The following is a 115343-nucleotide window of genomic DNA, read 5'->3' as shown; positions in this document are numbered from 1 at the left end:
TGCGACGATCGAACAAATCTGGCCGTCGATCCGGAAGGCGCTCGGCTGGTTCGAACGGATCGCCGGGCCGCATGGCCTGGTGGTCGACATGCCCTATTGGCACTTCATGGACTGGGCCGGGCTTGGTCGCGACCATCAGGCTTTGCCGCTCAACGCGCAATTGGCGGGCGCGTACCGGGCCGCCGCGACGATCGGCAGCGCGCTGGAGGATGAACGGGCGGCCAGCCTCTATGAGAATCGCGCGCGCGCCATCTCCGCCAGGCTCGATGCCGAGCATTGGGACCAGCAGCGCGGCGCGTGGGTGGATATGGTCGATCCCGTCAGCGGCGCGCAGATGAGGCGGACATCGCAGCATGGTATCGCCGCGCTCGCCTTATGGGGCGACGCGGCGCCCGAGCGGATCACACGCGCCTTCGACTGGGCGACCGACCCCGAGCGCGAGACCGCAACGCCGGCGCCGCCGGTCGTCCCCTTCGGAACCCCGCTGGACGAGGAACAGGGGGTCGTCGTGGCGAACACCTTCTACAGCCATTTCGTCAACGAAGCCCTGGTCAAGCACGGTCGCGGCGCGACGGCCCTCGACAATATAAGGCGCCGCTTCGCGCCCATGATCGAGGCGGGCTCGTCCACTTTGTGGGAGGCGATTACCCCCTGGGCGAGCCTTTGCCACGGCTTCTCGGCGTCACCGACGCACTTCCTGTCCCGACACGTGCTGGGTGTCGCCCCCGCCGAACCCGGCTTTGCCCGCGCCTGTATAACGCCCAATCTGTTCGATCTCGATTTCGCCGATGGCGTGGTGCCGGCCGGTGCCTGGGAGATTTCGGTCGCGCTATGCCGCAATGCCGACGGGTTCGGCGCGGTGATCCGTGCAGGATCGATTCCCGTCGAGGTGACGCCACCGCCCGGCTTCGCGCTGCGGTCGCTCGTCGATCGCGACGGCGCTATCCACGCCCTCTTTGCCGAGTTGAAAGAATGACGCGGAGACAGTCGATGAAGATGATGGCCAGCACAATCGAGGCGGCCGCGGCCCGGCGGCAACGGTTGCCGTTGCGGCATAAGCTCGGCTTTGCCGCGGGCGGTCTTGTCGACGGCACCGCCTTGCACCCGCTCAACATATTCCTGCTCTTCTATCTGACCAGCGTTGCGGGGATGGCGCCCGGCCTGGCCGGCGCGGCCATTGCCGCGGGTCTGGTGGTCGATGCGATCGCCGACCCGCTCATTGGCTCCGCGTCCGACCATTGCCGGTCAAGACTCGGTAGGCGCCTTCCTTTCATGCTCGGCTCGTTACTGCCGATTGCCCTGAGCCTGACACTGCTCTTTTCGCTCCCGCCAGCGCTCGGTGGTGTCGGCCTGTTCGTCTGGGTTGCCTTCCTGTCGGTGGCGCTGCGCGTATCCGTGTCGCTATTTCTTCTACCCGTGACGGCTCTTGGCGCGGAACTCACCGACGACTATCGCGAGCGCTCAACGCTCATGACGCTGCGCTGGTTCTTCTTCATGTCGGGCGGCATCGCCGGGCTCCTGCTCGGCTTCGGCCTGTTCTTCGCCGGGCCTGAAGGGCTGATGGCGCGCGGCCAATATATGCCGTTCGCGATCGCGCTATCGCTTATCGTGGTCGGCGGCGGACTGGTGGCCTGCCGGACAGCGCTGGCGACCCGCGGACGGGAACATTCGCCCATGGTCGAGGCCCATTCCCTCGCCGCCTTCTTCACGGAACTCGCCGAGTGCCTGCGCAACCCCTCGTTCCGCATCGTGCTCGCGACGAACGTGCTGTTCTTCATCGGTTTCGGAGTCAACAGCGTGCTGGGGATCCACGCCAACACCCTGTTCTGGGGGCTGACCAGCGGACAAACTCAGGCCGTCACCATCGCCCTGTTCTTCGGCCTGTTTCTCGGCGCGCCGTTTGGCGGCCTGCTGCTCTCGCGCATGGAAAAACGAAACGTCCTGGCACTGGGTATTTCGGCGTTGCTGCTCTGCCAGTCAGCGCCGGTCCTGCTGCGCCTTGCCGGTTTTTTCCCGTTCGAAGGCGGCACGCTCGCGACGGCCCTGACGGTGTTCTCGCTGATGATGGGAATGTTCATGGGCTCAGCCGGGATCGCGATGAACGCGATGGGGCCGGATGTGGCCGACCAGCATGAAGTGCTGTTCGGCACCCGGCGCGAAGGTCTTTTCGCGGCGGGCAACGCCTTTGCCAACAAGGCCGCATCGGCTGGCGGCACGCTGGTCGCCGGTCTCCTGCTTGGTTTCATCGCCCTGCCAAAACACGCCGACGGAAAGCTCAGCGCGAGCGACGTGCCGGAAGGAAGCCTTCACTTGCTTGGGCTGGTTTATGGTCCCGGTGCCGCTCTGTTTTCGCTCGCGGCGGTTTTCATCATCCTGAAATACCGCATCGATCGCGAGGCCCATGCCAGGAATATCGCCGCGTTGAACAGCCGGCGACTGGCTGCCCAGACCGCCGCGTGATCACGAAGGGGCGGTCTCCGAGGTGCGATCGCGCCCGGTGTTAACGTGCGCGAACAACTCCATAAGATAGGCGACGCTCGCCTCGGTCTCGGCGCCTTCGCCCTGCACCAGCTCAGTGATGGCGAGTCCGCGAAAGGCCGCGACAAACACGCGCATGATGACCGCAAGATTGGCAGGTGGCTCTAAACCCAGTTCGGCATAATAGCCTTTGAGTCCATTCAGGACCCTGTGTTCGATATTGCTTTCGGCGGTACGAAGCTTCTCGCTGAGATCGGGGTCCGCACGCGCGGCCAGAAGGATCTCGTCCACCGCGATTCCCGGTTCACGCAACATTCCCGAAAGAACGTGCCGAGGCAGTTCGTTCAGATATGCCTCGGTGCCGATCCGCTTGCGCGTCTCCTCGATAAGCCGCCGTTCTTCGAGATGGACCGCGTCGCGCACCGCCACCATCAGGTCGGTCTTGCTGGCGAAATGATAGGAAATGATGCCGCGGCTGACACCCGCCTCTTTCGCGACCACAGCGATGGTCACCGCACTATATCCCATGCGATACAGGCAGCCGATCGTGGCTTCGAGAATGCGCCGCCGGGTGTCCGCGGTCCGGTCCTCCTGCTTGCGACGGGCTGGTTTGACGCTCTCGATGGCGGCGGGGGATGAGGAGGGCATGCGCTTCGCTTGGAGCCTGATCATGAGGAGGCCGATAGCGGCAACCGCCACGTAAGCACACAGCCCCTATAGATGCCAACTGTAAGACTGACGGCGGGCGCGGGGGACACGCATCGCCTCACATCAGGGCATAGGCGCTATGCTCCGGTCCGAACCTCCATTTGCCAGGCGCGGAGGCCCCGTAAAGCCGCGACGTGCATCTGGCGGCCGATCTCCACCACGCGCTCGCGCCATATCGGATCAACCGGGTCATAGGCCGCCCGCAATCTCGCCCGCAGCGCCGACCGCGGATCGACGTCCCCCGGCTCCCGCCCCAGGCGCAACCATCGGTCGATCATCACGGCTTCGAACGCCTCGACGTTCGAGACAGTGCCGATCTCGATCGGTGCCCCGACAATGTCGATCGGCGGCGCCAGCCTGCGCAGCCCGGGCAACAACAGGCCCGACCAATCAGGCGTCTCGCCCGACTCAAAGGCCTGGTCCTCGCCTTGCAGCCCCTGATCGGCCCACCAGCCTGACATCCGGTTCCGCGCCGCCGTGCCGGGCGCATCGAGCGCGACGGCCAGCGGCCGACCATAGTCGCCGAAGCCGGTATGCCATTCGAGATACGCCATGCGGCGGCAGGCGGCGAGCTCGGTATCGACGATGTGCTCGAACACCCGGTGCGAGGGCGACGGACGAACCCCGCCAAAGCCGACCCCGTCGGGATGACTGTGCTGCCCCCCGGTAAAGGCCGTCAGCGCCGCCGCCGCGCCCAGTTCGCTGGTCAGCGATTGGAAGAGCGCCCCGACCCGGCCCAACTGGCCATCGTCCCAGCGGTCGGGACAGACAATGTCGTGAATTCTTGTGTAATCGGGATTGAGCCGGAGCGCGGCACCGAAGTCGCCGAAATTGCGGGAGAGATCGACATTGTCGGCATCGACGCGGTGACCGTGCGAGACACCCCAGGGGTTGAGCGCGTGGATCATCACCACGTTGCAATCATCGACCAGATCGCGGGGATCGAGCACGGCGGCAAAGGCGCGCTGCGCGGCTGACCCGGCATGCCCTTCCGCCCCATGCACGCCCGAGATCGACAGCAACGTTCCGGACGCGCCGGCCGGGCCGATGACCGCCCAGTCGATCGTCAGTTCTTCACCCTGTGCGCCCGTCCCGGGAATAGTGGCTGACTCGAGCCGGCCACCCAATGTCGCCATGCTGGCCCGGAAGGCATGCCGTGCCTCATCATAGCTCTCGACGAACATGTTCATGTCATCAGTGATGGGCAGGAATGGATCGGTCGGCGGCGAACAGCGGCACGGTGAACAGGAAGCTGATCAGGTACAGCCCCGCCGCGAGAACGCCGATCATGTGCGCGCCGTAGCTGGCCAGGGTGGCACCGATCGCCGGCCCGATTGCCGAACCCAGTGCGAGAAGCGCCGCGCCCATGCTGCTCCACCGGCCGCTGCGATCGAGCCGGGCCAGTGCGCCAAGAATGAAGGGCAGGCCGAAGAACCAGGCGGTTTTCACGATTACCGCGCCCGCCACATAGGCAGCCATCATCGGCAGGGCGAGCAACAACGCCGAGGCGATCAGACCGGCAAAGGCGAGCGCGTTAGGCCCGCGCTGGCCGAACCGGTGCCCGGCGCTCACCGACAGGACAGCGCCGATGATCGCGCCCAGCACGGAAATCCCCAGCAACACACCCACCTGACTGCGATCGAGACCGACTGCCAAGCCCATACGTTCCTGAAACGACCATAAAGTGGTGTGACCGGCATAAAGGCACAGCAGCGCCAGCGCGCCGCAGATCGCGGGAAGATTGATCACCCCCCCATTTTCCGTCCCCCCGCTGCGCACCTCCCGCTCAGCGCGCGGCGGTGCCGGCGGGATCAGTCGTGTACAGGCCAGGCCGATCACCGCGACCATCGCCAACACCGCAACGATACCCGTCAGGCCGAAAGTCTGGGCGATCCATCCCGACAGGGTCAGCAGGATGGCTGCGTAGGTCAGGTTGACGAAAGTGGCGATCGCCCACACCCGCTGCGGATCGGCACGGCCAGCGTAAGCGGCGAACACGGTCGATGCGGTGAAGCCCATGGCCAGGCCAAAGACCGCGCGGATCGCCAGCAGCGGCACGAAGCCCCCCGCCCTCGCGGTCAACAGGCTGGTGACGACCATGATCCCGAGGCCGGTCGCGGCCAGCATCGGGCGCCTCGCCCGGTGCAATATGAGGTAGAAGAGCAGCAACCCCAGCGCATAGGCACCGTTCTCCGCCGCGAGCGCCAGGCTCGCCTGCGAGGCGGTGAGGCGAAGCTCGTCAATATACAGGCCGAGCATCACCGGGCTCAGGGTGGCGCTGGTCATCGCGCCTGTACCGATGACGATCAGCGCGGCCAGACTGGTCCGCGATTCCCGGGGCGCATCAGCCTGCATAGGTGATGGCCTGTGGCGCGGTGAAGGCGGCAAGGCCGGCAAGCCCGCCTTCAACGCCGAAGCCGGACTGTTTGCGCGGTTCGAACGGCGTGCCGAGCGCGAGGCCCGGCCGGGCGGCGGCCGCGACGATCACATCCACCGATCCGACGCACAGCCCCGTAGCGATCCGTTCCGCGGCCTCTTTGTCGGCACCCCAGATTGTCGCGCCAAGACCATAGGGCCCGTCGTCCGCCAGCCTGATCGCCTCGTCCAGATCGCCATATTCCTGCACCGTCAGCAATGGGCCGAACACCTCCTGCTGGACCAGGGCATTGTCCTGCGCCGCATCCAGTACCAGTTCCGGTGCAACGTAGAAGCCGTCCGCCGGCAGGCCCCCGGGAGCGGCCGACAGCGGCACGACCCGCGCCGTCTGGCGGGCGATCTCCCGAAAGCCCTGGATGGTATCATATTGCTTGCGGCTGGCGAGCGGACCCAGCCGCGTCGCCAGATCGCGTGGATCGCCGATCGGCCAGTCAGCCGCAGCGGCGCGTAGCCCCTCGACCGCCGCGTCCAGCCCGCCCCTGGGCACCAGCAATCGGGTGCGCGCCGCGCACCATTGGCCGGTATTCCAGAAGGCGGCGGCGAAGACGCCCGGCCAGATCTCCGGCTGATCGATCATGTCGGGCAGCACGAGTTGCGGCGATTTGCCACCGCATTCCATCATCAGCGGCTTGAGCGATCGCGATGCCGAGGCCTGGATGATCGCCTGACCGGTCCGGGTCGAGCCGGTGAAGGCGAGCATATCGACGCCGGGATGGGCCGCGAGTGCCGCGCCGGTCTCGTGCCCGGTGCCCGGCACCACGTTGAACACGCCCGGTGGCAGGCCCGCTTCGCTGGCCAGTTGCGCGAGCAGGACCGCGGATCGCGGCGACAGTTCCGAGGGTTTCAGCACCAGCGTATTGCCCGCCGCGAGGATCGGCGCAGCGCGGATCAACACATTGGCGACGGGGAAATTCCACGGCGTGATGGCACCGACTACACCCCGCGCGCGCCGCGCCGCGCCGTCGGCACGATCCTCGAGCGCAGGGATCATGCTGGCATAATGGCCGATCAGCAGCGGGCCTTGCCCGATCAGCGCCTTGGCGTCCGTCGTCGGACGGCCGACTTCCAGCGTCTCAAGCCAGGCCAGCTGCTCGACCTCTTCAGCGATGCGCGCGGCCCAGGCGAGGAGCAACCCGGCGCGCCCGGCGCCGCCCATCCGCCCCCAATCGCCAAGGAATGCCGATCGCGCGGCGACCACCGCCGTATCGATCGCCTGCGCGCCGCCCTCGTCGAAGCCGCCCAGGATATCGCCCGTCGCCGGGTTGACGCTGACGACCGGATCCCCGCCAAACACTCGGGTCTCGCCCTGAATCCAGGCATGACCCAACGCCTCCGGAAAAGGTGTATCCCAGTTGGGGAGAATCCGGGCGACGGCCGAAGAATTCATAGAGGCATTCCGATCAGGTCTGCGGCCTTGTCGCCGATCATCATCGCGACGGCCTGGGTGTTTCCGCTGATGTGGCGGGGCATGATGGAGGCATCGGCGACGAACAGACCGTCGACGCCGCGGACCTTGAGCCTGGGATCGACCACCGAGGCGGCGTCCGACCCCATCCGGCAGGTGCCGACCGGGTGATAGATTGGCGTCGCGAGACTGCGGATCTGGCGGTCGGCCTCGGCATCGTCCGCGCTCAGGTCCGGCCACCCGATCCGCTCCTCGACAAAGTCCCGGAACGCCGGCGCGTCGACGATCCGGCCGCACAGCTCGACGCCGCGCCGCAATGTCGCCAGATCCTCCGGCGCCTCGAGCAATGTCGGATAGATCAACGGCGCGGCGGCGGGATCGCCGCTTGCCAGATCGATCCGCCCCCTGCTCCGCGGATGGTTGACGCTGGCGACGACGCTGACCATCGGAAACGGTGCCAGCTTGCGCTCGGCACCACGACCGATATGGCCGAACGGAGTCAGATGAATCTGGATATCCGGCGACGGCAGCCCGGCCAGGGTTCGCGCGAAACCGACTGCCTGGGCGGTGGGCGCGGCGGCCGGCCCCTTCCCGGCCAGCCAGAGCAGCATCGCCCGCGCCATCCCCATCAGATTGACCTGCTGGTTGAGGGTCGGGACCGAGACCTTCAGGCCCATCCAGATGCCGACATGCTCCATCAGGTTGCGGCCGACTTCGGGCGCGTCGGTCACGACCGGGATGCCGAGTTCGCGCAACCGTGCGGCCGGACCAATGCCCGACAGCATCAGCAATTGCGGGGTGTGGATGGCGCCGCCGGACAAGATGACCCCTTTGCGCGCCACGACGGTGCGGACGACGCCGTCCTGCTCGAATTCAACGCCGGTCGCCCGGCCGCCTTCGAAAATCACCCGGTGCGCACGCGCGCCTTCCAGCATGACGGCAGCGCCGCGAGTGATCGCCGGCTTCAGGAAAGCGGTGAAGCTGTCGTGCCGACGGCCCCTCCTGGCCGAACTCTGCACATAACCGATGCCGTCCTGTCGTTCGCCATTGATATCCGGATTGAACGGCAACCCGGCCTCGCCAGCCGCCGCGATGAACCGCGGCGTCAGATCATGCACATAGGGCAACGGCGAAACGCGCAGCGGCCCGGTGGCGCCCCGGACCTGGGACTCGGCGTCAGTGCTGGTCTCGATCCGCCGGAAATAGGGCAGCACGTCGCGATAACCCCAGCCCCGCGCGCCGAGATCGCGCCACGCGTCGAAATCCTCAGGCGCGCCGCGAACGAAGATCATCCCGTTGATCCGCGTGCTGCCGCCCGGGCCGAGCCCGCGCGGCCAATCCTCGGTCCGGTCGAGGCGGCTGGGATCGGGCTGGGAAACCAGCTTCCAGTCATAAAAAGGATTGCCGTTGGTATGGATCGTCGCGGCCGGGATCGCCTCGATCCGCAACCGCCCCGCCCGCCCCGCCTCGAGCACTGCGACGCGCGTGCCGGGCACAGCGGCCAGCCGCCCGGCAACCGCGCAACCGCTCGCGCCGGCCCCGACCACGACATAATCGAACACCTCCGTCATGCCGCTTCGCGTCCGGCGCCGGGCGGGGCGATATCTCGGTCCGGGATCATGGGGGAATTCATGGTGGCTCCAATGGTCGGACGCCCCACACAGGAACGAACGGCGTGACCTTAGGCCGGAACGCCGCCTTCCTGCTTATGGCCGCGGCGGATGGATTATGCCGACCGCATTATTTGTGCGGCGGCGTCGCGCGCGACCGACGGGCTCATTCCGAAATAAGCCTTGTAGGCCAGCGAGAAATTGCTGAGATGGCCATAGCCGCAGCGCTCGGCGATCTCGCTGACCGACAGGCTGTCCTCGCCCAACAAGGTGCGAGCGCTTTCCATTCTTTCCTTTTGCAGCGCCTGGCCGATCGTCTCGCCATAAAAGGCGCGGAACGTCGTGTTCAGCCTGGTCCGGTTAGTGCCGACCGCCCGGGCCAGTTCGGCAATGCCAGGCGGCTGGTCGAGTTGCTCGGCGATGATCGCGCGAGCCTGGCGCACCCGGCGGACCTCACGCTCGGTCAGCCCATGATCGTCTGATCGCTTGAACTGGCTGATGAAGAAATCGAGCAGCAGGCAGGTCAGTTCGTCGATCTTGGCCCTCTTGAACCGTTCCTGCGTCCAGGGTGACCGGCGGGTGTCGAGAATATCGGCGGCACAAAGTGCTGCGGCGCGCGGCAACTGGTAACGCCGGAACAGGAGACGCTGCGACAGGAATTCGCTGGCTGCGCGTACTTCCTGCCCTTCATCCTCGAAGCCGGCGATCCGCCCGTTGCCGAGGCGCGGAAAGAACAGTGTCACCGAACGCTCCTCGGTGTCGTTCAGAATGATCTGCCGCTTGACGACGCCCGATGGCTGGTGCGCGATGACAAGGCATTCGCCGGCGATTTCGGACGTCGGCGCATCATTGAACTGATATTCGCCGGCACCGGTCAGTTGCACCTTGAACGTCAGCCGGTCGTCGCCGACCAGATGTTCGTCGATCCGGCCACGCGAACGGCCATCGATCACGACACCGCTGATCTCGTCGTCTCGGAGGAACGGTTCGAAGCGACCGCTCACATAGTGCGGGACCTTTCCTTGCGGTTCTGCGAGCGCCATTGATCTTGCCTCGGTAAGCAGTATGCCAATGCCCAGCTTCGCATGGAAGCCGGCCCATGCCAAATCGCTGCGATCCCCTGCGCCAGCCCGGATCGGTCGATTTTCTGCGCCCGGCATAAGCAATCCGCGCCCGCGCATAACAACACCCTGTCAAAAGGCGTGGATGAGTGATCACGTTGAATTCCCAGAAAGGCGACGCGACCCCCAATCAGGCGCGGCGCACAGGGCGAGGGACGCCCGGTTGGGACGGAGGATTATTATGCGACATCATCATCTCTGCGGCACCGCCTGGACCGCACTCGCGCTCGCGACGATCGGCAGCGCCATTCCGCTTTCGTCGGCCAGCGCCCAGGCCCAGGCTCAACCCCATGCGGAAGAACCAGCGTCCGACGACATCGTGGTCACCGCGCGCAAGCGCAACGAGCGCTTGCAGGATGCCCCCCTCTCCGTCTCGGCCTTCTCGGCCGCCGACCTCCGCCAGGGGAATGCCCGCGACTTCAAAGACGTGCTGCGCAAGGTACCCGGCGTGTCCTTCTCGGGCGCCGAACTGGGCCAGAGCCGCTACAGCATTCGCGGCGTCAGCACGACGTCGCCAAGCCCCACCGTCGGCATCTATCTCGACGACATATCGCTGCTCGGCGCGACCAACGCCTTTAGCGGTGCCGCCGATCCGGTGTTCTTCGATTTCAGCCGGGTCGAAATCCTCAAGGGGCCGCAGGGCACGCTGTATGGCGGCAGCGCGATGGGCGGCGCGATCAAATATGTCAGCCACGCGCCGGAGCTTGGCAAGACGACGCTTGATACCGCGGCGGGCGTATCAACCACCGCGCATGGCGGCATTTCCTATCAGGCCGAAGCGGTGCTGAACCTGCCGCTGTCCGACAAGCTCGCGCTGCGCACCGGAGTCCTTTATCGCAACAATGCCGGCTATATCGACAATGTGGCGAACGGGCTCGCGGTCGATGTGCGGACCAGCACGACAGCGCCGCCCGCCGCGCTGACGCCACTCGCGCGGCCTTCGCTCAGCACGCTGGCCGACAGGGACCAGAATTCGGACCACGTGCTTGCCGTGAAGGCGGCGCTGTTGTGGCAGCCCGATCCTTCGCTCGACATTACGCCATCGCTGTTCCGCCAAGCCTATCGCCAGAAGAACACCGGCGCCTTCTGGACCAATCTTCCCGATCTGCAGAGCTCGTTCCGGCTGGCGCAGCCCACCAATGACGATCTCGGCGTCTATTCGCTGAACATGGTCAAGCATCTGGGCGGCGTCGATATCACCTCGCTGACCGCCTATGTCGATCGTTCGGTCAAGTTCGATCGCGACTATTCCTTCTACATCGCGACGCTGGTTCCCGCCCTGTACGGCGTCAACTCGCCCAACGCCTCCAATAGCAGCACCAGGACGTTCAGCCAGGAAGTCCGCGCCGCGTCGTCCAATCCGGCAGCGCGGCTGCGCTGGACCGTCGGCCTCTATTATGCGCATCAGCGCGACGAGCTCGACCAGACCGTCAAGTCGATCGGCGTCGGCGGGCTCCTCGGGACCGGCACCGACACGGTCTATCATGGCAATACCCTCAGCAAGCTGACTCAATATGCCGCCTTTGCCGACCTGACCTTCGAAATCCTGCCCGGCCTCGATGCCACCGCCGCGCTGCGTTATTTCAACCTCAAACAGACGATCGACACCCGTGGCGATGGCGTGCTGAACGGCGGCGATACACATGGCACGGCCAGCACCCGCCAGAGCGGGGTCAATCCGAAGTTCGAACTCGCCTATCGCGCCAGCCGCGACGCCTTGATCTATGCCAGCGCGGCCAAGGGCTTCCGCCCCGGCGGCGGCAATCCGTTCGCCGTGGCGCCAAGCCAGTGCCAGGCCGATCTTGCCAATCTTGGCCTGTCCTCGGTGCCGGTCAGCTATCGGTCGGACTCGCTATGGACCTATGAAGTCGGCAGCAAGAACCAGTTCCTCGACCGTCGGCTGACCCTCAACGGCGCCGCCTTCTATACCGACTGGAAAAACATCCAGCAGAATGTCTTCCTGCCCGGGTGCGGATTCTCGTTCAGCGGCAATGTCGGCGGCGCCGAAATCAAGGGCGCCGAACTCAGCAGCCAGTTCACGGTGGACGGCCTGACGCTCGGCGCGGCGGCGAGCTATACCGACGCCAAGATATCCAAAAGCGCGACGGGCGTTTCGGCCAGGGTGGGACAGCCGGTGCTCGACACACCGAAATGGATCGCGAACGCCAACATCGCCTATCATTTCCCGATCGGGGGCGGCACCACCGCGACGGCGCGGGCCGACTATCAGTATCGCAGTTCCAGCCTGAGGATGTTCGAGAACAGCTTCGTCGTCACGACCCCGACCGGCCCGGTCTCGGCCAACAACGTCACCCAGCGGCAAAAGGCGTATGACGTGGTCAATCTGGGCCTGCTGATCGACACCGGATCCTGGCAGGTCGATCTGTTCGTCAACAACCTGCTCGATAAGGCGCCGCTGCTCGACCACAATGTCGTCAGCGGGATCGAAGCCGCCATCACGCTTCGGCCCAGGACGATGGGCGTTGGCGTACGCCGGCAATTCTAGGTGTTCCGATCGAGGATATTGAAGGCGGCGCCGCTGTTCACCCTGGCCGGGTGCGGCGCCATCGTCCTGCTCGGCGTGTTTGGCCTGGGCCCGGTCGCGACCGTCATCGCGACCTTCGGGTCACCGTCCCGACCTTTCGATGCTGCTCATGTACCGCCCGAGCCGGACTATGCCCAGGCCGATGCGTGGCTGGCCTATCCCGGGCGCAACGGACTTGAGCGCTCGACGCCGCCAGGCATGGCGGCGATCGACGAGGCCAATGCGCCGGCCGACGTCTTCTTCATCCACCCGACGACCTATCAACAGAGCGATGTTTGGAATGTCGCTTACAACAAGCCGTCCGAGTTCGACCCCGCCGTCCTGCTTGGCCAGGCGAGCGCGTTCAACGGCTGTTGCCGTATCTTTGCGCCGCATTACCGTCAGGCATCACTACGCGCGCTTGACAATAGCCGGCCGGCGGTAGCGCTGGCCTATGCCGATGTCGCGCGCGCCTTTCGCTATTATATCGCCCATGAAAATAACGGTCGCCCGTTCCTGATCGCCGCGCACAGCCAGGGGGCGATGCATGCGGTCAAGCTGCTCCAGGCCGAGATACTCGGCACGCCGCTTCAGGCGCGGCTTGTCGCGGCCTATGTGATCGGGGCCTATGCACCCGCTGACTTCGGCACGATCGGCCTGCCGGTGTGCGACGGCGCCCGCGAAACCGGCTGCATCCTTTCATGGAACACCAGTCAGACAGGGCGCACCGGAGCCTTCCAACTGGTTCGCGACAAGACATATTGGTGGCGCGGCGGCGAAAAGAGCTCAGACCAGCCGCCCGCGATCTGCGTGAACCCCCTGACCTGGCGCCGCGAGGGCGTGGCGCCCGCCGCGGCCAACCCCGGCAGCCTGCCCTTTCCCAAAGGACGAGCTGACGAACCGGGCAGGACCCTGCCTGCCCTCACGCCCCATCTTACCGGCGCAGTGTGTGACGAAAGTCTGCTCAAGGTCGATATTCCATGGTCAGCGCCAAGCGGCTTTCACGACGCCCTGAGCCTCCTCTACGGCAGCTATCATCTTGGTGACTACGGCATCTTCTATGCCGCGATCAGGCACAACACCGCGGAACGCGTCGCTGCCTGGGAGGCGAAACGCGGGCAACCGGCCCGATGACCGGAATCACTGACCCGTGATGCCTACCGTCATCGCGACAACGTGGCCTGAGGCGGAGCCGGCCGTTTCACCTGCCCCTGACCGGCGTACGCTCCGATGGCGCAGAACTGACGCGGTGCCAACCGGCTCTTATTTTTTCTTCTTGCCCTTGCCCTTTCCTTTCCCGCCCTTGGTCTCGTCCTGACCGAGCGCTGACGCGGCGATCGCCTTGATCTGCTCGATGGTCGGCACGATACGGTCGGTCAGGATATCCGAGGCGAGCTGCGAAATCCGGGAGGAGGTTTCCTTGAGCGCGGCTTTGGCCGCTGCCTTTGGCTTGAGCGCCGCGGTCTTGGCGGGTTTCGCCGTCTTGCCGGTATTTTTGGGCGCCGGCGCGATGGTCGCGATCTTCGCCGACACTGCCTTTCTGGGCGTTTTTGGCAGCGCGGCTTTTGGTGCGGCTGTTGCTGTCTTCCCGGCCGGCTTGGCGGCCACTTTGCCTGGCGATTTTGCCATGATCTCCGATCCTTCCCAAGGTCAGGGCGAGCCATTGCTCTCCCGGGAAAGATAGGCTGCGCCCAGCGCGCGCAAATGTCGATGCCCGGCAGGAAGACCGGCTGACCGGTCCCCTATTTGCCGTTCGCGGTATCCAGGAAGATATTCGCGACGGAATCGATGATGGCATCGGTATCGAGCCTGTAGCGATGGTACAGGTCTGGCAGGTCCCCCGTCTGGCCAAAGCTGTCGGTTCCGAGCGGGCTCACGCGCATTCCCCTGACACTGCCAAGCCATGAGAGCGTCGACGGCGATCCATCGATGATCGTTACCAGCCCGGCTCCGGGCGCGAGGTCGTCAAGCAGGGTTTCGACGTGAGAGGCGCCTCCCCCTTTCCCCGTCCATCGGCTTGCGCGTTGTGCCGACCAACCCCGGTGGAGCAGGTCGGGCGAGGTCGCCATCAAAAGACCCAGCCCGGGGAGGTCGTCAGCCAGTTCCTTATAGGCCTCGAGAACCTCCGGGGCGACGGCGCCGGTGAACACGATGGCGGCATCCCGGTCGCCGCCGGGCCGCTTCAACCAGTAACCGCCCTTCAGCGCGTCCTGCTGCCAGCCGTCATCGGTGCGCTCGATCTGATCGATCACCCGCGTCGTCAGGCGCAGATATACCGACCCTCCCTCCGCTGCCTGGAGATGTTCGAACGACCAGCCCATGATGAGGGCGAGCTCGTCGACAAAGGCCGGCTCGAAATAGGTGAGGCCGGGCTGGCCGATGCCGATCAGCGGCGAATTGATCGACTGGTGGGCGCCACCCTCAGGCCCGAGCGTCAGCCCCGATGGCGTCGCGACCAGCAGGAAGCGCGCATCCTGGTAACAGGCATAGTTGAGCGCATCGAGCCCGCGGGCGATGAACGGATCATAGACCGTGCCGATGGGGATCAGCCGGGTGCCGAACAGCGGCGCAGACAGGCCGAGCGCCGCGAGCATCAGGAACAGGTTGTTCTCGGCGATGCCGAGTTCGATATGCTGCCCCGCGCCGTGCCCGGCCCATTTCTGCGCAGACGGAATTCGTGCGGCGGAAAAGACGTCCTTGAGTTCCTGGCGGCGGAACAGCCCGCGCTGGTTCACGAACGCGCCGAGATTGGTGGAGACGGTGACGTCGGGCGACGTGGTGACGATGCGATCGGCAAGCGGGTGCCCGGACTTGGCGAGATCGAGCAGGATCCGGCCGAACGCCGCCTGGGTCGACAGTTCGGCGCCGTCCGGGACCGGCAGCACGGCCGGCACCGCGACGGGTGCCGCGGCAGCGACACCGCGCGGCTGCGCCAGCGCACTCGCCTCGACGAAGGAGCGCACCGCAGCGGCGGCATTGTCGCCAAGGCCGCCATAGGGCGCCCATTCCTCGCCCGGCGCGATACCGAGATCGCTGCGCAGCCCCTCGATCTGGGTCGGGTTCATCAATCCGGCATGATTATCCTTGTGCCCGGCAAAAGGCAGGCCATAGCCCTTCACGGTATAGGCAATGAACAGCGTCGGCCGATCGTCGTCGCAGCGTGCAAAGGCATCGAGCAGCGTCTCGATGCAATGCCCGCCGAGATTGGTCATCAGGGCAGCCAGCGCTGCATCGTCATGCGCCTCGATCAGCGCCCGCGCCGCGCCGTCAGCACCCAGGTCAGCCAGCAGGCGCTCGCGCCAGGCCGGGCCGCCCTGATAGGTGAGCACCGCAAACTCGGCATTGGGGCAGGCGTCGATCCAGTCGGCGATCGCCCCGCCGCCGGGCCGCGCGAATACCTCGCGCTGTGTCTTGCCGTGCTTCAGCGTCTCGACCCGCCAGCCGCAGGTTTCGAAGATATCGTCGAAGCGGCGGAACATGCGGTCAGCCGTGGTGCTGTCGAGTGACTGGCGGTTGTAGTCGACGATCCACCAGCAATTGCGGATATCGTGCTTGTACGCCTCGATCAGGCATTCATAGATATTGCCCTCGTCGAGCTCCGCGTCGCCCATCAGCGCGATCATCCGACCCGTATCCGCCTCGGCCATCTCGCCGTGCGCGACCAGATAATCCTGGATCAGGCTGGCAAAGGCAGTGATCGCGACACCAAGACCGACCGATCCGGTCGAGAAATCGACCGGGATCGTATCCTTGGTTCGGCTGGGATAGCTCTGCGCACCACCCATGCCGCGATAGCGCTGCAGCGCATCCAGGCTTTGCTGGCCAAGCAGATAGTGGATCGCGTGGAGCACCGGGCCGGCATGCGGCTTCACCGCCACCTTGTCCTGCGGCCTGAGCGCGCCGAAATAGAGGGCGGTCATGATCGCGGTGATCGAGGCGCAGCTCGCCTGGTGCCCGCCGACCTTCAGCCCGTCGCGACTCTCCCGCAGGTGATTGGCGTTGTGGATCGTCCAGGACGACAGCCAGCGCAGCCTGGTTTCGATCGTCTCGAGCACGGCGATGGTGGCCGGATCGGCCCGGCGTTCTGGGGGAATCGTGGTCATGTCCATGAAACCCCGAATAGCCGATCCCCGGCCGCGTGCGATGCCAATCTTGTCATGGGGCAAAAACCCCAGGTCATCATGCCGCCGCCTGATCCGCCTGGCGCGCCGCGAACCGCGCGATCAGCCAGCTTCGTACCAGGCTGATCGTCGGATCGGCCAGGTCTTCCGGGCGAAGCTTCAGATAATAGCCGAAACCATCGTCGATCACGCAATCATGGGGGACGACCAGCCGTCCGGCGGCAATCTCCGGCGCGAACATGTCGATATCGGTCAGCGCGACCCCGCCGTTCATCGCATAGCCGACCGCGAGGAGAGCCGTATCGAAGGCAAGGCCGCGATCGACGTCGAGGTCGATCCGGCACTGACGCGCGAAGATGCTCCAGAGCAGGCCGCGCGGTTCGCCGTCCAGCTTGACGTGAAGCAAGTCGTTGTCGGCGAGGAACTGCGCCAGCGGCTTGCCCGCATGAGCGGCAGCGGTTTGCGGCGAGCAGACGGGCGCGACGCGGACCATCCACAACAGGTCGGTGACCCGGTCGTCGATATTAGGCCGGTCGAACACGATCGCCATGTCGGTCTCGTTGCTCGGCAGGCCGGTGACGCCCGAGCTTGAAATGTCGATGCGAATGTCCGGATGCTCGGCATGGAATGCCTGGATCATCGGCATCACCACCTGATGCAGCAGCGACGGCGGGATATGGATTCGGATCGGGCGGCTCGCATTCGGATTGGCGCAGATCGCGTTCATCGTCTGCTCCAGCCGGTCGAAGGACTTGCTGACTTCGGGCAGCAGCGCCTTGCCTGCGGCAGTCAGCACCAGGGTCTGACCGGACCGGTCGAACAGCTTGTGCCCGAGCAGTTCCTCAAGGCTGATGACGTGACGACTGACGGCACTTTGCGAGACGTTCAGCGCCTGTGCGCCGGCCGTGAAACTCAGTCGCTGACCGACGGCGTCGAACGCCCGCAAGGCGTTCAGGGGGAGCCAGCGCCGATTGACCGTTGATGTGCGTGCTATGGCTATCTCCCCGTGTGCAGTGGCTATGCCCTTTTTCGATACCAAGCGCGTTTTTTGAGCTGATGCAACGGCATCAGGCCCGCGCTTCCGTCGCTTGCAGCTTTTGGCATGCCACCATGCGCAAATGCGATTTCAGCTTGGCCATCGGGTCATGCCACTCATCCCATGGGGCAAGTTGGAGATTTTGCTTTGGACCTGGGGGATATTTCAGCGCTGCTGCGCGCGCGCCCGGCGGGCCATTCGCTCCCACAGGCATTCTATACCGGCGCCGCGGCGTTCGAATTCGATCTCGCCGCGATCTTCGGGAAATCATGGCTGTTCGCCGGCTTCGAGGCTGAGATCAGGCAGCCCGGCGACTATCTGTCCTTCATGGTCGGGCGCTGGCCGGTCATCATCCTGCACGGCCGCGACGGCGAATTGCGCGCCTTTCACAATAGCTGCCGCCATCGCGGCTCGATCCTGTGCAAGCCCGGACAGGGCAACACCGCGCGCCTGACCTGCCCCTATCATCGCTGGACCTATGGCCTCGACGGCCGCCTGCTCGCGGCAGGCCGCATGCCCGAGAATTTCCAGAAGAGCGACCACGGCCTGAAGCAGGTTCACCTCGAACGGGTCGCCGGCGCGATCTTCATCTGCCTCGCTGAGACGCCGCCCGATATCGAAACGATGCGGCGCGACCTGACTCCGCTGCTCGCGCCACACAATCTGCAGCATGCGAAGCTCGCCTATCAATCGACCCTGGTCGAATATGCGAACTGGAAGCTGGTGATGGAGAATGGCCGCGAATGCTATCATTGCGCGACGGGCCATCCGGAATTGTCGCTGACCTTCCCGGTGAATGCCTCGGCCTATTTCGACCTTGAGGACGAACCAGCGCTCGCCTTTGGTCGCCGCATGGCCGAGATCGGACTGCCAATGGGCCCGGTCGGCGAGGACTGGTGGCAGGCGGTGCGCTTCCCGCTCAACCCCGGTACCGTCGCGATGACCACCGACGGCCAGTTCAACGTCAGGAAGCTGATGTGCGAGGCAGGCGGCGGGGATACCGGCTCGCTGCGCTGGGCGGTCGAACCCAATAATTTCTGCCACTCGACCAGCGAATATACTTTCGCCTTCACCGCGATCCCGGTCTCGCCGACCGAGACTCATGTCGTTTCCAGATGGCTGGTGCATGAGGACGCGGTCGAGGGTGTCGATTATGACGTCGAGACGCTGACCGACCTATGGACCCGCACGAATCTGCAGGACAAGGAATTCGCCGAGAACAACCAGCTCGGCGTCAACTCGCCCGGCTATACGCCCGGCCCGTACAGCCCCGACGCGGAATCGCTGACACTTCGCTTCGTCGACTGGTATTGCGCCAAGGCTGCCGACTATCTCGATCGCGCTGCGGCATGAGCGCGGCCGACGATCCCGCTTGGCGCCCCGAGACGCTGGCGGTCCGCGCCGGCTATGATCCGGCGGGTGCCGCCAACGCCGCCAAGCCCCCGATCTACATGACCTCGACCTTCGCCTATGCCTCGGCGCGGCAGGCGAAGGATATCCACGAGGCCTATTTCGACGGGACCGGGCCCGAAGTCGGTGGCAGCGGCCATATTTACTCGCGGCTCGGCCACCCCAATCTCGATATGGTCGAGGCACGACTTGCTGCGCTAGACGGGGCGGAGGCAGCCGCAGTCTTCAACAGCGGCATGGCGACCCACAGCGCCATCGCCCTCGCCCATGTGCGGCCCGGCGACAGCGTCGTGTTCAGCCGGCCGATCTATGGCGGAACCAACGGGCTCTATACCGGGCTGATGCCCGGCTTCGGCGTTGGCCATGCCGAATTCACCGATGGTTGCGACCGGACGAGCGTCGAAGCCGCAGTCGAGGAAGCGCTTGATCAGGGGCCGCTGAAACTGATCGTGGTCGAAAGCCCGGCCAATCCCACCGCCGCTATCGTCGACATCGCGATGGTCGTGGCCGTCGCCGATGCGGTGGGCGCGCGCACCGGAGCCCGACCGATCGTGGTCGTCGATAACACCCTGCTCGGACCCTTGATGCAGCGGCCGATCGAGCTCGGCGCCGATCTTTGCATGACCTCGCTCACCAAATATTGCGGCGGCCATAGCGACCTGCTTGCAGGCGGTGTTTCAGGCAAAGCGGCGTTGATCGCGCCACTGCGGTTGCTGCGTACCACGCTCGGCAGCCATCTCGATCCCTATACCAGCTGGCTGATGCTGCGATCGATGGAAACGGTGCATCTCCGCGTCGAACGCGCCATGGACAATGCCCGTATCGTCGCCGAATTCCTGCGCGATCATCCGAAAATCGCCGGCATCACCTATCTCGGTTTCCTCGCGCCAGGCACGCCCGCGCGCACCGTCTATGACCGGCAATGCCGCGCGGCGGGTTCGACCTTTTCCTTCGCGGTAAAGGGCGGGGAACCCGAAGCGTTTCGTTTTCTGGACCGGCTGCGACTGCTGCGCTTCGCGGTCAGCCTCGGCGGGTCGGAAACGCTGATCACCCACCCCGCGACGACGACGCATTATGCCTTGTCGCCCGATGAGCGGGCGGCCGGCGGCATCACCGACGCCTCGCTCCGCCTGTCGGTCGGCATCGAGCATGTCGACGATCTGCTCGCCGATCTCGCCCAGGCGCTGGAGGCGGTGTGACGACACGGGACGTTCACGCGATCGACGGCAAGCTGCCGGCCCCCGACGCCCATTTCGACGTCGTGGTCGTCGGCGCCGGATCGGCTGGTACTGCTGCCGCGATCGCCGCGGCGGCGGGCGGGGCCTCAGTTCTGCTGGTCGACGAGAATCCAGTGCCAGGCGGATTGATGGGCACTGACGTGCCGCTCTTCTATGGCGGGCGGATGACCGCCGCGGTGCAGCAGCCCGGCCGCATGCTGGAACAGATTTTCGCCACCAACCCCGCGCTTGAGGCAGCATTCGAGGCCGGCGTCGATGTTCGCCTCGGCACCGTTGCCTGGGGGCTCTACGTCAACGGCCCGGCGATGCGGGCGATGCCGGAGCCGATGCTGGGGATTGCCGATGCCGAGAGCGCGTCGATGATCGGCTTCGACCGGCTTGTGCTCGCGACGGGCGCGCGCGACCTGGTGCTTGGCTTCGCCGGCTGGAACCAGCCGGGCGTGATCGGTGCCCAGGGCTTCGCGGCACTGCTGACCCGTTACGATGCACTGGCGAGCCGCCGGGTGCTGATCGTCGGGTCGGACAGGCTCGGTCTGGATACTGCCTTGCTCGCACTGTCGCACGGGATAGAGGTCGCGGGGATCATCGAGATCGCGGACACTGTGCAGGGCCCGGACGACCTCGCAGAGCGCCTGTCGGCAACGGGTGTGCCGATCCATCTCGGCCACACGATCGTTTCAACGGCGGGCGGAATCGACGGTGTCGAGACCGCCCGGATCGCACCAGCCGGTGGCGGCGCGATCGTCGACATTGCATGCGACACGATCTGCCTCGCGATCGGCACCCGGCCAGCCACCGAACTGCTCGATGCCGCGGGGGCAGAGGCCAGCGACCGGATAGCCTTGGTCGGCGATTGCGCCACCACCTCCCCACCCGCTCCCGAACGGATCGAAGCCTGGAGCCGGGCGCTGGGCCGCCATGCCCCGGCTGACACGATCGTCTGCCAGTGCGAAGAGGTGACCCGTGCCGACCTGATCGGGGTTCAGCCACCGTCCTATCTCGATCGGCCCGAACGCATGGCCGCGCGGTCGCTATCGAGCCTGCTCAACGACGGCCCGGCCCATCCCGACCAGATCAAGCGGCTGACCCGGGCGGGCATGGGCCAGTGCCAGGGGCGCCGCTGTCGCGATCAGGTCGCATGTCTGCTCGCACAGGAACAGGGCGTGCCGCTCGCCTCGGTGCCGGTCGCCAGCTTCCGCGCGCCGGTTCGCCCGGTGTCGCTCGGCATTCTCGCCGACTGGCAGGAAGGCCCGGAGATGACCAAAGGCTGGGACGTGTGGTTCGGCATCCCCACTCAATGGACCCCCTATGCCGTGATCGGCACCCCGGAAGAGGCCGATCATGTCGCAGGCCTTGGCGGCAACATGCATGTCTGAGCCGGCAGCACCGAAAGGCGTATCCGTCGTCGTCATCGGCGCCGGCGTGACCGGTCTGAGCGCCGCCTGGTGGCTGGCGCGATCCGGCCTCGACGTCGTCGTTCTCGACAAGGGCATTGTCGGCTGGGAAGCATCGGGCCGAAATGGTGGCGGCGCCTCGCATTATCAGAGCCCGCTCTTCGCCGAAGAACAGCGCATGTGGCCGATGATGGACGAACTGCTCGGCTATCCCACCGAATATCGCCGCGAACGGATCATCATCCAGCGCGATCCTGATCTGCTCGATCACTATCGCGCCGTCGGGCGGATGTGCAGAGCGATGGGATATCCGGTCGACGATCTCGACTCGAAGCAGGCGCAGGACATGGTGCCGCTGACCGACGAGACCTGCCTTGGCGGTATCCATCTTCGCTTCGGCGGCCACGCCAATCCGCAGCGTACGGTACAGGCCTATGCCTGGGCGCTGCAGGATCTGGGCGGGCAGATTCTGCAGCATTGCCCCGCCTTGTCGATCGTGACCGCGGGAGGACAGGTCATCGCGGTCGAGACTCCGCGCGGTCGGATCGCGTGCGATTCGCTCGTCGTGGCGGCAGGCCCGCAATCCGGCATGTTGCTCGCGCCACTGGGCGTGGATTTCCCGCTGGCCTCGGCTCGTGCCGAGATGATCGTGACAGAGCCGGCCCCGCTGATGACAATCGGCGGCGTCGACGGCAACGGCCTCTATGGACGCCAGACGCTGCGTGGCAATCTCGCCTTTGGCGGCGGGCCGCATGAATGGATCTCAATGGAGCCGGCGGGTCCGGTCGCACGGCCAACCTCGCCGCTTGTCCGCAATCTGGCCCGGCGCGTAGCCGAGATGTTCCCGAAAGCCGCCGGATTGAACGTCATCCGGTCCTGGGCCGGCGTCATCGAGAACACGCCCGATGGGCGCCCGATCCTCGACCGGCTCCCCGATCCCGGCAATGTCACCGTCGCGACCATGTCTGGCGTCGGCTTCGGCCTGTCGCCGGCCAGCGGCCATGCTATCCGCGACCTGGTGATCGACGGGGCCTGTTCCTTCGCCGATATCGCCAAGCTCGGCCTCGCCCGCTTCGCGACGCTCGAGCCCGATTGGCGCGAGCAGCGCGGCTGGGCGGCATGACCCGCTATTCGGCGCTCGCACTGCTGCGGGCAGGCTTTACCGGCCAGCGCCACTGGCCCCGCGCCTGGCGCGACCCGGAGCCGAAGAAGCACTATGACGTGGTCGTCATCGGCGGCGGCGGGCACGGACTGTCCACTGCCTATTACCTCGCCAGGGTGCACGGTGTGAAATCGATCGCCGTACTGGAAAAAGGCTGGATCGGCGGTGGGAATACAGGGCGCAACACCACGATCGTCCGTTCCAACTATCGCCAGCCGGCCCTCCACAACCTGTTCGATTTCGCGCTGACCCTGTGGGAGGGGATGAGCGACGAGTTGAACTACAACGTCATGTTCAGCCCGCGCGGCGCGCTGTTCCTCGGCCATTCGGATTCGGACATGACTCGGCTGGCCGAGCGTGGTGACGCATTGCGCTGCGCTGGAATCGACGCCGAGTTGCTGACCCGCGACCAGGTCCACAAGATCGTGCCGCTATTTGACATGTCGCCGGACGCGCGTTTCCCGGTCCATGGCGGCCTGACCCAGCGGCGCGGCGGCACCGCCCGGCACGACGCCGTCGCCTGGGGCTATGCCCGCGCCGCCGACTCGCTCGGGGTGGATGTGATCCAGAATTGCGAAGTGACCGGCCTCGTCGTGGCGGGCGGGCGCATCACCGGCGTCGAGACCAGCCGCGGCGCGATCGGCGCCGGTCGTGTCGGCATCTGCGTTGCCGGCAATAGCGGGCCGGTCGCCGCCCTGGCAGGCATCAAGCTGCCGATCGAAGCCCAGACTCTGCAGGCTTTCGTCACCGAACCCGTCAAGCCGATGATCGATACGGTCATCATGTCGCAGTCGCTGCATTGCTATATCAGCCAGTCGGACAAGGGCGGCATCGTACTTGGCGGCGACCCCGATCAGTTCCCCAGCTACGCTCAACGCGGCCTGCCTGCCCGGATCGAGAAGGCAGCGGCGGAAGCGATCGCGCTTGTCCCCGCCCTGTCGCGGCTGCGCATGGTGCGCTGCTGGTCGGGCACGACCGACATGAGCTTCGACGGATCGCCGATCATCTCGGCCCTGCCGGTCGACGGCCTCTACCTCAACGGCGGCTGGTGCTATGGCGGATTCAAGGCGACGCCCGGATCAGGCTGGTGCTACGCGCATCTGCTCGCAACCGGCGAGGCGCACCCGCTTGCAGCACCTTTCAGCTTCGACCGGTTCGCGCGCGGTGCGACGATCGATGAAGCGGGGGTCGGCTTCATGCCGCAGCTTCGCTGATGATGCTGATCCACTGCCCCCATTGCGGCCAGCGCGCGCAGATCGAGTTCAGCTATGAACGCACGCTCGATTCGATCGTGACGCTCGACATGCCGGCCGATGAAGCGGTCGTGCGGCTCTATGCCCGCGCCAATCCGCGCGGACTGGATGACGAATTGTGGCGCCACGGGCTCGGTTGCCGGCAATGGCTGGTGCTGCGCCGTCATCGCCAGACCCACGAGATTGTCTCGGTCACTGACTATGTTCCGGCAGTGCCCCGGTGAGCGGCCCTTCGCGGATTTCCGGCGGCGCAGCTGCCACGTTGCGTTTCACCTTCGACGGTGTCGCGATGCTTGCCCGGCCGGGCGACACGCTGGCGGCGGCGTTGCTGGCAAACGGCGTCGGGCTGGTTGCGCGGAGCTTCAAATATCATCGTCCACGCGGGATCATGGCTGCCGGAGTCGAGGAACCGAACGCGCTGGTGACGGTCGGCGAAGGCGGCCGGACCGAGCCGAATACGCGGGCAACCGACCTGTTCGTCTATGACGGATTGGTCGCGCATAGCCAGAACCGCTGGCCGAGCCTCGGCTTCGACCTGGGAGCAATCAACGGCCTCGCCGCGCCGTTCTTCGCCGCCGGCTTCTACTACAAGACTTTTTTCGGCCCGCCCTCGCGCTGGATGCTTTACGAGAAGCTGATCCGCCGTGCCGCCGGCCTCGGCAAGGCGCCGACCCAGGCCGATCCGGATCGTCACGAACACCGCGCCGCCTTTTGCGACGTGCTGGTGGTCGGCGGTGGCGCGGCCGGGATCGCCGCCACGCACCAGGCGGCGCAGGCCGGCGCGCGCGTCATCCTGGTCGAACAGGATCATCGCCTCGGTGGGGATGCACCGCCCGGCATACGCACCCTGTTGCGCACCACCGCATCGGGCCTTTGGGATCATGGCTTCGCAACGCTCGCCGAACGGCTGGTCGAACCCGGCCAGATACCCCCGGCCGGTACGCCGGTCCAGCGCCTCTGGCATGTCCGGGCGGCGCGGATCGTCCTCGCGACCGGGGCGTTCGAGCGGCCGCTGACCTTCGCGGGCAACGACCGTCCCGGCGTGATGCTGTCCCAGGCGGTGCGGACCTACATCTCCCGCTTCGATGTCCTACCCGGTCGGCGCGTGGTGATCGCGACCAACAATGACGATGCCTATGCCACCGCCGAAGCCGTCGCAGCCGCCGGTGGCGAGGTGGTCGCGATCCTCGACTCCCGTAATGCCGCGCCCGAGACACGTTTCCCGGTCTTCACTAATGCAGCACCGCTCTCGACCAAGGGACGGCGTCATCACCTCGCATCGGTCGAGGCACGGATCGGCTCGGATAGGCGGCGGTTCGATGCCGACTTGCTAGCCATGTCGGGCGGCTTCACGCCGGTCGTGCATCTCCACAGCCAGGCGGGCGGCGCGCTCGACTGGCGGGGCGATATCCAGGCCTTCGTGCCCGGTGTCTCGCGTCAGGCGGTGACCAGCGTAGGTGCCGCGGCCGGCGCGGTTGCGGCCATCGCCCCGGCCACCGCTGCCCTGCCCGATCCCAAGCACAGCTTCATCGATTTCCAGAACGACGTGACCGCCGCCGATATCGATCTCGCTTGGCGGGAGGGCTATCGCTCGGTCGAGCATCTCAAGCGCTACACCACGCTGGGTATGGCGACCGACCAGGGCAAGACCAGCAACATGGCCGCCCTCGCCCGCCTCGCCGGCGCCGCCGGGGTCGATATCCCGCAGGCCGGCCTCACGACCTTCCGTCCTCCATTCACGCCGCTCACCTTGGGCACCCTTGCCGGCGCCGATGGAGGGGGGCATGCCGCGCCAAGCCGCCGCCTTGCCTTGTACGACCGGCACCAACGGCTCGATCCGATCTGGCAGCCGCTCGGCTATTGGCATCGTCCGCGTGCCTATCCGCTGGCGGGCGAGACGCTCCATCAGGCCGCGATGCGCGAGGCCTGCGCGGTGCGCACCGCCGCCGGTATCGTCGACGTCTCCACCCTCGCGAAGTTTGCCGTGTCAGGCCCTGACGCGGCGGCCCTGCTCGAAATTGTCTGCGCCACGGGAGTGAAGCTCGCGGTCGGACGCGGGCGCTACACCATCATGCTGCGCGAAGACGGCATGGTGATGGACGACGGCACTTTCTGGCGGCTGGAGGAAAACCGCTATCTGCTCACCAGTTCGACCGGCGGCGCGGACCGGATGGAGGCCCATCTGAGCTATGCGCACCGCGTGCTGGCCCCGCATCTGCGCGTGTCGGTGGTGGCGCAGCAGGAACATCTTGCAGGCATCGCGCTGGCCGGGCCGCTCGCGCGCGATATTCTCGCGACGCTGGCCGGCATCGATCCGCCGGCCCATATGGGCGTTGCCGACGCAACGATCGCCGGCGTCCCGGTACTGGTCCTCGCCGCAAGCTATAGCGGCGAACGCGCCTTCGAAATCTATGCTGCGGGCAGCGAAGCAGCGCCGGTGTGGGATGCGCTTGAAACCGAAACGCGCGCGCGCGGCGGCTGCCCCTATGGCCTGGAAGCGCTTGAGTTCCTGCGCATCGAGAAAGGCCATATCGTGATCGGTGCCGAGGCCGATGGCCGCACGACACCGCACGACCTCGGGCTTGGCCGGATGCTGCGCAAGAGCGCCGGCTTCATCGGCAGCGCTGGCCTCACTCGACCGGCATTGTCTGCCGACGGACGGATGCAACTGGTCGGCCTGGAAGCGCATGACGGGGCAATCCCCGAAGGATCGATGCTGATCGCGGCGACAGGCGCGCCGGTGCAGGGTCATGTAACCTCCGCGGCAGGCCGCGTACTGGGCGACGGCGCGATCGCGCTTGGATTGCTGACCGATGGCCAGGCCCGCAAGGGCGATGTCCTGCTCGCCTCCTCGCCGACCCGCGACCAGCATGTCCGAGTCACGGTGACCGACCCGGTTTTCTACGATGGCGAGGGAACGCGTTATCGTGATTGATGTGTCCGTCACCACCGCGCCGGCAGGCGACGTGATCGTCCTTGATCTCTGGGCTGCCGACGCTCCCCCGGTCGAGAACGGAATCCGTTTGCTCCAGGTCGAACCGAGGCGCTGGTGGCTGATCGGCGCCGGCGAACGTGCCGACGATATCGCTGCCCGGATCGCCGACAGCGGTGCAGCGACACCGGTCGGCGGCGGCCTCGTTCGCGCGACGCTCAGCGGCCCCGGCTGGCGCACGCTTCTGATGGTCAGCGGTTGCTTCGACGCTGAGGATCCGAGCTTCGGCATCGGCCAGGTCGCGGCAACGACGATCCATCACATACCCGTCTGGATCGCGGTGACAGGCGACACGGCATGTGAAGTCTATATGGCGAGCAGCTATGCGCCTGCCCTGACCGAGCTATGGGCGGGCGCAAACAACCCGGCATGACCGGGGACTAAGGGGGGGCAGATAATGACACCGACTACGCCGCGTCTGGAATCCGTCCGCTGGTACGTCGTGCTCGTCCTCGGCCTGGTCTATGCCCTGAACATCGCCGATCGCTATGTCGTCTCGACGGTCCTTGAACCGATCAGGATCGAATTCAACCTTTCCGATACCGGGGTGGGCTGGCTGACCGGTGTGTCGCTTGCCCTGTTCTACATCACTGTCGGCATCCCGATCTCCCAGCTCGCCGATCGATCCAACCGGCGCAACATCGTCGCCGTCGCGATGGGGCTGTGGTCGCTGATGACCGCGTTGCTCGGTCTCACCCAGAATTTCTGGCAGTTCCTGCTAGTGCGCATTGGCGTTGGGATCGGCGAGGCCGGTGGCACGCCCCCGTCTACCTCGATCATCGCCGACTATTTCCCGCGAGATCGTCGGGCCTTCGCGCTGACGGTCTATGCGCTCGGCCTCCCGCTCGGCGCTTGGCTCGGCTCGAACGTCGCCGGCCAGATCGTCGATCATTTCCACAGCTGGCGCGCCGCGTTCATCGCGCTCGGCGCGCCCGGTGTGCTGTTCGGGTTGATCATCTTCCTCACTGTTCGGGAGCCGGTGCGCGGGCGCTTCGAGTGCGTCGACCCGATCACCGAGGAAAAGACCTCGCTCGGCGAGACGCTGCGCTTCCTCTGGTCGCAGCGCTCGGCCTGGCACATCAACGCGGCTGGCACGGTGATCTGCCTGTGGGGCTGGGGCCTGATGTACTGGACCCAGACCTTTCTCGAGCGCAATTACGGGCTGACGACGGCGGAGGCAGGCGCGCGGCTCGGCACGATCTATCTCTGGGCAGGCATCGCCGCGACGCTGGCGACCAGCGCGATCTGCGCCATGCCGCAGATGCGCGAGCCGAAACGCATCGCCTGGTTCCTCGCCGCGATCACCCTGTGTTCGACCATCCCCTCCTTCGTCATCTACTGGACTCATTCGCTATGGGTCGCGACGCTGATGCTGTGGATCGTGGTGCCGGCGATCTATCTCTATGTCGGGCCGACCATGGCGTTGCTGCTCAATTTCCTGCCCTGCTCGATGCGGGCACAGGGCATGGCGATCAGCCTGCTGACCGCGAACGTGGCCAATCTGATCGTCGCGCCGCTGGTGGTCGGCTGGATCAGCGACACGCTCGCCGGGCCGTTGCACAGCAATGCCGAATCCCTGCGCTATGCGCTGATGGCCCTGTCGCTGACCGGCTTCTGGGCTGCCTATCATTATTGGACCAGCGTCCGGACCTACGCCGCGGATGGCGAGCGGATCCAGTTGACCGCCACAACCGCCTGATCCCTTTCATCGCTACTTGGAGCCCCGATGTCAGCGCAGCATTTCATCCTTACTTTATCCTGCCGGGACCGGCCGGGCATCGTTGCCGCCGTTTCCGCGCATATCTTCGCCTGCGGCGGCAACATCACCGATTCCAGCCAGTATAACGACGCGGAGCTGGGCGGTTTCTTCATGCGCACCGCCTTCGCCCTTCCAGCCGGCACCGACCTCGCTGTCCTCCGGCGCGGCTTCGACAACCTGGCCGACCGCTACGGCATGATGCTCACGCTGCGCCCCGCGGCGGAACGGCAGAAGGTGCTGATCCTCGTCTCGAAATTCGATCATTGCCTGGTCGACCTGCTCTATCGCCGCCGCATCGGCGAACTCGACATGGACGTGGTCGGGATCATCTCCAACCATCCGGCCGAGACCTTCGCCACGCTCGATCTTGACGGCATCCCCTTCCACCACCTTCCCGTCACCGCGGCGACGAAGCCGGAGCAGGAAGCCCGGATCTGGGAGGTCTATCAGGCGACCGGAGCCGACCTAGTCGTGCTCGCACGCTACATGCAGATATTGTCGGACGAATTGTCGGCGAAGTTAGCCGACCGCTGCATCAATATCCATCACAGCTTCCTGCCCGGCTTCAAGGGCGCCAAGCCCTATCATCAGGCCCATGCGCGCGGCGTGAAGGTGATCGGCGCGACTGCCCATTACGTCACCGGCGATCTCGATGAAGGGCCGATCATCGAACAGGATGTCGAGCGCATCAGCCATGCCGACACCGCCGAGGACCTGGTGCGCAAGGGCCGCGATATCGAGCGGCGGGTTCTCTCCCGCGCGGTCGGCCTGCATCTGAGCGGGCGCGTGCTGGCCAACGGCGCACGCACCATCGTGTTCCGGGATTGACCGTCAGCCTGAAGGACCGACCATGAGCCTGTTTCTCCTGATCGCCGCAGCATCAGCGCAGACACCCGCGCCGAACGATTATCGCCGTCCCGAGACCTGGCTGTGCCGGCCCGGACGGACTGACGTCTGCTCGAGTGACATGGCCGCGACCGTCATCGGCGCTGACGGCACGATCAAGGCCGACCGGCCTGTGCCGGCAAGCCAGCCCAGGGCGGATTGCTTCTATGTCTATCCGACCACCTCGATGGACGAGACGATGCACAGCGACATGATCCCGGATCGCCAGGAACAGGGCATGGTCGCCTCTCAGGCCGCCCCGCTTCGCGACAGGTGCCGCATCTTCGCGCCGGTCTACCGCCAGGTGACGCTGCCGGCGCTGCGGGCTGCGATGCGCAAGGGAGTCGCGCCGTCGGCCGAGGACTTCGCCCTGCCCTATGCCGATGTCCTTGCGGCCTGGCGCGACTATCTGGCGCGGGACAATCGCGGGCGGCCCTTCGTGCTGGTCGGCCACAGCCAGGGCTCGGCGATGCTGAAGCGCCTGCTGGCCGAGGAGATCGACGGCAAACCGATCCAGCAACGCATGCTGTCAGCCATGCTGCCCGGCTTCTCGGTGATGGTGCCGCGCGGCAAGGATGTCGGCGGCGACCTGAAGACCGTGCCGCTCTGCCGCTCGGCCACGCAGACCGGATGCGTCGTTACCTGGGCAAGCTATCGCGACACCAATCCGCCACCGGCGAGCGGCCTGTTCGGCCGCTCGCCACCGATCGGCACGTCGGCTGCCGGGCTGGAGGCGGGCTGCACCAATCCGGCGAAGCTGGAAGGCGGCAAGGCGCCGCTCGATCCCCTGCTCGGCTTCCCCTGGTGGCGCGGCGGCGTCGCGCAGTTCACGCAGCCTGCCATCTGGTCGGCAAAGGGCAAGCCAGTGCCGACCCGCTTCGTGCGGATGCCGGGCCTTTTATCGGCCGAATGCACGGTCCGGAATGGCTTTTCCTATCTGTCGGTTCATGTAGAATCGGGCACCGCGACCGACCTGGCCGAGGCCGTTATCGGCACCGCGACGGTCGGCGACACCGACTATCCCGACTGGGGCTTCCATGTCGTAGACATGGCGATCGTTGAAGGCGATCTCGCCCGCCTGATCGGCAGCCAGAGTGCGGCATGGTATCGCCAGCATCGCCTGAGCGGGAAGGTTTTGCCCTGAATCGCCATGCTCCGCCGCACTGATTATGTCACACTCTCCAACAACAAATACGACACATTACGCGCACAAGAATATGATTTCATTTGATAATATTCCTGATGCCCGAGCAGTCACGCCCAGACAGGCATGACAAAACTCTCCAACGTTCCTTCAGCACGGCGCGAAGGATCTGCTTCAGTCAGTTCTCATCAGCCGCAGACAAAAAAAGGGGGCGGCATGCGCCACCCCCTTCGACGTCCTGGGCAAAAGCCTCAGAATTTCACCTTCGCCCGGAAACCGATCGTCCTTGGACGGGCATAGGTCACCCGGTCACCGGCCTGATAGACCTGGTAGTAGGTGGCGCGGGCGACATTGGTGATCTTCACCCCATTGGTCAGGTTATTGCCGAACACCCCGAGCTCGATATTGCCGATATCATAGGCGATCGACGCGCTGACATTGTTCGATTCCGGGATGACCGCATAGCTCGAGTTCGGGCCGTTCTTGGTCAGGACGCCATTCACGATCTTGGTCGCGAAATTGTTGAACGTCGTATATTGCTCGGACTGGTACTGGTAGCTCGCCTGGAGGTGCAACTGGCCCGGTCCGACATCCCGATCGTAGAAGATCGATGCCGAGCCGGTCCAGGCCGGGAAATAAGGCGTCCGGTCGCCATCGAACGCGCCGACCGTCGGGATATCGCCTTTCGCCTTTGAGCTGTTGTAGGAGCCGCTGCCGACCAGCGTGATCTCAGGGCTCGCCTTGATCATCGTCTCCAGCTCGACGCCCTTGCTGGTGATCTTGCCCTTATTGTCAGTGAAGAAATAGGAGCAGTCGAGGCGCAGGCGAGTCTGCACATCCGACCAGTCGATATAATAGGCGCTTGCGTTCAGGGTGATCCGCCCCCCGGCGAGCTTGGCCTTTTCGCCGATCGTGTAGTTCCAGAGCTTGTCAGGCCCGAAGGTCAGCGGTGCGGCGCTATACCCGTATGCCGCGAGATTCTGGGTGCACTGGCCGGCAACGCCCTGCGTGCCAAGCGGCACAGGCTGGTTGCCGCCGCCATAGCGGAATCCCTTGGCGACCTCGCCATAGATCATGACATTGTCGTTGATCTTGTAGGAGATATTGCCGCGCGGGTTGACGCCATCCGACTTCAGGGTGGCGTTGGTCGTCAATGGAACGTGGTTGACCACGCCATAGACACCCGCTTCGAACAGGTAATATTTTTCCTTGAAGTTGAAGTAGCGCAGGCCCGCCGTCAGATCGAGCTTGTCGGTGACGTGCCAGGTGCCGTCGGCATAGGCAGCGATCTGGTGCTCGTCGATGTCCTGCAGGCCTGAGAAGATATCGTTCGACTGGAACGCGCCATCCACCAGCTTCGAATCATATTTGCCGTTCGGCGTGTTGAACGGGCCGTAGAAGTAATTCATGTAGGAAAGCGTATCGAAGCCGGGCGTCGGGATATCCTGACGGAGATGTCGCTTCTGCTTTTCGTAGAACGCGCCGATCGTCCATTTGACAGGGCCGCCATCCTTCGAAACCAGGCGAATTTCGCCCATATAGTCCTTAAGCTTCTGATCGATCTGATACAGCTCGGCCGGGATCTTGTTGGTGACCGACTGGTCGTACTTGGTCGGCGCCTTGAACAGCGGATAGGTGGTCGAACTTATCGGCAGCGTACCGCCGCTATAGTCCTGGAAGAAATAGCCGATCTGCGGACCGGGCTCGGCATCGAAGCCGATCGCACGATCGGTATAGGCGCCCGTGACGACCAGGTTGGCGAAACCGACATCATAGTCGGCACCGAGCGTATAGAGCCGGAAACGATCGTCGGTACCCTCGGGCCCGTTGGTCGAGACGGTGTAGGGCGCAAGCCCGCTCAGGCCGGTGCTGAGGCCGTTCGCGATGCTGCGCTCATAGGTCATGCTCGCATCGAACGTCAGGTCGGGAGTGGGCGTCCAGCGGATGGCGACACGCCCCTGATAGGTGCGGTTGCTGTTGGCATTCTGCTTGTTGTACGTGCCGATATTGTCGATGTAGCCGCCGTCGCGGCCGACATAGAAATTCGCCCGCACCGCAAGCTGATCGGACACGACCGGCAGATTGACCATCCCGCGGAAATTGTAGCTGGCAGCACCGTGCTCGGTCGTCGAGACACCGGCCTCGGCCGTTCCGAACATCCGGTTGAGATCGGGCTTGGCCGTCACGAACCGGACGGTACCGGCCATCGACCCGGCCCCGTAGAGCGTTCCCTGCGGGCCGCGCAGGATTTCGACGCGCTCCAGATCATAGACCTTGAGGTCGGGCGTCTGCCCCTGCACCGAGATCGGCGTGTCGTCGAGATACACCGCGACCAGTGAGCGATCGGATGTGTCCGACGAAGCATAGCCGCCCGTCGAAAGCCCGCGCATGTTGAACTTCTGATAGCCCGGCGCGCCTTCGGTGATGGACAGCGAGGGTGTGAATTTGGCGAGATCGGACAGGTTGCCCTGCCCCGACTTGGTGATCTGGTCGACGTTCACCACGGAGACGGCCATCGCCACCTTTTGCAGGGATTCGGCACCGGAGCGGTTGGCGGTGACGACGATATCGGCGAGCTCGCCGCTCTTCGCGGCGTCTGCCGGCGCGCCCTCTCCGTCCTGAGCCTGTGTTGCTACCGGAGGGGCCGCTGGGGAAGGATCGGAAGCAGCAAAGGCAGTGCCGGGCGCGACCGCCACAAGGCTTGCACCCGATGCCATCAGGATCGCCAGCAACCGCGCACGACGGCTCATCCGGCCCGATTTTTCATGTGACTTTGTCATTAGCCCCCCATTTTGACGAAAGTGTATATCAGGCCCGTCCGTCACAGCCTCGAGCCTGCATGGGCGTCAGCTTGTGATTGTCCGGGGCCTGCCCCCGATTGATGCCGAAGGTCTCGCGATTCGGCCCAAGCGGAAAGCAAAATAATCGGATGGGCGCATCCAATATAGGCATCATGGCCGCGCCGCGCCTTCGTCCGCGAGCGCCCCCAAGGCTCCGACCAGCGGCCCGAGCCATGGCTCGAAACGACGCCATTGATCAAGCCCGTCGCGAAAGATCGGGCGTCGCACCTGCTCCGAACTCGGCGTCCGGACTGCCCGGTCGGTCTCGAAGAACCTCAGGCAGCCCGCTTCGAAATCGATCCCGCAATAGTCCAGCAGCCGGCGCGATTGACGTTCCGGATCGTCGACCAGATCCTCGTACGACACGCGCAGGATGCGACCGGGAAGAACCGTGGCGAAGTGCGCCATCAGCTTTTCATACTGAACGAAGTAGCCGCCGAGATCGGCCAGGTCATAGCTATAGGCCTGCCCCTGGGCGAAGCATTGCTTGAACAGCGAGACGCAGCAAGCGAGCGGGTTGCGGCGCACATCGATAATCCGTGCCTTCGGCAACATCAGGTAGATCAGCCCGACATGGAGGAAATTGCCGGGAAACTTGTCGACGAAAAAAGGCCGGCCCGACGATCGCCGCACGCGCGTCCGTTCAAGATATTCTGCGCCGAGTTCAGTAAAGGCGAGCGGCGGCATATCAGCTAGCAAGCCGGGATAGGCATGGGACGGGTCCACGCGCCCCGCCAGGTGCCGTGCCATCGCCGTGACGTCCGGCAATTCGGACGCGCCTTCCACCGCGCTGTGACTGGCCAGTATCTGTTCGATCAGCGTCGACCCAGATCGCGGCATGCCGAGCACGAAGATCGGGTCGGCGGCATCAAGGCCGACGCCCGACCGTGCCGCGAGGAAATCCGGGCTGAACGTCGCGATCATCCGGTCGACGAAATCGGCATGGGCCGCCGCATCATAGGGAAGCGTCGCGCGCCGCGCCGCATTTCCCTGCCGATAATGCTCGAAAGAATCCGCGAAATCCGCGCCGTCCTCCTTCGCCTTGCCGAGCGCGAAATGCAGGTAGCAACGATCCTCCGAAGACAGCCCCCTGTCCGAGAGAAGAGCTTCCATGCGATCGACATCCGCGGATTGGAAACGCCAGGTCTTGAGATTGGCGAGGCTCCAATAGACCTCGCCAAGTGCTGGCGCCCGGGCAAGCCCCTGGCGATAGGCGTCCACGGCATCGGCCTGCCGCCCGACTGCACGCAGGGCGTGACCATAGCCGTGCCAGACCTGCGCATCGTCCCGATCGAGCGCAAGCGCCGCGGCGAAGTCCTCCACCGCCTGCCCTTCGCGCCCAAGTTGCAGGTGAATCGCCGCCCGCAATGCCCGGTACAAGGCGACACCGGGTCGCGCGGCAATCACCGGATCGATCGCCGCAAGCGCTGCCTGCGGCCGGTCAAGCCGGTGAAGGACAATCGCCTCACGATAGCATGCCGGGAGATAGCCGGGCGCAAGCCGGGTCGCGGCCGCGAGGAGCGGCAGAACTGACTCGTCACGCCCCAGGCGCATACCGACATCGGCCAGAAGGCACAGTGCCGCCACATCGTTCAGGTCCAGACCGAAGCGCGTCCTCAGCATGTCCGTCGCACCCTCGCGACCGTCGAACACCGCGCTCGCTGCCTCGGCAAACATCGCGTCGCCGAGACTGCCCGGCAGCGGGCGCGACTGGGCCTCCCTGGCCTCGATCGGCTGGCCGGTCAGGAGCAGTTGATCTCCAAGGGCATGCCATGCCAGCGACGAATTGGGATTGGCTGCGGTCGCGCGCGTCAGAGCGGCGGACGCGGCTGCCCCCTGACCGAGCGCCGCCAGCGTCATCCCGTGTTCGTAATGGAGCCCCCATGCGTCAGGCCGAGCGTCGGTGAGCGGAGCAAGCATCGGCAGCGCCTCGCGCAGATCGCCGCAGCGGCGAAGCGCCGCGCCGAGGATGAAGCGTATCTCCATCGCGTGAGGAGTGCGTTTCAGAAGCGCTCGCGCGACCGCCACCGCCCCTGCCGGATCGGTACCCAGCATCCGCCTGGCCTGGGCAATAGTCGGTTCCCGGGGCGCGGATGGAGGATCGTCGATGGCTGTGGGCAGAACAGGTGTCCCGAAATTCGATATCCCGGGCAGAGCGGGATAGCGCGGCGCAGGATAGGCTCGCCTGTCTATCAGCGCGCCACCGAAAATCTATGATGGCATTGCAAAAAGGCATTGGTGACGCGAGGAGGTTCCCCGCAGGCTGTGCCGAAAACGACCGGCAAACGGCATCGATGCCGGTTTTTTCCGGGGCGGAGGGGGTCATGACCATGCTGAATTCACGCCGGGATTTTCTGGCGGCAACAGTCGCCGGGCTTGCCCTCGGGCGAAGCGCGGTCGCCCGTGCCGATGGCCGCGCGCCCTGGAAGCTGCCTGAAAAGGGTGAGGTGAAGCGCATCGATGTCGTGCGAATAAAGATGCGCGACGGTATCCGGCTGTGCGGCCGGCTCTGGCTGCCGGCTCATGCGGAGACGAAACCGGCACCGGTCGTCCTCGAATACATCCCCTATCGTACCCGCGATGCCTATAGCGCGGCGGACGATTATTGGGGCGAAACACTCGCCAGCCACGGCATCGGCTTTGCCCGTATCGACATCCGCGGCTCAGGTGATTCCGAAGGATTGCTGCACGACGAATATCTCGCGAGCGAACAGGATGACGCCACGCAGATCATCGCCTGGCTTGCCGGCCAGACCTGGTGCAACGGGTCGGTCGGCATGCGCGGTATTTCCTGGGGCGGCTTTTCCACGCTCCAGACCGCCATGCTCAACCCGCCTGCGCTGAAGGCGATCATGCCGATGGCCTGTTCGGACCGTCGCTACACCGACGACGCCCATTATATCGGGGGCTGCCTCGGCCTGACGAACTTCAAATGGGGGGCCAATTTCAAGGCCGTCATGGCTGGCCCGCCGGACCCTGCCATTGCCGGCCCGGACTGGAAACGAATGTGGCAGGAGCGGCTCGAGGCGTCTCCGCCGATCATCGCCCGCTGGACCGAGCATCAGCATGAGGATGCCTATTGGCGGCACGGATCGCTCAGGTTCGACTATGCCGCGGTGAAATGCCCGACCTATGTCGTGGGCGGATGGGCCGACGCCTATGTCCATTCGGTGCCGCGACTGCTCGAAGGCCTCACCTGCCCCCGCAAGGCGCTGGTCGGCCCCTGGGGCCATACCTATCCCTGGCTCGGCGGCCCCGGCCCGGCACTCGACTGGGCCTTCGAGGAGATACGCTGGTGGTCGCAGTGGCTGCGCGGCGAAGACACCGGCATCATGGAAGAGCCCATGCTGCGCTTCTACCGGCCAACGGCAACCGCCGCCCAATCCGCCCCGGGCGAGATACCGGGCGAATGGGCGGCGGAAGCGGCGTGGCCATCGCGACATATCCGGCCGCGCACGCTGCATCTGACCGACAAGGGCCTCTCGCCAAGCGCCGGGCCAGCTTCGACGCGCCGTCATCAGTCGCACAATGCGGTCGGACTGAAGACGCCGGAATGGGTACCGTTCGGACAGGAAGAGATGCCGGGCGACCAGCGGGCTGACGATGCTTTGTCGATCACCTATGATCTTGCGCCGCTCGAGGCCGATATGGATCTGCTCGGCGTCCCGACGGTCAGGCTGCGCGTGGCCGCCGACAAGCCGGTCGCGCAGGTCGCCGTGCGGCTGTGCAAGGTGATGCCGGACGGGACGTCGTGGCGGCTTGCCTGTGGACTGCTGAACCTGACTCATCGCGACGGGCATGATGCGCCGCGCCGGCTGATCCCGGGCAAGCCAGTCGAGGTGGAGATTTCGCTCGGGTTCATTGCCCAGCGGCTGAAGGCGGGTGAGCGCCTGCGGCTCGCGATCTCCGAAGGGCTGTGGCCGTTGACCTGGCCCTCTCCCGACAGTCCGACACTGACACTCGAGCCGGGGGGCAGCACATTGACCCTGCCGATCCGCGTGTCGCCGCCGATCGAACCGGCGATGCCGGTCCGCATCGTGCCGATCGCGCCGGACAAGGGCGACGTCGTGGTGACGACGACCGACGAGGATGGCCGGCTAAGCGTCTCGGGTGTCTGGCCCGACAAGCCCCGGACCTGCGCCAATGGCACGCAACTATCAGGCTATGGTCCCAATACGGTCGCGAGGATTACGCGCGGCGATCCCAATAGTGGCATCTGGTCGGGCGAGCGGGTCAGCCGCTATCGCCGCGACGGCTGGAATTGCGAGCTCCGCATCGCCTTCGAAGTGAGATCGACATCGTCAGCGTTCGACATCGTCGAGACGATCAAGGCCTTCGATAACGGTGCTCCCGTCTTTTCACGGGAAGCGAAGCGGTCGATCAAACGAAGCCTCGTTTAACGACGCGCCTGGCGAAGGCGATATGAATTCCCCGCTGACGTGCGCGACGGCGGCGCCATGCATGACCGGCTATTGGGACGGACAATTCCCCGGCCGTTGTTCGGTCTTGCCGCCCGCGACATACCAGGTCGACGGGCCATCGGCTTTCGCGTCATCCTGGTAGAAACAGACTTCGGCGTTCGATCCGTCCGGGGTGATCGCGATCGACCAGTTGTGATAGCCGCAATTATGCGCTTCGCAGCCCCAGGCGAGGAGGCGTCCGTCCTTTTTCACGATCGGTGCATCGGGGCCGTTATATCCGAACACGAAATCGCGAACCTTCCCGCTGGGAACGACGGCAATAACCGCCGCCTTGACCGATGGCTGGCCAAGGAAGGTGACGCCATCGATCTTTTCCGAGGGATGCTTGCCCGCCCAGACATCAAGCACTCCAGGTGCCGGACCGCCGGCGGCGACATTGTCGGTAGCGGTGATCAGGTTGGCTGCAGCATTAGCTGCAGCATTATCAACCGCATTGCCGTCCATGCCGGCACCGCCACAGGCGGAAAGGGCAAGGCCGAGCGCCATCGCAACCCCCGATCGAACCATCGCCAATCCTCTCGTCAAAAGCCCCGCGATCCTTTGTCGTTCGCGTCTTGTCCAGGGTGACACGACCGAGACCCGCGAGGCAAGTCAACGCGCCTCGCATTATCGCCATGCCGCCTCCGACGACCAGCGCGACGAAAAGTTCGACGCGTTTGCCTGATTTGCCATGGACCTGCGGCACCGTCATCGCTAGCGGGCGTCGCTTCATTTCAATGGAGATACAAATGAACAACGCCGACCTCGCCGACAAGATCGCCGCAGCCAACGACCTGACCAAGGCCGACGCGAAGAAGCTGGTCGACGCCGTCCTCGGTGCGATCACCGACGCGGCCGTCGCCGGCGAAGAAATCTCGCTCAACGGCTTCGGCAAGTTCAAGGTGAAGCAGAGCCCCGCGCGCGAAGGCCGCAACCCGGCCAATGGCGCCACGATCCAGATCGCCGCCTCGAAGAAGCTCGGTTTCACCGCAGCCAAGGCGCTCAAGGACAAGCTCAACGCCTGATGAGCCTCGAATCGGTCAGGGCCTTCTTCGCGGAGAAGGCCCCCGATATCGCGATCATCGAGCAGGCGGCGAGCGCGGCGACAGTCGCCGACGCCGCCGCCACGCTCGACCTCGAACCCGGCCGCATCGCCAAGACACTGTCGTTGCGGGTCAAGGCGATTAGGGATTGGTGGCGGCCGCCCCTTCCCCGGCAGGTACAACCCGGCGCCGGATACGTGCCCCTGCCGTTAAATGTCAGGGCTGGGCACCCCAGGCGCCCCGCAGGAGTCTTTCGTAGAAGCCACCGAAAGCGCCGTCAGGCGATACGAGATGGATTTCGAGGATCCAGTGACGCGGCTGTCCGTTCGGATCGGGGTCGCGCATCCGCTGCGAGTTGCCGGGGCTGATACGACCTCCATCCCTCGCGGCGGGAGAACGCGCATAGGGAAATTTGCCGACGAGGTGACCGGCGATCTTCCCGCCGAACCGCCAACCGCGTTTCTCCGCCTCCTCAAGCGCTGCGGTGTAGAGCTGAGCGCCCGTAATGTCCCGATCTTCCTCGAACCGCCGTTGGACCAGGCCGAATATTATCTCGAGATCCGCGACGAGCCTGTGTTTCTCCGGATCATTGCCGACGACATAGCTGCGTCCGACATCCGCTTCCCATCCTTCGAACACGGGCCCTAGATCGAGGAAGACGATATCGTCCTTGGCAACGAGGCGATCCGGCGCCTCTTCACCGGCCACGCACAAGGCATTGATCCCGGCGCGCACGACCCGGTCATGCCAATGTTCGCGCACCCCGAAATCCCGCGACGCGATGGTGAAGATGTCCTGCTCGATTTCGAGTTCGGTGCGGCCGGCGGCGATCACGCCGGCTGCCTCCAGCGCGTCGAGAAGGCCGAAGGCTCGCTCCTCGGCGACAATCAGGGCTTCCAGGCGATCAGCGTGATCCCGCTTCGTCGCACTGACATAGACCCACGCATCAACGCCCGATTTCAGCCTTACGCGCTCCCGTACATAATCCGACACCTCGTAGGTGTCGGCGGCCAGGAGTTCGTCTTCGGTGATCCGGAAGACGGTGCCCGGCACCTCGTCATCGGGTGAAGAGCTTGGCTCGACGATCGGGTGGAAGCGCTCGCCGCTGGTCGACAGGACCATGGGGTCGGTTATCTCCACCAGGGTCGTGCGATATCCGGGCAAGGCGTCTTCCGATCCGTCAAGGAGCCGGCCGAAGGACGCCATCTGCACGTCGGACTGGCGCAGCGTCCCATAAGAGAAAAGATGGATTGGTTCCCGATCCGTCACCTGAAAGACTCCACTACCCGCACTCGCCAGTCCGGCCGACCTATTCCATCATCGGCGCTTCCGGTCATAGCCCTTCTCCGCGAGAAAAAGACTGTGCAAGGTAACCGACGCCGCATCTGCGACGTATAGGAATCGACTCCAACGGCCGGAAGCGCACGTTCATGATCCTTTTCCTCCTGGCCTATCTTGGCGGCGCGTTGACGATCGTCAGCCCCTGCATCCTGCCGGTCCTGCCGTTCGTCTTCGCACGCGCCGACCAGCCCTTCGCCCGCAGCGGCCTGCCACTCCTGCTTGGCATGGCGGTCACCTTTGCCGGGGTCGCCACCCTGGCTTCGGTCGGCGGCGGCTGGGCTGTGCAGGCGAACAGCTACGGGCGGCTGGCGGCACTGGTCATCCTGGCGGCTTTCGGCCTGCTGCTGCTGTTCCCCACCCTTGCCGATCGGGCGACGCGGCCACTGGTCAAGCTCGGGTCGCGTCTTTCGCAATCGGCGACCGCCGGCCACAGCGCTACATCGACTTTCGCTGCCTCGCTGCTGCTGGGCGTCGCGACCGGGCTGCTCTGGGCCCCCTGCGCCGGGCCGATCCTTGGCCTCGTCCTGACCGGTGCCGCGCTGCAGGGCGCGAGCGCACAGACGACGCTGCTGCTTCTTGCCTATGCCGCCGGCGCGGCGACCTCGCTGGCGCTCGCCCTGCTGGTGGGCGGCAAAGTCTTTACGGCGATGAAGCGCTCACTGGGGATCAGCGAATGGATCCGGCGCGGGCTCGGTGCGGCCGTCCTTCTCGGTATCGTGGCGATCGCGCTGGGACTCGATACCGGATTGCTCACCCGTCTCTCGCTGTCGGGCACGGCGAGCGTCGAGCAGTCGCTGCTCGACCGGTTCAATCCAGGCAAGGACATGCCGTCAGCCGCCATGGTCGAGGGGAACGCGCTGGCGATCGAAGGCATGATGCCGCCCCTGTCGGGCGCGACGGAATGGATAAACTCGCCGCCGCTGACGCGGGAGGAACTGCGCGGCAAGGTCGTGCTTGTCGATTTCTGGACCTATTCGTGCATCAACTGCCTGCGCACCCTCCCCTATGTCCGGGCCTGGGCGGAAAAGTACAAGCCGCAGGGGCTGGTGGTGATCGGGGTGCATGCGCCCGAGTTCGCATTCGAGAAGGACCCCGCCAATGTGCGGGCCGCGGTTCGCGATCTCGGCATCGGCTATCCGGTCGCGCTCGACAATGATCGCGCGATCTGGCGCGCCTTCTCCAATCGCTATTGGCCGGCGCATTATTTCATCGATGGGCAGGGCCGCATCCGCTATCATCATTTCGGCGAGGGCGGCTATGCCGAGTCCGAGAAGGTGATCCAGCGCCTCCTCGCCGAAAACGGCAACGCGGTCGGCGACATGACCATCGTCAAGGTCGATGCGCGCGGCGTTGGCGCGGCCAGCGGCCGGGACGTCCGGTCACCAGAAACCTATATCGGCTATGCGCGGGCGGAGCATTTCGTATCGCCCGGCGGTGGCATCAGGGATGCTGCCCATGACTATGCGGCTCCGGCGCTTCCCAGACTCAATGACTGGGCTCTGGCCGGCAGATGGACGATCGGCGCCGAGCATGCGTCGGCCGACGCCCCCGGTGGCCGGATCGCCTATCGCTTCCAGGCACGGGACCTCCATCTGGTGTTGGGGCCGTCGGCGGACCATCGGCCAGTCCGGTTCAAGGTGACGATCGACGGCAAGCCGCCGGGCGCCGATCACGGCGTCGACGTGACGCCGGGCGGCTCGGGGATCGTGACCGAGCAGCGGCTGTACCAGTTGATCCGGCAGGCCGGCCCGGTCCGCGAACGGCATTTCGAAATCGAATTCCTCGACCCGGGAGTCCAGGCATTCGCCTTCACCTTCGGTTGACCGGCATCGTCCCCTCGTCCGTGCCCATCCTATTCGATGACACGGCCCAGTTCGCGGTTGAGCCAGAGAGCGAGCAGCGTGCCGACAGCCCCGGAGAGCAGGTACGCCCCGGCCGCAAGGAGGCCGAACCGGCTTGCCAGCAACAGGGCCGCCAACGGCGCGAAACCCGCCCCGAACAGCCAGGCCAGATCCGACGTCAGACCTGAACCGGTATAGCGATGCGGCTGCGAGAAGCTCGATGAAAGAGCGCCCGAAGCCTGTCCGAAGGAAAGGCCAAGCAGCGCGAAACCGATCAGCATGAACGCGATTTCGCCCGTCTCGCCCGCCGCGAGCAATTGCGGCGCGAAACCGCTGAACGCAGCGATGGCCGCCGCCGACATCCCGAGCAGGGTGCGCCGGCCGAAACGGTCCGCCAGCAGGCCGGAACCGATAATGGCAAGCGTGCCGATAACGGCCGCGACCGCTTCGATCACCAGGAAGCGCGCGGGGCTGTCGCCGGTATAGAGGAACACCCAGGAAAGCGGGAACACCGTCACCATGTGGAACATCGCGAAGCTCGCCAGCGGCGCGAAGGCGCCCATCGCGACGGTGCGCCATTCGAAGCGTAGCGTCTCGCTGATCGGGGCAGGCTGTAGCGCACGGTCTTCGAAGAGCCGGGCATATTCGGGCGTCACCACGATGCGCAGCCGGGCGAACAGCGCAACCACGTTGATCGCAAAGGCGACGAAGAACGGATAGCGCCAGCCCCAGCCCAGGAAATCCTCCGCTGACAGCTCAGACACGAAGAAGGCGAACAACAGGCTCGCCACGATCAGGCCGAGCGGTGCGCCCAGCTGCGGGATCATCGCGTACCAGCCGCGACGGTTCTCCGGCGCATTGAGCGCCAGCAGCGAGGCAAGGCCGTCCCACGAGCCCCCCAGCGCCACGCCCTGCCCCATGCGGAACAGCGCGAGCAGCACGGCGGCGCCGATGCCGATCGTCTCATAACCGGGCACGAAGGCGATCGCCGCCGTGGAGCCCCCGAGCAGGAACAGCGCCGCGGTTAGCTTGGTGCCGCGGCCATAAGCACGGTCGACGCCCATGAAGATCAGCGTGCCCACCGGCCGCGCCAGGAAAGCGAGCGCGAAGATCGCGAACGACCAGAGCGTGCCGCTGAGCGGATCGAGGAACGGGAAGATCAGCTTCGGAAACACCAGCACGGAGGCGATCGCATAGACGAAGAAGTCGAAGAATTCGGACGTGCGCCCAATGATCACGCCGATTGCGATCTCGCCCGGCGCGATACGGTGGCCATGGGCGTGCAGCGCGCGCGCATCCCGCTCTGCCTGAAGGGTGGGGACGGTTTCACCGCTCATCGGGTTCGAACTTTCTGCAACAGGGCGCGCAGGCGCAATTCTTCAATTCCGGGAATCCGGGGTGCCGGCTTCCGGCCCTCTAGCCTGATCCGGGCTGTTCCGGGGATTGGACAAAATGTCCTATGTGCGGTGCAGCATAACCCGACTAGGCGCGCCGAATGCGCAACCCCAGCCCCCCCTCCGCTCGTCGCCGGATTCGCCTCCTGTTGCCGCTCCTCGCAGCCGCAATGCTCGGCGGATGCAACATGGTCGTGCTCGACCCCGCCGGCGACGTCGCGCGTCAGCAGGGTAATCTGGTGATAGCATCCACCGCCCTGATGCTGGTGATCATCCTGCCGGTGATGGCCCTGACCGGCCTGTTCGCCTGGCGCTATCGTGCCGCCAACAAGGAAGCGCGCTACGACCCCGACTGGGATCATTCGACCAGCCTCGAACTGGTGATCTGGGCGGCGCCGCTGCTGATCATCATCTGCCTCGGCGCGCTGACCTGGGTGGGCACCCACCTGCTCGATCCCTATCGCCCGCTCGCCCGCACCGCACCCGGCAAGCCGGTCGCGGCGCATGTGCGCCCGCTCGAGGTGCAGGTGGTCGCGCTCGACTGGAAATGGCTGTTCATCTATCCCGAACTCGGCATCGCCACGGTCAACGAGATGGCGGCGCCGGCCGGCCGGCCCGTGCGCTTCCGCATCACCGCCTCGTCGGTGATGAATTCCTTCTACATCCCGGCGCTCGCCGGGCAGATCTACGCGATGCCGGGCATGGAGACGCCGCTCAATGCCGTGTTCGACAAGACTGGCGATTTCGAGCGGCTTCTCGGCCAATTATAGCGGCGCCGGCTTCTCCTCGATGCGCTTCCGCGCCCGCAGCCTTGGTCCCGGCGCGTTCGACGCCTGGGTGGCCGAGGCGCGCCGGGATGGCGGAACGCTCGATCGCGCCGCCTATCTCGAAGCTCGAGCGCCCGAGCGAGCAGGAACCGGTACGCCGCTTCGCCAAGGTCGAAGCCGGGCTCTTCGATGCAGTGACCAATCTCTGCGTCGAGCCAGGCAAGATGTGCATGCACGACATGATGGCGATCGATGCGCGCGGCGGACTGGGCAAGGCCGGCCTCTATAATGTGCGCGAGCTGGCCTATGACAAGTTCGCCGGTCGCGGCAGCGGGCCGTTCGCGAACCGCAATTTTGTCGGCGCGATGTGTGCCGCGCCGATGACGCCGATGCTCCGCGCGCCGCTCCGTCCCGGCAGCCTCGCCCCGCTTGCCGGCGCCGGCCTGCCGCTGCCCAATCGGTCGACCCCGCCCGCCCCAAATTTCGCGTCCGAAATCCGGCCGCGCCCTCTTTCGTGATCGCTGGTCAGCCATGATGCAACACCCCGCACCCGTCAGCCCGATCCTGGGCAGCTCTCGTTCGACGCGCTGCCGCTGCACGAGCCGATCCTGCTCGCGACCTTCGCCGCCGTCGCGCTCGGTGGCCTCGCCGTGATCGGCCTGCTCACCCGCTACCGGCTCTGGGGCTATCTCTGGAAGGAGTGGTTCACCAGCGTCGACCACAAGAAGATCGGGATCATGTACATGATCCTTGGGCTGGTGATGTTCCTGCGCGGCTTCGCCGATGCGATCATGATGCGACTCCAGCAGGCGGTCGCGTTCAACGGGTCGGACGGATATCTGCCGGCCCACCATTACGACCAGATCTTCACCGCGCACGGCGTGATCATGATCTTCTTCGTGGCGATGCCGTTCGTCACCGGCCTGATGAACTATATCGTGCCGCTGCAGATCGGCGCGCGGGACGTCTCCTTCCCCTTCCTCAACAATTTCAGCTTCTGGATGACGACCGGCGGCGCGGTGCTGGTGATGGTATCGCTGTTCGTCGGCGAGTTCGCCCAGACCGGCTGGCTCGCCTATCCGCCGCTTGTCGGGGCTTACCTACAGTCCCGGCGTCGGCGTCGATTATTACATCTGGGCGCTGCAGGTCGCTGGTGTGGGCACGACCCTGTCGGGCATCAACCTGATCGTGACGATCCTGAAGCTGCGCGCGCCGGGCATGGGTCTGATGAAGATGCCGGTCTTCACCTGGACCTCGCTGTGCACCAACGTGCTGATTGTCGCGTCCTTCCCAGTGCTCACCGCGGTGCTCACGCTGCTCGGCCTCGATCGCTATGCCGGCACCAATTTTTTCACGAACGACTTTGGCGGCAGCCCGATGATGTACGTGAACCTGATCTGGATCTGGGGTCATCCCGAGGTCTATATCCTGATCCTGCCGCTGTTCGGGGTCTTCTCGGAAGTGACCTCGACCTTCTCGGGCAAGAAGCTCTTCGGCTATACCTCGATGGTCTATGCCACGATCGTCATCACGATCCTGAGCTACCTCGTCTGGCTGCACCATTTCTTCACCATGGGGTCGGGCGCCAGCGTCAACAGCTTCTTCGGCATCACGACGATGGTGATCTCGATTCCCACCGGCGCGAAGCTCTTCAACTGGCTCTTCACCATGTATCGCGGCCGAATCCGCTTCGAACTGCCAATGATGTGGACAGTCGCCTTCATGCTCACCTTCGTGGTTGGCGGCATGACCGGCGTGCTGCTCGCGGTACCACCGGCCGACTTCGTGCTGCACAACTCGCTGTTCCTGATCGCGCACTTCCACAATGTGATCATCGGTGGCGTGCTGTTCGGCCTGTTCGCGGCGATCAACTATTGGTGGCCCAAAGCGTTCGGCTTCAGGCTCGACCCGTTCTGGGGCAAGGTGAGCTTCTGGTGCTGGGTGACGGGGTTCTGGCTCGCCTTCATGCCGCTCTACATCCTGGGCCTGATGGGCGTGACGCGGCGCATGCGCGTGTTCGACGATTCGTCGCTTCAGATCTTCTTCGTGATCGCCGCGATCGGTGCGGTCGTCATCGCCATCGGCATCGCCGCGATGCTCATCCAGTTCGCGGTGAGCATCTGGAGGCGGGAGGAACTGGTGGATACCACCGGCGATCCGTGGAACGGGCGTACTCTCGAATGGGCGACCTCGTCGCCGCCGCCTGACTATAATTTCGCGTTCACGCCGGTGATCCATTCGCTCGATGCCTGGCATGACATGAAGAGCCATAACGCCGAACGCCCGGTGACCGGCTTCCGCCCGATCCATATGCCGAGCAACACCGGCGCCGGCGTGGTCCTGGCCGGGATCAGCACGCTGATCGGCTTCGCGCTGATCTGGCATGTCTGGTGGCTGGTGGTGGTCGGCCTGGTCTCGCTGATCGCCGCGACGATCATCCATACCTTCAACTACAAGCGAGATTTCGACATCCCGGCCGAGACCGTCGCCGAAACCGAAGCGGCGCGCACTCGCCTGCTTGCCGCGGGAGCCTGAGGCCGTGACCACCACGACACTTCCCGCCGCGGACGAGACCGTCCGCTTCTACGACCTCGACGAGCATGCGCATCCGGAAGGCCACAGCACGATGCTCGGCTTCTGGATCTACCTGATGAGCGACTGCCTCATCTTCGCGATCCTCTTCGCCACCTATGCGGTGCTCGGCGGCAACTATGCCGCCGGTCCCGGCCCCCGCGACCTGTTCGACCTCCCGCTCGTCGCGCTCAACACCGCGATGCTGCTCTTCTCGTCGATCACCTATGGCTTCGCGATGCTGGCGATGCAGCGCGCGCAGCGTGGCCCGGTACTGTTCTGGCTCGCCGTCACCGGGCTGTTCGGCGCGGCGTTCCTGGGCATCGAACTCTACGAGTTCAGCCACCTGATCCATGAGGGAGCAGGCCCCTGGCGCAGCGCCTTCCTCTCGGCCTTCTTCACGCTGGTTGGCACCCATGGGCTGCACGTCACCTTCGGCACTATCTGGCTGATCACGCTGATGATTCAGGTCAACCGTTTCGGGCTGATCCCGGCCAACAGGCGCCGGCTGATGTGCCTCAGCCTGTTCTGGCACTTCCTCGACGTCATCTGGATCGGCGTCTTCACCTTTGTCTATCTGATGGGAATGCTTCGATGAGCCAGAATCCGCACGCTCATGAAATCGAGGCTCCGCACGGATCGCTACGTGATTATGCGACCGGCTTCCTGCTCTCGGTCGTCCTCACCGCCATCCCGTTCTGGCTGGTGATGGCCCGGCCCTTTTCCGACGTCACCACCGCCGTGACGGTGATGGCGTTCGCGGCGGTACAAATGGTGGTCCATATGGTCTATTTCCTCCATATGAGCCCCAAGGCCGAAGGCGGATGGACGATGACTGCGCTCATCTTCACGATCATCATCGTCGCGATCATGCTCTCCGGATCGCTCTGGGTGATGTACCACCTCAACACGAACATGATGCCGATGCCGCACGACCCGAGCCAATTGCCGTGACCGCAGCACGCCGGCCCCGTGCGTGGAGGGCCGCCACGGCGGCGGTACTCTGCGCAGCGGTGCTGGTGGCGCTGGGTGTGTGGCAGCTCGAACGGCGGGTGTGGAAGCACGGCCTGATTGCGGCGGTCGACTCGCGTGTACATGCAGCGCCGGTGCCGGCGCCGGGGCCGACGACCTGGAACGCGATTTCCGCAGCGCAGGACGCCTATCGCCCTATCCGGATCGCCGGCCGCTTCCTGCACGATCGCGAGACGCTGGTGCAGGCCGTCACTGAACGCGGCGGTGGCTATTGGGTGCTGACGCCGCTCAAGACGCCCGACTTCACCGTGCTGGTCAATCGCGGCTTCGTGCCTCCCGACCGGCGCGATCCGGCAACGCGCCCGCAGACGAGCGACAATAGAATAGTGACGACAACCGGCCTGCTGCGCGTCAGCGAGCCGGGCGGCGGTTTCCTGCGCGCGAACGATCCGGCAGCAAATCGCTGGTATTCGCGCGACGTCGCCGCCATCGCCGCCGCGCGTGGACTGGGCAGCGTTGCCCCTTATTTCATCGACGCCGACGCAACGCCCAATCCGCGTGGCTACCCTGTCGGAGGGCTCACCGTCGTGCGCTTCACCGACAATCATCTCCTCTACGCCCTCACCTGGTTCACGCTTGCCGGCCTGGCGTTGTGGGCAGCGGCTCGGATGATCCGGCGGGACGACACCCCGGCATGATGAGCGCCGAGCCCCCACCCGAAACCGATGCCGGCCAGCGCAACATGCGTCTGCTGGTCCAGCTCCGCTGGATCGCGGTCGGCGGGCAACTGCTCACCATCGCCATCGTCCATTTCGCAATGGGTGTGCGCCTGCCCCTCGTCCCGCTGCTCGTCGCGCCGCTGTTGCTGGCAGCGATCAATCTCGCCACCCAATCCCTGCTCGGCCGCCGCAGGGCCATCGCCAATAGCGAGCTCACGGCAGCGCTGCTTCTCGACGTCGTCGCGCTCGCCTGGCAGCTGCATTTCTCGGGCGGGCTCGCCAATCCCTTTGCCTCGCTCTTCCTGCTGCAGGTGGTGATCGGGGCGATGCTCCTCAGCCCCTGGTCGAGCTGGACGATCGTCGGCGCCGCGAGCCTTGGGCTCCTGGCCATTGCAGTCCAGCCGGTGCCGCTGGTGGTGCCCCCGGCATTTGGAGATCCATTCCAACTCTATCTCGCCGGCAGCATGGTCTGCTTCGCGCTGATCGCGGTGCTGCTCGTCCTTTTCGTCACCCGCATCAGCCGCAACCTGCGCGATCGGGACGCCGCGCTTGCGGCCATCCGCCAGCGCGCGGCCGAGGAGGACCATATCGTCCGCATGGGCCTGCTCGCCTCCGGCGCCGCACATGAGTTGGGAACGCCTCTCTCCTCGGTATCGGTCATCCTTGGCGACTGGCAGCGCATGCCACGGCTCGTCGAAGACAAGGAGGTCGGGCAGGACATCGCCGACATGCAGGCCGAGGTCGCGCGCTGCAAGGCGATCGTCAGCGGCATCCTGCTTTCCGCCGGGGAGGCCCGTGGCGTCGCCCCCGAATTCACCACGGTGCGCGGCTTCCTCAATGCCATTGTGGCCGACTGGCGCGCCAGCCGGTTGCCGGGGACGCTCGACTATATCGACCGCTTCGGCGGCGACGTCCCCATCGTGTCCGATCCCGCGCTCCGCCAGGTGCTGGGCAATGTCATCGACAATGCGGCCGAGGTCTCGCCCGACTGGATCGGAATCACCTCGCTGCGCGAGCGCGACGATCTGGTGATCGAGATCGCGGATCGCGGCTTGGGCTTCCCCGCCGATATGCTCGAGACGTTCGGCCAGCCCTATCGCTCGAGCAAGGGCCGGGCGGGCGGAGGGCTGGGATTATTCCTCCTCGTCAATGTGCTGCGCAAGCTGGGCGGCTCGGCGAGCGCCGAAAATCGACCTGGCGGCGGCGCAGTGGTACGCCTTCGGCTGCCCCTCGACTCGATCGCCCGGCCTGCGGGAAACCACGCATGACCGACGCCAGCCGACTCGTGATCGTAGAGGACGACGAAGCCTTCGCACGGACACTCAAGCGTTCGTTCGAGCGCCGGGGTTATCAGGTGCGCGTGGCCGCGAGCCACGAGGAACTCGCGGCGCTGCTCGTCGACTTCGCGCCCGGCTATGCGGTGGTCGATCTCAAGCTCGGCGGCGCCTCCGGCCTGGCCTGCGTTCAATCCCTGCGTGCCCAGGATGCAACGATGCGGATCGTGGTGCTGACCGGCTTCGCCAGCATCGCCACCGCCGTCGAGGCGATCAAGCTGGGCGCATCCTATTATCTCGCCAAACCCTCCAACACCGACGACATCGAAGCTGCGTTCGAGCGCGAGGCGGGAGACCCGGATGCACCCCTTGCCGCCCGCCCGTCCTCGATCAAGACGGTGGAATGGGAGCATATCCACCAGACCCTGGTGGAGACCGACTTCAACATCTCCGAGGCCGCGCGCAGGCTCGGCATGCATCGCCGCACGCTCGCGCGCAAACTCGAGAAACGGCAGCTGCGTTGATCGTCATCTCCGGCATGCGGGAATATCCCCTGCTACTTGCCACGAGATATTTTTACTAACTGACGAATGAATGAATATCTTTCCTGACGATCGCCGCCCTGTCATACAGTGAGGTGAAAAGCGGTTTCGAAACCGCGTCGAAGCAGGAGAGGCAGGAGAAATGGGCGACCAAGGGCACAGCCAGCGATTTGTCCGACCGACGCGACGGGAACTTGTTGGCGGGACCGCCGCGCTGCTCACCCTGGGCGCAGGATCCGCCAGCAAAGCGGCAACGCCCGCCAGCGAGAAGGCGGCAACGCCGTTTCTGTGGGGTACCGCGATCTCCGCTCACCAGAGCGAGGGCAATAATGTGCATTCCGACGCCTGGTTTCTCGAAAACGGAACGCCGACCGCATTCACCGAACCATCGGGTGATGCATGCGACAGCTATCACCGATACGAAGAAGACCTCGACCTCGCCGCGAAGCTGGGGCTGAACTGCTATCGCTTCGGCATCGAATGGGCGCGCATCGAACCCGAGCCGGGGCGGTTCTCGCTAGCGGAGCTCGACCATTATCGCCGGGTGCTCGAGGCCTGCCACGCGCGCAACCTGATGCCTATGGTTACCTATAACCACTTCACCGTCCCGCTCTGGTTCGCCGAGCGTGGCGGTTTCGAGGTCGCCGACGGCGCCGACCTGTTCGCCCGTTTCTGCGGCAGGGCGACCGAGCATCTGGGCTCGCTGATCGGCATGGCTTCGACCTTCAACGAGGCGAATATCGTCCTTCTGCGCAAGGTCCTGCCGCGCTTTGCGACAGAAGCGGCGGCAGCGAACGCCAGGGCGATGATCGTGGCGGCTGCCCGCCGCACCGCCTCGCCCGGTTTCTCGTCGATGCTGTTCGGCGACCCCGACAAGATCAGCACCGTCATGCTCGACGCCCACGCCAAGGCCTATGCCGCGATCAAGGCCGGCCCCGGGGATTTCCCGGTCGGCGTGACTCTGTCGATGCAGGAGATCCAGGGCGTCGGTCCGGGCAACCTGGCTCGCTCGGTCGAGGATACGATCTATGGCGGCTGGATCGAGGCTGCGCGCAACAGCGACTTTATCGGGGTGCAGACCTATTCGAGGCTGCGCATCGGCGACAAGGGCCTCTTGCCGTCGCTCCCTGGGGCCGAACTGACTTCGGCCGGCTATGAGTATTACCCGGCCGCGGTGGGTGCCACGATCCGCTATGCCGCGAAGCACATCGGCAAGCCGATCTATCTGACCGAGACCGGCATCGCGACGGAAGACGATGCCCGGCGTGTCGCCTTCATCAGGGATACGATCGCCGAGGTCCGTGCCTGCATCGCCGAAGGCATCGAGGTGAAAAGCTATATCTACTGGTCTCTGCTCGACAATTTCGAATGGACCGCCGGCTATGACAAGCATTTCGGCCTGGTCGCCGTCGATCGATCCACCTTCCGCAGAAGCCCGAAGCCAAGCGCCCGCTATCTCGGTGCGCAGGCAAGAGCGAACCGCCTTTGATGTCCGGCAAAGAACCGATCATGCCTGCCAACGCTTCACCCCCGACGAGCACCGGGAAACGGCGCTGGAAACGCCGCGCGCTATGGGGAGCGGGGATCGTCCTGCTGCCCGCCGCCGCATTCATCGGCTTAGGCGGCCATGCCATTATCGGCAGCCTCCGCGGCCCCTCGACGGCATTCGCACCGGAAACCGCCCCGCCCGCCCCGGACTATGCCCGACCTGAAACCTGGCTCGCCTTTCCCGGCAGAAATGGACTGGAACGCTCCACACCAAAGGGCATGTCCCTCGTCGACGAGGCCAGGGCCCCGGCCGATGTGTTCTTCATCCACCCGACGACCTTCAAGGGTAGCCCCGTCTGGAACGCACGCTATGACGCATCGGATGCGGCCGCACCGTACAATCCCCCGGTCCTGATCGGGCAGGCCAGCGTCTTCAATGGCTGCTGTCGCATCTATGTGCCGCGGTATCGGCAGGCGACCCTGGCAGCCCTGGGCAAGAGCCTGCCGGCGGTCGAACTCGCCTATTCGGACGTCGCCCGGGCATTCCGCTACTATCTCGCGCACGAGAACAACGGACGTCCCTTCATCATCGCGTCGCACAGCCAGGGCACCGCGCACGCGGTACGGCTGCTGCAGGACGAGATACTCGGCACCCCGCTGCAATCCCGGCTGGTCGCGGCTTATCTGATCGGCGGCTATACGCCTGCGACGTTCGAGGAACTCGGCCTCCCGACATGCGATGCCCCGCGCGCGACGGGATGTGTGCTCTCGTACAACACCAGCCAAACAGGACGGACCGGCGCACGCATGCTGATCGACGACAAGGTCTATTGGTGGCGCGGCGCGGAGAAGAGCAAGGGACAGGCGCCGGCGATCTGCGTCAACCCGCTGACCTGGCGCCGCGAAGGCTCGGCACCCGCCGGCGCGAATGCGGGAAGCCTCCCCTTCCCTACGGCCCCCTTCGGCACACAGGCGAAAGCGCTTGATTTGACCAGAAACCTTACCGGGGCCGTCTGTCGCAACGGATTGCTCGACGTCGATATCCCGTGGTCCGCCCCCTCCGGCTTCATCGACAAGCTGAGCATCCTGTTCGGCAGCTATCATTTGAACGACTATGGGATCTTCTACGCGTCGTTGCGCCAGAATGCCCGTGATCGCGTCGATGCGTGGACCGCGGCGCGGGGAACCGCCCGCTAGACGATCCTCGCCTCTCGCGCCAAGGCACGGGACAGGAGATACTGGAGCAACGCGGCAAGAGCGAAGAACGGGATCAGCGTCTGATAGGCCAGTTGCAGCGAATGGGTGGGGTCGGTCGCCCGGAAATAGTCGCTCATCGCCCCGAGATAGGTCGGACCGAGGCCCAGACCCATCACGTTGAGGACAAGCAGCAACAGGGCGCTCGTCATCGTCCGCTGCCCCGCCGCGACCGAATTCTGCACCAGCGTCGCCGCGGGGGTGAGATAGAAGACCGACAGGAACAGGGGCGCGGCGAGGAAGGCGAGCGCCCATTGCCAGCTCGACGAATAGACGAACCCTATAAAGAACGGGATGCAGGCCAGGATGGCGACGCCCGGTACGATCGCATAAGCCTGACGCGAGCGCACGGCAAACCGGTCGATCAGCCAGCCGGAAACATAGATGCCGCCCGCCGTCGCAATCCCCACGACAAGCGCATACCAGATAGCGACCTCGCCAAGCGACATGCCGCGCTCGCGCATCAGGAACAGGGTGGCGAAGCTCAGTATGGCATAGCCGCAGAACGAACATGCGCCGGCCGCCAGCGCCGACAGGTACAGGACAGGCCTTGTGAAGAACATTCGGACGGTCGCGATGAAACCGGTACGGTCCTCGGCAATCATTGGCTCGACGAGGCGATCGGTCGCGCCCTTTCTCGGCTCGCGAACCCACCACGCTGTCGCCGCAGCAGCGAACAGGCCCGCACCGCCGACGATCAGGAAGGACATGCGCCAGCCATAGGCCCCCGCGATCCCCGCGCCGAGCGCGACACCCAGCGACTGGCCGAGCGGTGTCGCCAGGCTGAACAGCCCAAGCGCCGTGCCGCGCCTTTCCGACGGGAAATAATCGGCAATGATGGAATAGGATGGCGGTGCGCCCCCCGCTTCGCCGACGCCGACCGACATGCGCGCCAGGACGAGTTCGGCATAGGTACGGGAGAGACCGCACGCCATGGTCGCCGCGCTCCAGAGCAGGCAGGCGACCGTCAGGATCCGCACGCGGTTGCCGCGATCGGCAAGCCACGCGACCGGGATTGAGATGGTCGCATAGAACAGGGCGAAATAGAGCCCGCCGACCCGGCCGAGCTGGCCATCGCTCAGGTGCAATTCGTCCTGGATCGGCTTGGCGAGGATCGACAGCAATTGCCGGTCGAGGAAATTGAGCAGGTAGACGACCGACAGCACGCCCAGCACCGACCAGGCGTAGCGGCTGGTCTTCGGCCCCGCGTGCGCGATATCGCGCACGTTCATGCTGTCGATCGTCATCATTTCCCCATCCCGCCGATAGCGCGGTATCGAGCCTAGAGCTTGAAACGGACACCCGCCGTAATGGTGCGGCCCACCACGTCGTACAGGCTGGCATTGGTCGGATAGTCGAGCTGGAAGGACCCGCCTGGAATATCTGGCGGCGCACGGTCGAACAGGTTGTTCACGGTGCCGAATATCTCGAGACGCCGCGTCGTACCGAGATTGGCCTTCACCGTGATGTCGGTGTACCACGTCTCCCGCACGCTGTTGTCCGCCAAGGCCGGGTTGTAGAACTCGTTCGACGCCTGGAAATGGCCTTTACCGATCAATCGCTCCTGCGCGTAGAAGGTGAAGGGGCCAGTCGTATAGGCAGCGCTCGCCAATGCGGTGACCTTCGGGTTGGCTGACGTTCCGACGACGCCGGTATAATCAGTGGTGGCGCCGCCCGGGATCCCGATTTCATAATCAAGCAGATAGGACATCAGGCCGCGCACCTGGAGCGCGCCGCCACCGAGCGGCGTCGCGTAGTTCAACTCGAAATCGATCCCGCTGGTCTTCAGCTTGCTCAGATTCTGCCGGGGCGTGAAGACCCGCACGAGCCCGGTGTGCGCCGTCGGATTAGAGTAGACGAGATTGGCGCATTGCGATGACGTGGCCGACGCAGTGCAGGCATCGATGGTCTGCTGGGGCGTCAGCGAGGCGATGACGTCCTTCACATCGATATTGAAATAATCGACGGACGCGGTCAGCCCGCGAATGCCCGAAAACACGATTCCCGCAGTATAGGTCTTGGCGATTTCCGGATGGAGGTTGGTGCTGCCGACCTGGCTTTGAATCACATTCGCCGGAACGTTGTTGCGCGTGTCGTTGACCGCGACCTGGCTCTGGATCGAACCGCCGAACAGCTCGGAGATGTTCGGAGCGCGGATATCGCGCGAGACCGTCCCGCGCAGCGTGATCGCGGGGACCGGCCGCCAGACCGCACCGCCCTTCCACGTCGTGACACTGCCGCTGATGCTGTAGTCGGTGTAGCGCACCGCACCGTTGAAGGAGAGCGAGCCGATCGCCGACGTGTCGGCGAGGATCGGCAGGTTGATCTCGCCAGCGAGTTCCTTGACGTCGAACGCACCGTTGAGCGGCTGGACGTTGCCGAGCTGATAGCTGCCGGCACCGGCAAGGACCTGGGCGGGAACCGCGCGCAGGCCGGTCGCCGATACAGGGGTCGACGACAGCGGATCGGCGATCTGCACCACTGAGTTCTTCCGGTAATCGCCGGTGACGGCGACCGCCACCGCGCCGGCGGGCAGGTCGAACAGCGTTCCCCTGACGCTGAGTTCGGCGACCTGCTGGACGACCTTGGCGCGGAAAAATGCCGTACCCTTGATATAGTTGATCGCTTCGGGCGAGGGGCTGCCGTTGCCGAACAGGTTGATCGGCACGCAGCCGGGGTACAGGCCGGGGTTGGTCAGCGTGACATTGCAGACGATGTTGCCCGAGACGGGATCGCGCACCGCGTCCACCGCCGCGAAGAATTTGCTGTAGATCAGGTCGTTGGCGACCTTGGTGAGCTGGATATTCTGGCTGCGCGAATAATAGCCTTCAAGCTGCCAGTTCGACGGCAGCTTGTACCGGAAACCGCCGACCAGATTATAGGTCTCGTTGGTCGTCGTCGCGGTGGCAGGCGGCGTGTCGAACGAATAGCGGCCAAGCTGGAAACCGACCTGCCCGGTCGTCGTCAGGATCCTCTGGATCGACGCAGGAAGATAGGGATTGCCGGTGATGATCGTCGGTGCATTGAAGGCCGGGATGAAGAAGTCAGGCACCTGGCGATACTGGTTGCGCGTATGCCCGTAAGAGCCCTCGGCATAGAGCGTGAACTTGTCGCTGACGTCGAATTCGACATGCGTGAAGGCGCTCTTCGTGCGGACCTTCGCCATCAGTGTCAGGTCGAGCAACGGGCCGTCGCCACCGGTCTGGACACCGTTTGCGATCGTGCCGGGCCGGAACGGCAACACGGTACCGCCGGGACCAAATTGCTGGACACCAAGGCCAAGCCCCGCACCACCGTAGATCAGCCCGCCGGGCGTGAAGATCGTGTTGTGATAGTTGGAGACAATGATGCTCTGCGCCGGGTTCGCCGGATCGCGGATCACCACCTTGGCGGCGCGGCCATAGGCACGGGCGAACGTGCTGTCGACGCCATCAGCGTTGTAATAGGAGCCGCTGGCGACGATGTGCCCGCGCCCACCCGCGAACGACGTGCCGGCCGTCAGCGTGACCTTTTGCGTACCATTGTCGCCATAGGTGGTCGTGCCCGCCTGGACGCTGCCCTTCACACCTTCGAACCGGCTGTCGAGAATGAAGTTGACGACGCCGGCGACCGCGTCCGACCCATAGGCTGCGGAGGCGCCGCCGGTGACCACGTCGACACGCTTGATCAATTCCTGCGGCAGGATGTTGGTGTCGACCGTTCCAAGGACCGTCGACGGCGGCGCACGGCGCCCGTCCAGCAGGATCAGGGTGCGTTGCGCGCCAAGGTTGCGCAGGTTGATGAAGCTGCCTGAATTCGCGCTCGTCGAGGATGTCTGGCCGGAAGCGGCGTTGGTCGATCCACGAAACGCGGGGAGCTGGTTCAGCCCCTCCCCTACCGTTCCGGGCGCCCCAGCCTGGAGCTGCTGGGCAGAAACGACCGTGACGGGAGTCGGCGCTCGCGAACCGTCGACGATGGTGCGTGAACCGGTGACGACGATGTCCTGATCGTTCGCCGATGCGGGCGAGACCGCCTCATCCTGCGATGCGGCGTCCACGCCTGACTGTGGCGGCGCGACCTGCGCCATGGCTGAACTGCTGACGATAACCGCGAACGACGCCGACGCGAACAATAGGCTCCGCTTCATGCTGACCTCTCCTGATCGATGGCGATCTGCGTCGCCAGAGCCCCGGATGTCACAGGAAAGCGACCCCGAGTCAATACTGACTGTCGTGTGAATGAATATCTTATTGACTAGCAGCTCAGTGAGCGTTCTAGTCGGCGCATCGAGACTGATCAACGCGACCGGCAGGTGCCCGTCATGGACGATCCGCAGTCGGAGGAGCAGGAAAATGGGATGGATGCACATCGCCGCGGGCATCGCGGCACTCGCCGGATCGGCATCGCCGATCGCAGCCATCGCCGCCGAACGGGACAGGCCCCATGTTCGGATCGACACCGGCGAGATCGCTGGAACCGCTGGCGAAAAGACGCTGGTCTTTCGCGGCATTCCCTATGCAGCGCCGCCCGTGGGGCCATTGCGCTGGAAAGCACCGGCAGCGGCAAGCCGCTGGGAAGGCGTGCGCGACGCAAGCCATTATGGGGCGGCCTGCCCCCAGGCGCCCGATCACAAGGAAGCATGGGCACAGGTCGGCCCGACCAGCGAGGACTGCCTCTTCCTGAATGTGTGGCGCCCGAAACGCGCGGGCACCTATCCCGTCATGGTGTTCCTGCACGGTGGCGGCTTCACCTATGGCGCCGCCGGGGTGCCGCTTTACGAGGGCACGCATCTTGCCGAGCGCGGCGCGGTGATCGTCACGCTGAACTACCGGCTCGGCCGGCTCGGTTACTTCGCCCATCCCGCCCTTACCCGCGAGAACCCGGACGGCCAGCTCGGCAATTACGGGATCATGGATCAGGTGGCCGCCCTCAACTGGGTACGCCGCAACATCGCCCGTTTCGGGGGTGATCCGGCCAATGTCACGCTGTTCGGCGAATCCGCCGGTGCGGGCGTCGTGCAGCTGCTGATGGCATCGCCCGTCTCGACCGGACTGTTCCAGAAGGCGATCTCGGAATCCGGTGCAGGCGGCACCGCGTTGTTTCCGATCCGGGGCGGCGCGCTGAATGCCGAGGCGCTCGGCCAGCGCTGGACTGACGGCCTTGGCCTGCGCGACGCGACCGTCGACCAGTTGCGCGCGATCCCGCTCGCGGAGATCATCAAGGGTCGCAGCTTCCCGTTCATCGACGGCAAGGTCGTCGTGCAAAGCCCGGGCGACGGCTTCTACCAGCGCAAGCAGATGCGCATCCCGCTGATGATCGGATCCAATTCGAACGAGGGCAGCCTGATCGGCAACAATCCGGAACCCGCGAAGGCGATCCTTGGCGATGCCTATCCAGAACTGCTCGCTGCCTATGCCAAACGGCCGGGCAGCACGGAAAAGAGCGCCGCGATCGATCTGGTCGAAGATGCCGCGTCAGTCCTTCAATCGCTCTTCGTCGCAGATCTGCACGCGGCGGCCGGCGCAAAGGCGTACGGCTTCTATTTCACCCAGGTTCCCGTCGACGAACGCGCCGGATCGCTTGGCACGCAGCACGGCGGTGAGATCGAATACCTGTTCGGCAACAAGGCAGCCGAGCACCGCTGGGACGCGGCCGACGAGAAGGTTTCGCGTCTGACCGGCGACTATTGGGTCCGGTTCGCGCGCACCGGCAATCCGAACGGCGGAGGGGCACCGAACTGGCCAGCGGTTTCGTCTCAGCCGACCGACTATCTGATCATCGGCACCGACACGCACGCGACCAGACTGACCCCGCTGGAGGAAAGGGTTCAGGCATTGGCACTCGACGACGCGAAGAAGCATTGGGCAGCGATGCAAGCCCGCTGATGTCCAGCATGCAATCCTATGCGCTGACGCTCGACAAATTCATCGACCATGCCGCCAAATGGCATGGCGATGTCGAGATCGTCACCGGTGGCGGGCAATCCTCGCGGACCGATTATGCCGGGCTGCGGCGGGACGCCAACCGTTTGTCCGGCGCCCTGCTCGCGCTTGGGCTGAGCAAGGGAGACCGGCTGGCAACGCTCGCCTGGAATACCCGCGCGCATCTCGAAATCTGGTACGCGGCCGTGGGTGTCGGAATCGTCTGCCACACCCTCAATCCCCGCCTGGAGACCAGGCAGATCGCCGCGATGATCAACCAGGCGGAAAATCGGGTACTGGCGTTCGGTGCCGGGCTCGCGCCGATGGTCGCGGAGATCGTGGCGCTGTGTCCGACGATCCGGCACGTGGTAGCGCTCGACGATCCTGGATGCGAGCTGGAGTCAACCGCGACACGGGAGCAATGGACACTCGGGACGCTGATCGGGACGAAAGGCGAACCTGTCGCCTGGGGTGCGTTCGGAGAATCGAGCGCGGCCGGACTTTGTTTTACCTCAGGTACGACAGGTGCCCCCAAGGGCGTACTCTACACGCACCGATCGAGCTACCTGCACACGCTCCGCCTGCTCCAGGTCGACTCACTCGCCCTGGGCGCTGACGACAGTGTGCTTGCAGCCGTCCCGATGTTCCATGCCAATGGTTGGGGCATCCCTTTCGCCACACCGGCGGTTGGGGCAAAGCTCGTCCTGCCGGGCCGCGACGCGAGCGGTGCGGGTCTTGCCCGGCTGATCATCGAGGAACAGGTGACCGTCGCGGCAGGCGTGCCGACCGTCTGGCTCGGCCTGCTGGATCATCTCGAAGCGACCGGCCAGGCACTGCCCTCGCTACGGCGTCTTTTTCTCGGCGGCGCTCCCCTGCCCCATGCCGTCCAGCGCCGCATGGAAGAACGCCTCGGCGTGACCGTCCATACCAGTTGGGGCATGACCGAATTGTCGCCGCTCGGCACGATCTCTTCCAGGGGGACGACCGGGACTCGCCCCGGCAGCTCGGGGCGCCCGCCGATCGGCCTCGACCTCAAGCTCACCGACGCCGAAGGCCGGTCGCTGCCCGAACAACGGAACATCGAAGGCTATCTCAAGGTCAAGGGACAGAGTGTCGTCGAACGCTATTTCGGCCATATCGATGCGGCGACCGATGCGGAGGGATGGTTCGATACGGGCGACCTCGCCGTCATCGGCCATGATGGCGACCTGTCGATCACCGGCCGCGCGAAGGACCTGATCAAATCCGGCGGTGAATGGATCAATCCCGCCGAGATCGAAGACATCATCGGCAGCGTTCCGGGTGTCGCCCTCGCCGCGGTCATCGGCCGCGCCCACGACAAATGGGGCGAGCGGCCGTTGCTGATCATCGAGCCGTCGACAGGCCCGGATATGGACGACTCAGCGCTGCTCGATGCCCTGCGCGGCAGAATCGCCAACTGGTGGTTGCCCGACGCGATCATACGCGTCGAGCGGATGCCACTGGCATCTACCGGCAAGATCGACAAAATACGCTTGCGGGCCGAGTTCGGCGTGTTGCGGGACAGTGCATCCGCAGCAGACCTTGTCGACGCTGCTCCAGCCCAACCCGAGAACCGAGGGCATGATGACGACTGACGCCAAACCGAAACGCAGATCGAAGGCGGAACAGCGGGCGGAAAGCCTCGAGTCGATCCTCGATGCCGCCGAATATCTGTTTTCCAAGCACGGCGTCGACGGCGTCACGCTGAAGGACGTGGCGAAACGGATCGGTATCCATACCTCGCTCATCCATTATTATTTCGAGGACAAGCGCACCCTGTTCCTGGCCGTGTTCGAGCGCAGGGCAGCGGTCACCACCGAGCTCCGGATGAAGGCGCTCGACCGATACGAGGTGGAATGCGCCGGCGAGCCGAGCGTCGAAGGGGCGCTTCACGCCTTCCTCGACACCGATCTCGATCTCTATATCAACGGCGGCGAAGGCTGGCGCAACTGGGGAGCCCTGGGGGGACAGGTCAGCAATACCGAATGGGGCGCCCAGCTGATGGACGAACATTTCGACCCGGTCGTACTCCGCCTGATCGGTTTCCTGAAACAGGCGATGCCCGATAGTCCGGAAGAGGATATCTTCTGGGGCTATCATTTCGTGACGGGCGGGTTGCTGTTGACCCTCGCCCGTACCGGCCGGATCGATCGGCTGTCGAACGGGCTGTGCAATTCCGATGACTTTGCCGCGGTCAAGGCGCGGATGGCAACCTTCATGACCGGGGGTTTCCAGGCAATCTGCGAAGCGCGCACGCGCGAGCGGCTGGCGGGCACCGCGACCGGGAAGCCGTGACGAGCCAGGAAACACTCGCCAATATGGCTCGGGTTCCCTGTCTCGCGCCGCTTTCGCCTCTGCTCCGCTGTGATAGGCAGGCGACCGGGATCGGTCTTGCGGGGACTCACCATGGACGGGGCAATGAAACGCGGCGAGGCCTGTTCGGCGGGCCAACGCCTGCCGCTCGAATATCTCGAATATAGCGACGCAACGGGATTCGGCCTGAATAGCTGCGTCGCGTGCGGGATGCCCGGGTGGACACCCGCATGAGGGCCGAGCCATCAGCATTGCAACCTTCCCATGAGTGCGACCTCGTGCTGAAAGGCGGCGTCACCAGCGGCATCGTCTATCCTGCCGCGATCGCCCGGATCGCGAAAGACTATCGCTTCCGCGCGGTCGGCGGGACCTCCGCCGGCGCGATCGGCGCGGCCGCGGCCGCAGCGATGGAGTTCGGCCGGCGTTCGGCCCGGAATCCCGGGGCACCGGCAATGCTCGCGGCGCTTTCCGAAGAGCTTGCCGAGGACCATGATGGAAGCCCCCTCCTGCAACGACTGTTCGAGCCCGAGCCTGACAATGAGCCGCTGTTCACGCTGCTGATGGAGCTCGCCGCGATCAAACGCACCCGCGGGGTGGCCGCTGCCGCCCTGCATATTCTCCTGCCGCCTCTTGGCATGGCGATCCTTGTCGCCTTCATCCTTGTCGCCGGCCTGTTCGTCCTTTCCGCTCATCCAACCGGGATCGCGACCGGGATCGCGCTGGTGCTGCTCTTCCTCTTCACCACGCTCGTCATGCTGGTGGCCTTTCTCATATTCGACTGGGCTCCGGTCGTGTCGAACGGGCTCAAGGCGGCCGGGACGCATGGATTCGGATTCTGCTCGGGCAAGGCGCAGCACTGCACCGCTTCCGGTAAAAGTCTTCCTTCCCTGTCGGGGTGGTTGCACGACAAGTTCCAGACGCTTGCGGGCCTGGATGACGGATCACCCCTGTGCTTCGGCGACCTGTGGATCGCCGAACACAGGACCGCGGGGAGAGACCGTGCGGAAGCCATGATCGCGGCCGGCGCGAACAAGGACCGGATGGAGACGATGGACCCGGTCCTCGATCTTCTTCAACGCGACATCGAACTGGCGCTGGTCGCCTCCGACATTACCCGTGCCCAGTCGGTACAACTTCCCTTCATGCGGCGCGAAGACCGGCTTTACGCGCGCATCTCCGATCTGAAAGGCCTGTTTCCGGATATCGTCGTCGACTGGATGATCGCGCATGCGCGCAGGAGCGACCTTGAAGGCGTCACGTTGGGCGACATCGATCCAGCCGATCTGATCAGATTACCCGCGTCGGAAAATCTGCCGATCCTGTTCGCGGTCCGGATGTCGCTGAGCTTCCCTTTCCTGTTCCGTGCGGTTCGCCTCTACATCATCAGGCATCGGCCCGGCGGCACGCAGGCCCTGTCAGAACTCTGGCTAGCGGACGGCGGAATCACCTCCAATTTCCCGATCCACCTGTTCGATGCGCCTATTCCGACCCGCCCCACCTTCTGCCTCAATCTTCTCTATCATGATGACGAGCTGGAACCGGATGAGCGCGGCGCGAATCCGACGAGCACCGGCACGGAGCCGCAATCCGACGGTCTTACGATGGATGCCGAGGCTCCGCCGGAAGAGCTCGTCTATATGCTGCGCAGCAATCGTGGACGGGTATCCGCCTACACGCCCCTGCCAGCGAACGGCATGGGCGCCCTGTTGAAGTTCGCCGGACGGATCGTCACGACCGCCCGTCAATGGGGCGACAATCAGTTGATCGACGTGCCCGGCTACAGGGACCGCATCGTCCATATCAGAATGCGCAAGAACGAAGGGGGCTTCAACTTCGACATGGGCGCTTCGACCATCGACGATCTGCAGACCCGCGGCGAGAAGGCCGGCGCGGTGATCGCCGAGCGTTTCCTTCCCGGGACACTTCGCGATCCGCTCCGCCCGAAGGAGAAGCTCGTACTCAACTGGGCCAACCACCGAATGGTGCGCTTCCGTTCCTTCCTGGCAGGGCTGGAGGTTACCGCATCGCGCTTCACCACAGGCTGGACAACAGATCTGGAGCGCGGAGAAAGCCCGACGGGCAGTGCGGGTCATATTGCGCCGAGCATCGAGGAGATGATCGACATTCGCGCAAAGACGATGGGGAAACTCGCTCAGCCGACCGGCTATCCGTTCAGCAATGACGAGCAGGCGGCACTCGCGCGCGACATGGTCGAGCAGGTGAACACGCTGACGGAACGCGCCAGAAGAAATAGTCGCGTCGGCATCGATTTCGTCAACGGACAGGGAACGAGCCCGCGACCAAAACCGGCGCTGAAGCTTCGGGCGCCGAGCGATACCGATGCCCGCGCCGAGCGGCCGGCCAGCTAGCCTTTCCTCCCACGAATGTGCATCTTCATCGACTGACTGATAGAAGAGGCCAATCATGCAACTGCGCCTCCTCGAATATTTCGTCGCGCTCGCCCGCGAAGGCCATTTCGCCCGTGCCGCGACGGCCTGCAATGTCACCCAGCCCACTCTCTCCGCCGGCATCGCCGCGCTCGAAGAACAACTGGGCAAGCGCCTGATCGACCGTGATCGCCGGTTCATCGGTCTCACCGAAGAGGGCCGGGCAGCCCTGCCCTGGGCGCAGCAGGCAATCGCGATGATCGACGGTCTCGCCCACGCGGCCGAGACGGCCCGGGGCCCGCTGCGCGGTACGCTCAGGCTCGGCGCAATCCCGGCCGCGATGCCCGTGGTCGGCCATTTCGCCCGCACCCTGGGCGCCGCCAATCCGGAACTGACCCTGTCGGTCCGCTCCCTCACCTCGCGCGAGATCGAGCAGGCGCTTGCGGCGTTCGAACTCGACGCGGGACTGACCTATCTCGACCATGAACCTCCCGCGCAGGTAATCGCCGTACCCCTCTATACCGAGCGCGCCATGTTCGTGGCCCGTGCGGGAAGCGGGTTCGACGATCGCAAGGCGGTCGACTGGCCGGACGTCCTCACACAGCCCCTGTGCCTGTTGCACGAAGGCATGCAGAACCGCCGGATCTTCGACACCAACCTCGCCGGGCGCGGATTCGCCGCCCACCCCAGGGCGACAGCGGATTCCTATGTCGCCCTGCTCGCCATGGTCGAGGCAGGCGGGTTCGCGACGGTGGTGCCCGAAGGCTATGCCGCGCTGATTCCAGCCGGGACCTGGGCGCGTATCCTGCCCTTCGCCGAACCGTTCCCGGCAAGCCGGGTCGGATTGGTCGTGCTTGACCGACGGCCCTCAAGCCAGCTCGCCCAGGCAGCGCTGGCAGCCGCCCATGCCGTCAAACTGCCCCGCTCCTATCGCCATCGTTGATAGAGTTTGCCTATCAACGATGAAGAGAGTCGATTTGACCTGAGATTGACGAAGAGGGCTATCTCGCAGCGTGATGCGCACGACAACACAGACCCACCGATCGGGTGCGAACGAGGCAATGGGGGCAAGCGCCTACCTCGATGCCATTCGCCGCTTGATGCCCCGGGAAACGGACACGCGTGGTGCGCTGCTTCCCCTGCTTCACGGGCTGCAGGAAGAATTCGGCTATATCGACGATGCCCTGGTGCCGCATGTCGCCGAAGCGCTGAACCTCAGCCGCGCCGACGTGCACGGCGTGGTTACCTTCTACCATGATTTTCGCCGCCGTCCGCCCGCGCGCCATATCGTCAGGCTCTGCCGTGCCGAAAGCTGCCAGGCGCGCGGGGGCAATGCGATCGAGCAGGCAGCGATCGAGCGGCTCGGGACATCGATGGGCGGTACGCGTGCGGATGGAGAGGTGGCGCTCGAAGCCGTCTATTGCATAGGCCTGTGCGCAACAGGGCCCAATGCGATCATCAACGGGAAGATCGTGTCGCGCCTTGACGGCCCGAAGCTCGACCGGTTGCTCGAACAGGTGACGGCATGACCCGCGTCTTCATCAGCCGCGATACAGTTTCAGTCGCGCTTGGCGCCGACGAAGTAGCCGAGGCATTCGTCCATGCTGGCGCCGAGGTGGTCCGGACCGGCAGCCACGGCCTGTTCCGGATAGAGCCGCTGGTCGAAATCGAGACCGCCCAAGGCCGGATCGGCTACGGCCCCGTCGACCCCGAGGATGTGGGCAAGGTACTCGACGCCACCCATCCTCATCGGCTCGGCCGGATCGCCGACCTTCCCTTCTTCGCCTCCCAACAGCGTTTCACCTTTGCCCGGTGCGGCGCAATCGATCCTGTCGATCTCGACGATTATGCCGCGCATGGCGGCTGGGCTGGCCTTGACACTGCCCGCGCGCTTCAGCCGGGCGAGGTCGTAGCGATCGTAAAGGCCAGCGGCCTGCGCGGCCGGGGCGGTGCCGGGTTTCCGACCGGCATCAAATGGCAGACGGTGCTCGATGCCGCGGGACCGGAGAAGTTCATCGTCTGCAACGCCGATGAGGGCGACAGCGGCACCTTTGCCGACCGGATGCTGATGGAGGGCGATCCCTATTGCCTGATCGAAGGCATGGCGATCGCCGCCCATGCCGTCGGCGCGGGCTATGGCTACATCTATATCCGTTCCGAATATCCATCCGCGATCGCGACGATGCGCGAGGCGATCCGACGCTCGGCCGATCGCGTGGCCCCTTTCACGCTCGAGGTCCGGGTCGGGGCGGGTGCCTATGTCTGCGGCGAGGAGACCGCCCTGCTCGAGTCGATCGAGGGCAAGCGTGGCCAGGTCCGCGCCAAGCCGCCGCTGCCGGCGATTGCCGGCCTGTTCGGCAAGCCGACCGTCATCAACAATGTGCTGAGCCTCGCTGCCGTGCCCTTCATCCTCGCCGAGGGAGCGGAAGCTTATGCGGCAGTCGGCTTCGGCCGGTCGCGCGGCACCATGCCGGTGCAACTCGCCGGTAACGTGAAGAATGGCGGGCTCTACGAGATCGGCTTCGGCGTAACGCTGGGCGACCTGGTCGAGCGGATCGGCGGCGGCACCGAGAGTGGCCGCCCGGTACGCGCGGTGCAGGTGGGCGGGCCGCTCGGCGCCTATTTTCCCCCGTCCATGTTCCACCTGCCGTTCGATTATGAAAGCTTCGCCGCGGCTGGCGGGCTCATCGGCCATGCCGGCATCACGGTGTTCGACGACAGTGTCGACATGGCAAGGATGGCACGCTTCGCGATGGAGTTCTGCGCGGCGGAGAGTTGCGGCAAATGCACGCCCTGCCGGATCGGCTCGACCCGTGGTGTGGAAGTGATCGACCGGATTATCGCCACCCTTCCTTCTCCCCTTGTGGGAGAAGGTGGCGCGAAACGCCGGATGAGGGGGAGCGAGGTTCGCGACACTAGCGAGTGTCCCCCTCACCCTTCCCACGCCTTCCCTCTTCCACAGGGAGAGGGGGAGAGTCAGATAACCCTCCTGCGCGATCTCTGCGACACGATGAAGTTCGGGTCGCTCTGCGCTTTGGGTGGTTTCACGCCCTATCCGGTGTTGAGCGCCCTCGATCATTTCCCTGAGGATTTCGGCGGCGCGACGGCGCTTCCGGTGGCTGCGGAGTAGCGGCATGGCATGGCGCGGCGAGATCGACCTGGGCACCAAGCCCGCCCCCGGCACCGGGCCGATGGTGTCGCTCACCATCGATGGTCAGGCCGTGACGGTGCCCGAGGGCACGTCAGTGATGCGCGCCGCGGCGCTGATGGGCACCAGCATTCCCAAACTCTGCGCGACCGACAATCTCGACGCGTTCGGCTCCTGCCGCCTCTGCCTCGTGGAGGTCGAGGGCCGCGCCGGCTATCCCGCCTCCTGCACCACACCCGTTGCCCCGGGCATGACCGTCCGCACCCAGACCGAGAAGCTCAAGAAGCTCCGGCGTGGCGTGATGGAGCTCTATATCTCCGATCACCCGCTCGACTGCCTGACCTGCGCCGCCAATGGCGATTGCGAATTGCAGGACCAGGCCGGCGCGGTCGGCCTGCGCGAGGTTCGTTACGCCGCAGGTGCCGGCCATCTCGGCCAAGCCAAGGATGTCTCCAACCCCTATTTCGATTTCGATCCGTCCAAGTGCATCGTCTGCTCGCGGTGCGTTCGCGCCTGCGACGAGGTACAGGGCACCTTTGCGCTCACGATCGAGGGCATGGGCTTCGGTTCCAGGGTCTCGCCGAGCCAGGGCCAGGATTTCTTCTCCAGCGAATGCGTGTCGTGCGGTGCCTGTGTCCAGGCCTGCCCGACGGCGACCCTCATAGAGAAAAAGGTCGCCGAGATCGGCACGCCCGATCGATCGATCGTCACCACCTGCGCCTATTGCGGCGTCGGCTGCACCTTCCGCGCCGAGATGCGTGGCGAGGAGCTTGTCCGCATGGTGCCGTGGAAGGAAGGCAAGGCCAATCGCGGTCACAGCTGCGTCAAGGGCCGCTTCGCCTGGGGCTATGCCAACCACAAGGAGCGCGTCCTGAATCCGATGATCCGCGGCTCGATCGACCAGCCGTGGCGCGAAGTGAGTTGGGACGAGGCAATTGCGCATGCCGCGTCCGAGTTCCGCCGCATCCAGGCGAGCTACGGCAAGCATTCGGTCGGCGGCATCACCTCCAGCCGGTGCACCAATGAGGAGACCTTCCTCGTCCAGAAGCTGATCCGTGCCGGCTTCGGCAACAACAATGTCGATACCTGCGCACGCGTCTGCCACTCGCCGACCGGTTACGGCCTGAAGACCGCCTTCGGCACCTCGGCCGGCACCCAGGATTTCGATAGCGTGATGGCGGCGGACGTCGTCGTCATCATCGGCGCCAACCCGACCGACGGCCATCCCGTCTTCGCCAGCCGGCTGAAACGCCGCCTGCGTCAGGGCGCCCAGCTCGTCGTGATCGACCCGCGACGCACCGACATCGTCCGCTCGCCGCATATCGAGGCGGCCCATCACCTCGCGCTGCGTCCCGGGACCAATGTCGCGGTGCTGACGGCGATGGCGCATGTCATCGTCACCGAGGGGCTGGTCAACGAGGCGTTCGTGCGCGAGCGCTGCGACTGGTCGGAATTCGAGGACTGGGCCGAATTCGTCGCCGATCCGCGCCACAGCCCGGAGGCAACCGAACTGATGAGCCAGGTGCCTGCCGCGACCCTGCGCGCCGCGGCCCGGCTCTATGCAACCGGGGGCAACGGCGCGATCTATTATGGTCTTGGCGTCACCGAGCACAGCCAGGGCTCGACCACGGTACTCGCCATCGCCAACCTGGCCATGGCGACCGGCAATCTCGGTCGTAACGGCGTCGGCGTGAATCCCTTGCGAGGCCAGAACAACGTCCAGGGCGCCTGCGACATGGGCAGCTTCCCGCACGAACTGTCGGGTTATCGCCATGTCTCGGATGATGCCGCGCGCGAGATGTTCAGGGAACTCTGGGGCGTCGAGATCGATCGCGAACCGGGCCTCCGCATTCCCAATATGCTCGATGCCGCAGTCGACGGGACATTCAAGGGCATCTACATTCAGGGTGAGGATATCCTCCAGTCCGATCCGGACACCCGTCACGTCTCGGCCGGCCTTGCCGCAATGGAATGCGTCGTAGTGCAGGATCTGTTTCTCAACGAGACGGCCAATTACGCGCATGTCTTCCTGCCGGGATCGACCTTCCTCGAAAAGAACGGCACCTTCACCAACGCCGAGCGCCGCATCCAGCTCGTCAGGAAGGTGATGCAACCCAGGAACGGCCATGAGGATTGGGAAATCACCCAGTTGCTCGCCCGGGCGATGGGCTATGACATGGACTATGCCCATCCGTCCGAAATCATGGACGAGATCGCCGGGGTAACCCCGACCTTTGCCGGCGTTTCCTTCGCGAGGCTGGACAAGCTCGGCTCTATCCAGTGGCCCTGTAACGAGGCAGCGCCCGCGGGCACGCCGGTGATGCATCTCGGCGGCTTCGCCCGCGGGCGGGGCAAGTTCGTCCGTACCGAATATGTCGCGACCGAGGAACGTACCGGCCCGCGCTTCCCCCTGCTGCTCACCACCGGCCGAATCCTCAGCCAGTATAATGTCGGCGCCCAGACCAGGCGGACGGAGAACAGCCGCTGGCACGAGGAAGACCGGCTTGAAATCCACCCGCACGACGCCGAACAGCGCGGCATCCTCGATGGCGATTGGGTGAAGGTGGTCAGCCGGGCCGGCGATACGACGCTGCGGGCGCTGCTGACTGACCGGGTGGCGGCGGGTGTCGTCTATACGACCTTCCACCACCCAAGCACCCAGGCGAACGTCATCACCACCGACAATTCGGACTGGGCGACCAATTGCCCGGAATACAAGGTTACCGCAGTTCAGGTGGGCCGCTCCAACGGCCCGACCGACTGGCAGGAGAAATATGAAGAACTCGGTCGCCGCTCGCGCCGGATAGAAACGGTCGCCGCCGAATGAGCAGTACGCTCGACAAGCTCGTCCGCATGGTCAACCAGATCGCGACCGAGTTCGAGAACCAGGAGCCGGCTACGGCGGCACGAGCCACCTGGGACCATCTCTGGCACTTCTGGGATCCACGGATGTGCGCGCAGATCATCGGTCATCTCGATGCCGGCGGCGAGGGTCTCTCCGAAACCAGTCTGCAGGCGATTGCCATGCTGGCGCACCAACGGTCGCCGGATGGATAAAACAGCCCTGCCGGTCAGCTTCCTCAGGACGACGCCGGACGGCGAAGACGGCGAGGTGTCGCGGGCGGTCGCGGTCGAGGCGCCGGTTTCCGTCGAGTTCAACGGCATCGGCTATGCGGTGATGATGGCGACACCCGCCGATCTGGAAGATTTCGCGACCGGCTTCTCGCTCAGCGAACGGCTGGTGGAAAATGCGAGCGAGATCGTCGCGATCGATCATCATCACTCCGCTGCCGGGCATATCCTGCGCGTCTTGCTGGCGGCGTCACGCTCGGACATGTTGCTGGCGCGCGTCCGCCATCGAGTTTCAGATTCATCCTGCGGGCTATGTGGCATCGAGAATCTGGAGCAGGCGCTGCGCCCCTTGCCAAGAGTTACCGCAGCCAGCCAGGCCAGCGACGCCGCTGTATTTGAAGCGATCGGGCGCCTGCGCGAGATGCAGCCCCTCAACCGTGAAACCGGTGCGGTCCATGCAGCCGCCCGATGTTCGTCCGACGGCACCATCATCTCCGTCCGCGAGGATGTCGGCCGCCACAACGCCTTCGACAAGCTCATCGGTTCAATGGCCCGCGCGAACGAAGGCTGGGCCGGCGGGTTCGCCCTGTTGTCGTCCCGCTGCTCCTACGAACTCGTCGAAAAGGCAGCGCTCTCCAACTGCCCGATGCTCGTGACCATCTCCGCGCCGACCACTCTCGCGGTCGAACGCGCGCGAGAGGCCGGCATACGCCTTGTCATCCTCGCGCGCGCCGATGCGATCCTCACGGTTTCGCCGTGATGACGGGTGTCCTTGGGGCAGTCCTCGCGGGCGGCCAGTCACGGCGGTTCGGTACCGACAAGGCGCAGGCGGTTCTCGCGGGCAGGCCGTTGATAGAACATGCGATCGACTGCCTCGCCGGGCAGGTCGATCAGGTCATTGTCGTGGGACGCCCTCCGGGGAATGGCGGGGTAGGCGCGATCCCCGATCGACCAATCGCCGGGCTGGGACCGCTCGGCGGCCTCAATGCCGCGCTTCATCACGCGCGCGAAAACGGTTTCCACGCCGTGGTCTCGGTCGGATGCGACATGCCCTCCCTGCCGCGTGACCTGGTCGCGCGGCTTCAGACGACGGCCGGATCATCATTTCTCGACGCGACGCCTGTCGTAGGCTTCTGGCCGTCCAGCCTTGCCGCCTTGCTCGATGAACATCTCGCAAGCGGGCTGGAACGTTCGATGCGCGGCTGGGCAAGGAAGAGTGCCGCCACGGCGGTTGTGCTGCCGGGCGATTTGCCGAACATCAATACGCCCGCCGACCTTGCCGCGCTGTCTGGCAGCAAGCCGATTGACTGAATCCGCACGCGCCTGCCGGCCGACATTCGACGAAGCGCGTGCGCTCGTCGCAGCTCTGGCACCCCGCCCGCGCCTGATGAAAGTGCCGTTGGCGGATGCGCTGGGTCGTATGACGGCCGCTGATATACGAGCCGCGAGGGACCATCCCGCCTTCGATGCGTCCGCAATGGACGGTTTCGCCTTCGCTGCACGGGATGTTTCCGGCGCGACGGCCGATTGCCCCGTCACCCTGCCGGTCGGCGGCGAAAGCCGCGCCGGGGGTGCCCTCCCCTCTATCTCCGAGGGGGCGGCCTGCGTAATTAGCACGGGCGCGATGATGCCGCCGGAATACGACACGGTGATCGCCACCGAGCGCGCCTCGGTCACCGAACTGGCAGGGCGCATGTCCCTGAGATTCGATGCTCCCGAAACCGCCGGCCGAAATGTTCGGCGCCGGGGCGAAGACGTTCGTGCGGGAGAACTGGTCCTCCCAATCGGGAGCGCGATCAGCCCGGAGACGATTGGGGCATTGGGCTGTTTCGGACTTGTCGACTTGCCCGTCTGGGCGCAGCCGCGCGTGGCGATCATCCCCACCGGCGATGAGCTTGTCGGCCACGGGACGCCTTCCGGCATTGCCGATTCCAACGGGCCGATGATCGCCGCAGCGACGGCTGCGCTTGGCCTTCCGGTGACCCGCAGCGCGCCGGTCGCCGATTGCCCCCGATCGATCGAGAACGCGCTGCGGGCGGCGCTGACGCCAGGATCGGCGGACATCATCATCTCGACCGGCGGCGTTTCGGTTGGGAACCATGACCATGTTTCAGCAACGCTTCGCGCGATGGGCGCGACAGTGCATTTCCACGGTGCCCGCATGCGCCCAGGCAAGCCTATCCTGTTCGCGACCTTCGAGAACGGTCCGATGTTTTTCGGGTTGCCCGGCAACCCGGTAGCCGCGCTCGTCGGCTTTCGTTTCTTCGTCTCAGCTGCGATCCGCGCCATGGCCGGACGGCCGCTCGAAAAAGGGCAGTCCGTGCCGGCCGATCTCCCGACACGACCGGGAACCACATTGCTCCTCAAGGCCCGGCAATCAGCAGCCGACGGCGGACAATCGATTGAAATCCTGCCGGACCAGCGATCCCACATGATGCGGCCATTATTGAGCGCGAACCGGTGGCTCGCGGTCGATGAGGAGGCAAGCCTTCCGCGCGCGCGATGTTTTCCGTTGGCGGCAACGCTGGAGTAGTTTCGGGCACGCCTATGCCCCGACGTTCGACCCACCTTCAAACTATGTATATACAATTCACAATCACACATGCGATGAGCCGAGCAGGAAGGTGACGGAGCCCGGCTATGCTGACCGCACCGCCCCTGGGAACGGAAGGAACGTTCGTGTTTCGTATGGACGATAGCAAGCTGATCCTCCCCGCGATTCGTGGAGGGACCGGCATCGATCGCGACCGCCCAGAAAACCCGCTCTCGTCCGGAGTATTCGAGTGAGCATCCGGCGGGTACTCCCGGCAGTGACACGCCGCCCAACGCCCTGGAAGAATGGCGGCGGCACCACAACCGAACTGGCGGTGTTTCCAGCAGATGCCGGCATGAACGACTTCATATGGCGAGTCAGCATCGCCGAAGTGCGCACCGCCGGGCCATTCTCGGATTTTCACGGCGTCGACCGGATATTGTCAGTGCTCGAAGGCGAGCTTGCGCTGGTCGTGGCGGATGCCCCCGAGAGGCGGCTGACCTCGGCTGACGCGCCACTCCCCTTCCCCGCCGACATACCGGTAACGGGCACGCCAATCGACGACGACGTTCGCGACCTCAATGTGATGATACGCCGGAACATGTGCCGGGCGGAGGTTGAACGGTTGCCGGGCGGTACAGTGCATGTCGACGGCAAAGGCGAGACATGCCTGATGATCGTCGCTACAGGCGACGCGGCCGTCGCTCATGGTGCCAGCGTCGAAACGCTTCGCCCATTCGATGCGCTGTTGTTCGAGGTGCCCATTCCTGAATCCATCGCCGTCAAGAGCGCTGAATCGAGCTTCGCAATCCGATTGCGCCTGTATCAGGATGGCAAAACGTCTGAAGAATAGGCGGAGTCCTCATGAATCTTGCCATTCATATTGTATATACAAAATCTAGGAATTAGCCTTGTAGCAAAGGGGCGCATTCAGGCTATGCCGGCAGGAGGGAGATAATCGATGCGGGGTTTGAAATCGGGTGCGGCGCTCTCGGCGATTATTGTCGGTTTGATGATGACGACACCGGGGCTAGCGCAATCGCAACCGCAGCCGCCCACTCCCAAATCCGTGTTGGGCCATGATATCGGCGAGGATTATTATCTCGCTTCCTATGAAGACGCGGTCGCCTATTTCCACAAGCTGGCCGCCTCGACCGACAAGATGAAGATGATCACGGCGGGCAGGACGACCCAGGGCCGGACGATCGAATATGCGATCATATCCTCCCCCGAGAATCTGGCGAAATGGGAAGAGGCCAAGGCGCTGCAGAAACGCCTTTCCACCGCAAACGGCCTTGATGACGCGACCGCCAAGGCGCTGGTCAGGGACGGCAAGATCATCGTCCATATCGATGGCGGCCTGCATTCTAGCGAGGTGTCCGCTCACCAATCAGCAATCGCGCTGGCCTATAAGCTCGTTGCCTCGCCCGACGACGAGGAAGTCCAGAAGGTCCTAAAGGATGTCATCGTCGTGCTCTGGCCGACCTTGAATCCCGATGGCATGACCATGGTGGTGGACTGGTACCGCAAGAACCGCGGCACCCCATGGGAGACCAGCGGCATGCCCTGGCTCTACCAGGAGTATGTCGGGCACGATAACAATCGCGACGGCTATATGCTCAACATGCTGGAATCGCAGAACGTCTTCAAGGCGGAGCAGGATTACAGCCCGACCATCTGGTACACTCATCACCAGGTCGCGCCCTTCCCGGCGCGCATCTGGGTACCGCCCTTCGCTGACCCGATGTCGAGCAATATCAGCCCCTATATGCGGATGTGGACGACGGCGATCGGCGTCAACATGATGAACGCGTTCGAGGAGAAGCAGATGCCGGGCGCGATCGCGCAGGCGCGCTTCGACAATTGGTATCCGGGCTTCCTCGATTATACCCATGTCTTCCGCAACACGATCTCCTACTTCACCGAGGTCGCCCATGCGTCGGCCACGCCGAAATTCTACGATCCCAAGAAATTCCCGCGGAACATGCAGGACCTGAAGGCACAGGTGATGTACCCTTCGCCGTGGAAGGGCGGCTGGTGGCATTTCGCGGATTCGATCCGCTATGAAACCGTCGCATCGATGTCGACGCTCGACACCGCGGTCCGATACCGCGAGGTGCTGCTCTTCAATCGCTATCAGGCGGCGCGCGACACCATCAGGAAATATTCAAGCGGCGACGGCCCCTATGCCTGGGTGATCCCCGCCGGCCAGACCGACGCGCCAGAAGCCGCGCTGCTGGCGCAGAAGCTGATCGATCAGGGCCTGATGATCAGCAAGACGTCCTCGGTGATCGCCCTCGGCGCGCAGACCTATCCTGCCGGGTCCTGGGTCGTGAAGATGGACCAGCCCTATGCCGGCCTCGCGCAGGAACTGTTCGAGACGCAGAAATATCCCGATGCCATCCTCGGCGGTGACGGCAAGCCTGTTGACCTCCCCTATGACGTGACCGGCTGGACCCTGCCGCTGCAATTCGGCGTCAAGGCAGTCGCGGTGACGGAAAAACTCAGCCCCGAAGCGCTGGCGGCGCTCGACCCCGTCGCCTCGGCGAAAGTCGAGGGCAGCGTCACCGGCGCAGGCAACGCCTTTGTGCTCAGCCGAAAGGCCAATGCGAGCTTCCTCGCCGCCAACCAGGCAGCCAGGCAGGGTGCCAGAATCGGCTTCTCGACCACGCCTGTCACTACCGCCAACGGCGAAGAGACCGGTGCGATCGTCGTCAGCGGAATCAGTGCCGATGCGATGGCGGCGATCACCGCCGCGACCAGCGCCACCGCCGCCGGCGCATCGTCACCCGCCACGCAAACGGTGAAGCGCGCACGCGTGGGCCTTTACCGTCCATGGGGCTCGAATATCGATGAAGGCTGGACCCGCTGGCTGCTCGAGCAATATCAATACGCCCCGGTCTCGCTGCGCAACGACGACATCAAGAAGGGTGGCCTGTCGGCGAAGTTCGACACCATCATCCTGCCTGACCTGCGCAGCCGCGATCAGTTGCTGAACGGCCTGGACGCGATCGAGGCGCCCCCGGGATATACCGGCGGTATCGGTGACGAAGGATCGATCGCACTCAAGAAATTCGTGGCGGATGGCGGCACGCTGGTCGCCATGAACGGCGCGGCGGATTCGGCGATCGACCTGTTCGACCTGCCCGTCACCAACATCGTCAAGAATGCGCGGAGCGACGAGTTCTTCTGCTCGGGTGCGCTTCTGCAGATCAAGCTTGCGACGCCATCGCGGGCAACGGCCGGCATGCCGGCCGAGCCGGTCGTCATGTTCGAGAACGGCCCGGTCTTCCAGCCGGCCGTCGGGTTCAAGGGCAACGTCCTCGCCTCCTATCCCGCCGAAGGCAATCCCCTACGCAGCGGCGTGCTGCTCCATCCGGAGAAGATCCGCGGCAAGGCAGCGGCGCTCGAGGTCGAATATGGCAAGGGACGCATCTTCCTCTATGGCTTCAAGCCGCAATGGCGCGGCCAGGCGCATGGCACCTACAAGCTGCTGTTCAACCTGCTTTACGCCTATCCGACGCATGAGGCCTCAACGCTCGAGGTAAAACCGGACTGACCGACGGACTGGAATGCGCGGGCTGGCCAAGCCAGTCCGCGCTTGACCTTTTGGCCTCCGAGCCTTTTCTCTCTCAAATGTCGTGGGCTCGAATCATGGTGACTATCTCGGTCAAGGCACGCGCAGTGGCGGAGCACCGATGGCAGTCCATCTGAAGCGTTCCCCGCCGGATCATCGGCCGCTTTACCAGAAGATCCGCGACGCCATCGAGACCAAGATCATGTCCGGCGCGCTGCGTCCGGGCGACCGTATTCCGATCGAACATGAGCTGATGGCTGAATATGGCTGCTCGCGCATGACGGTGAACAAGGCGCTGTCGAGCCTTGCCGCCGCAGGCCTGATCTCGCGCCAGCGCCGCCGCGGCTCCTTCGTCAACCGGCCGCGTATCCAGATGGCCGCGCTGCAGATACCCGACATGCGCGAGGAGATCGTGCGACGCGGCCATGTCTATCGGCTGCACCTGTTAAGTTGCGTCGTGCTCGATGCCGACAGCGAGGCTGGCGAGATCATGCGCATCCCGCAAAAGGGCGAATTGCTGGCGTTGCGCTGCCTCCATCTCGCCGATGGCGTGCCCTTCGCCACCGAGGACAGGTTCATCAACCTGAACGCAGTCCCCCAAGCGATCGACGCCGATTTTTCGGAAACACCGCCTGGGAGCTGGCTGCTCAACCACGTGCCCTGGACCGAGGCCGAGCACCGCATCACCGCGGCGCCGGCCGGCGAGCAGGCCAGGATGCTCGCAGTCCGCGAGGAGAAGCCGTGCCTCGTGCTGGAACGCTGGACATGGCGAGAGCAGGAATCGATCACTTATGTCCGCCAAGTGTTCAACGGCGACAATTTCGACCTGACCGCGCGGTTCGTCTCGGGCTCCTGAACCCTGCTCCAAGCGACCGGGGCGCCCTCAGGGGACGCCCCGAGCAACTTTCCTCGGACTATGGAACATCCTTCCGCGCAATGGCGAGCGGATCGGACTCACCCGCAAAAGCGGAGCGAAGGAACCCGAACATCCGCCGCCGCAAGTCGATGCCGTGCCACGGCTCAGCACTCGCCAGCGCGCGGAAGTGGGCACCGGTCTCGCCGTGCCCCTCGCGGGGATAGACGACCAGGGCGACCGGCGCGTTGCTCTGCTTGAGCGCCCGCCACATCTCGAGCGACTGCCCCAGCGGATCGGTCACGTCCTCGGCCCCCTGCAACAGCAGGAAAGGCGTCCTGGCATTGGCGGCGGTCGAGATCGGGCTCTGCCGCCACACATCGGCGAAGTTCAGCCATGGCTTTCCGTAATACCAGCGATCGTAGAAAGTGCCGCGCTCAGTGCCATATTCGCTGAACTGGTTGATTACCGGAGCGCCGGAGACGATCGCCTTGAACCGGTTGGTCTTGCCGACGACGAAGCCGGCCATTTCGCCACCATAGCTATAGCCGATCAGCGCCATGCGCTTTTCGTCGATCGGATAATCCTTCAGCACGCTGTCGACGCCGGTCATCACGTCGCGATAGTCAGCGCCGCCCAGATCGTTCCTATTGGCGGCAAGGAACTTCGCGCCATAGCCGGTACTACCCCGGATATTGGGCTGCATCACCGCCCAGCCTTCCGCCACCAGCATCTGGATGAGGTTCGAATAATCGTCGGCAAAACGACCGGCGGGGCCACCATGGATGCTGACAACCAGCGGCACCCTGGTGCCCGGTGCGACCCTTGGCATGTACAGCATCGCCTCGATCGTCAGGCCTTCGTTCTGCCAGCTGACCAGCTTCGACGGGACTTTCGCCCAGGTTGCAGGCACGAGCGCCGGCGCTTCGAGCGCTGAGGCCGCGGCGCCGAGCCTTGGCATCACGAATATCGTGCTTGGGTCGGTCGGGCCGCTCCCGATCATTGCCCAGGCCGTCTGGCCGGGGTTGGTCGCCAGCGATCCAACGACCGGGCGGCCGATATCGAACCAGGTGACCGATCCGTCGGTCGTGGAGATCCGCGCAAGGCGGCTGCGCATATGGGTCGCGATGGTCGCGACAAGATCTCCACTCGGCAGCACGGTGAAGTCGGACGGGACCGCGCCATCGAAGCCGCGCGTCAGATTGCGCGCTTGCCCGGTTGCCAGGTCCTTGACGAACAGGTCGTTGCAGCGCGGCGGCGCGTCGTCGGCGCAATTGTCCGTATAGACCATCCTCCTGCGCCCGGGCAGATAGGCCGCGTCCGCCGCCGTGTTCGGAAGATCGAGTCTGGTCACTGCCAGATCCGGGGTGACTTTCCACGTCGTCGTGTCCGGACCCGTAAGGTCCGACTTGGGATCGGTGGTCACGATCATATCGGCGCTGTCATAGGACCAGCTCACCTGGTCGAACACGCCGTTCAGCTTCACCGCCCGCGCCGCGCCGCTGGCCGGATCGAGCAGGTAGAGATGGGTGCGATGATCGTCCTCGCTGTGATTATAGGCGTCGTCCTTGCGTTCCTTGCGGGTCTTCACCGCCGCCGTCTCGGGGTCCTCGGCCCAGAAAGCGAGGTATTTGCCATCCGGCGAGAAAGCGAAGCCGCCGGCAGAAAGCGGGTTGTCCTTCCTGGCCCCGTCCCAGGCCGCGCTCACAACGCCATTCGCGTCCTTCGCGATCTGCAGCCGTTCGGGCTCTCCTCCGGCAAGCGGCAGCCTGAACAGGGAGCGCGTCCCGTCACGGGTTGCGATAAAGAGGATCGAACTCCCGTCCGGAGAAAATTGTCCGGCCGTCTCGCCACCGCGCTCGCCCGAACGCGAAAAGGTCAGCTGGCGCGGTTTCGCTCCGGTGCCAAGCAGCCACAAATGAGGCAGGCCTCCCTCCGCCGTCGTGTCGGTAATGCCGGCGAGAACCGATTTGCCGTCAGGTGACAGGGCGATGCCGCGCATCGCGCGCACCCTGGTCCTGACTTCCTCGTTCATCGGAAAGCCCGCGGAGGGGTTATCGGCCGCTGCCGCTTGCGACATCCACGATTCCACCGGGACGCCCCCGGCGATAGTTGCGAAATACAGGGTCACACCAGCGAGCATCGCGGGGCGCCATCCCCTGTACCCCGATCGGTTTTTGTGATTCATATGCCCATTCCCCTGATGGCGCCGACTCAGCACGGCGTCGAATTCCTATCACGACATATAAATGTCTATACAAAAAGCTTTCCAGTTCAACCGACCAGCGCTCCAGTTCCGCCGAACAGGCTTACGAGCAAGGGATTGCGGGATGAAAAAGCGACTGATGCCGACGAGCGCCTAGTGAACGCGATCGTCTTTCTTTCGACATGGGCGGAAGCACAGATCGCAGCGGAAAAGTTCTGACCTTTGCGAGACTTCCTGCGGCTCGGGCCAGGGTGCCGGGGCCACAGGCACCGATATCTTGGTTTTTCCAGGCGCCGCCTCGTCATGCTGCCCCACTGCAATTCGACCAGCAAATCCAGGCGATATCTTCTTGTGCGCGAGCCGCAGTCTGAAAGGCCGTTCAGCCATGCCGGAGCGGCACGGCCGGGTCATCCGACCACGCGACATTCCCGTCCCGCGGCGTGATGAACAGCAGGCACAGATCCTCCTGTACACGCGCGCGATGCGCTTCCTCGCGGGAGAGCAGCACAATGTCCCCGGCGCCCACCTCGATCATGGTGTCATCGGATGCTGCATCGCGCGACGTGAACTCCGCCCGTCCTTCCAGCAGGAACAGCAGTTCGTCTCCGTCGCCATGACGCTCCCAGAAATGGTCGGTACTCCCCGCGGCAATCCGGACCAGGCCGATCATGGCCGGCCCTTCACAGGCATAGGTCGCCAGGATATCCGGCGCGGTGAGGCCGATACAGGCGAGACGGTCGGCGATATTGATTCGTCTCATGATTGTTCAACGGACATGTCGGAGGAGGCCAGCCCGGTAGATCGGTCCCTGCACCCGATTTCCCGTCACGATATTGGTCTGATATTGCTGCGTGATCCCATCCAGCGTCGTCGGGTCAAGCTCTGCCCGCATCATCGCAAAGCCGGCTGAATCCAACAGAGCCGGAGCGTTTCGATCAGCAAAGAGTCGTCGCTTTTCCTCATCGGGCGCGGTCGCGCGCACGCCACCGCTGATCGACAGATCGAGAATGAGCTTGCCGCCCCGCCACCGGCCTGAACCGGTTACGCCAAGCTCGGCATCGTCGAGTTGCAGGGTGCCGGTGAGCAGATAGTCGCCGCCAGGCACCTGGATGAACGCCAGCCGGAGGAGCCCTGTCTCCTCCGCAAGGGTGAGGCGCCAACGCTCCTCTCCGCGCCACGCAAGATCGCGCTCGGGTGGCGGAGTCTGCGAAGAGAGTTGCGCCGGCGTCGCAAAGGCCTGCGTGCTCGCCAGAAGCGCCAGTGTCGCACCTACATATGCCAGCCCCCTCATTTGCGGGCTCCCCAGCGGTAGCGAATTCCCGCAATCACCGTGCGATCCGCACCAACGCCGCAGCCACTCGCCGAGCAGCTCACATAATAGGGCTTGTCGAACAGGTTGGTGGCGTTGACCGAAAGGCGCCACCGGCCGACATCATAGCTGACCATGGCGTCGAACAGGGAATAGTCGGGGACACGAATGCTGTTCGCAACGTCGGCATAGGTCGCGCCGACATGGCGGATACCGGCCCCGAGACCGAACCCTGCGAACGGGCCCGCCGGGACGCTATAGTCCGCCCAGAGCGCGGCGGTTCGATCGGGCTGTCCGGCTGGCCTCCGGCCGAGCTGCGCCGCAACCATGGTCTTCGTCACCGCCAGATCAGCGATCGTCAGCGATCCGGTGAGGTTCAGTCCGCGGATCGGGCTGGCCACGATTTCCGCTTCGAAACCCTGTGAGCGGATCGCCCCCGTCTGGATCTGGTTGAGCGGATTGTTCGGATCGGTCGTCTGTACGTTGGTCTGCGTCAACCGGTATGCCGAAAGAGTCAGATAGGTCCGCCAGCCCGGCGGTTCGATCCGTAATCCGCCCTCGAGCTGTTTTCCTTCACTGGGGCGATAAGGCTGACCATCGAAATTGGTGCCAAGAATCGGATTGAACGAGGTCGCATAGCTCACATAGGGCGTGAACCCCCAGGGGCCACGATAGACGAGACCTGCGCGCCACGTGGTGGCCTGGTCGTCCTGCCTCGCCTGCGTGACGGCAAGGCGGTTGCGTGTCGACGTGTCCGACCAGTCATGCCGCAGCCCCGCCGACAGAATCCATCGTTCGGAGAAGCGTATCTGCTGCTCTCCATAAAGACCGATCTGATCCGACATCTGGAGCGTGCTCGCCATCGGCATCGCGGCCGGGCCATAAGGTTTGCCATAGGCGGGTGCGAAGACGTCGATCGAGGCGGCTGGTCCCCCGTTCAGCACATAATCTTCACGGGTATGGCGATAGTCGAAGCCAACCATGGTTCTCATCGCGAGGCCGGCAAATATCCAGTCGCCATGGATCTGGCTATCCGCGGCGATGACATCGCCGGTGATGCGGAAACGATAATAGGCCCGGCTCAACAGCCGACCACCAAGTGGCGCACCCCGCGCGCTGACGGTGTTGGTGAGAAAATCGGTGTCGGTGTAGCGGACAGCCGAATGCATCTTCCATCCACCACCCAGGTCCTGGTCGAACAGGACACCTGCCGCATATTGTACCCGGTGGTTATCGACGCCGGGTTCGTCGGTGTAGAGATTGCGCGCGATCTTTCCGTTCGGATTGGGCAGCAGCGACCCCTGCAACGGAATTCCAAAGGCCGGCGGGCCATATTTTTCGTATGAGTAGCTCGTCAATACGGTCAGCGTGGTGCGAGGCCCGGGTTTCCAGGCGAGGGCAGGCGCGAGAAAGAGCTTGTTGTCCGGAATGACATCGATCTGCGTATCCGCCTCACGGGCGAGGCCGGTAAGTCGAAAGGACACTCCCTCGCCCAACGGCCCGCCAAGGTCGAACTGTCCCTGCTTTCGACTGAAGCTCCCACCCTGAAACTCGACCTCATGGATTGGCTTGTCGGTCGGGCGCTTGCTGATCATGTTCACCAGCCCGCCCGGGGCATTCTGGCCGTAGAGCAAGGATGCCGGACCGCGAAGCACCTCAATCCGTTCCAGGCCATAAGGCTCGGCCTTGGTATAGCTCTGCGCGGTCGTGGGGCGCAGGCCATCCTGCAGCACGCCGGAATTGGTTACATCGAACCCCCGCAGCGAAATACGATCATATCGGCCGTTGGCCGGGGTCGAACCATTGAACACGCCCGCCTGATAAGCGATCGCCTGGCTCACGCTCTGAACGCCCTGTGCTTCCATCAGATCGCGAGCGACGATGGAGAGGGATTGCGGGACCTCCACGAGAATCGTACCGCTCTTGCTTCCGGTGGATGCAGTCTGACGCGCTGTGACGATGATGGTCTCCGCCTGGACGTCAGGTGACGGCACCTCTTCCTCGGCAAGGGCGGGGGGCGCCAGAATCAATAGCGGCATGGCACCGGCGCAGAGAAAGCGGGCGCGTCCGATACTTTCGAACGCCGTAATTCTTAACAAGGAAAATACCCCCGGATCGATTGGATGACATTTGCGAATTACTCGCAATATCATCCAATCGAAACGCGCCTGGCTTTCGCGAAACCGACTAAGAGTTTCGTGAAAAGATCAGCTGAGCAGATGGCTTGGCGGTATTCCGAAGCGGCGGCGAAAGGCAGTGGAGAAGGCAGCAGGCGTGTAGCCGACCCGCCACGCTGCCTGTGCAATGCCCCACTCGCCCGTCGCGATCATCCGATGCGCGGCGTCCAGTCGCGCCGCCTGCAGAAAGCTGCTGGGGGTTGCACCAAAAAGCGCGTCGAAGCCGGTCGTGAGCTTGCGTATGTTGAGGCCGACCTGCCGCGCCAGAGTGGCAAGATCCGGGGCGTCGCTGAGCGATGCCAGCAAAATCCGCCTTGCCTCCCGCAAACGCTCCACATCAGATGTCGACAAGCGGAGCTTCCGGTTGTCGGCTGAATCGCCGGCAAGGACATCGGCAGCGAGCCCGCCGAGTTCGAAGCCCTTGCCGATCATATAAAGAGATGCCGCTTCGGGTCGCAGGCGAGAGGTCAGCATCTGCCGCCCCAGGCCGGCCAACGCCGCGCCAACCGGCCTGCGGATCAGGCGTGGTACCCCGGGATGATGGTCCCCTGCCAGAGCGCCGCCATCTGCTCCGAAGAGTGTAGCCCCGGTCTCGTGATCGAAGCACACGCTGACGTAGCAAAGCCGATCGTGCGGATGGAATGCCTGGGAAGCGACATGATCACCGTCGTTCAGGACAGCACATAATGATGGCCCGGTTATCCTGACTCGCGCGATGTCCGGCGAGCTACACTCAAGCGAGCCACTGAGCAGCAGGATAAGCTTGACCCCGTTGTAGAGGGTCTCTTCTTCTTCGACTGCCGAAGGGTGATCGATGCATCCGCCGGACACGGACACGCTCGCGGACGCGGCAAACGACCATGGCGAACCGGTGCAGGTGGACGCAGGGAGAGACTTGCCATCGTATCGCACGAGTCAGTCTCCCGCTGCTCCAGCCCCGTCGTCTCGCGACTGAACAGGAACGACCGGGTCTGTCGAGATGAGCATGATCAGGCCAACATCCAACGAACGGTTACAGGGCTCCCCCGCTATCCGGATCAGCCGATAGATTTTTCAATAATGATTATCAATCGCAATGTTCGGGCCAGCATTGATGCGTCCTTGCCCAGTAGGTTACGCTTTTAACCGGCCAAACCCGTCGCAGAAGCGGACAAGGAGCAACAAACTTGGGTGAACGCACAGGCACTGCTGTCATCGTCGGCGCGTCATCCGGAATCGGAGAAGCCCTGGCCAGGCGATTGGCGGCCGCTGGCTGGCGCCTCGGCCTTGCCGCGCGTCGCCTCCCGAAACTCGAAGCCCTTGCTTCGGAGCTCAGCACGGGAACCGTCATCCGCGCGATCGATGTCGCCAGTCCGGAGCGGGCCCGTGTCGAGCTTGCCTCCCTGCTCGAAGCCCTTGGAGACGCTGACCTGATCGTCCTGAGTGCCGGCACGGGCGAGCTCAATCCCGACCTGCATTGGGGCCCTGACCGCCAAACCATCGACGTCAACGTGACAGGGTTCGCCGCACTGGCGCAGTTCGCTATCGATCATTTCCTCCAGCGAGGTGGCGGCCATCTTGTGGGGATATCCTCGGTCGCCAGGTTCCGGGGAAACGGCGACGCTGCAGCCTATAGCGCCTCCAAGGCGTTCGTCTCGACCTATCTCGACGGATTGCGGGACAAGGTACGGACGAGCAAGCTGCCCATTGCCGTGACGGAGGCCTGTCCGGGTTTCGTCGACACCGCGATGATGAAGGCAGACAAACCATTCTGGGTCGCGACCCCGGATCGAGCCGCCGCCTGCATCCATTCGGCCATCCGGCGACGCGCGAAACACGCCTTCGTGACGCGCCGCTGGGCGCTTGTCGGGTGGGCCCTGCGCTTGTTGCCGGCCTGACGCTATTTCGGCGCGACCGCGGGCGCGTGGGCAAGCACCGCGCGCCAGATCGCCGCCAGTTCACCGCCATAAGCGCGCAACGCTTCTTCGCCGCCGGCATTTGCGAGCACGATACGCCCGATATTGGTCTTCGGGTCGATGCCCATGAAGGTCGTGACGCCTGGATCGCCGCCGAAATGGCCGATCGTGCCCTCGCGACGATATTGCCAGAAGATGCCCTGGTTCGGCTCCTTTGCGGACAGGCCGGCAGGTATCTCGCCAGCCGCGAATTCGGGCTTCAGCAATGCCGCGATCGCCGAAGCCTTCAGGATACCATCCTCACCAGCCCGCCCCTTCAGTACCGCCGTCACCAGTCGCGCCAGGTCAGTGCAAGATGTACGCAGGCCGCCATCGGGATAGGTCGCCAACGTATAGAGCGGATAGGGCTTCAGCTTCTCGCCATAGAGTGTCGCGTGGTCGGCCCCGGTCTCGGCATCGGTCCAGCCCGAACTGGTCATGCCCAAAGGCTGCAGGAAGGTCTTGCGGGTAAAATCGGCATAGGATTCGCCCGCCTTCAACTCGACAGCATAGGCAGCCAGCGTCGCCCCGATATTGCTGTAGGCGTAAGTGCTACCCGGGGCGGTCGCCGCGAAGTTGCGCTTGCTGTAGGTTTTCCCGTCCTTGCTGAAATAGCTCTTCAGGAACGCGTCGATCCGCAGCGGATTGCGGTCGCCGGGAACATAGCCTGCGGCGTAGACGGTTTCGCGGTCGACAATGCCTGATGTATGGGTGGCAAGCTGGCGCAGCGTGATCGGCCGATCCGGAAAAGCGGGATTGCGCACCGGGAAGGGCAGGATCGTATTGATGTCGTCATCGAGCCCGAACCAACCACGCTCGACCCCTTTCATCAAGGCCATCCCGATCAAAGTCTTGCTGATAGATCCGATCGGTTGCACGGTGGTGACCGTATAGGGTCGTCTGGCAGCGAGGTCAGCGAAGCCGAAACCCTTCTCGTAGATCATATGATCGGCATCGAACATGACGACGCAGAAACCGGGGACATGCGACCCGACCTGCAATGCGGCAAGTTCACGGTCCAGATCGGCCGCGCCGTTCTCTGCGCGGGCGGACGTCCCGAGGATCAGGCTCGCAAACAGTGTCGCCGCGGCGACCCGGCGGCGTTGTCTCATGACGATCCTCATTCTGCTGCCCTCACTCTGTTGCATTGAAAGACGGAAAATCCCTCAGCCCGCATAACCGGCGGCAGCGGCCAGAAAGGCGGGCCCTTCGATCGCCGCGTTGAGGGCGCTGCGATCCAATGTCGGCCCGGCGAACGGCACTCCAGCCGCCAGCGCCCGAAGCGCGGCCTGCCCGGCATGAGCGGTCGCCTGGATCACTGCACCTGGGAACAGGACAAGCGAGAAGCCCGCCTCCCGGGCTGCCGCGGCGGAGGTCAGCGGGGACGTCCCGCCCGCCAGTATATTGTGGACCAGCGGCCGCAAACCGCCGAGTTCACTTACCAGCCGCTGGACCTGATCCGGCTCGGTGAGCGATTCGACGAAGATCAGATCAGCCCCTGCCTCGGCATAGCCGACAGCGCGGCGCAGGGCCTCGTCGAAGCCGAGGCTCGATGCGGCATCGGTCCGTGCGCTGATCAGGGTGTCGTCATGGCGGCGTGCGTCCTGCGCTGCCTTCAGTTTCCCGACCATGGCTTCCTGGGAGATCAGCGGTCTTCCCAGTGGCGCCCCAGGCGACTTTATCTCGGCCTGATCCTCAATCTGGATCGCAGCGGCGCCCGCTGCCTCGAACTGGCGCACCGTCCGCGCGACCTGGATCGCGTTGCCGAAGCCGCTGTCGGCATCGACCAGCACCGGGATGCCGATCCGGTCACACAGCCGCGCCAATATCGTTGCGGTCTCGCTTGCCGACATCAGGCCGATATCAGGCCTGGCCAGATGCGACCATGCCAGCGCCGAACCGGAAAGAAAGACAGCTTCGAAACCTGCCTGTTCCGCCAGCAGTCCGGACAGAGTGTCGAAGACGCCCGGCGCCCGCACGATAGCGTCGCCTGCCAGCCGATGCCGCAAAGTTGCTCTCACGCTCATAAGTTCACTGGCTCCTTCCACGGGGATTGATGACGCCGCCCCGCCTTGCCCGGATCGCCGGAGCGAAGCACCCCTGAAGATCGGGCGACAGCAGATTGCGCAAGCCGACGATCATCATCTGCCGGCGACTCCAGGGGCGGCGGGAACGCCAATCAACATCCTGTCTCCTCCCTTTCCAGATCGGCCCGCAGTGGATGCTTCTTGACAAGCACCACAGCCTTGATAGCAATAATTGATACTGAGCTCATATTTAATAATCAAGAGGGGAGGTCATATGCTGCGCGTCGATTCCAGGACCCGTGTCTGCTTTTTTATCGCTCTCGGGCTGGCCACGCCTGCCTGGGCACAGGCCGACAGACGCGCAGATGGGGACGCTGCCGCGAGCGATGCCGCGGACATCGTGGTGACCGCGCGGAAGCGGTCGGAGCGACTGCAGGATACTCCCATTTCGATCACCGCCATCACCGCCGAGGGAATGGAGCGCAAAGGGATCAAGGATATCGCCGATATCGCGCGTCAGACCCCCGGCCTGCAATATGGCGATTTCGGCGACATGAAGCTGTCCCCCACTTCGCTACGTGGGGTCGTCGGCGGGTCTGGCTCCGCCGGCGCCGACCCGGCCGTCGGCTATTATGTCGACGAGATATATCAGGCCCAGGGCCCGGGCGCCGATCTCGACCTTTACGACATCGCACGTGTCGAAGTGCTGCGTGGACCGCAAGGAACGTTGTTCGGCCGCAACACCATCGGCGGCGTCATCAGCATCACCACGCAGCGCCCGTCCGATACCTTCACCGCCTCCGCGACCGCCAATATCGGCAATTACAATGCGCTTCGCCTTGGCGCGTCGGTTTCCGGGCCGATCATACCGGGTCTGGTCTCCGCCAAGATCTCCGCGATCAGGGACGTCAACAGCGGCTATGATCACAACGTACTGCTCGACCGCGACGTGAACAATCATCGCTTCTGGGCGGTACGCGGCCAGTTGCTGTTCGACATCGCGCCGACCACCAGCCTGTTGCTGACCGCCAGTTACCGGAAGGCCGACCAGGAACAGCTCGTCTTCGAAACACGGCGCTACAATATGAACGCCGATCTGCCCCAGGCGCTGGTCGCCGCCGGCCTGCCGCTCAATACCGATCCGTTCGACCGGAAGGTCTATTCCGACAGCCCCAATCAGGAACGGTTGCGGGCATGGGACGTCTCAGCCACTTTCAAGACGCAGATCGGCCGTGTCGGCATCACCAACATCGCCTCCTATCACGACCATGACTATTTCAGCCGGGCCGACACCGACCGCTCCCCGCTGAAATTCCTGTATGACGGCGATCCGGAGAAGGTCTGGCGCTGGTCGGAGGAGCTTCGCCTCGATCTCTCGACGGGTCCGATCGACTGGCTCGCCGGCCTCTATTATTTCCGTCAGAACAGCCGCAACCAGAGCTTCGTGGAGATTGGATCCGATCTCGCCACCATCCTGGGCGATCCTACGCTGACAGGTGTTCGCACCGGATCCGACGGCAATCTCGACACGACCAGCAAGGCCGCATTCCTGAGCGCGACCTTGAAGGTCACGCCGCGCCTGGATGTCACCGTGGGCGGCCGCTACACCAGCGACAGCAAGGCTATCCACTATGTCCAGCGCGACGTGATCAACCTGCTCGGCGGCAACACCGATATCAGGACGAGTGGAAGCTGGGACCAGTTCACGCCCAATGCCAATATCCGCTATCGTTTCTCGCCGACCGTCATGGCCTATGCGACCGCGAGCAAGGGCTTCAAGAGCGGCGGCTTCAACGATGCGCTGGGCAGCGCCGACGGAATCGCCTTCGGCCCGGAAGCGCTGTGGAACTACGAACTCGGCCTGAAGACCGAATTGCTGGGCCGACGGCTCGTGATCAACACCGCGCTCTATTACATGGACTGGAGCAAGATCCAGCTCTCGGAGGACAATCCGGCCACCCCGGTCTATGATCCGATCATCCTCAATGCCGGCAAGGCGCACAGCAAGGGCGTCGAGATCGAGGTGACCGCGCGCCCGACCGACCGCTGGACGCTGGGCGGCAACCTGTCCGTGCAAGACGCCCGTTTCGACGGCGGACGCCTGCCGAGTGGCGCACTGCTCGACCACATCCCCTATGCGCCCGCCTATACCGCCGATCTCAACGCGGAATATCGCGTTCCGGTCGCGGGACTTGGCTCGGTCTCCCTGTTCGGCGAATATCAATTGCGCGGGCGAACCTATATCAGCAACGATACCGATCCCGACGGCGTGGTGCACCCCTATGGGCTGCTCAACATCCGCCTGTCGCTGCAGTCCCACGACGAACGCTGGCGTGTGACCCTTTGGGCCAAGAACGTGACCAACCGGACGTACGAGCAGCGTCTGTTCGACCTGTCCGACCAACCTCTGGTGGGACAGAAGTTCATCATCCTCGGTGAGCCCCGCACCTTCGGCGCCGAATTCAAGCTGAGCTATTGAGGACCGGCCATGACCCGCACGAACCATTTTCTCCTAACCGCCGCGCTGGCAGCCGGCGCAATCATAGGCCCGGGCGCGGGTGCTGCGCAGTCAGTTCCCACCAGCACGCCAGCGCGTCCCGACGGGTGGAGCGACAAGTCCTATTATCTGCCGATGCGCGACGGAGTCAGACTAGCGATCAGCCTCTACTTCCCCGGTGGCGTGCCCCCTGAAAAGCCGGCGCCGGTCATGCTGATCCAGACGCGGTACGGGCGTGCGGGCGAAGCCGATTTCGGTTCGGCCTGGCGGCGCGCAGGCTATGTCGTCGCCATCGCCGACACGCGCGGATCGACCGCATCCTTCGGCGCCCGCCGGGTCGATATCGGGCCTGAGGAACAGCGCGACATGGACGAGATCATCGCCCATCTCGCGCACCAGCCATGGTCGAACGGCCAGGTCATCGCCTCGGGCGTATCCTATATGGCCGACACCGCCGATCTGGCGACGAGCCGTCCCGCCCCTGCCCTCCTCGCCGCAATTCCACGACAGACCGACTTCGATACCTATCTGCACCTGTTCAGCCCCGGTGGCGTCTCCAACGACTGGATGCTCAGGAACTGGGGAAACGCGGTCCGCGAGATGGATATGGGTCGCGATCCCGAAGGTGGCGACGCCGATTGCCTGAAGCAGGTCGCGGATTGCGCCCGGCTGTTTCCCATCCTCCAGCCGGTCGACGGTGACGAAAATTTCGACCTGTTGCGCCAGGCCCTGGCGACACGCGGCCTCCATTGGAGCCCTGAGGACTATGAGGGCATCGCATTCCGGGACGAGCCGGGGAGGAATAGCCACACGCTGTTCGCCTCCTCCCCTGCCGCGCAGCTCGCCGCCATCCGACGGCAGCGCAAGCCGGTGCAATATTGGGGTTCCTGGCTGGATGCCGGAATGGCCGAGGCTGCGCTCGCGCGCTACCGCTCGGCGCCCGAGGTGCCGGCCGAGGTCTGGATCACCGCCAACAATCATGGCCAGAGTATCGGAGCCGATCCTTTCTTTCCCAGTGAGCGCACGCCGATACCAGCCGCGACGGATATTTTCGCCAGCAACATCGCCTTCGCGGATCGCGTTCGCGCGGGGGCCCGGATCGAGCGTGCGATCCATTATTATGTGATGGGCGCCAAGGAGTTCCGTACAACCGCGGCGTGGCCACCGGCGGATACGAAATCCGCCACGCTGTACTTCGCTCCGGGCCGGTCGCTCGCCCCGCGCGCCCCAGGCCGGCGGGGCGCTGATCGCTACACCGTCGATTTCACCGCCACCACCGGCAAGGCGACGCGCTGGTCCACGCAATTCGGCACGCCACCCGCCTATCCCGACCGACGCAAGCAGGATGCCAGGCTGCTAACCTATAACAGCAGCCCGATGGATATCGATACCGAACTGGTCGGCACGCCAGTGGTCACACTCCACATGGCGGCGCGAACGAGCGATCCGGCAGTCTTCGTCTATCTGGAGGATGTCGCCCCCGATGGTCGGTCGACCTATCTCGGCGAGGGCCAGTTCCGCGCGATCCACCGCAAGCCCGCCGATCCGGCCACCCTGCCCTATGATCAGGGACCAGCGCCGCACAGTTTCCGAAGGGCCGACGCGCTGGCGGTCACGCCCGGCGCGCGGATGACGCTGCGCTTCGCCCTCTTCCCCACCGCCGCCCTGATCAGGCGCGGACATCGCCTCCGCGTCGCGATCGCGGGTGCCGACGCCGACACCTTCCATGTCTATTCGAACGGCGGGCCGGACACCTTCACCATCTCCTACGGCGCCGGGGCACCGAGCGGGCTGGAGATCACCACGCGCCCCTGGAAACCGTCCTGATGGGCCGTGGTCGGAGGTTCGATCTCAGCAACCACCCGCGAGATAGGCCTGCACGCGAGCCCGCACCTCGAGAGAATCGCCCGCAGCAAGGCAATGGCGGCTTTCACGCGCAAGCGCAGCCTCAAGCCGGAGCCCAATATCTTCCACCCGCGCCGACTTGAACCGGGCCAGGCTTTCGGGCGGAAGCATCGCCAGCCGATCCGCCACGGCAAGACTGGCCTCCTCCAACGCCACGCGCGGAACGACGCGGCTGACGATCCGCTCTTTCAACAAGCCCTGCGCATCGAGGTGTTCGCCGAGCCACAGAATGTCGGTCACGCGGGCTGGGCCGCAGCGTTCATCGAGCAGCATACTCATGCCCCCGGTGGGGAACAGGCCGAACGCGGCTTCGGGGCAGAACAGGACCGCGTCGTCCGAGGCGATCGCGACATCGGCATTGACCGGCCACGCCGCGCCCCCGCCGACGACCGCGCCCTGGATCGCGCAAACCACCGGCTTCGTTCCCAGCATGATCTGCCGAGTCACCGCCTGAAGCCGGTCGATGAAGGCATGTGCCTTCTCGTTCCCGAACCCTTCGATGAACTCGGCCAGATCGTCGCCGGCGCAGAAGGCCCGCCCCTCGGCGCGCAACAGAATCACCCGCACCATCGGGTCGTCCGCGGCACGATCCAGCGCGTCGATCAGATCGCCGAGCAGGTCGAAGCTAATCGCGTTGAGCCGCTCGGCGCGGTCCAGGCTGACGATGGCCACGGCGTCGCGGCGCGCAAGGGTCGCAAGCGGCACGTTCAACCTGCCGCCAGCATCGCGGCACGGCGCTTGAGCAGCGCCTTGTCGACCTTGCCGATCGGCAGCAGCGGCAAGGCAGCTTCACAAACGAAATGCTTCGGAATCTTGTAATTGGCCAATCGCGCCCGGCACCAGGCTTCCAGTTCGTCCGCTGCGACCGGCCGTTCGGCGACAACGAAGGCGATACCCACTTCCTGCCAGATCGGGTCTTCGGCGGAAACCACCGCCGCTTCTGCCACCGCCGGATGGGTTTCGATCACCGCCTCGATCTCGCGCGGATAGACGTTGTAGCCGCCGGACTTGAACATTTCCTTCAGCCGTCCGACGATCCGGTAGTGCCCATCGGATCGCGCGACGGCAAGATCGCCGGTCTTGAACCAGCCCTCGGCCGTCAGCGCCACGGCCGTTGCGTCCGGCCGGTTCCAATAGCCGAGCATGGTATAGGCAGAGCGCGCCCAGACCTCACCGGCCTCGCCGGTCGCCACATCCCGTTCGTCGCTTCCGACCAGCCGGACCTCCACACCCGGAAAGGGCCGCCCTACCGACTCCGCCAACAGGTCGGGATCATCGCCCGGCTCAAGCGCGGTGATGCCGCTGGTCGTCTCCGTCATGCCATAATTGGTCGCCAGCCGCGGATGCACCAGCAACAGCCGCTCGATCATTTCCCGCGGCATCGCGGCGCCTTCCCAGAGGATAAGCTGCACCGCCGAAAGATCGAAATGGTCGAAATCCGGCAGCGCCAATTGCATCTGGAAACAGCTCGGCACCGATCCCCACAATGTCGCGCGCTCCGCCTCCATCAATGCCAGGCATCGGCGCGGATCGAACTGTTCCAGAAACAATATCGTCCCACCCGCGAGCAGGACCGGCAAGCTGACATCGACGACGCATCCGACGTGATTGATCGGGAAGTAATTGACCGCCCGCAACGGCTCGACCGGCCAGAGACGATTCTGCTCGAGACAGAACGCAGCCAGACCCTCATGATGCAGCAGCGCACCCTTGGGCTGTCCGGTCGATCCCGATGTGTAGACGATCAGGCAGGGGTCACGCCCGCCACACCCGTCCCGGGCAGCCGCCAGTGCCGCGTCGGTCGTCGAGTTGCCTGCCGCGAGGAAATCGGACCACGGGCTCACCCCCGCGACCGGCGGCTCGCCGTCGAACGCCACGATATGCTCGAGCTCGGAGGAAGCGGCACGTAGCGCACGGATCTCGCCCCCGTAAGAGCGCTCGCCGATGCGAGTCCGGGTCAGAAGCACACGGGGCGCGGCATCGCCGACGACATAGGCAAGCTCATCCAGCGTGTAGCGCGGATTGAGGCCGATCCAGATTCCGCCGATCGAAGCCGTTGCGAGGAAGGCGATCAGATACTCCGGATGCGGCGTCTGCAGGGTAGCCACGCGATCGCCCTTGCCTACGCCGGCAGCGATCAGCGACCGCGCCAGCCGGTCGATCGCGTCGCGCATCGCCGCATAGGTCCAGCGCCTGTCGTCCAGCACCATCGCTTCGGCATCCGGCGCTCGCGTCGCGATCCAGGCCGGATAGTCGCTGACCCGGTCCAGCCGCGGGGCGCCCGATTCCACAACCATCATCTGCATATTCCTTATGATCGTCCACGCCGCGACGGGACGAGAAAGAGAAGGGACGCCAGCGCCAGCAGGGCCGGCACGAAGGCGACGAAACCCGCCACCGCCGGCCCCGCCTTGCCGGTCAGCGACAATATCAAGGCGGTAAGCGCCGGACCGAGCGCGAGGCCGAGCTTTTCAATCGACGTCCAGATTCCTGTGAAGACGCCTTCGATCCCGCTTTCGCCCCCTGCCCTTCGCCCAGCGCTTTCGGCGTGCGCGATATGGGCGGCGAGCGTGAACGGCATGACCTGCAACCCGGCAAAGGGTGCCCCCGCGCTGACGAAACAGGCAATGGCGATCCCCCATGGAGCGTGGAGCCACGCCGCGCTCCCCACCGCCGTCGCGGCCGCAGCATAACCGAGCGCCGCCGCGGCCAGCATCCGCCTTTCGCCGAAGCGCCGGCCGAGCCGCGACCAGAACGGCGCGCTCAGGATGGTGGCGAGCAGCATTGCCCCGAGCGCGACGCCGATATCGCGCTCCGGCCGGCCGAATGCCCCGGTGACGAGATAGGGCGCGGCGGCCGACACCGCGCCAACGGCGGTGAGTTGGAGAAGGAATGCGCAAGCAAGTCTGCGGAATCCTGCGTTGGCGATCGCCAGCCGGAGTTGAGCGACAAGCCCCTCCTGCGGCCTTGACCCTCGCTCGACGGGCCCTTGCTCGACGGGTGTTGCGAGATCGTGGCGCCGCAACATCGCGATCGGTCCGATCATCGCGATCAGGCAGGCCGCCGCAACGACAAGGCCCATCGCGGCATAACCCGTCCTGCCGCCGCCATAATAGGCGACAAGCGCCGGGGCGACCCCCGCACCCGCGAGCACACCGACCATCGAGGCGGTCATCCGCCACCCGACCAGCCGGCCCCTGCCGCCCGCATCGGGCGTAATCTCGGCGGGTACGGCGCTATAGGGAACCGCGAACAGCGAATAGAAGGTGGCGAGAAGGAAATAGCATCCACCCGCCCAGAGAAAGCCGTTCACCGCGCCCGTTACCGGTGCCGTGAACAAAGCGGCGAACGCCAGCGGCAGGCCGATCGCCCCCGCCAATAGAAAGGGTCGCCGTCGCCCGAAGCGCGACCGGGTCCGATCCGACCAGGCTCCGACAAAGGGATCCCAGAAGATCGCCCAGGCCTTGGGCACGAACAGGATGATCGCCGCCCACGCCGGTGGAATCGCAAGGGTCTCGGTGCAGAAATAGAGGAGCAGCACCGTCGGCACGGTCGAGAACACGCCGTTCGCGAGCGAGCCGATCGCATAGACTCCGGTCGCCGCGCGCGAGATGGTCAAAGCCGGTGGTGCCGGAGCGCGGGCGATCATGCCGAGGGCGGCACCCAGGCGGTCAGCCAGCGCGCGACCAGGGCAGGTCGGTCAGCATCCTCTATCTCGATCTCGCAATCGATCGCCGTGATGCGCCGCCCCTTGTCGTCGTGGCGCACGTCCGCCACTTCGAAATGCCCGCGGACCCGCGCGCCAGCCGGAATCGGTGAAACGAGCCGGAGCCGATCGAAGCCATAGTTCAGATTATATCCGGCCAAGGCGGGGTCCGTGTCCCAGCCCTGCCCGGTCGCGTCATGGAACATGCGCGTCAGCAGCGCGATGGTCAGGAAACCGAAGGCAATGGTGCCGCCGAATGGCCCGTTGGCGGCCGCCCATCGCGGATCGATATGCATCGGGTCCGGATCGAGCGTGGTCGCGCCAAAGGCGTCGATCATTTCCTGCGTGACCGTAATCCAGTCCGATATGCCGATCAGGCTTCCTGGCGTGAAGCCTTGCGACATTCGGTCTAAGCTGGGCGTGGACATGCAGTCTCCCGTGAGTACAATTGATCCGCTAATAAATATGATATTGAGCTCAGTTTTATGAATTCGTCAACCGCCCCTCGTCCGACCACCGCCGCGCCGTTCACCGCCGCCGCCGATACGGGGCTTTCCTTCATCGACTTCCTGAGCGAGCGGCTTGCCTCGGCGCCACCGCCGACCAAGGGGCAGCGCACCCGTGAACGGTTGAAGATCGCCGCCGCGCGGGTGCTGGAGCAGAAAGGCTATCACGCCTTGCGGGTCGCCGATGTGGCGGAAGCCGCGGAGGTCGCCGAGGGCTCCTTCTACGTCTATTTCCGCGACAAGACCGAAGTGACGCTGGCGGTGCTGACATCGCTGCTCGAGGACTTTTTCGGCGTCAATCTGACCAGCCAGTCCGACGAGGGCCCGTTCGACACGATCCGCCGCACCAATCGGCGCTGGTTCGCCATCTGCCGGAGCAATTCGGGCCTGATGCGATGCATGCTGCAGGTGGGCGATGCCGATCCCGAATTCGCCCGGATGGCCCAGAACAGCAACCGGCGCTGGTACGAACGTATCGCCGCCAGCGTCACGCGCCGCTATCCCGAAGGAGCATTGTCGGAGCCACTCGTGCTGCTGGTCGCTTATATGCTCGGCGCGATCATGGACGATCTGGCGCGCAAGCTGGTCGTCTATCCGGACGAGGGATTGCTGGCACTGCTTGGGGAACTTGGCGCCAACGATGTCATCGCCGCCGACGCGGCGAGCGTGCTCTGGATGCGGACGCTATATCCAGGCGTGCCGATCGACGGAGACCTCCATGCGGTCGCCCGCGCCATCGCCTCCTGGCCATCCCCGACGATCGCTGGCGCGAGATAGCGATCGGCTGGACTGCTACCTTGCAGGACTGGCCCTCTCAGCCCTCGTCTTGGACTATCGGGCCTGACACCGGTCACGCTATTGGCGATCGATCGCATCGCTCGAAGTGACGAGAAATGCCGCTTGATTCGCAGGAGACAGGTTTTTTGACGTCATCAGCCAACAAGGAACACCCGCTCGGGCCTGGCCGGATTCGTTCGGTCGTCATCCTGGGTGGGGGCACGGCGGGGTGGATGACGGCAACCGCGCTCGCCCGCTCGTTCGGGCGCGCGGTGTCTATCACGCTGCTCGAATCCGAAGAAATCGGGACGGTGGGAGTCGGTGAAGCGACGATCCCGACCATTCACTGGTTCAACGAGCTGATCGGGCTGGACGAGGCAGACTTCCTCCGCGCGACCAAGGCGAGCTTCAAGCTCGGCATCGAATTCGTCGACTGGAAAAGGCCCGGCCACCGCTATTTCCACCCGTTCGGAGAGTTCGGCGCGCGCCTGCCCGGCGTGGCATTCCACCATCGCTGGCTCAAGGCGCGCGCGGCAGGCGTCGACCTGCCGCTGTCGAGCTTTTCGCTGGCCGGACAGCTCGCGGCGGAGAACCGCTTCGCCAAACCGGCGGGCGATGCGCGGTCGATCCTGTCCACGCTTGGGTACGCCTATCACTTCGATGCCAGCCTGTACGCACGACATCTGCGCGGTATCGCCGAGGCGGCGGGCGTCACACGAATCGAAGGCCGGCTGCAGGATGTCGAGCGTGATCCGTCGAGCGGCTTCGTCACCGCGCTCACCACCCAGCGGGGCGAGCGACTGGAAGGCGACCTCTTCATAGACTGCTCCGGTTTCCGCGCACTGCTGATCGATCAGGTGATGGGCGGTGGCTTCGAGGACTGGTCGCACTGGCTGCCGTGCGATCGAGCTGCGGCGGTGCCCTGCGCCCGCGTCGCGGAGACAACGCCCTACACCCGCTCCACCGCGCGGGCGGCAGGGTGGCAGTGGCGCATCCCGCTCCAGCACCGCACCGGCAACGGTTATGTTTACGCCAGCCGCTTCATCAGTGATGACGAAGCGACCGCGACGCTGCTCGCCAACCTGGACGGCGAAGCGCTCGCCGACCCGCGCGTGCTGCGCTTCACCGCAGGCACGCGGCGTCGCGCCTGGATCGGTAATGTCGTTGCGATCGGGCTGTCTTCCGGATTCCTCGAACCACTGGAATCGACCAGCATCCACCTGATCCAGAGCGGCATCGCCAAGCTGCTGACGCTGTTTCCGGATCGAGACTGCGATCCGACGCTCGCCGAGCGCTTCAACATGCTGCTCAATGCCGACATGGATACGATCAAGGACTTCCTGATCCTCCACTATCACGCAACGACCGACAAGCCCGAGCCGTTCTGGACGGAACGCCGCGCGATGCCGCTGCCCCAATCGCTGGTCGAGCGCGAGGACCAGTATCGCCGCTCCGGCCGGTTGATGCTCCGCTCCGACGAACTGTTCCGCGATGCCAGTTGGCTGGCAGTGCTCGACGGACAGGGAATCGAGGCCAGTGACTATAACCCGCTTGCCGACGCGCTCGATGCAGCCACGAACGTGGCGCAGGTCCGTCAGATTGCAGCAGTGATCGCGCGCGCGGTGCCGACTCTGCCCCGGCACGATGAAGCGCTGGCCCAGGCAATGGCGTCCACGGGATGATCCGGCCCGAAATCACCGCGCGGCGTATCGGCGACGAGCGGCAGCCGATCGTCATCGTCGAGGGTTTCCATCCCGATCCCGAACAGTTGCGGAGTGCGGCGGAATCCGCGCAGTTCGAACCAGCGCATCGCCACTATCCGGGAATCCGCGCGACATTGCCGACCGATTATTTCACGCGTGTTCGCCCGGTCCTGGTCACGGTACTACGGGAGGTGTTCGGTCATGCCGGGGCGATCGACCTGATCGACGCCAGCTTCTCGATCGTGACCGCGCCGCCAGCCGACCTGACCATCGAGCAGCGCCTGCCGCATGTCGATGCGGTGCAACCCGGCCGGATCGCGCTGGTCCATTATCTGTCACGCGACGACGGCGACGGCACCGCTTTCTTCCGGCACCGCGCCAGCGGGTTTGAGACGATCGATGAAACGCGATCGGCCGGCTATCTCGCGCAACTCAACAGCGAACTGAACAGGGGTGGCATGCCGCCGCATGCCTATGTCCATGACGACACAGCCCTGTTCGAACGGATCACGGAGGTCGCCGCGCGCTACAATCGCGCAGTCATCTATCGCAGCGCGATCCTGCACAGCGGCGCGATCCGGCCGGGCACACCGCTCGATGCCGACCCGGCGACGGGTCGGCTGACCGTCACCGCTTTCCTTTCCGCTGACTAAGCCGCTGCGGCGGCTGCACGGCGAGATAGACGGTGCTCCAGAGCTGGGCGGCGTTCGATTCGTCGACGTCCTGCTTGCCGGCGCCAAACGGAACGACCCGGTAGCGCCCCTTGTCATAGGCCCAGGACCAGAGCTCCGAGCTCTGTGTCGCGCGCGTCGCCTCGATCGCGCGCCACAACCTGGTCTGCGCGTCGATCAGGATGGCGCGTGTCGTCGCCGGCAGATCGCGCCGTGCCAGTTGGCGCTCCAGCCCGGCCGCGAACAGCGCCTGCTGCCACGACCATACCACCGCGCCGTGATAGGCGGCCGGCGTGAAGCGATCCTGCACCACCGGCGTGGCCAACGCCGGATTGGCGACCAATAGCCCGATATCGGTCATCAGGCCTGCGGGGAATGGTCGCGCGAGCGCACCTACATAGGTGGCGAGCTCTGCAGGGCTGGGATGGCCGAACAACAGCAGGAAGCCGTCATCGGAGTTGATGATCGGCACCGGCACGCCATGATCGTCGAGCGAGATCGCGTGGAAGGTGAGCGATTGCCCCTTGAGGGCCGCAAGCGCCGGCGCAGCCGAGACGCCGACGCGTCCGGCATAACGTCGTACCTGGGCCGAAGCTTCACCGGCTGGCACGTCGACCCGGAACAAGCGGGGTGCCTGTTCGCGCCACGTTTGCGCGAGCGTATCGGCACGGGCGAACGCGGCGCGGTCGGCCGGCGTCAGATAAGGCTCAAGCAGCCCCGCCTTCAGAAGCTTGGCAGTAGCCTCAAGCGCGGCGGGCACGAAGATCGCATTGACGTCGTACGGGTAGCGCCCGCGACCGAGCCCCTCCTCGCTGTCCCGCCATTGCCCGGTCAATCGCCCCGGCAGGATCGCTACCAGCCGTTTCCAGTCGGGCTCAGCGGCGAACGGTCCGGCAGCGGTCAGGACAAAGCGCAGGTTGCGTACCAACAATGCGCCCGCGGATTCGGCGCTGCCCGGATGCGCCGCGCTGGGGACGGTGCGCGCCAGGAATGCACGGGCTTCCGCCGGGCTGGCGTGATCGAGCAGATAGTCCCCCGCGACAGGGCCAAGCATATAGTCGTCGTCGATCATCGCATAGTCGAGCGTAGGCGCGTCGCCACCCGCTTGTCCGTGCTGGCGATGGTCCACGATCGCGAATTCGGACAGTCCCTCCTCATGCGCCACGTCGCCTGACGGGTCGAGCCGGGCAAGCACCGCGCCGATCCCCGCTTCGATCGCAGGGCCGCGCAGTACCGGCATGAGCAAGCGCACCGACATCAGCGTGTCGCGACCGAAATAAGTATCGAAACGCCATGAGCCGGCGAGGAATTTCTCGCGATAGCTGAGGAAACGTAGCGCGTCCCGCGCGACGGGATCGCGCGCCGCGTGCGTATTGAGGAGTTCGGTCTCGGTCAGCCCGGTCAGGGGCGTGTCGCCGCTTGCCGCCACGATCCGCATCCGTATCCGGCCGCTCGCGCCGGCCACGATCGTGTTATCCACGATGCGCCCGTCGAGCACCTCTATCTCGAGGCGATACCCCGGCGCCCCATCGACGCGATCCCGGGCATAGATCAGGCGCGATCCCTCTACCCGCGCCGGTGTCGCGACCTCGGCCGGAAAGCGTCCGACCGATTGATAGTCGCGCAGGAAGCGGACGTTCGACAGGACCGCCTGCCGGATCGTGAGGCGCGGCGTCGTCAGCGACGCGGTCGCAGCGATACCGTAAAGCGGCCGCCCCTTCGCATCGGCCAGCGTCACTGGAGCAGGCGATTGTTCGAGCTGCCACGTCACCGGTGCCGCGAGCGGCGCGAACCATAACCCTACGCCGCTGTTGCCCGCAGGGAACGCGACGAGGATTCGCGGATCGGCTCCGTTACGCAGCAGCAGGTGCGCGGCAACCTTCCCGTCACGGACGAAGGCATTGAGATTCTGTCCCTCGACCAGGCGATAGGCGAGTTCGGGTCGAGCTACCGGCTGCCCGCCGGCGGCCATGCTCTGGCCCGCCGCCAACAACAGTGCCCCGGCTGTCAGCTTGCGCAAGTGGTGCCGCATCGTCTTCTCCTCAGCTTCCGGAATGACGAAGGCGCGGCAAGCCTTGCAGCCGCCGCGCCCCCATCAACATATCAAATCATCGACAGGATCAGAACTTCATCGTGATCGAGCCGCCATAGGTCCGTCCGACGATGCCGCGGGCATAGAAATAGCCGTCGGTGACCGCCTGAGTCTGTCCCTGCCGCGGATTGCCCTCGGTCAGGCCCACGACATCGAAGAGATTGTCGACGTTGAAGTTCAGCTGGAGCCGGTCGGTGACGTTGAAGTTCACGCCCAGGCTGGTGACGCCATAGCTTGGCAGCGCGACACCGTTGCCCGCATCGGCGAAGATCTTACCGATATATTTGTAGCGGCCATAGATTTCGCCCAGCCCGTTCGGGAGCTTCGCGGTCGGGGTGATGGTGAACAGCTTGGCCGGCGTGCGCTCAGGCCGGTTGCCCTCGAAGCCCGCCTGGTTGGCGCCGTTGATCGCCAGGTTGACGAGCTTCGGATCCTGGAAAACGCCCTGGAAATCGATCGCGAACCAGTCGATCGGACGGACGTTGAGATCGACCTCGACACCATTGGTACGCAGATCGGCGTTGATGTTGCTCTGCACCGCCGGGTTCACCGGGTCGGCGAAATTATAGTTCTGGTTCCTGAAGTTGGTGCGGAACAGCGTGACCGACCCGCTGAAGATACGGCCATATTGATACCGGACGCCCGCCTCATAGAGCTCGATCGTCGTGATCGGATCAGTGTTGTTGGTCTGGAACCCGTTGGCGTAGCGCGCATAAACCGCGAAGTTCGGCGTGAAGAGATAGTTCACGCCAACGGTGTACGCCGCCTTCTTCTGGGTACGCCGCGTCGTGACATAGGTGCCGTTGAAGGTCGAGCCGACATTGCGGATCACACCACCCACGCCCGGCTGCACCGGCTGGTTCACCGCCGCGGTCTGACCGTCGCGGAACGTCGCGTCGTCGCTTTCCCAGCGAACGCCGCCGTCGATCCGCAGATCACCAATCGCGAATTCATCGTTCACGTAGAGCGATATGGACGAATCCTTGCGCTCCCGGATGCCGCCACCCCAGTCGCCATAGGAGACCAGACCGTTGTCGCTCAGCGTGCCGATGACCTTGTTGTTCGCATCAAGCGCGACGACGTCGTAGATGTCGCTATTGGTGCGCACGTCGTTGACGACGCTGGCCGTCGCCGACTGATCCTGCGACCGCTTGGTATTGTAGTACATCACGCCGGCGGTCAGCGAGTTCTTGAAGCTGTCGCCCTGATACTCCCAGCGGCCACCGACATTCAGGCCGAAGTCGCGCCCGTCGAGATAATCATGATTGAGCGTCGTGCGCTGTAGGAAGCCATTGCCGTTGAGCGCGTTGAGCTCCGCCGTCTGGTTCGCGCCCAGCAGCACGCCGGTGCGCAGGTTCTTGATGCCGAAGCGCACCGTCGTCGGGAAAGCCGCACGCCCGGCCGTCAGCAGGCTGTCGATGGGCGAGGATGCGCCTGGCGTCAGGTAGTTGACCGCACTCGTCAGGCCAGCGTTGCCGGTGCCGGAACCGGGGAACAGGCCGTTGAAGTCATACGAATATTTCAGATAGCGCGCCTTGGCGAACAGATCGATCGAATCGCTAACCGGCTTGTCGATGTCGAGGCGAATCTGCGCGGTCTTGGCCTTGATGCCGTCGCGATAGCGGAAATCGCGGAACCCGCTCGGATGGGCGGCGGTCGAGACCGGCACCGCGATGTTCGAGAAAGCGTCGCCGCCGACATTGCCGAATTGCGTGTCGAGGCTGGGAATGCCGCCCGGCTTGCCATTGGTGAAGCGATAGGGCTGGTCGGCATAATAGGCGTTCTCCATATCGCCGCCCTTGGCCGAGAGGCGGATATAGCCGCCATCATCGAAGCGATATTCGAGCGCACCCTTGAGGCGCCAGCCGGCATAATCGAACGGGTTGTCACGCACGCCCGGGCTGGACTGGATATAACCGCCAATGTTGAACGCGAGGTGGTCGGAGATCGGCTGCGAATAATAGAAATCGCCGCGCTTCAGCCCGTAATTATACGCGGTGACGCGGGCAATCCCCTCGGCCTGCTTGAAATTGGGGGTCTTGGAGATGAAGTTGATCGTCGCGCCCGCACCATTGACGGTCAGCACGCCCGACGAACCGCCCTTCACCGCCTCGAGGCGATCGATGGTGAGGTCCTGGTCGAAGAAGAAATCCGCGCCGCCACCATTGTAGAGGATCGGCATGCCGTCCTCTTCCAGCTGAACGAAGCGCTGGCCGCCGCCCTGAAGGCCGCGCACCGAATAGTTGTTCGAGACCTGGCCTGCGGTAGCCTCGACGAAGATGCCCGGCACGAGTTCGAGCATGTCGGCGGTCGACCGCGGCGCCTTGCGATCGAGGGCGATGCGATCGGCATAGGTAATGTCGGCCGAAGCGGTGATCAGCGGGCGGTTGCGCGTCGTCTGGCCGGTGACGACGATGTCAGTCAACGGCTGGGCGTCATCGCTCGGGGGCGTCTGGACCGCCGCGGGCGCCGCCGTGTCACTCGGCACGTTCTGCGCGAAAGCGGCAGTCAACGGCATCGTGGCCACGCCTGCCAGCAGCGCGGCGCGAACGCCGGCACGAATGGAAAACTGCATAGATCCTCCCAGTCACTCTATCGCCGGGTCTTCCGGCTCGCGGGCCGATTAGTCCCGGGACGGTTTTTTTGAAAACCTTTTCTGCAACATTTTTGCGAAATTTGACCAAGCTGTTGCAGACGGGCAACGTGGCCCGATGCCGCACCACGGAGTCATCCGCCGCGGCGGAGAATCATTCGACAACACGCCGGCACTAGGCGAAATTGCCCGGATTGCTTCCTCTCATCCCATGCTTCGGGGCCACAGCCGTTGGCATTCCAAGTCTGGCCGTTGCGCCAGAAACACGAAAATCCTTTCGAAGCGTCCACATGATCGCGCCGATCGCACGGCAATCAGTGATATCGTTTTCAAAAAATATAGGTCAGGTATCGCGGACCACGATCTCGGTTCTGAGGGTGGTCGAACGCGGCCGGCCGCCGTCGATCTGCTGCATCAGCTTCTCCACGAGCAACGCGCCCGCGACATCGGTCTTCTGGCTGATCGTCGTTATCGCGGGGCTGAAATGCGCCGCCGGAGGAATATTATTGTACCCGACCAGCGAAAAATCGTGCCCCGCGAGTTGGCCACGCTCCTTGAACGCGCCGATTACGGCCATCGCTGCGGTATCGGAGAAAGCGAACACCGCGTCCGGCTGGCGCGCGCCGACGAGATAGGCGGAAACGGTCTCCGCAGTCGCGGTGAAGCCCATCGATGCGATCGGGAGAAAATCGATCGCAACGTCACCCTGCTCGGTAGCGACATCTCTCAGCCCCTCGAAGCGCAGGCGCAATTCCTCATGCCTGATATCGCCGACGAACAACCAGTGCTTGCGGTGCGCGGCAACGAAGTGCTGCCCTGCCAGGCGACCACCGAGGAGATTGTCGCTGCCGACGGCGCAATAACCGGTATCGGGCGCCACTGCGCCCCACACCACCAGAGGTACATCGTGACGGCCAAGGCTTCGAAGCATCGCGTCGCGCGTCCCCTGCCCCAGCACGATGAAGCCGTCGGCGCCACGCGCGCGATAGAAATCGCGGAAGGCCCGGACGTCGTCCAGGCCGGGAGGAGACAGAAGAAGATCCTGATTGCGGATCGACAGCGCCTCGGACACGCCGGCGAGCAGTTCGAAGACGAACGGATCGCCGATGGCACCGTGAACATGCGATCCGAAATCGAGCATCACCGCGATCGTGCTGGTCCGCGAGTGGCGGAGCTTCTGCGCATTGCGATTGACGACATAACCCTGCGCCAGCGCCACCTCGAGCACCCGTTCGCGCGTTTTCTCGGTCACCAGGGGACTGCCGCTGAGGACACGCGACACCGTGGGCATCGACACCTGCGCGATACGCGCGATGTCCTGCATCGTCGGTCTCGCTTCCCCCGTACGAGGCTCGGAGCGCTCGGGCGCCTGTTTCGTCGTCATTGCGCCACTATGATCTACAATCATATCTCATCAAGCGACTCGTTCCTCGCCTGAGGCGCGCAGCTAAAGCGGAAGCCTGGTCGTCAGCTTGATGCAGTTCAGCGCAAAACTAGAATTGATCGAGCCCACGCCCGGCAGGTGGAGCAACACCTTCTTCAGGAACACCTCATAATCGCCGACGCTGCGGACGACGACGCGCATCAGATAATCACCCTGCCCGCTCATCGAGAAGCATTCGACAATCTCCGGATGGTCTCGCGCCTGCGCTTCCAGCGCCTCAAGCGTTTCCTCGTCATGCTGCTTCAGGCGAAGCTCGGCAAAAACGTTGACCGTCAGGTCGAGCAGCAGCGGATCCAGGATTACCGCGCGCTCGCGGATCACCCCGCTTTCCTCCAGCTTCTTGAGGCGGCGCCAGCATGGCGTATGCGACAGGCCGACATCGCTCGCCAGGTCGGCGACCGACCATTGCGGGTTCGCCTGAAGGGAAGCCAGGATTTTACGATCTATCTTGTCCACGCAATTTATATCCTAATATCGGCAGCCATAACGCACGAATTTTTGCGCGATTGCTCGCCATAACGGAACAACGAGAACAAGTCTTTCCTCATCGGATCGGCAATAACGCGGCCATGACCAAGCCGGCGATACCGGGGGCCGACGCGATCGCGTTGTCGCTCCATATTCCAGAACCGACAGCACGTCCGGGCGACGTTGCCGATTTCAGCCACCTGCGTCTCGACGCGGCCGGAACGACGCGTCGCCCTGATATTTCGGCGGACGAGGCCGACATGCGGGAACTCCCCTATGGGCTGGTACGCGTGCTTGACGATAACGGAGAGGCCCTTGGCCCCTGGAATCCGCAGCTCGCGCCGGAGGTACTGCGCAAGGGCCTGCGGGCGATGGTGCAGACCCGCCTGTTCGAGGACCGCCTGTTCAGGGCACACCGCCAGGGCAAGACCAGCTTCTTCATGAAATCGACCGGCGAAGAAGCGATCGGGGTTGCGCAGTCGCTCGCGCTCGCCCCTGACGACATGTGTTTCCCGACCTACCGGGTGCAGGGCTGGCTGATCGCCCGCGGTTATCCGATCGTGGACATGATCAATCAGATCTACTCCAATGCGCGCGATCCGCTGAAGGGGCGGCAATTGCCGATCCTCTATTCGGCGCGCGACTATGGGTTCTACTCGCTGTCCGGCAATGTCGGCAGCCGCTTCGGCCATGCCGTCGGCTGGGCGATGGCGTCAGCCTATAAGGGCGGCCATCGCATCGCCCTGGGCTATATCGGCGAAGGCACGACGGCTGAGGGCGACTTCCACGAGGCGCTGACCTTCGCGGCGGTCTACCGCGCGCCGGTGGTCCTGGTGGTCACCAACAACCAATGGGCGATCTCCAGCTTTTCGGGGATTGCGGGCGCCGAAAGCACGACCTTCGCCGCCAAGGCGATCGGCTACGGGCTGCCCGGTCTGCGGGTCGACGGCAATGACTTCCTGGCGGTCTGGGCGGCGACGCTGTGGGCAGCCGAGCGGGCACGGACCAATCGCGGCGCGACGCTGATCGAGTTCGTGACCTACCGCGCCTCCGGTCATTCTACGAGCGACGACCCGACCAAATACCGCCCGGCGGACGAAGCCGCGCACTGGCCGCTTGGCGACCCGATCGAACGCTTGAAGCAACACCTGATCCTGATCGGCGAATGGACCGAGGAGCGTCATGCGCAGATGGAGGCGGAACTGAGCGAGATCCTGCGCGACGCCCAGCGCGAGGCTGAAGCGGTCGGCACCTTGGGCACGTCCAAGCCCGACGTCGCCGAGATGTTCGAGGGCGTGTTCAAACAGCCCGACTGGCGCGTGATCGAACAGCGCGGCGAACTGGGAATCCAGTCATGACCGGCATGAACATGATCCAGGCGCTTAATTCGGCGCTCGACACCATGCTCACGCGCGACCCCGACGTGCTCGTCTTCGGCCAGGATGTCGGCTATTTCGGCGGTGTTTTCCGCGTCACCGACAAACTGCAGCAGCGCCACGGCCTCGAGCGCTGCTTTGACGCGCCGATTTCCGAAGGCGGGATCATCGCCACCGCGATCGGCATGGGTGCCTATGGATTGCGGCCGGTCGCCGAGATCCAGTTCGCCGATTATATCCTTCCCGCCTTCGACCAGCTCGTGTCGGAAGCGGCCCGCCTGCGCTATCGATCGAACGCCGAATTCTGGGCGCCGATCACTGTCCGCTCGCCTTATGGGGGCGGCATCTTCGGCGGTCAGACTCACAGCCAGAGCCCTGAGGCGATCTTCGCGCACATCACCGGCCTCAAGACCGTGATTCCGTCGACGCCCTATGACGCGAAAGGGCTGCTGATCGCCGCGATCGAGGATGATGATCCCGTGATCTTCCTCGAGCCCAAGCGCCTCTACAACGGCCCGTTCGACGGTCGTCACGACCAGGCAGTGGCGAGCTGGGCCGGCCATCCTTCAGCCGAGGTGCCCGAAGGCCATTATACCGTTCCGCTCGGCAAGGCAGCGGTCGTTCGCGCCGGCAACGAGGCGACGATCCTCGCTTACGGCACCATGGTGCATGTCGCACGGGCCGGGATCGAAGATAGCGGCGTGGACGCCGAACTCATCGATCTTCGGTCGATCGTGCCGCTCGATATCGATACGATCGTCGCCTCGGTGAAGAAAACCGGGCGTTGCGTCATCCTTCACGAGGCATCCCGGTTTGGCGGCTTCGGCGGCGAATTGTCCGCGCTGGTGCAGGAACGCTGTTTCTATCATCTGGAAGCCCCGATCGAACGCGTGGCGGGCTGGGATACACCCTACCCGCATGCGTTCGAATGGGACTATTTCCCTGGCCCGGCCCGCGTCGCCGCCGCGCTTCGGCGCGTGATGGCCGATGTTACCGTAATGGATCTCTGACATGGCACGTTTCACCTTCAAGCTTCCTGACATTGGGGAAGGCATCTCCGAGGCGGAGATCGTCGCGTGGCACGTGGCGGTCGGGGATCGCGTGGAGGAGGACCAGGGCCTTGCCGACATGATGACGGACAAGGCGACGGTGGAGATGGAATCGCCGGTCGCGGGCGTGGTGGTCGAGCTGGCCGGCGAGGTCGGCGACCAGGTGTCGATCGGGGCTGCCTTGGTGGTGATCGAGACCGATGCCGCCGAGACGGTGGCCGATGCCGCGCCAGCCGAGACCAAAGCCGAAGAGATCGAGGAGCAGATCGAGGCGGAAACGCCGGGGGCCGAGGAGGTAGCTGAAAAGACCTCTCCCCATCGCGGAGAGGGTTTGGGAGAGGGGCAGTCACAAGCGCCATCGCCCGAAACTGCCCCTCTCCCCGACCCTCTCCCCCAAGGGGAGAGGGAGAAGAGCGCCCATGTCCTCGCCTCGCCCGCGGTCCGCGCCCGGGCGGCCGACCTTGGCATCGACCTTGGCAGCGTGAAGGCCGAGGGCGACCGGATCCGCCACGCCGATCTCGATGCGTATCTGCGCTATGGGTCAGGCCAGGGCTATCACGCGCCGCACGTGTCGCGCGCCCGCGCCGACGAGCCGATCAAGGTCATCGGCATGCGTCGCCGCATCGCCGAGAACATGGCCGCCTCGAAGCGGACCATCCCGCACTTCACCTATGTCGACGAGATCGACGTCACCGCGCTCGAGGAGATGCGTGCCGATCTCAACGCACACCGCGGCAACCGGCCCAAGCTGACCATGCTGCCGCTGATGATCGTCGCGATCTGCAAGTCGATCCCCGACTTCCCGATGATCAACGCGCGCTATGACGACGAGGCGGGCGTGGTGACGCGCCACGGTTCGATCCATCTCGGCATGGCGACGCAGACCCCGGCTGGCCTGATGGTCCCGGTGATCCGCGACGCGCAGGACCTGAACGTCTGGCAGCTCGCCAGCGAGATCGCCCGCCTCGCCGAGGCAGCCCGCACCGGCAAGGCGAAGTCGGAGGAGCTCAGCGGCTCGACGCTCACCATCACCTCGCTCGGGCCGCTCGGCGGCATCGCCACCACGCCCGTCATCAACCGGCCCGAGGTCGCGATTATCGGCCCGAACAAGATCGTCGAGCGCCCCGTCTTCCGTGGCGACGACATCGTCCGCGCCAGGCTGATGAACCTCTCGATCAGCTGCGACCACCGTGTCGTCGATGGATGGGACGCCGCAAGCTACGTCCAGGCCCTCAAGAAATATCTCGAAACCCCCGTCCTCCTCTTCACTGACGGGTGATCCTCACTCATCCAGAATAGAGCCAGCCTGTTGCGTCACCGCCCGGGCTGGTTTTCAGGCCGAGATTAGGCCGTGCATCTTCAGCTATCCGTCGCCGGCACGGTCAGCGTGCGACGAAGCGCCTGGACGATGGCGCTCCGCTCGATCGTTTCAGGGTCGGCATGCGTCGCCGGCATTAGCCCGATCGTGCGGGTAAAGGCGAAATCAGCCAGCGCCGGGCGCACCACACCAGGGTGACGGAAACCGTCGGGCATCACCGTCACACCGAGGCCGCGACGAACAAGCGCCAGGGTACGATCCTCACTGGTGGTGCGTGCCGCAAAGAAAGGGCGGACGCCATGGCTGGTGAAATAGCGGCTCGTCTCGGACAGCAACTCGCAGTGACGGCGTACGATCATCACATTGTCGGCCAGTTGATGTGGCTCGATCACCGGTAGATGAGCGAGCGGATGATCCCCGGCCATTGCCAGCGAATAACCTTCCGAGAAGAGCGCGATACCGGACTGCCTGTCACGATCGCCGCGCAAAAGCGTCACGGCGGCGTCTATTCGCCCACGCCCGAGGCGCTCATTGAGGTCGCGCTCGCCGGCCTCGACGATCTCAAGCCGCATTGCCGAGCCTTCGCGGCGCAGCTCGATCAGGAAATCCTCGATCAACGGCGTCGGAATCGTCGCCAGCACGCCAAGGCGAAACGTCTCACGCGCCGGCGTTTCCTGCACGGCGCGCTCGGCAATAAGGAACTCCGCCTCGATCCGCCGGGCTGATGCAGCAAAGCGCGCGCCAGCCTCGGTCAATTCGATCCGCCGGTTGGTGCGGTGGAATAGCATCTGGCCGAGTTCGCGCTCGAGCTTGGCGATACCAACCGACAGCGTCGGCTGCGACACGCTGCAGGCCCCGGCAGCACGAGAGAAATTCCCATGGTCGATAACGGCCAGGAAATACCGCAGCAGATAACGATCAATCATAGATACCATCTATAGCATAGGCACTATATGTTCAATTTTTCTTGATTCCTGCCACGTGCTATCAGCGTGGAAAGATTGAATGGAGAGCAGCGTTGGACATGACCCTTGATTTCGCGCTTGGCGAGAATGCGGACATGATCCGCGATGTGACGCAGCGTTTTGCGAGCGAGCAGATCGCGCCGCTGGCGGCACGGATCGATGCTGAGGACTGGTTTCCGAAGGAGCTATGGCCCGCGATGGGCGAGCTCGGCCTTCACGGCATTACGGTGGAGGAGGAGTTTGGCGGGCTTGGCCTCGGCTATCTCGAGCATGTCATCGCCTGCGAGGAAGTCAGCCGCGCCTCGGCCTCGATCGGCCTGAGCTACGGCGCGCATTCCAACCTGTGCGTCAACCAGATCCGCCGCTGGGCGAACCCCGAGCAGAAGGCGAAGTACCTGCCGAAGCTCGTTTCGGGCGAGCATGTCGGAAGCCTTGCCATGTCGGAGGCAGGCGCCGGCTCCGACGTCGTCTCGATGAAGCTGCGCGCGCAGGAGACCGATGCCGGCTATGTGCTCAACGGCACCAAGTTCTGGATCACCAACGCCGCCTATGCCGACACGCTGGTCGTCTATGCCAAGACCGGCGAGGGCAGTCGCGGCATCACCACCTTCCTGATCGAGAAGGACATGCCCGGCTTCTCGATCGGCCAGAAGATCGACAAGATGGGCATGCGCGGCAGCCCCACCGCCGAGCTGGTATTCACCGATTGCGAGGTGCCGCACGAGAATGTCATGGGACCGGTCAATGGCGGCGTCGGCGTGCTGATGTCGGGCCTCGACTATGAGCGCACCGTGCTTGCCGGCATCCAGCTCGGCATCATGCAGGCCTGCCTCGACGTGGTGCTGCCGTATTTGCGCGAGCGCAAGCAGTTCGGCAAACCGATCGGCGCCTTCCAGCTGATGCAGGCCAAGGTCGCCGACATGTATGTCGCGCTCAACTCGGCCCGCGCCTATGTCTATGCCGTCGCCCGGGCCTGCGACGCCGGCAAGACCACCCGCTTCGATGCTGCAGGCGCCATCCTGCTCGCCAGCGAGAACGCCTTCCGCGTCGCGGGCGAGGCAGTCCAGGCGCTTGGCGGCGCCGGCTACACCAGGGACTGGCCGGTCGAACGCTTCCTGCGCGATGCAAAGCTGCTCGATATCGGCGCAGGCACCAACGAAATACGCCGCATGCTCATCGGCCGGGAACTCATCGGGGCATGAGCGCGCCAGCGTTGGAGAGCAAGCTGTCCCCCGAGAGCGAGGCCTTTCGGGCGAATGCGGTGCACAATCGCGGGCTGGCGGAGCGGCTTCGGTCGGACGTGGCGCTGACGGCGCTGGGGGGATCGGAGAAGAGCCGGGAGCGGCATGTTTCGCGGGGCAAGCTGCTGCCGCGCGAGCGGGTGGAGCGGCTGCTCGATCCGGGATCGCCCTTCCTCGAGATCGGCCAGCTTGTCGCGAACGGCCTGTACGACGACGAGGTGCCGGGGGCCGGCATGATCGCCGGCATCGGCCGGGTGTCTGGCCGGCAGGTGATGATCGTGTGCAACGATGCGACGGTGAAGGGCGGGACCTATTATCCGCTGACCGTGAAGAAGCATCTGCGCGCGCAGGAGATCGCCGAGGCGAACCACCTGCCCTGCATCTATCTGGTCGATTCGGGCGGTGCCAACCTGCCGCACCAGGCCGAGGTGTTCCCCGACCGCGATCATTTCGGGCGGATCTTCTTCAACCAGGCCAATATGTCGGCCAAGGGCATCCCGCAGATCGCCTGCGTGATGGGCAGTTGCACCGCAGGCGGCGCCTATGTGCCGGCGATGTCGGACGAGACGGTGATCGTGCGCAACCAGGGCACGATCTTCCTCGCCGGACCACCGCTGGTGAAGGCAGCGACCGGCGAGGTGATCTCGGCCGAGGAGCTTGGCGGTGCCGAGACTCATGGCCGCAAGTCGGGCGTGGTCGACCATGTCGCCGAGAATGACGAGCATGCGCTGACCATCGTGCGCGACATCGTCTCTACGCTGGCCGAGAACCGCAAGCCCGACATCGCCCTGAAGGAGCCACGTCCACCGAAGTTCGATGCGGAAGAGTTGTACGGCATCATTCCAAGCGACGTCCGTGCGCCCTATGACGTGCACGAAGTGATCGCCCGACTGGTCGACGGGTCCGAGTTTCACGAGTTCAAGGCGCTGTACGGCAGCTCCCTCGTCTGCGGCTTTGCGCATATCTGGGGCATGCCGGTGGCGATCCTCGCCAATAACGGCGTGCTGTTTTCCGAAAGCGCGGTGAAGGGCGCCCACTTCATCGAGCTCGCCTGCCAGCGGCGCATTCCGCTGCTGTTCCTGCAGAACATCTCGGGCTTCATGGTCGGCGGGCGTTACGAGGCGGAGGGCATCGCCAAGCACGGTGCCAAGCTCGTCACCGCGGTCGCCACCGCAAGCGTGCCCAAGATCACTATCCTGATCGGCGGCAGCTTCGGTGCGGGCAATTACGGCATGTGCGGCCGGGCCTATTCCCCACGCTTCCTGTTCTCCTGGCCCAACAGCCGGATCAGCGTGATGGGCGGCGAGCAGGCCGCCTCGGTACTCGCCACGGTCCACCGCGACGCGGAAAGCTGGACCGAGGAACAGGCCGAGGCGTTCAAAGCCCCGATCCGCCAGAAATACGAGGACGAGGGCAATCCCTGGCACGCCACCGCCCGCCTCTGGGACGACGGCATCATCGACCCCGCCCAGACCCGCGATGTGCTCGGCCTCGCTTTTGCCGCTACCCTTAACGCCCCTGTGCCTGAACGGGCGCAGTTCGGCGTGTTCCGGATGTGACCGCCATGATCAAGTCCCTTCTCATTGCCAATCGAGGCGAGATCGCCTGCCGGATCATCCGCACCGCGCGGGCGATGGGCGTGCGCACGGTCGCGGTCTATTCGGATGCCGATGCCAAAGCGCTGCACGTGCGCCAGGCCGATGAGGCGGTGCATATCGGCCCCTCGCCTGCCCGCGAAAGCTATCTGGTGGGCGAGAAGATCATCGCCGCCGCCAAGGCGACCGGCGCCGAGGCGATCCATCCCGGTTACGGTTTTCTCTCCGAGAATGACGATTTCGCGCAAGCCGTGATTGATGCCGGCATCGTCTGGGTCGGGCCGAAGCCCGACAGCATCCGCGCGATGGGCCTGAAGGATGCCGCCAAGCAGCGGATGATCGCAGCCGGCGTGCCCGTGACGCCGGGCTATCTCGGCGACGACCAGTCGCCCGAACGTCTCGCAGCTGAAGCCGCCAAGGTCGGCTATCCGGTGCTGATCAAGGCGGTCGCGGGCGGCGGTGGCAAGGGCATGCGCCGGGTCGACGCACCTGACGACTTCGCCGACGCCCTGCTCTCCTGCCAGCGCGAGGCGGCCTCCTCCTTCGGCAACACCCAGGTGCTGATCGAGAAGTACATCCTCTCACCCCGGCATATCGAGGTGCAGGTGTTCGGCGACACGCACGGCAATGTCGTGCATCTGTTCGAGCGCGACTGCTCGCTCCAGCGCCGCCACCAGAAGGTGATCGAGGAAGCCCCTGCCCCCGGCATGGACGAGACCACGCGGGAAGCGATCTGCGCCGCCGCCGTCAAGGCAGCGAAGGCGGTCGACTATGTCGGCGCCGGCACGATCGAGTTCATCGCCGATGCAAGCGATGGCCTTCGCGCCGACCGCATCTGGTTCATGGAGATGAACACTCGCCTTCAGGTCGAGCATCCCGTCACCGAGGAGATCACCGGGCAGGACCTGGTCGAGTGGCAGTTGCGCGTCGCCAGCGGCGAGACGCTGCCCAAGCGGCAGGACGAGCTTTCCATCAACGGATGGGCAGTCGAAGCGCGGCTCTATGCCGAGAACCCGGCAACGGGCTTCCTCCCCTCGACAGGCCGGCTCGATTGTCTCCAGCTGCCGCAAGGCCTGCGGATCGAAACCGGTGTCGAAGAGGGCGATACGATATCGCCCTTCTACGACCCGATGATCGCAAAGCTGGTCACCCGTTCGGCAACCCGCGACGACGCGCTGGGCACCCTGGCCGATGGCTGCGCGCAGGTGATGTGCGAACCGGTGAAGACCAATGCCTGGTTCCTCGCCCGGCTCCTGAAGGAACCCTGCTTTCGCGCGGGTGACGTTACCACCGGCTTCATAGCCGATCACGCCGACCGATTGGCACGTGCTCCGGAGCCCGGGGCAGCCCTGCTTCAGGCAGCAGCCGATCGGGCGATCTTCCATCGCGACTTCGTTGCCGGCCACGCCGGCGATCCGGACTTCGACCGACTGCGCGGACTGCTCGGGTTCAGGCTGAACGCACCGGCCAATCGGCGGGTTCGCCTGGCTGTCGATGGTCGCGCGACCGAGGTCGACTATATCCTAGACTCCCGTTCCGACGAAAATCCGGGCGCTGTGCAGGCCGGCCAGTCCACCACCCTGTTCGAAGGCGGTGCAGCGTTCGAGACGCGGCCCTGTCGCGTCGAGGGCGCAGGCGCCGCTGGCGCTGCCGCCGATGGCGCGATCCTGTCCCCCATGCCCGGCCGCATCATCGCGGTCGAAGTCGTGGCGGGTGACGCCGTCACCAAGGGCCAGAAGCTGCTCACCCTGGAAGCGATGAAGATGGAGCACAGCCTTGTCGCCCCGTTCGACGGCCTCGTGGCTGAATTCAATGCGGAGGCCGGCGGACAGGTCAGCGAAGGCGCAGTGCTCGCGCGGATCGAACGGGCGGATTCCGTAAAATCCGCCTGATACCTTCGACGCAACCGGTATCGCACGCTAATTCCGGCTCCGACATCCGGCTGCCGATTCCGCCAGAATGATTGTGTCCGCCTTCAGCAAAGGCGCGAGCGTCGATCACCGGGATTTTCCGCGGCGAACCGAATAGGGGCGCTCATAATCTCCCGGCTCGACCCTGACCGACCCTTGCCGCGGTGTGACGCACGCCAACCGCTCCAATAATTTCACTTATATTACAATCATTTATACTGATCCGCATGATCCATTTGGCCCTCCAGAGTGGCGGCGCGGCCTAAATCGCCACCGGGCGCACCACCCTTACGGCAGCGACCTGAACGGGTTTCTTCGAATGAAAATTTTCCAAAAAAGATAATTATATCCAAATTGGGATTGCATTTTCGGAAACTACCTGATCTTATCGCAATCGGTAAATGTTGAGATCGTTGACGGCTTCCGGTTTGAAAAAACGAGAATGGAGCCGGGCGCATGGCAACCGATTTTCCGTATCTATAAACAAAGGGGGGTATGCATGAAGTCCATTCGCCTGTTCTGGTACACCAGCACCGCGCTCTCGATGGCCTTGAGCCTGGCGCCGGCTTCGGCGCAAACGGCCGATACCGACGCCGAGGCGGCGGATGAGATCGTGGTCACTGGATCGCGAATCCAGCGTTCCGGTTTCGACGCGCCGACGCCGACCACGGTCGTCGGCGAAGCCGAGCTGCGCCAGGGCAATCGCCCGAGCATTGCCCAGGTCCTGAACGACATGCCGCAGTTCCGCGGCACGTCGACTCCGGCGACGACGGTGGGCAACACGACCAGCGGCGTCTCGACCGCCGATCTGCGTGGGCTGGGTGCCGTGCGGACGCTGACCCTGCTCAACGGACACCGCTTCACGGGCAGCAACGATCTCAACATCGT

Annotated in this window: 87 protein-coding genes and 3 pseudogenes (2 of these 90 cut by a window edge); 58 read left to right on the top strand and 32 right to left on the bottom strand. The window is 64.7% G+C overall.

The features are described 5' to 3' along the window. Together P0Y59_04290 and P0Y59_04285 are read left to right on the top strand one after the other, a co-directional pair. Positions 1-976: the 3' end of a hypothetical protein gene (locus tag P0Y59_04290; protein ID WEK00922.1), read on the top strand. Its footprint begins 1550 nt before the window's first position; 976 of the gene's 2526 nt are visible here — the last part of the coding sequence; its start codon lies beyond the left edge, outside the window; its stop codon occupies positions 974-976. 14 nt (positions 977-990) lie between these two features. Beyond that, positions 991-2460 carry an MFS transporter gene (locus tag P0Y59_04285; protein ID WEK00921.1) on the top strand — a complete coding sequence of 490 codons (1470 nt, stop codon included), beginning with the start codon at positions 991-993 and terminating at the stop codon, positions 2458-2460. Here P0Y59_04285 and P0Y59_04280 read toward each other — a convergent pair whose 3' ends face one another. From P0Y59_04280 to P0Y59_04255, 6 genes are all read right to left on the bottom strand, one after another. After that, positions 2461-3126: a TetR/AcrR family transcriptional regulator gene (locus P0Y59_04280; protein ID WEK00920.1), complete on the bottom strand. Its 666-nt coding sequence runs from the start codon at positions 3124-3126 to the stop codon at positions 2461-2463. A 137-nt stretch (positions 3127-3263) separates the two neighbouring features. Continuing rightward, entirely contained in the window at positions 3264-4376 is a 1113-nt protein-coding gene (locus tag P0Y59_04275) for a DUF2817 domain-containing protein (GenBank protein WEK00919.1), read from the bottom strand. 4 nt (positions 4377-4380) lie between these two features. Next, complete coding sequence (locus P0Y59_04270) at positions 4381-5541, bottom strand: MFS transporter (GenBank protein WEK00918.1); 1161 nt, start codon at positions 5539-5541, stop codon at positions 4381-4383. Further along, complete coding sequence (locus tag P0Y59_04265; GenBank protein ID WEK00917.1) at positions 5531-7009, bottom strand: aldehyde dehydrogenase family protein; 1479 nt, start codon at positions 7007-7009, stop codon at positions 5531-5533. The genes P0Y59_04270 and P0Y59_04265 overlap by 11 nt, the downstream gene beginning before the upstream one ends. Beyond that, the gene (locus tag P0Y59_04260; protein ID WEK00916.1) at positions 7006-8598 is read right to left on the bottom strand and encodes a GMC family oxidoreductase N-terminal domain-containing protein; all 1593 of its coding nucleotides are present in this window, start codon (positions 8596-8598) and stop codon (positions 7006-7008) included. Before P0Y59_04260 ends, P0Y59_04265 begins: the two co-directional genes overlap by 4 nt. A gap of 155 nt (positions 8599-8753) precedes the next feature. Next, positions 8754-9680 (bottom strand): AraC family transcriptional regulator, encoded by a 927-nt coding sequence (locus tag P0Y59_04255; GenBank protein WEK00915.1) that lies wholly within the window; start codon positions 9678-9680, stop codon positions 8754-8756. A gap of 259 nt (positions 9681-9939) precedes the next feature. Here P0Y59_04255 and P0Y59_04250 point away from each other — a divergent pair, with 259 nt between their 5' ends. After that, positions 9940-12264, top strand: coding sequence for a TonB-dependent receptor (locus P0Y59_04250; protein WEK00914.1), 2325 nt, complete (start codon positions 9940-9942; stop codon positions 12262-12264). Positions 12265-12282: 18 nt separating this feature from the next. Further along, positions 12283-13416 carry a DUF3089 domain-containing protein gene (locus tag P0Y59_04245; GenBank protein WEK00913.1) on the top strand — a complete coding sequence of 378 codons (1134 nt, stop codon included), beginning with the start codon at positions 12283-12285 and terminating at the stop codon, positions 13414-13416. A gap of 129 nt (positions 13417-13545) precedes the next feature. On the opposite strand, the gene P0Y59_04240 is transcribed toward P0Y59_04245, so the two are convergent. From P0Y59_04240 to P0Y59_04230, 3 genes are all read right to left on the bottom strand, one after another. Continuing rightward, entirely contained in the window at positions 13546-13911 is a 366-nt protein-coding gene (locus P0Y59_04240) for a hypothetical protein (protein WEK00912.1), read from the bottom strand. A gap of 113 nt (positions 13912-14024) precedes the next feature. Next, positions 14025-16385, bottom strand: coding sequence for a transketolase (locus P0Y59_04235; GenBank protein WEK00911.1), 2361 nt, complete (start codon positions 16383-16385; stop codon positions 14025-14027). Between the two features lie 76 nt (positions 16386-16461). Beyond that, positions 16462-17349, bottom strand: a complete 888-nt coding sequence (locus P0Y59_04230; GenBank protein WEK00910.1) for a LysR family transcriptional regulator — start codon at positions 17347-17349, stop codon at positions 16462-16464. Between the two features lie 237 nt (positions 17350-17586). On the opposite strand from P0Y59_04230, the gene P0Y59_04225 reads away from it, so the two are divergent. The 11 genes from P0Y59_04225 to P0Y59_04175 are packed head-to-tail and all read left to right on the top strand — an operon-like array spanning position 17587 to position 30676. After that, entirely contained in the window at positions 17587-18792 is a 1206-nt protein-coding gene (locus P0Y59_04225) for an aromatic ring-hydroxylating dioxygenase subunit alpha (GenBank protein WEK00909.1), read from the top strand. Beyond that, entirely contained in the window at positions 18789-20048 is a 1260-nt protein-coding gene (locus tag P0Y59_04220; GenBank protein WEK00908.1) for a cystathionine gamma-synthase family protein, read from the top strand. Before P0Y59_04225 ends, P0Y59_04220 begins: the two co-directional genes overlap by 4 nt. Next, positions 20045-21463, top strand: a complete 1419-nt coding sequence (locus P0Y59_04215; protein ID WEK00907.1) for an NAD(P)/FAD-dependent oxidoreductase — start codon at positions 20045-20047, stop codon at positions 21461-21463. The genes P0Y59_04220 and P0Y59_04215 overlap by 4 nt, the downstream gene beginning before the upstream one ends. Next, the gene (locus P0Y59_04210) at positions 21456-22604 is read left to right on the top strand and encodes an FAD-binding oxidoreductase (protein ID WEK00906.1); all 1149 of its coding nucleotides are present in this window, start codon (positions 21456-21458) and stop codon (positions 22602-22604) included. The genes P0Y59_04215 and P0Y59_04210 overlap by 8 nt, the downstream gene beginning before the upstream one ends. After that, positions 22601-23857 (top strand): sarcosine oxidase subunit beta family protein, encoded by a 1257-nt coding sequence (locus P0Y59_04205; protein ID WEK00905.1) that lies wholly within the window; start codon positions 22601-22603, stop codon positions 23855-23857. Before P0Y59_04210 ends, P0Y59_04205 begins: the two co-directional genes overlap by 4 nt. After that, positions 23857-24120: a sarcosine oxidase subunit delta gene (locus tag P0Y59_04200; protein ID WEK00904.1), complete on the top strand. Its 264-nt coding sequence runs from the start codon at positions 23857-23859 to the stop codon at positions 24118-24120. The genes P0Y59_04205 and P0Y59_04200 overlap by 1 nt, the downstream gene beginning before the upstream one ends. Then, positions 24117-26831, top strand: coding sequence for a 2Fe-2S iron-sulfur cluster-binding protein (locus P0Y59_04195; GenBank protein ID WEK00903.1), 2715 nt, complete (start codon positions 24117-24119; stop codon positions 26829-26831). Before P0Y59_04200 ends, P0Y59_04195 begins: the two co-directional genes overlap by 4 nt. Next, positions 26824-27261, top strand: coding sequence for a sarcosine oxidase subunit gamma (locus P0Y59_04190; GenBank protein ID WEK00902.1), 438 nt, complete (start codon positions 26824-26826; stop codon positions 27259-27261). Before P0Y59_04195 ends, P0Y59_04190 begins: the two co-directional genes overlap by 8 nt. A 24-nt stretch (positions 27262-27285) precedes the next feature. Continuing rightward, positions 27286-28587: an MFS transporter gene (locus P0Y59_04185; protein WEK00901.1), complete on the top strand. Its 1302-nt coding sequence runs from the start codon at positions 27286-27288 to the stop codon at positions 28585-28587. A 27-nt stretch (positions 28588-28614) separates the two neighbouring features. Further along, positions 28615-29475, top strand: coding sequence for a formyltetrahydrofolate deformylase (gene purU, locus P0Y59_04180; GenBank protein WEK00900.1), 861 nt, complete (start codon positions 28615-28617; stop codon positions 29473-29475). Positions 29476-29497: 22 nt separating this feature from the next. Beyond that, positions 29498-30676 (top strand): DUF3089 domain-containing protein, encoded by a 1179-nt coding sequence (locus tag P0Y59_04175; protein WEK00899.1) that lies wholly within the window; start codon positions 29498-29500, stop codon positions 30674-30676. A 251-nt stretch (positions 30677-30927) separates the two neighbouring features. On the opposite strand, the gene P0Y59_04170 is transcribed toward P0Y59_04175, so the two are convergent. Both P0Y59_04170 and P0Y59_04165 read right to left on the bottom strand, forming a co-directional pair. Then, on the bottom strand, positions 30928-33426 hold the full coding sequence (locus tag P0Y59_04170) for a TonB-dependent receptor (GenBank protein WEK00898.1): 2499 nt from the start codon (positions 33424-33426) through the stop codon (positions 30928-30930). 201 nt (positions 33427-33627) lie between these two features. After that, on the bottom strand, positions 33628-35571 hold the full coding sequence (locus P0Y59_04165) for a sulfotransferase (protein WEK00897.1): 1944 nt from the start codon (positions 35569-35571) through the stop codon (positions 33628-33630). Between the two features lie 269 nt (positions 35572-35840). Here P0Y59_04165 and P0Y59_04160 point away from each other — a divergent pair, with 269 nt between their 5' ends. Next, positions 35841-37916 (top strand): CocE/NonD family hydrolase, encoded by a 2076-nt coding sequence (locus P0Y59_04160; protein WEK00896.1) that lies wholly within the window; start codon positions 35841-35843, stop codon positions 37914-37916. Between the two features lie 69 nt (positions 37917-37985). On the opposite strand, the gene P0Y59_04155 is transcribed toward P0Y59_04160, so the two are convergent. Next, positions 37986-38504 (bottom strand): hypothetical protein, encoded by a 519-nt coding sequence (locus P0Y59_04155; protein WEK00895.1) that lies wholly within the window; start codon positions 38502-38504, stop codon positions 37986-37988. Between the two features lie 221 nt (positions 38505-38725). Between P0Y59_04155 and P0Y59_04150 the strand changes: the two genes are divergently transcribed. Together P0Y59_04150 and P0Y59_04145 are read left to right on the top strand one after the other, a co-directional pair. Beyond that, entirely contained in the window at positions 38726-39001 is a 276-nt protein-coding gene (locus P0Y59_04150) for an HU family DNA-binding protein (protein ID WEK00894.1), read from the top strand. Further along, positions 39001-39153 (top strand): annotated as a pseudogene (locus tag P0Y59_04145) (YbaK/EbsC family protein). The gene P0Y59_04150 and the pseudogene P0Y59_04145 overlap by 1 nt, the downstream one beginning before the upstream one ends. An 82-nt stretch (positions 39154-39235) precedes the next feature. Here P0Y59_04145 and P0Y59_04140 read toward each other — a convergent pair. After that, positions 39236-40288 (bottom strand): M24 family metallopeptidase, encoded by a 1053-nt coding sequence (locus tag P0Y59_04140; GenBank protein ID WEK00893.1) that lies wholly within the window; start codon positions 40286-40288, stop codon positions 39236-39238. Positions 40289-40449: 161 nt separating this feature from the next. Between P0Y59_04140 and P0Y59_04135 the strand changes: the two genes are divergently transcribed. Then, positions 40450-42183, top strand: a complete 1734-nt coding sequence (locus tag P0Y59_04135) for a cytochrome c biogenesis protein DipZ (protein ID WEK00892.1) — start codon at positions 40450-40452, stop codon at positions 42181-42183. A gap of 29 nt (positions 42184-42212) precedes the next feature. On the opposite strand, the gene P0Y59_04130 is transcribed toward P0Y59_04135, so the two are convergent. Further along, positions 42213-43538 carry an MFS transporter gene (locus tag P0Y59_04130; GenBank protein WEK00891.1) on the bottom strand — a complete coding sequence of 442 codons (1326 nt, stop codon included), beginning with the start codon at positions 43536-43538 and terminating at the stop codon, positions 42213-42215. Between the two features lie 158 nt (positions 43539-43696). Between P0Y59_04130 and cyoA the strand changes: the two are divergent. The 9 genes and pseudogenes from cyoA to P0Y59_04085 all read left to right on the top strand — a co-directional run bounded on the left by cyoA (position 43697) and on the right by P0Y59_04085 (position 53125). Then, positions 43697-44880 (top strand): annotated as a pseudogene (cyoA, locus tag P0Y59_04125) (ubiquinol oxidase subunit II). Positions 44881-44883: 3 nt separating this feature from the next. After that, a pseudogene (gene cyoB / locus P0Y59_04120) lies at positions 44884-46897 on the top strand (cytochrome o ubiquinol oxidase subunit I). Between the two features lie 4 nt (positions 46898-46901). Next, on the top strand, positions 46902-47531 hold the full coding sequence (cyoC, locus tag P0Y59_04115) for a cytochrome o ubiquinol oxidase subunit III (GenBank protein ID WEK00890.1): 630 nt from the start codon (positions 46902-46904) through the stop codon (positions 47529-47531). Further along, positions 47528-47887 (top strand): cytochrome o ubiquinol oxidase subunit IV, encoded by a 360-nt coding sequence (gene cyoD / locus P0Y59_04110; protein WEK00889.1) that lies wholly within the window; start codon positions 47528-47530, stop codon positions 47885-47887. The genes cyoC and cyoD overlap by 4 nt, the downstream gene beginning before the upstream one ends. Beyond that, positions 47884-48603 carry an SURF1 family protein gene (locus P0Y59_04105; protein ID WEK00888.1) on the top strand — a complete coding sequence of 240 codons (720 nt, stop codon included), beginning with the start codon at positions 47884-47886 and terminating at the stop codon, positions 48601-48603. The genes cyoD and P0Y59_04105 overlap by 4 nt, the downstream gene beginning before the upstream one ends. Further along, positions 48600-49892, top strand: a complete 1293-nt coding sequence (locus P0Y59_04100) for an ATP-binding protein (protein ID WEK00887.1) — start codon at positions 48600-48602, stop codon at positions 49890-49892. Before P0Y59_04105 ends, P0Y59_04100 begins: the two co-directional genes overlap by 4 nt. Beyond that, on the top strand, positions 49889-50422 hold the full coding sequence (locus tag P0Y59_04095) for a response regulator transcription factor (protein ID WEK00886.1): 534 nt from the start codon (positions 49889-49891) through the stop codon (positions 50420-50422). Before P0Y59_04100 ends, P0Y59_04095 begins: the two co-directional genes overlap by 4 nt. 160 nt (positions 50423-50582) lie before the next feature. Further along, positions 50583-51929, top strand: a complete 1347-nt coding sequence (locus P0Y59_04090) for a family 1 glycosylhydrolase (GenBank protein WEK00885.1) — start codon at positions 50583-50585, stop codon at positions 51927-51929. Then, positions 51929-53125: a DUF3089 domain-containing protein gene (locus P0Y59_04085; GenBank protein WEK00884.1), complete on the top strand. Its 1197-nt coding sequence runs from the start codon at positions 51929-51931 to the stop codon at positions 53123-53125. Before P0Y59_04090 ends, P0Y59_04085 begins: the two co-directional genes overlap by 1 nt. On the opposite strand, the gene P0Y59_04080 is transcribed toward P0Y59_04085, so the two are convergent. Together P0Y59_04080 and P0Y59_04075 are read right to left on the bottom strand one after the other, a co-directional pair. Then, on the bottom strand, positions 53122-54429 hold the full coding sequence (locus tag P0Y59_04080; GenBank protein ID WEK00883.1) for an MFS transporter: 1308 nt from the start codon (positions 54427-54429) through the stop codon (positions 53122-53124). The two genes, P0Y59_04085 and P0Y59_04080, sit on opposite strands and share 4 nt — an antisense overlap. Positions 54430-54464: 35 nt before the next feature. Beyond that, positions 54465-57308: a TonB-dependent receptor gene (locus P0Y59_04075; protein WEK00882.1), complete on the bottom strand. Its 2844-nt coding sequence runs from the start codon at positions 57306-57308 to the stop codon at positions 54465-54467. 205 nt (positions 57309-57513) lie between these two features. Between P0Y59_04075 and P0Y59_04070 the strand changes: the two genes are divergently transcribed. The 16 genes from P0Y59_04070 (at position 57514) to hutC (ending at position 76989) form a co-directional block, all read left to right on the top strand. Continuing rightward, positions 57514-59046 (top strand): carboxylesterase family protein, encoded by a 1533-nt coding sequence (locus tag P0Y59_04070; GenBank protein WEK00881.1) that lies wholly within the window; start codon positions 57514-57516, stop codon positions 59044-59046. Positions 59047-59054: 8 nt separating this feature from the next. Continuing rightward, on the top strand, positions 59055-60698 hold the full coding sequence (locus P0Y59_04065) for an AMP-binding protein (protein WEK02488.1): 1644 nt from the start codon (positions 59055-59057) through the stop codon (positions 60696-60698). Then, entirely contained in the window at positions 60685-61398 is a 714-nt protein-coding gene (locus P0Y59_04060; protein ID WEK00880.1) for a TetR/AcrR family transcriptional regulator, read from the top strand. The genes P0Y59_04065 and P0Y59_04060 overlap by 14 nt, the downstream gene beginning before the upstream one ends. 269 nt (positions 61399-61667) lie before the next feature. Further along, positions 61668-63785 (top strand): patatin-like phospholipase family protein, encoded by a 2118-nt coding sequence (locus tag P0Y59_04055; protein WEK00879.1) that lies wholly within the window; start codon positions 61668-61670, stop codon positions 63783-63785. Positions 63786-63840: 55 nt separating this feature from the next. Continuing rightward, positions 63841-64746 carry a LysR family transcriptional regulator gene (locus P0Y59_04050; GenBank protein WEK00878.1) on the top strand — a complete coding sequence of 302 codons (906 nt, stop codon included), beginning with the start codon at positions 63841-63843 and terminating at the stop codon, positions 64744-64746. Positions 64747-64864: 118 nt separating this feature from the next. Further along, positions 64865-65332 (top strand): formate dehydrogenase subunit gamma, encoded by a 468-nt coding sequence (locus tag P0Y59_04045; protein WEK02487.1) that lies wholly within the window; start codon positions 64865-64867, stop codon positions 65330-65332. Next, positions 65329-66933, top strand: coding sequence for an NADH-ubiquinone oxidoreductase-F iron-sulfur binding region domain-containing protein (locus P0Y59_04040; protein WEK00877.1), 1605 nt, complete (start codon positions 65329-65331; stop codon positions 66931-66933). Before P0Y59_04045 ends, P0Y59_04040 begins: the two co-directional genes overlap by 4 nt. 4 nt (positions 66934-66937) lie before the next feature. Then, complete coding sequence (gene fdhF / locus P0Y59_04035) at positions 66938-69778, top strand: formate dehydrogenase subunit alpha (GenBank protein ID WEK00876.1); 2841 nt, start codon at positions 66938-66940, stop codon at positions 69776-69778. Continuing rightward, positions 69775-70008 carry a formate dehydrogenase subunit delta gene (locus tag P0Y59_04030; GenBank protein WEK00875.1) on the top strand — a complete coding sequence of 78 codons (234 nt, stop codon included), beginning with the start codon at positions 69775-69777 and terminating at the stop codon, positions 70006-70008. The genes fdhF and P0Y59_04030 overlap by 4 nt, the downstream gene beginning before the upstream one ends. Continuing rightward, complete coding sequence (fdhD, locus tag P0Y59_04025) at positions 70001-70783, top strand: formate dehydrogenase accessory sulfurtransferase FdhD (protein WEK00874.1); 783 nt, start codon at positions 70001-70003, stop codon at positions 70781-70783. The genes P0Y59_04030 and fdhD overlap by 8 nt, the downstream gene beginning before the upstream one ends. Beyond that, positions 70783-71334 (top strand): molybdenum cofactor guanylyltransferase, encoded by a 552-nt coding sequence (locus tag P0Y59_04020; GenBank protein ID WEK00873.1) that lies wholly within the window; start codon positions 70783-70785, stop codon positions 71332-71334. The genes fdhD and P0Y59_04020 overlap by 1 nt, the downstream gene beginning before the upstream one ends. Beyond that, positions 71240-72556 (top strand): molybdopterin molybdotransferase MoeA, encoded by a 1317-nt coding sequence (locus P0Y59_04015; protein WEK00872.1) that lies wholly within the window; start codon positions 71240-71242, stop codon positions 72554-72556. Before P0Y59_04020 ends, P0Y59_04015 begins: the two co-directional genes overlap by 95 nt. 107 nt (positions 72557-72663) lie before the next feature. After that, positions 72664-72810 carry a hypothetical protein gene (locus tag P0Y59_04010; GenBank protein ID WEK00871.1) on the top strand — a complete coding sequence of 49 codons (147 nt, stop codon included), beginning with the start codon at positions 72664-72666 and terminating at the stop codon, positions 72808-72810. After that, positions 72807-73409, top strand: coding sequence for a HutD family protein (locus P0Y59_04005; GenBank protein WEK00870.1), 603 nt, complete (start codon positions 72807-72809; stop codon positions 73407-73409). The genes P0Y59_04010 and P0Y59_04005 overlap by 4 nt, the downstream gene beginning before the upstream one ends. A 216-nt stretch (positions 73410-73625) precedes the next feature. Continuing rightward, a complete protein-coding gene (locus tag P0Y59_04000) occupies positions 73626-76115 on the top strand; it encodes a M14 family metallopeptidase (protein WEK00869.1) in 2490 nt (829 codons plus the stop codon). Between the two features lie 139 nt (positions 76116-76254). Then, positions 76255-76989 (top strand): histidine utilization repressor, encoded by a 735-nt coding sequence (gene hutC / locus P0Y59_03995; protein WEK00868.1) that lies wholly within the window; start codon positions 76255-76257, stop codon positions 76987-76989. Positions 76990-77047: 58 nt separating this feature from the next. Here hutC and P0Y59_03990 read toward each other — a convergent pair whose 3' ends face one another. Next, a complete protein-coding gene (locus tag P0Y59_03990; GenBank protein ID WEK00867.1) occupies positions 77048-79021 on the bottom strand; it encodes a prolyl oligopeptidase family serine peptidase in 1974 nt (657 codons plus the stop codon). 153 nt (positions 79022-79174) lie between these two features. Between P0Y59_03990 and P0Y59_03985 the strand changes: the two genes are divergently transcribed. Beyond that, on the top strand, positions 79175-79411 hold the full coding sequence (locus tag P0Y59_03985; GenBank protein WEK00866.1) for a hypothetical protein: 237 nt from the start codon (positions 79175-79177) through the stop codon (positions 79409-79411). Between the two features lie 160 nt (positions 79412-79571). Here the strand turns inward: P0Y59_03985 and P0Y59_03980 are convergent, their stop codons facing one another. The 4 genes from P0Y59_03980 to P0Y59_03965 all read right to left on the bottom strand — a co-directional run bounded on the left by P0Y59_03980 (position 79572) and on the right by P0Y59_03965 (position 83509). Next, complete coding sequence (locus tag P0Y59_03980; GenBank protein ID WEK00865.1) at positions 79572-79952, bottom strand: cupin domain-containing protein; 381 nt, start codon at positions 79950-79952, stop codon at positions 79572-79574. Positions 79953-79958: 6 nt separating this feature from the next. After that, positions 79959-80483: a hypothetical protein gene (locus P0Y59_03975; protein WEK00864.1), complete on the bottom strand. Its 525-nt coding sequence runs from the start codon at positions 80481-80483 to the stop codon at positions 79959-79961. Further along, positions 80480-82540, bottom strand: coding sequence for a TonB-dependent siderophore receptor (locus tag P0Y59_03970; protein WEK00863.1), 2061 nt, complete (start codon positions 82538-82540; stop codon positions 80480-80482). The genes P0Y59_03975 and P0Y59_03970 overlap by 4 nt, the downstream gene beginning before the upstream one ends. 168 nt (positions 82541-82708) lie before the next feature. Further along, a complete protein-coding gene (locus P0Y59_03965) occupies positions 82709-83509 on the bottom strand; it encodes an AraC family transcriptional regulator (protein ID WEK00862.1) in 801 nt (266 codons plus the stop codon). A gap of 335 nt (positions 83510-83844) precedes the next feature. On the opposite strand from P0Y59_03965, the gene P0Y59_03960 reads away from it, so the two are divergent. Further along, positions 83845-84555: an SDR family NAD(P)-dependent oxidoreductase gene (locus tag P0Y59_03960; GenBank protein ID WEK00861.1), complete on the top strand. Its 711-nt coding sequence runs from the start codon at positions 83845-83847 to the stop codon at positions 84553-84555. 2 nt (positions 84556-84557) lie between these two features. On the opposite strand, the gene P0Y59_03955 is transcribed toward P0Y59_03960, so the two are convergent. Then, a complete protein-coding gene (locus tag P0Y59_03955) occupies positions 84558-85724 on the bottom strand; it encodes a serine hydrolase (GenBank protein WEK00860.1) in 1167 nt (388 codons plus the stop codon). A 54-nt stretch (positions 85725-85778) separates the two neighbouring features. Beyond that, the gene (locus P0Y59_03950) at positions 85779-86639 is read right to left on the bottom strand and encodes an isocitrate lyase/PEP mutase family protein (protein ID WEK00859.1); all 861 of its coding nucleotides are present in this window, start codon (positions 86637-86639) and stop codon (positions 85779-85781) included. Positions 86640-86913: 274 nt separating this feature from the next. Here P0Y59_03950 and P0Y59_03945 point away from each other — a divergent pair, with 274 nt between their 5' ends. Both P0Y59_03945 and P0Y59_03940 read left to right on the top strand, forming a co-directional pair. Continuing rightward, complete coding sequence (locus P0Y59_03945) at positions 86914-89118, top strand: TonB-dependent receptor (protein ID WEK00858.1); 2205 nt, start codon at positions 86914-86916, stop codon at positions 89116-89118. A gap of 9 nt (positions 89119-89127) precedes the next feature. Next, positions 89128-90963: a CocE/NonD family hydrolase gene (locus P0Y59_03940; GenBank protein WEK00857.1), complete on the top strand. Its 1836-nt coding sequence runs from the start codon at positions 89128-89130 to the stop codon at positions 90961-90963. A gap of 24 nt (positions 90964-90987) precedes the next feature. Here the strand turns inward: P0Y59_03940 and P0Y59_03935 are convergent, their stop codons facing one another. Genes P0Y59_03935 through P0Y59_03920 form a run of 4 tightly spaced genes read right to left on the bottom strand, consistent with a single transcriptional unit; the run spans position 90988 to position 95175 of the window. After that, entirely contained in the window at positions 90988-91746 is a 759-nt protein-coding gene (locus tag P0Y59_03935; protein ID WEK02486.1) for an enoyl-CoA hydratase/isomerase family protein, read from the bottom strand. 2 nt (positions 91747-91748) lie between these two features. Continuing rightward, positions 91749-93347, bottom strand: a complete 1599-nt coding sequence (locus P0Y59_03930) for an AMP-binding protein (GenBank protein ID WEK00856.1) — start codon at positions 93345-93347, stop codon at positions 91749-91751. A gap of 5 nt (positions 93348-93352) precedes the next feature. After that, positions 93353-94690, bottom strand: a complete 1338-nt coding sequence (locus P0Y59_03925) for an MFS transporter (protein WEK00855.1) — start codon at positions 94688-94690, stop codon at positions 93353-93355. Next, positions 94687-95175, bottom strand: coding sequence for a MaoC/PaaZ C-terminal domain-containing protein (locus tag P0Y59_03920; GenBank protein ID WEK00854.1), 489 nt, complete (start codon positions 95173-95175; stop codon positions 94687-94689). The genes P0Y59_03925 and P0Y59_03920 overlap by 4 nt, the downstream gene beginning before the upstream one ends. Positions 95176-95232: 57 nt before the next feature. Between P0Y59_03920 and P0Y59_03915 the strand changes: the two genes are divergently transcribed. The 3 genes from P0Y59_03915 to P0Y59_03905 all read left to right on the top strand — a co-directional run bounded on the left by P0Y59_03915 (position 95233) and on the right by P0Y59_03905 (position 98386). Next, complete coding sequence (locus tag P0Y59_03915) at positions 95233-96030, top strand: TetR/AcrR family transcriptional regulator (GenBank protein ID WEK00853.1); 798 nt, start codon at positions 95233-95235, stop codon at positions 96028-96030. A gap of 146 nt (positions 96031-96176) precedes the next feature. Next, positions 96177-97712: a tryptophan 7-halogenase gene (locus tag P0Y59_03910; GenBank protein WEK00852.1), complete on the top strand. Its 1536-nt coding sequence runs from the start codon at positions 96177-96179 to the stop codon at positions 97710-97712. Further along, positions 97709-98386, top strand: coding sequence for a DUF6445 family protein (locus P0Y59_03905; protein ID WEK00851.1), 678 nt, complete (start codon positions 97709-97711; stop codon positions 98384-98386). Before P0Y59_03910 ends, P0Y59_03905 begins: the two co-directional genes overlap by 4 nt. Here P0Y59_03905 and P0Y59_03900 read toward each other — a convergent pair. The 4 genes from P0Y59_03900 to P0Y59_03885 form a co-directional block, all read right to left on the bottom strand. Next, positions 98361-100436, bottom strand: coding sequence for a hypothetical protein (locus P0Y59_03900; GenBank protein ID WEK00850.1), 2076 nt, complete (start codon positions 100434-100436; stop codon positions 98361-98363). The two genes, P0Y59_03905 and P0Y59_03900, sit on opposite strands and share 26 nt — an antisense overlap. An 88-nt stretch (positions 100437-100524) precedes the next feature. After that, on the bottom strand, positions 100525-103071 hold the full coding sequence (locus P0Y59_03895) for a TonB-dependent receptor (protein WEK00849.1): 2547 nt from the start codon (positions 103069-103071) through the stop codon (positions 100525-100527). 361 nt (positions 103072-103432) lie between these two features. Continuing rightward, positions 103433-104413 carry a substrate-binding domain-containing protein gene (locus tag P0Y59_03890; protein WEK00848.1) on the bottom strand — a complete coding sequence of 327 codons (981 nt, stop codon included), beginning with the start codon at positions 104411-104413 and terminating at the stop codon, positions 103433-103435. Positions 104414-104536: 123 nt separating this feature from the next. After that, positions 104537-104989, bottom strand: coding sequence for an Lrp/AsnC family transcriptional regulator (locus P0Y59_03885; protein WEK00847.1), 453 nt, complete (start codon positions 104987-104989; stop codon positions 104537-104539). 113 nt (positions 104990-105102) lie between these two features. Here P0Y59_03885 and P0Y59_03880 point away from each other — a divergent pair, with 113 nt between their 5' ends. The 3 genes from P0Y59_03880 to P0Y59_03870 are packed head-to-tail and all read left to right on the top strand — an operon-like array spanning position 105103 to position 108705. After that, entirely contained in the window at positions 105103-106359 is a 1257-nt protein-coding gene (locus P0Y59_03880) for a thiamine pyrophosphate-dependent enzyme (protein WEK00846.1), read from the top strand. Positions 106360-106364: 5 nt separating this feature from the next. Beyond that, complete coding sequence (locus P0Y59_03875) at positions 106365-107387, top strand: alpha-ketoacid dehydrogenase subunit beta (protein WEK02485.1); 1023 nt, start codon at positions 106365-106367, stop codon at positions 107385-107387. Between the two features lies 1 nt (position 107388). After that, positions 107389-108705, top strand: a complete 1317-nt coding sequence (locus P0Y59_03870; protein ID WEK00845.1) for a dihydrolipoamide acetyltransferase family protein — start codon at positions 107389-107391, stop codon at positions 108703-108705. 80 nt (positions 108706-108785) lie between these two features. Here P0Y59_03870 and P0Y59_03865 read toward each other — a convergent pair whose 3' ends face one another. Continuing rightward, entirely contained in the window at positions 108786-109670 is an 885-nt protein-coding gene (locus P0Y59_03865; GenBank protein WEK00844.1) for a LysR substrate-binding domain-containing protein, read from the bottom strand. Between the two features lie 98 nt (positions 109671-109768). Between P0Y59_03865 and P0Y59_03860 the strand changes: the two genes are divergently transcribed. The 4 genes from P0Y59_03860 to P0Y59_03845 form a co-directional block, all read left to right on the top strand. Further along, positions 109769-110911 (top strand): isovaleryl-CoA dehydrogenase, encoded by a 1143-nt coding sequence (locus P0Y59_03860; GenBank protein ID WEK02484.1) that lies wholly within the window; start codon positions 109769-109771, stop codon positions 110909-110911. Beyond that, positions 110908-112509, top strand: a complete 1602-nt coding sequence (locus P0Y59_03855) for a carboxyl transferase domain-containing protein (GenBank protein WEK00843.1) — start codon at positions 110908-110910, stop codon at positions 112507-112509. The genes P0Y59_03860 and P0Y59_03855 overlap by 4 nt, the downstream gene beginning before the upstream one ends. Before the next feature lie 5 nt (positions 112510-112514). Then, complete coding sequence (locus tag P0Y59_03850) at positions 112515-114437, top strand: acetyl/propionyl/methylcrotonyl-CoA carboxylase subunit alpha (GenBank protein ID WEK00842.1); 1923 nt, start codon at positions 112515-112517, stop codon at positions 114435-114437. A 517-nt stretch (positions 114438-114954) separates the two neighbouring features. Next, positions 114955-115343: the 5' portion of a TonB-dependent receptor gene (locus P0Y59_03845; protein ID WEK00841.1), read on the top strand. It continues 2287 nt past the right edge of the window; 389 of the gene's 2676 nt are visible here — the first part of the coding sequence; it begins with the start codon at positions 114955-114957; its stop codon lies beyond the right edge, outside the window.

The organism is Candidatus Sphingomonas phytovorans, from assembly GCA_029202385.1.
Classification (GTDB): domain Bacteria; phylum Pseudomonadota; class Alphaproteobacteria; order Sphingomonadales; family Sphingomonadaceae; genus Sphingomonas; species Sphingomonas phytovorans.
This window is presented reverse-complemented; position numbering and strand designations above follow the sequence as displayed.

Bases quoted from the DNA above. Each gene is read 5' to 3' on its own strand.
- P0Y59_04285 (WEK00921.1), top strand. From the start codon at position 991: ATGAAGATGATGGCCAGCACAATCGAGGCGGCCGCGGCCCGGCGGCAA.
- P0Y59_04280 (WEK00920.1), bottom strand. From the start codon at position 3,126: ATGCCCTCCTCATCCCCCGCCGCCATCGAGAGCGTCAAACCAGCCCGT.
- P0Y59_04275 (WEK00919.1), bottom strand. From the start codon at position 4,376: ATGAACATGTTCGTCGAGAGCTATGATGAGGCACGGCATGCCTTCCGG.
- P0Y59_04270 (WEK00918.1), bottom strand. From the start codon at position 5,541: ATGCAGGCTGATGCGCCCCGGGAATCGCGGACCAGTCTGGCCGCGCTG.
- P0Y59_04265 (WEK00917.1), bottom strand. From the start codon at position 7,009: ATGAATTCTTCGGCCGTCGCCCGGATTCTCCCCAACTGGGATACACCT.
- P0Y59_04260 (WEK00916.1), bottom strand. From the start codon at position 8,598: ATGACGGAGGTGTTCGATTATGTCGTGGTCGGGGCCGGCGCGAGCGGT.
- P0Y59_04255 (WEK00915.1), bottom strand. From the start codon at position 9,680: ATGGCGCTCGCAGAACCGCAAGGAAAGGTCCCGCACTATGTGAGCGGT.
- P0Y59_04250 (WEK00914.1), top strand. From the start codon at position 9,940: ATGCGACATCATCATCTCTGCGGCACCGCCTGGACCGCACTCGCGCTC.
- P0Y59_04240 (WEK00912.1), bottom strand. From the start codon at position 13,911: ATGGCAAAATCGCCAGGCAAAGTGGCCGCCAAGCCGGCCGGGAAGACA.
- P0Y59_04235 (WEK00911.1), bottom strand. From the start codon at position 16,385: ATGACCACGATTCCCCCAGAACGCCGGGCCGATCCGGCCACCATCGCC.
- P0Y59_04220 (WEK00908.1), top strand. From the start codon at position 18,789: ATGAGCGCGGCCGACGATCCCGCTTGGCGCCCCGAGACGCTGGCGGTC.
- P0Y59_04210 (WEK00906.1), top strand. From the start codon at position 21,456: ATGTCTGAGCCGGCAGCACCGAAAGGCGTATCCGTCGTCGTCATCGGC.
- P0Y59_04205 (WEK00905.1), top strand. From the start codon at position 22,601: ATGACCCGCTATTCGGCGCTCGCACTGCTGCGGGCAGGCTTTACCGGC.
- P0Y59_04200 (WEK00904.1), top strand. From the start codon at position 23,857: ATGATGCTGATCCACTGCCCCCATTGCGGCCAGCGCGCGCAGATCGAG.
- P0Y59_04185 (WEK00901.1), top strand. From the start codon at position 27,286: ATGACACCGACTACGCCGCGTCTGGAATCCGTCCGCTGGTACGTCGTG.
- purU (WEK00900.1), top strand. From the start codon at position 28,615: ATGTCAGCGCAGCATTTCATCCTTACTTTATCCTGCCGGGACCGGCCG.
- P0Y59_04175 (WEK00899.1), top strand. From the start codon at position 29,498: ATGAGCCTGTTTCTCCTGATCGCCGCAGCATCAGCGCAGACACCCGCG.
- P0Y59_04170 (WEK00898.1), bottom strand. From the start codon at position 33,426: ATGAGCCGTCGTGCGCGGTTGCTGGCGATCCTGATGGCATCGGGTGCA.
- P0Y59_04165 (WEK00897.1), bottom strand. From the start codon at position 35,571: ATGCTGGGTACCGATCCGGCAGGGGCGGTGGCGGTCGCGCGAGCGCTT.
- P0Y59_04160 (WEK00896.1), top strand. From the start codon at position 35,841: ATGACCATGCTGAATTCACGCCGGGATTTTCTGGCGGCAACAGTCGCC.
- P0Y59_04155 (WEK00895.1), bottom strand. From the start codon at position 38,504: ATGGTTCGATCGGGGGTTGCGATGGCGCTCGGCCTTGCCCTTTCCGCC.
- P0Y59_04150 (WEK00894.1), top strand. From the start codon at position 38,726: ATGAACAACGCCGACCTCGCCGACAAGATCGCCGCAGCCAACGACCTG.
- P0Y59_04135 (WEK00892.1), top strand. From the start codon at position 40,450: ATGATCCTTTTCCTCCTGGCCTATCTTGGCGGCGCGTTGACGATCGTC.
- P0Y59_04130 (WEK00891.1), bottom strand. From the start codon at position 43,538: ATGAGCGGTGAAACCGTCCCCACCCTTCAGGCAGAGCGGGATGCGCGC.
- cyoD (WEK00889.1), top strand. From the start codon at position 47,528: ATGAGCCAGAATCCGCACGCTCATGAAATCGAGGCTCCGCACGGATCG.
- P0Y59_04100 (WEK00887.1), top strand. From the start codon at position 48,600: ATGATGAGCGCCGAGCCCCCACCCGAAACCGATGCCGGCCAGCGCAAC.
- P0Y59_04095 (WEK00886.1), top strand. From the start codon at position 49,889: ATGACCGACGCCAGCCGACTCGTGATCGTAGAGGACGACGAAGCCTTC.
- P0Y59_04090 (WEK00885.1), top strand. From the start codon at position 50,583: ATGGGCGACCAAGGGCACAGCCAGCGATTTGTCCGACCGACGCGACGG.
- P0Y59_04085 (WEK00884.1), top strand. From the start codon at position 51,929: ATGTCCGGCAAAGAACCGATCATGCCTGCCAACGCTTCACCCCCGACG.
- P0Y59_04080 (WEK00883.1), bottom strand. From the start codon at position 54,429: ATGACGATCGACAGCATGAACGTGCGCGATATCGCGCACGCGGGGCCG.
- P0Y59_04075 (WEK00882.1), bottom strand. From the start codon at position 57,308: ATGAAGCGGAGCCTATTGTTCGCGTCGGCGTCGTTCGCGGTTATCGTC.
- P0Y59_04070 (WEK00881.1), top strand. From the start codon at position 57,514: ATGGGATGGATGCACATCGCCGCGGGCATCGCGGCACTCGCCGGATCG.
- P0Y59_04065 (WEK02488.1), top strand. From the start codon at position 59,055: ATGCAATCCTATGCGCTGACGCTCGACAAATTCATCGACCATGCCGCC.
- P0Y59_04060 (WEK00880.1), top strand. From the start codon at position 60,685: ATGATGACGACTGACGCCAAACCGAAACGCAGATCGAAGGCGGAACAG.
- P0Y59_04050 (WEK00878.1), top strand. From the start codon at position 63,841: ATGCAACTGCGCCTCCTCGAATATTTCGTCGCGCTCGCCCGCGAAGGC.
- P0Y59_04045 (WEK02487.1), top strand. From the start codon at position 64,865: ATGGGGGCAAGCGCCTACCTCGATGCCATTCGCCGCTTGATGCCCCGG.
- P0Y59_04040 (WEK00877.1), top strand. From the start codon at position 65,329: ATGACCCGCGTCTTCATCAGCCGCGATACAGTTTCAGTCGCGCTTGGC.
- fdhF (WEK00876.1), top strand. From the start codon at position 66,938: ATGGCATGGCGCGGCGAGATCGACCTGGGCACCAAGCCCGCCCCCGGC.
- P0Y59_04030 (WEK00875.1), top strand. From the start codon at position 69,775: ATGAGCAGTACGCTCGACAAGCTCGTCCGCATGGTCAACCAGATCGCG.
- fdhD (WEK00874.1), top strand. From the start codon at position 70,001: ATGGATAAAACAGCCCTGCCGGTCAGCTTCCTCAGGACGACGCCGGAC.
- P0Y59_04020 (WEK00873.1), top strand. From the start codon at position 70,783: ATGACGGGTGTCCTTGGGGCAGTCCTCGCGGGCGGCCAGTCACGGCGG.
- P0Y59_04010 (WEK00871.1), top strand. From the start codon at position 72,664: ATGCTGACCGCACCGCCCCTGGGAACGGAAGGAACGTTCGTGTTTCGT.
- hutC (WEK00868.1), top strand. From the start codon at position 76,255: ATGGCAGTCCATCTGAAGCGTTCCCCGCCGGATCATCGGCCGCTTTAC.
- P0Y59_03990 (WEK00867.1), bottom strand. From the start codon at position 79,021: ATGAACGAGGAAGTCAGGACCAGGGTGCGCGCGATGCGCGGCATCGCC.
- P0Y59_03985 (WEK00866.1), top strand. From the start codon at position 79,175: ATGCCCATTCCCCTGATGGCGCCGACTCAGCACGGCGTCGAATTCCTA.
- P0Y59_03980 (WEK00865.1), bottom strand. From the start codon at position 79,952: ATGAGACGAATCAATATCGCCGACCGTCTCGCCTGTATCGGCCTCACC.
- P0Y59_03975 (WEK00864.1), bottom strand. From the start codon at position 80,483: ATGAGGGGGCTGGCATATGTAGGTGCGACACTGGCGCTTCTGGCGAGC.
- P0Y59_03970 (WEK00863.1), bottom strand. From the start codon at position 82,540: ATGCCGCTATTGATTCTGGCGCCCCCCGCCCTTGCCGAGGAAGAGGTG.
- P0Y59_03955 (WEK00860.1), bottom strand. From the start codon at position 85,724: ATGAGACAACGCCGCCGGGTCGCCGCGGCGACACTGTTTGCGAGCCTG.
- P0Y59_03950 (WEK00859.1), bottom strand. From the start codon at position 86,639: ATGAGCGTGAGAGCAACTTTGCGGCATCGGCTGGCAGGCGACGCTATC.
- P0Y59_03945 (WEK00858.1), top strand. From the start codon at position 86,914: ATGCTGCGCGTCGATTCCAGGACCCGTGTCTGCTTTTTTATCGCTCTC.
- P0Y59_03940 (WEK00857.1), top strand. From the start codon at position 89,128: ATGACCCGCACGAACCATTTTCTCCTAACCGCCGCGCTGGCAGCCGGC.
- P0Y59_03930 (WEK00856.1), bottom strand. From the start codon at position 93,347: ATGCAGATGATGGTTGTGGAATCGGGCGCCCCGCGGCTGGACCGGGTC.
- P0Y59_03925 (WEK00855.1), bottom strand. From the start codon at position 94,690: ATGATCGCCCGCGCTCCGGCACCACCGGCTTTGACCATCTCGCGCGCG.
- P0Y59_03920 (WEK00854.1), bottom strand. From the start codon at position 95,175: ATGTCCACGCCCAGCTTAGACCGAATGTCGCAAGGCTTCACGCCAGGA.
- P0Y59_03915 (WEK00853.1), top strand. From the start codon at position 95,233: ATGAATTCGTCAACCGCCCCTCGTCCGACCACCGCCGCGCCGTTCACC.
- P0Y59_03905 (WEK00851.1), top strand. From the start codon at position 97,709: ATGATCCGGCCCGAAATCACCGCGCGGCGTATCGGCGACGAGCGGCAG.
- P0Y59_03900 (WEK00850.1), bottom strand. From the start codon at position 100,436: ATGCGGCACCACTTGCGCAAGCTGACAGCCGGGGCACTGTTGTTGGCG.
- P0Y59_03895 (WEK00849.1), bottom strand. From the start codon at position 103,071: ATGCAGTTTTCCATTCGTGCCGGCGTTCGCGCCGCGCTGCTGGCAGGC.
- P0Y59_03890 (WEK00848.1), bottom strand. From the start codon at position 104,413: ATGCAGGACATCGCGCGTATCGCGCAGGTGTCGATGCCCACGGTGTCG.
- P0Y59_03880 (WEK00846.1), top strand. From the start codon at position 105,103: ATGACCAAGCCGGCGATACCGGGGGCCGACGCGATCGCGTTGTCGCTC.
- P0Y59_03875 (WEK02485.1), top strand. From the start codon at position 106,365: ATGAACATGATCCAGGCGCTTAATTCGGCGCTCGACACCATGCTCACG.
- P0Y59_03870 (WEK00845.1), top strand. From the start codon at position 107,389: ATGGCACGTTTCACCTTCAAGCTTCCTGACATTGGGGAAGGCATCTCC.
- P0Y59_03865 (WEK00844.1), bottom strand. From the start codon at position 109,670: ATGATTGATCGTTATCTGCTGCGGTATTTCCTGGCCGTTATCGACCAT.
- P0Y59_03860 (WEK02484.1), top strand. From the start codon at position 109,769: ATGACCCTTGATTTCGCGCTTGGCGAGAATGCGGACATGATCCGCGAT.
- P0Y59_03855 (WEK00843.1), top strand. From the start codon at position 110,908: ATGAGCGCGCCAGCGTTGGAGAGCAAGCTGTCCCCCGAGAGCGAGGCC.
- P0Y59_03850 (WEK00842.1), top strand. From the start codon at position 112,515: ATGATCAAGTCCCTTCTCATTGCCAATCGAGGCGAGATCGCCTGCCGG.